This is a genomic window from Rhizobium sp. NFR03 (assembly GCF_900111275.1).
Lineage (GTDB): Bacteria > Pseudomonadota > Alphaproteobacteria > Rhizobiales > Rhizobiaceae > Ferranicluibacter.
This window is the reverse complement of record NZ_FOGR01000003.1, coordinates 1-112,874: the sequence shown is the minus strand read 5'-3', so window position 1 is coordinate 112,874 and position 112,874 is coordinate 1. Positions and strand designations below refer to the sequence as shown.

Sequence of the window (112,874 nt, the reverse complement as noted above, 5' to 3'; positions counted from 1 at the left end):
CGACTGCATGGCCGACTACTCGCAGCCTTTCGGTGCCTACACCAATCCCGGCCGTAACTGGATCGGCGCCAACGACAACACCAAGACAAAGATCGAAACCGACAATTACGCGGTTACCTGTTCCTACAAGTGGGCGATGGGTCCGGGCAAGATCCGCGTCATCGGTGGTGCCTTCTACCAGGAGGTTGAAGGGTACAAGGAGCGTCTGGTCGCGCCGAACGTCTACGGCACGGGCAACGGTATCGGCCGACTGGATTTGAAAGACAACGGATGGGGCGGTCGCGTCGGTCTGGCATATGAAATCCCGGAATATGCCTTCCTGACAAGCCTTGTCTACAACAGCGAAGTCAAATTCGAGGATATCGAAGGCACGATCGACCTGAGCGAAGTCCGCGTACCCGGTCCTTTGGGTCCGACCAGCCCGATCCAGTTCGGTAAATATTCTGTAACAGGTGACGCATCCGTACCCCAGTCGCTGGAGTACAAGATCCAGAGCGGTATCGCACCCGACTGGCTGGCCTTCGGTTCGATCAAGTGGACGGACTGGAGCGTCTTGCAGTCGGTCGGCTTCTGCCCGGCAACGACGAGCCCGCTGACACCCTGCACCAGCCTTGACCTTCTCTACCGCGATGGCCTGACGGTTACGGCGGGCATCGGGCACAAGTTCAACGATCAGTGGAGCGGCGCTGTCAGCCTCACTTGGGATCGTGGCACGAGCACCGTCATCAACGCGCAGAGCGACACCTGGACGCTTGGAACGGGGGTTGCCTACAAGCCGGTCGAAAACGTCGAGTTCCGTCTGGCTGGCGCCGTCGGCATCCTGACCAGCGGTTCCTCCCGCTCGACGACAGTCAATGGTGTTCCGTTCGGCAACAATGTCAGCTACGACTTTGGCAACGACGTCGTCACCGCTGTCTCGACGTCGCTGAAGGTTCGCTTCTGATCCGCAGCGACCAAAGGTAAATCACGAGAGCGCCCGGTTTAAAAGCCGGGCGTTTTTGTTTGAACACGCAGATGGCGTCGCGCTGCTCAGGGGAGACACATGGCGGCTGTCGGAAACGTCTCGGCCGCCCCGAGGGCGCTCAGACGTCCCTTTGCCCTCCTTCACGTTCATCGAGAGCCTCAGTGCTTGTTCAGTGCATGTCGGCGCTGGGAAGCCGCTGGGCGGCTTTGCGCGGCAGGCCCGATCGTTCGGCTTCCAGGGGAGCTGTCACTCCCCCCGAGAGATCACGAACAGCGTGTTTGTCTGCTTCCTGAGGGGTGGGCGCAGACTGAGATTGTTCGACAGGAGTGTAACGGGAAATTCGCCCCGGACACACGCAATTTGTGATGATTCCGCAACACGCGGTTTGAATGGCTTGGCGGCCCCGGCGGGCCCTTGTTTCAGTCTATTTCCCGCCACAAACAGAGAGCATCGATCTCTTGCCGCAGGAAGATGAACCCGCGATGACGCTATGAAGGGTCAACGGAAGATTTTTCTGCAGGTGAAACGAAGTAGTGATGTTTCATGATGTTACATGACGATCTTCGAGGACGTCTGTGGGTGGATCCAGTCCGGGGAAACCCGGATTTCCAGAGGGTCGGGAATGGGCCGCAGTGTCGCCGAAAATTGGCGTTAGCTTGGCTGGAGCACCCAAGACGACAGCAGGCGGCAGCGGTTGCGAATGCGGAATGCGGGCGAGGGGTCGTTGCGGTATTTCGGCAAGGCATGAATCGAGTGGGGAAGCGCCGGATCGAACATGAGGCGAGCCGGGTTGAACGGAAGATTTTGACGAATATGCTACGCGAATGCAGGTCGTTGACGTTGGTGGTATTGAGTTTGGCGGCAGCGCTTGGTGCGTCTTGCGGCGCGGTTCGCGCCTTCGATCCCAATGCCGGCGTCACGAAGGAATCCGGCCCGTTCGCGCTTTTCAAATTTGGCTTCTCCGCCTACAAGAACGGCCGCAAGGATGAGGCTGTCGAAGCCTACCGCTATGCCGCCGAAAAAGGCCACACAGCCTCTCGCTGGGCCCTTGCCAATATGTATGCCGATGGCGATGGCGTCACCGAAAACGATCTCGAAGCCTTCAAGATCTATAGCGAGATCGCCGAAAACGGCGTCGAGCCGGGCTCGCAGGATACAGGCTATTTCGTCAATGCGCTGATCTCCCTCGCCGGATATTACCGCCGCGGTATCCCGGATACACCGGTTTCAGCCGACCTCAGCCAGGCACGTCAACTCTACTTTCAGGCAGCCTCGACATTTGGTGTTGCTGAAGCGCAGTTTCAGCTCGCAAAGATGCTGCTTTCGGGCGATGGCGGCAGCGTCAATGTCCAGCAGGCCAAGAAGTGGCTCAACCGTGCCCGCAAGAAGGGCCATGCCGGCGCCATGGGCGTCTTTGGCAACGTCATTTTCCAGGAAGGCCAGACCGTTCGCGGCCTTGCCTACATGACCGCAGCGCTCGACCAGTGCTCGCCGAAGGATAGGCAGTGGCTGCAGCCGATGCAGGAGCAGGCCTTCTCGCTGGCCACCGAGTCTGACCGCCGCGTCGCCATCAACATGTCCCACGCGATCCGTCCCGGCGAAGCGGACTGAGAATACCTCACAGCAAATCATACACGAATGTGCTTCTGCCGCTCCGTGGTCGCGGCAACACGGCTGTCATCCGAAAATCACGCCAAGGTAGATGCAGCGTCACGCCGCAACAACCTCGATCGGCTTGAAGTCGAAATGCGCGATGACCGGTACGTGGTCTGATGGCTTTTCCCAACCGCGCACATGCTTCTCGATGTCTGTGGAGATGAGCTTGTCGGTCGCCTCCGGCGACAGCATCAGGTGGTCGATGCGAATGCCGTGGTTCCTGGGCCAGGCGCCGGCCTGATAATCCCAGAAGGAGTAGTGAGAAGCCGCGTCGGTGGTCGCGCGTACGGCGTCGGTAAGGCCGAGCTGTTCCAGTCGACGAAAGGCGGCTCTCGTCCGCGGCAGGAAGAGGGCGTCGTTCTCCCAGACACGCGGGTCCCAGCAGTCGTGCGGCTCCGGGATGACGTTGTAGTCGCCGGCTAGGATCAACGGTTCTTCCAAGCGGAGCCGCGACGCGGCGAAGTCGTGCAGGCGCTCCATCCAGCCGAGCTTGTAGGTGTATTTTTCCGTCTCCGGCGGGTTCCCGTTCGGCAGATAGAGCGAGCACACCCGTATCACGCCGCCTTCGACGGAGAAGACGCCTTCGATGAACCGGGACTGGATATCCTCGTCATCGCCGGCGAGACCGTTGGTGATCTCGTCCGGCTTGATCCGGGTCAGCAAGGCAACGCCGTTGAAGCCTTTCTGGCCATGGGTGAAAACATGGTAGCCGAGTGCCTCGATTTCAGTGCGGGGGAAACCCTCGTCAACCGTCTTGATCTCCTGCAGGCAGGCGATGTCCGGACGCGACTCCTGCAGCCAGGCAAGAAGAGTCTCGATGCGGGCCCTGACGCCATTGATGTTCCAGGTCGCGATCTTCATGGTCTCTGTCTCCTGTGGCTACCGCGTCGTCTTAAAGCGCACCAACCGCTTTGACAAACGCGTCCGAGGCAAAATCGCGTTCCTCCCGGCTTCAGGCATCCGGCAGCGACAGGGTGAGGTATGGACAAGCAGCATTATTCTGCCGTCCGAGATACACGTTTGTGTCCCTTTGCGCTAAGTCAGGACATCACGTATCGGGCACGTCACGCCACTGTCGATGAGAAGGGATAAACCCGGGAGCATGATCCAGACGCTTGCCACCTATTGGCCGCATATCCTCGCCGTTCTCTCGGTGCTGCTTGGCGTTCCCGCCGCCATCCATGCCACCATGACCAAGGAAGAGGTGCGGGCAGCACTCGGGTGGGTCGGGGTCATCGTCCTCTCTCCGGTCCTTGGCGCCATCATTTACGCCATCGCGGGGATCAACCGCATCCGGCGCAGTTCTGTCGGTATGCAGCGCTCGCTGCTGAAAGACCGTACGGCGGACGCGCTTCGGCGGTTCGATGTCAACGATGCTCTCGTCGCCGAACGCTTCGGGCAGCGTTTCTGCTCGATGAAGGTTCTCGGCGACAAGGTCAGCCGTCACCATATGTCAGCGGGCAACAGGGTCGTCATGCTTGAAGGCGGCGATATCGCCTATGCCCGTATGCTGGAGGCAATCGCAGGCGCCAGACGCTCCATCCTGCTGGAGACCTACATCTTCGATAGAGACCCGATCGGCCTGCGCTTTGCCGAGACCCTGATCGCCGCCGCCGCGCGCGGTGTTGAGGTGCGGGTGCTGATAGACGCCGTCGGCGCACGTTACTCCGTGCCCAGCATCGTCGGCCATCTGCGCAAGGGTGGTGTCACCACGCGAACCTTCAACGGCAACATCGTCATGGGGTTGCGTCTGCCCTATGCCAACCTGCGCACGCACAGGAAGATCCTTGTGGTCGATGGCGCCGTCGCTTTCACAGGCGGGATGAACATCCGCGCCGGTTTCACGTCGGAATTCGCGATGGCGGAGGAGGCCCACGACACGCATTTCGCAGTGCAAGGCCCTGTGGTCGCGGATCTGCTGCATATCGCTTGCGAGGACTGGCAGTTTGCCGCTGGCGAGGTTCTCGAAGGCGACCTCTGGGGTGTCGACCCGCCGCCGGACAGCGAGCGCAAGTCGCCGATGATCATGCGCGCCATACCCACCGGGCCCGACCGCGCCAACGAGGCCAATCACAAGATGCTGATGGGAGCGATTTCGGTTGCCCGCAAGAATATCCGGATCATGTCACCCTATTTTCTACCGGACCGGGAACTGGTGAGCGCTCTCGTGACGGCCGCGCTGCGTGGCGTCGATGTCGATATCATCGTGCCGGCCGTCAACAACCTGACGCTCGTGGACAGGGCTATGACCGCGCAGTTCGATCAGGTTCTGAAAGGCGGTTGCCGGGTGTGGCGGGCGCAAGGCACGTTCAACCATTCCAAGCTGCTGACGATCGACGGGCGCTGGTCCTATATCGGATCTTCCAACATCGATCCAAGATCGCTCCGGCTCAATTTCGAGATTGATCTGGAAGTGCTCGATACGACCTTCGCGGCCGATCTTGAGCGCCGCTTCGAAGCTATTCACGGCGCATCCAGTGAGGTGACCTTATCCGCGCTGCGCGCCCGGCCCTTCGTGACGCGACTTCTCGATCGTGTCTTCTGGCTCGGATCGCCATATCTTTGATGTAATTATTACAATAATTTAGGTCGATTTCCGGATCTGGATTATCAGATCCTGATCCGGAGTGTCTCCGGTCTCAGATCGAAAAACTCGTCCCGCAGCCACAGCTCGCGACCGCGTTCGGGTTGCGGATCTGGAACGACTGGCCGAGTAGATTGTCGACGAAGTCGATCTCTGACCCCTCCATGTAGACAAGCGACAGGCTATCGATCAGTACTTTCGCCTCGCCCTTTTCCAGAACGAGATCGTCGTCGGAGCCGTCATCGACCAGATCGAACTTATAGGAGAAGCCGGAGCAACCGCCGCCTTCGACGGAAACGCGCATCGCGTGCTTCTCAGCATCGCTTTTCAGAATCGTGGCGATACGCTTTGCTGCGGCATCGGAAAGGGTAACGGTGGTCTCGGTCATTATCGTGTCTCCTGCCGGGGTCAAGATCCGGAGAGTTTGTCGCCGCTTACGGCGGAATCTGTATGCATGGTCTGCGCCATGGCCGCCAACGTCATGATTCTGAACGGTTCATGCCCTAGAAGAGCAGTCAACGCTTTCGTGCGGCCGTTACTATAGGTATGAAGGCTTTAAAACCGCGTCAATGGGATGCTGCATGCAAATGGCTTTGGACAAGGATGCACTGGGTTTTGGCACCGGACAGCGGGCGATTTTCGCGTCCGATCCCTGGACGAACAGGGGACGGCTCTATCCCGAGGGCACCAGCACCACGCGCTCCGATTTCCAGCGCGACCGCGACCGCATCGTTCATACCACGGCGTTTCGCCGGCTGAAACACAAGACTCAGGTCTTCATCGCGGCCGATGGCGATCATTACCGCACGAGACTGACCCACACGATTGAAGTCGCGCAGATCGCGCGTGCTCTGGCCCGCGCGATGCGCCTCGATGAGGATCTGGCAGAAGGCGTGGCGCTTGTTCACGATTTCGGGCATACCCCCTTTGGTCACACGGGGGAGGATGCGCTTCAGGATGTCCTGTCCGCACATGGTGGCTTCGATCACAACGCGCAGTCGCTTCGCATCGTCACCAAGCTGGAGCGGCGCTATGCGGAATTCGACGGGCTGAACCTGACATGGGAGAGTCTTGAGGGGCTGGTGAAGCACAACGGGCCACTCACGGGGCCGGCCGCCGACCCGCGTCACCCCCTCGTACCTCAGCCAATTCTCGACTATTGCGCCTTGCACGATCTGGAACTCGGCACTTTCGCCAGTCTCGAAGCGCAAGTTGCGGCCATTGCGGACGATATCGCTTACAACACGCATGATATCGATGATGGACTGCGCTCGGGTTACCTCACCTTTGACATGCTGGAGGACATCCCGTTTCTCTCCGGTCTCATGCAGGAGGTCCGGGCGAAATATCCGGGTCTGGAGGCCGCGCGCTTCACGCATGAAATCATGCGTCGCCAGATCACCGCGATGGTCGAGGATGTCATCGGGGTTGCTCAAGGCAACCTGCGCGATATCCGTCCGGAAAGCGCCACCGATATCCGCATGGCCGGCCGTGTCGTGGCGACCTTTTCGCCCGAGATGGCGGAGACCGACCGGCAGATCAAGCGCATGCTGATGACCCGCATCTATCGGCACGCTGATGTCATGCGGGTGCGCGAGAATGCCGCCAGGATCGTTGTCGATCTCTATCATGCGTTCATGGCCGAGCCGCGCGAGATGCAGACACACTACTGGATCGATCAGATTGCAGGTCTTGGCGAGCCGGCAAAGGCTCGTCATGTGGCCGATTACATCGCTGGAATGACCGATACATACGCGATTTCCACACATCGGCGTTTGTTTGACCACACTCCGGATTTGCGCTAGAGCGCCAGCACCCGCCCGGTTGAAGATCTCGGTCTGTCGAGAGCCGGGCCACCTTGATGCGGACCGCAGCCTTATAAGGCGCGCCCTCCCGGATGATGGATATCATGAACATTTACGCCGACCTCGAAGCAAGAGTGAAGAACGTCCTTGAAGCCATTGAAGTGGTGAAGGAAAAGCGCTTGGAGGTTGATTTTTCGCGTGTGGCGGTCGAAACCCCGCGCGATCCGAGCCATGGCGATGTCGCGACGAACGCTGCGATGGTGCTGGCCAAGCCGCTTGGCACGAATCCGCGCGCGCTCGCCGAAACCATTGCCGCGGCGCTTCGGGAAGACGGAGATATTGCCGAGGTCTCGGTCGCCGGCCCCGGCTTTATCAATATCCGCCTGTCTGTCGGCTACTGGCAGAAATTGCTGGCAGCTATCGTCACGGCGGGCGGGGCTTACGGAAAGAGCACCATCGGTGCCGGGCGCAAGGTCAACGTCGAATATGTGTCGGCCAACCCGACAGGTCCGATGCATGTCGGCCACTGCCGGGGTGCCGTCGTGGGGGATACTCTGGCCAATCTGCTCGGCTTTGCCGGCTGGAATGTGACCAAGGAATATTACATCAACGACGCGGGCTCGCAGATCGACGTCCTCGCCAGGTCTGCCATGTTGCGGTACCGCGAAGCGTTGGGCGAAACGATCGGCGAGATTCCGGCGGGCCTCTATCCCGGGGATTATCTCGTTCCGGTTGGCCAGGCGCTGGCGGATGAATTTGGTGGAAGCTTGCTTCAGATGCCTGAGGAGAGCTGGATGCCGCTCGTCAAGGAGCGCACCATCGCGGCGATGATGGCGATGATCCGCGAGGACCTGGCCGCGCTCAACGTTCATCACGACGTCTTTTTCTCGGAACGCACGCTGCATGCCGACGGCGCGCAGCGCATCCGCTCCGCCATCAACGATTTGACGTTCAAGGGCCATGTCTACAAGGGAAGCCTGCCGCCACCGAAGGGGCAGGTGCCGGAAGACTGGGAGGACCGCGAGCAGACGTTGTTCCGCTCGACGGATGTCGGTGACGACATCGATCGCCCGCTGATCAAGTCCGACGGCTCCTACACCTACTTCGCAGCCGACGTGGCCTACTTCAAGGATAAGTTCGACCGCGCCTTCGAAGAGATGATCTACGTGCTGGGCGCGGACCACGGGGGCTACGTCAAGCGGCTGGAAGCGCTGGCGCGCGCTGTTTCCGGCGGCTCGGTCAAGCTGACCGTGCTCCTCTGCCAGCTCGTCAAGCTCTACCGCAACGGCGAGCCGGTCAAGATGTCGAAGCGGTCGGGCGATTTCGTCACGTTGCGCGATGTCGTTGATGAGGTCGGCCGCGATTCGGTGCGCTTCATGATGATCTACCGGAAGAACTCCGAACCGCTCGATTTCGACTTCGCCAAGGTCACCGAGCAATCGAAAGACAATCCGGTCTTCTACGTTCAATATGCTCACGCACGGTGCCGCTCGATCTTCCGGCAGGCCGCAGAGGCGTTTCCGGATCTCGACCTGGACGCCATCGACTATGCCGAGGCGTTGGGAACGCACATCGCGGATCCTAGCGAGTTGCAGCTGATCGCAAAGCTGGCAGAATATCCGCGGATCATTGAAGCGTCGGCACTGGCGCAAGAGCCGCATCGCATCGCATTTTACCTCTACGATCTCGCCAGCGCGTTCCACGGGCACTGGAACAAGGGCAAAGATTTTCCGGGCTTACGCTTTATTAACGATAAAAGTAGAGAATTGAGCCTTGCCAGACTAGGACTGGTGCATGCGGTTGCCTCTGTTTTGAGGTCCGGCCTTGGTATCACAGGGACGGACGCCCCGAACGAGATGCGATAGCATGTCACCATTTCCCCATATTGGACTGGCACGACCGGACCAGTATTTGTGAGTGGAGCGAATGGCAGACAAACAGTTGGCACGAAGCACGGATGTGGACCCGAACTCGTTCCCGGATGAAGATCCGTTGAGCGAGCTGGCCCGCATTGTCGGCTACGACAATCGTCCCGCCCTGCAACAGCTCCAGGAGCTGGAGCGTCATCGGGAAGCGGTTCGTTACGACCCTATTGTCGATCTTGAAGAGGAGCTGATGCGGGAGTTCGAGGCATTCGACGCGCCGACGGCTCCCGAGCCTCGGACTGTCATCGCGCCTGAACCTGTTTTCCGCACCGAGCCGGCTGTAGCTGCTCCCGCGCAGCAGCCCTACCAGCCGGTTCAGGCGCCTCAGCCTGTTCAGCAGGCACCGCGGCCTGTCGAGCCTGCCTTCGATCCGCGTCCGGAGCCCGTGTTCGAGACTCAGCCGGAGCCATCGCTCGACCTCGGCCATGAGCTCGAAATGTCACTCGGTTCCGCGCCGGAGCCGGTTCCTGTGCCACAGGTTCCGGTAGAGCCCGTGCGCCATGCGCCCGTTGCAAGTGTTGCGCCCGTTCAGCAGCCTGTCCGCCCTGTCGCCGATCCGCTGCTGGAAACCGTCGAGCGGTTCGCTGTGCCGGCCATGCCGGTTCGCCCGTCTGTTTCTGCGGAAACCGCGCGCCCGTCTGTTTCTGCGGAAACCGCGCGAAAGAACAACTATCCCTTTACGCCGAATTTCAGCCGCGCGACCCCGGTTGCGCTGAATGGTGGTGCGCCGCGCACCTTCGCAACGCCGCTGCCTCCGGCGCCCCCGGCGCCTGTTGCCCCGGTTATGCCGGCGCCGGTTGCGGAAGCGCCTATCGCTGCCGCCCCGGTCATGGCGTCTGCCGTTCCCCAGGCGTCCGCTATCGCGGCGCCGATGATCGCACCCGTTGCGCAGTCGGCACCTGTGACGGCAGCGGAAGCCGAGCCGGATTTCGACCTCGACGATTTCGAGATCGATCTGTCCGACATCGAGCTCGAGCTGGATATGGCGACCGAAGAGGTTGCCGCGATCGAAGAGCCGGTCGAGCCCTTTACCGAAGTGGAACTTCCTTTCGATCCCTCGCTGATCGCCGAAGCTGATTACGGCGTTGCTGCAACCGGCGAGATCGATGTGCCGCAGCTGCCTGTCGTCGAGGAGCAGAACCATCCGCTCGATGCCGGCGACTACGACCTCGATATCGACGCCGAGATGGCGCAGATTTTCAGCGCCGGTCGCCACGATTCGGAACGTGTAAACGGTGGCGTTCAAGCGGCTACGGCTGCCGGTATCGCCGGTGCCGCCGCCCCCGCACGTGCCTCGCACGAAGAGTTCGCCGATTTCGAGCGGGCGATGGAAGAAGACTTCCGCCGCTCTATCAGCCAGCGCCAGGAGGTCATCGGGCAGGGCGATCGCTATGCCGAGCCGACCTATGGCAACGACAACGAAGCTCGACCGCGCGGCAAGCTGCTGCTTCTTGCAAGTGCTGCAGCCATCGTGCTGATCGCAGGCGGCGTGGGCGCCTACACCCTGATGGGCAGCGTGGGATCGTCCTTTACGAGCGGCGAGCCACAGATCATTCTCGCCGACAAGACGCCGACCAAAATGGTGCCCGTCGAGAAGGGCGGGAAGACCGTTCCGAACCAGGACAAGGCCGTCTACGACCGTGTGGCCGGGGCACAGGAAGATGCACCGCAGCAGGGCACATTGGTGTCTTCGACCGAAGAGCCGATCGACGTCGTTCAGCGCACGCTGACGCCGGAGAGCCTGCCGCTCGAAGGCATGAACGGTCTCGACGGGATGTCGCCGGCCGATGACGAGGGCGCAGACCGCCTGATGCCTGACGATGGCGATGCGCAGGCAAGTGCCGCAAACGATGATGCCGCGCCGGCCGTTGCACCGCGCAAGGTCCGGACCATGATCGTGCGCCCGGATGGCACGCTCGTTGCCCGGGAGGATCTTGCTCCGGAAGAAGCGGCCGTCGTTGCCGCAGCCGAGCCGGACGTCAAGACGGTCAAGACCAGCACGCTCAAGCCGAACACGCCGGCGCTTGCGACGGCCGCGCAGGACGATGTCGGTGCGCTGGCGGCAGCCGCCAATGCAGCGGTGCCCGCAGCCGATGTCGCGATAGCCCAGCCGCTTCCGGAAGCAAAGCCGGTCGAAGCTGCCAAAGCGACACGCAAGCCGGTCGATACCTTTGCGACGCCTGCAACTGCCGCTCCGGCCGAAGCATCGCCCGTCCAGACCGCTTCGATCGCTCCCGGCAGCTATGTGGTGCAGGTCGCATCGCTGCCGTCGGAAGCCGAGGCGCAGAAGTCCTACAAGAGCCTTTCCGGCAAGTATGGCAGCGTCATCGCCGGTCGCGGCGTTGACATCAAGAAGGCCGACATTGCTGGCAAGGGTACCTACTACCGCGTCCGCATTCCTGCCGGCAGCCGTGATGAGGCAAATGCTCTCTGCTCGCGTCTGAAGAGCGCTGGCGGCAGCTGCCTGGTCACCCGCTAAGGGTCGGCCGAAGGTTGAAGAGAGAGGGCGCGGCTTCGGCTGCGCCCTTCCGCGTTTGAGGCGGTGACGGGAGGCAAAACATAAGTCTCTTGCTCTCCGGCATCATCCGTCCTTAAACCGAACGAGCACGACGAAAACAAAGCATGAGGGTAACGCCATGAGCGGATCGAAAGCATTCATCTCCGGCTGCAAGGGTCTCTCGCTGACCGCTGATGAGAGGGCCTTCTTTGCCGATGAGCGTCCATGGGGCTTCATCCTGTTCGCCCGCAATATCGGGGAGGCGTCGCAGATCTCGGATCTTGTTGCCAGCCTTCGCGAAAGCATCGGTCATCCGCAGGCGCTCGTGCTGATCGACCAGGAGGGCGGACGCGTGCAGCGTATTCGCCCGCCGCTCGCCGGCGCCTATCCGAATGCGGCCGCTATCGGCGCCCGGTTCCATGCCGACCCGGAAAAGGGCCTGCGGGCGGCCTGGCTCATGTCGCGCCTTCATGCCTTCGATCTCATGCGATACGGCATCAATGTCGATTGCCTGCCGGTGCTCGATGTTGCCGCGGAAGGCATGAGCGAGGCAATCGGCAACCGGGCTTATTCCTCCGATCCCCAAGCCGTGGCAGCCCTTGGGGCTGCGGCGGCAGAAGGTTTGAAGGCAGGTGGCATGCTGCCCATCATGAAGCACATGCCCGGCCATGGGCGAGCGCTCGTCGATTCACATCATAAACTGCCGGTGGTCGACCGCACCTTCGAAGAGCTTGCCATCAGCGACTTCGTGCCGTTCGTCGCCCTCAAATCCGAGGTGATGGCCATGTCCGCCCATATCGTCTTCACGGCGATCGATCCGGATAGGCCGGCGACGACATCGAGGAAAGTCGTGGACGAGGTCATTCGCGGGCATATCGGTTTCGATGGACTTCTGATGTCGGACGACGTGTCGATGAACGCGCTTGCTGGAGACATGGAGACCCGCGCGAGGGGTATCGTCGAGGCAGGACTGGATCTCGTCCTTCACTGCCACGGTATCATGGAGGAGATGCTGGCCGTATCGCGTGTCGTTCCGGTTCTCTCGGGCGATTCTCTTCGCCGCGCCGACATCGTTATGTCGAGCTTTCGCGAGCCGGACGATGCCGACGAAGCGACATTGCGGGCAGAATTTCTGGAGATGTTTCCGGGTGCATGACGTTTCGCTGGCAGTTGCAATTGTTGTGGACATCGCCGGATGAGCCCGGCCGATGGTCGCGAACGCGCGCCCGGTGATGTGCCAATGGATGCGCACTGGCAGGCCGACGAGCGGGCGCTGCACGAGGCGGAACTGGTGGTGGATATCGCCGGCTTCGAAGGTCCGCTGGATCTGTTGCTGCACCTGGCGCGCAACCAGAAGGTCGATCTGTCGCGGATCTCCGTACTGGCGCTTGCCGAGCAGTATATCGCTTTCATCGAGAGCGCCCGCTCGATCCGGCTGGAGCTGGCAGCCGATTATCTTGTCATGGCAGCTTGGCTCGCCTTCCTGAAGTCCCGTCTCCTCATCCCCCAGCCGCACAAGGACGACGGGCCGTCGGGTGAGGAAATGGCCTCGGCACTGGCCTTCCGGCTGAAGCGGCTGGAGGCCATGCGGGACGCCGCAACGCGGCTCGTCAACCGCAATCGGCTCGGTCGCGACGTCTTCGCGCGTGGTGCGCCGGAGCATATACCCGTTGAACGGACGTCCGCTTTCGAGGCCTCGCTCTACGATCTCCTTCAGGCCTATGCGAGTCTGCGCCAGCGCGAGGCGGTAATGCAGGTGACGATCGAGCGCCGGCAGGTCTGGTCGCTTGCCGATGCCCGCCTTATTCTCGCGCGGCTGATGGGCGGCTTGTCGGACTGGACGGCTCTCGACGATTTTCTGTTGCGGTACGTCGGCGATCCCCGCCAGCGGGTCAGCGCTGTTGCCAGTGCTTTTGCTGCCTCGCTGGAAATGGTGCGGGAGGGTCGGCTGGAAATCCGCCAGGCGGCAGCCTTCGCGCCCATCTATGTCCGGCTCGGCGATAACCCGATGACAGAGGACGAGATCGCAGAACTGGAAGCGCGCAATGGCTGAAGTCCGCGAAGACGGCATCCTCGTTCGCGAGAGAGACGATGCACACCGGGCCGATGAGCTGCAACGAATCGCCGAGGCGCTGGTCTTCGCTTCGGCTCAGCCCGTGTCGGAGACCTATCTCGCACAGCGCCTGCCGGGTGGCACGGATGTTCGCAGCATCATGCTTGGGTTGAAGGCCTTCTACGCGCCACGTGGCGTCAACCTCGTTCAGGTGGAGGACCACTGGGCATTCCGCACGGCAGCCGATCTCTCCTTCGCCCTGTCGTCCGACGCGCCGGAGGTGCGAAAACTGTCGCGCGCGGCGCTCGAAATCCTTTCCGTCATTGCCTATCACCAGCCCGTCACCCGCGCCGAGATCGAGGACATCCGCGGCGTGCAGACATCCAAGGGTACGCTGGACGTCCTGATGGAAGCCGGATGGGTCCGATTTCGCGGTCGCCGACGGACGCCCGGTCGCCCGGTGACATTCGCGACCACGCGTGACTTTCTCGACCATTTCGGCCTCGAGGAGCTGCGCGACCTGCCGGGACTGGAAGAACTGAAGGGGGCGGGCCTCCTTGCCGGCCGTATACCACCCAACTTCCATGTGCCGCTGCCATCCGGCGACGAGGACCTGTCGGCGGACGAAGACCCGATTACCGCCCTCGATCTGGAGGAGCTCGGTCTCCTTCCACCGATCGGCGATGAGCCTGCCTGATATTCACCATGATAAGCAGGTAGACGCTCTCGCTGGATTGAACGGCGTGAGCATTGCGTGACATCACCGTTTCCTTTAGATCTTTGCCGGAAAAGCAGGCTGACGTTTCTTCGCGGAGAATCGCGCCGGCCGACAGAGACCAGGGGTCGGGGCAGGGCGGTGACGCCGGCTTGACGGCTTGAGACAGTGGAACAGCGCAGGCAGGCCATCCGAGGTGTGTTTGTCGGATTTGCAGGGAGTTTTAAGAGAATGGGTTCATTCAGTATCTGGCACTGGCTCATCGTGCTCGTGGTCGTTCTGCTGCTCTTTGGTCGCGGCAAGATCCCCGAATTGATGGGTGATGTCGCCAAAGGCATCAAGAGCTTCAAGAAGGGCATGACCGACGATGAAGCCGACGTCGCGGATAAGCCCGGTTACGACAAGCCCGGTTATGAAAAGGGTCCTTACGACAAGGGTGCGCCCATCGACCCGCGGACTGTCGAACATAAATCCGACGAAGTGCGCTGATCAGGCAGTCTGGGCGCGCAGCGTGCGCCGCGCGCCCTATCATGATGTCCGGAGTTCCTGAGTATGCTTGACGTCGGCTGGACCGAGCTTGTTGTCATCGCCATCGTCCTGATTATCGTCGTTGGCCCTAAGGACCTTCCGCCGATGCTCCGGACCTTCGGCAAGATGATGTCGAAGATGCGTGGCATGGCTGCCGATTTCCGTCATCAATTCGATGAAGCCCTGCGCGAGGCGGATCTCGACGATGTGCGCAAGACACTGAGCGATGCTCAAAAGCTCAATCCTGCAAACAGTCTCCGTGAAGCCATGAACCCGCTTCGCCAGATGGGCAACGATATCAAGGCCGATCTTCAGAAGGCGACCCGCCCGGATGAGAAGCCGGCCTCCGTCGCCTCAGACATCCCGCCATCCCCGGAGATGGCGGCATCTGTTGCGATTCCAGCCGAACAGAGCTCTGTTGCCGCGAGCCGCCCGGCTTCGGCAGGAAGCGCCCCGAATACCGTTGCCGCTGCTCCTGTAACGCCCGTAACGTCCGCACCGCTTGCCGCTGTTAAGCCACTTGCCCCTGCCGCGCCTGTTTCATCCGGTGTTCCGCTTGCCGCCGACGCGACCGTAGGGCCCAAGTCCCGCAAGCGGTCCGTGAAGGCAGAGCCGGGCGCCGTCAATGAGGATGCGGCCGCCTCTACGCGCAAGAAACCCGTAAAGGCCGTGATTGACACCGGTACCGCCAAGTCACGCAAGCGCGCTTCGGCGGCTGTCGGCGAGGCCGATGTTGCGGAGATCGGCGCGAAGATCGCGAGCCGGAAGAAGACGGCGAAAGCCGACGCGCCGATGGATATACCGATGACGCCGAAGAGCGGAGACGACGCATGAGCGCCGATATCGAAGACAAGCCCCAGCCGCTTCTCGACCATCTCATTGAACTGCGGACCCGCCTGATCTGGGCCGTGGGCGCTTTCTTCGTTGCCTTTCTGGTGTGCTTCTTCTTTGCAAAGCAGATTTTCAATGTTCTCGTGCAGCCCTATAAATGGGCCGTGTCCTGGGCAGGTCTCGATCACCGTGCGGCGGGGCTGATCTACACGGCGCCGCAGGAGTTTTTCTTCACCCAGATCAAAGTGGCGATGTTCGGTGCACTGGTCATCGCATTCCCGATGATCGCGACGCAGCTCTACAAGTTCGTCGCGCCCGGCCTCTACAAAAACGAACGCGCCGCGTTCCTTCCCTTTCTCATCGCGTCGCCGCTGCTGTTCCTGCTCGGTGCAGCCCTTGTCTACTTCTTCTTCACGCCGATGGTCATGTGGTTCTTCCTGAACATGCAGCAGGAAGGCGGGCAGGGTGAGGTCTCGATCCAGCTTCTGCCGAAGGTCTCGGAATATCTCAGCCTGATCATGTCGCTGATCTTCGCCTTCGGGCTTGTCTTCCAGCTGCCGGTCATCACCACGCTTCTGGCGCGTGTCGGTTTCGTGACGGCGGATACGCTGGCGGCCAAGCGGAAATACGCAATCGTCATTTCGTTCGTCGCAGCCGCCATTCTGACGCCGCCGGATCCCGTCTCCCAGATCGGCCTTGCGATCCCCGCGATCATTCTCTACGAGATTTCCATCTATACGGCCCGACTCATCGAGCGCCAGCGCGCCAGAGATGCGGCGTCGCGTGAGCTAGCTGAAGCCGACGAGAAGACCGATTGATCCTCCAAACGAGGTCCCGCGGTCTCCTTGCGTGGCCCGGCAGGTCCTTGGCGTCTTCGTCCGCGTCATTTGCGGAATGTCGGGTCTCTCACGTCCGGAGACTGATCGATGCTCGATATCAAATGGGTGCGGGATAATCCCGAAGCTCTCGACGCGGCACTGGCAAAGCGCAGCGCCCCTGCCCAGGCGGCAAGCCTGATCGCCTTGGACGAGAAACGGCGTGGCCTCGTGCAGGCGCTTCAGGACATTCAGTCCCGTCGCAATTCCGCCTCGAAGGAAATCGGCGCCGCGATGGCGCAGAAGAATACCGAGCTTGCCGATCGCCTCAAGGCCGAGGTGGCTGATCTCAAGACCGCTATGCCGGCGCTCGAAGACCAGACGCGGTCGATCGATGCGGAACTTCTCGACGTCCTGTCCCGCCTCCCCAATATTCCGCTGGACGATGTCCCCGTCGGCGCGGACGAGAATGCGAACACCGTTGCCCGCACCATTGGCGCGCGTCCCGGCTGGAACCATAAAGCGCTGGAGCATTTCGAAATAGGCGAAGCGCTTGGCTATATGGATTTCGAGCGCGCCGCCAAGCTTTCCGGCTCCCGCTTTACGGTGTTGACCGGACCGCTGGCGCGTATGGAGCGGGCGCTCGGTCAGTTCATGATCGATCTTCACACAAGCGAGCACGGCTATACGGAAGTATCCTCGCCGTTGATGGTGCGCGATGACGCGATGTTCGGCACAGGCCAGCTTCCGAAGTTTGCCGAAGACCTGTTTCGCACGACGGACGGCCGCTGGCTGATTCCGACAGCCGAGGTAACCCTGACCAACCTCGTCCGCGAGGAGATCGTGGACGGCGACAAGCTGCCGCTGCGCTACACTGCGCTGACGCCGTCCTTCCGGTCGGAGGCAGGCTCTGCGGGGCGCGACACCCGCGGCATGCTGCGCCAGCACCAGTTCTGGAAATGCGAACTCGTTTCGATCACCGATGCCGAGACGTCTATCGACGAGCACGAGCGGATGACCGCCTGCGCCGAGGAGGTTCTGAAGCGTCTAGGCCTGCACTACCGGGTGCTGACGCTCTGCACGGGCGATATGGGCTTTGGTGCCCGCAAGACCTACGATCTCGAAGTCTGGCTACCGGGTCAGAACACGTTCCGCGAGGTCTCATCCTGCTCCGTCTGCGGTGATTTCCAGGGCCGGCGCATGAATGCGCGTTACCGCTCGAAAGACGACAAGGCACTGAAATTCGTCCATACGCTGAATGGTTCGGGAACCGCCGTTGGCCGCGCGCTGATCGCGGTCATGGAGAACTACCTGAACGAGGATGGCTCGGTGACCGTGCCCGACGTCCTCCAGCCCTACATGGGCGGACTGACGCGGATCGAAGCAGCGCGTTGATGCGCGCGTAACGCGGTTCCTGACCGGGAGCCGCGTTGCCGAAGGAGGGGGACGGGTGGATGGCGACGCGATTGCTGGAGCAGGAAGGTTTTGCCGCGCTGGTGCTACGTCTCCGCGCGGAAGGCATCACCAACAAGGGCCTGCTGAACGCCGTCGAGGAGACGCCCCGCACCCTGTTTGCGCCTGCACCCTACCAGAAGGAGGCGCTTTCCTCCCGTATGGTTCCGCTCGATTGCGGGTCTTTCATGGAAGGTTTCGACTTTGCGGTGCGCGCCCTCCATGCGCTTGGCGTCAAGCCTGGGCAGCGTATTCTGGAGATCGGTACCGGCAGCGGCTTCACGGCCGCTGTCATGGGGCGGATTGCCGAGCGTGTCCTGAGCTACGAGCGCTACAAGACGCTCGTGACGAACGCGCAGGCGAGCCTCGACAAAGCCGGCATCCGCAACGTCATCGTCCGGCAGGCAGACGGCAATGCAGGCCTCGCCGGAGAGGGAACCTTCGACCGTATCCTCGTGACGACAGCTTTCGACAGCCTGCCGCGCGTGTTCTCTGATCACCTTGTGTCAGGCGGTGTGCTGCTGGTGCCTATCATGGTGAGCGAAACTGAGTGCCGTATGGTGCGCCTCACGCGGACAGGAAGCCGCTTCGACCGCGAGGATCTGTTCGAGGCGCCATACCTGCCGATCGTCCCGAAAATGGCGGCTTTCCTCTAAGGCCTGTTGCGCCAAGGCATTTCGGGTTCTTGTGACAACGAGACGCGTCATTATCTCGGTGCTCTCCTGGAATCACTCAAATTCCTTCAGCGTGAGCGGTGTGGCAGCTCCGTCTATTCGGGAAACCTTTATCAGACTTCCGCTATTTCAAAGGGTTAACCGGGCGTTAACCTGCTCCAGCCTCGTGCAAGCCTCGGGATCTAACCCAAAGCAGACCTCACAGAGCTTTGCAGAGGTGCAGGCTCCCAAGGCGTTGAGGCGGAAGGAGCATGTCCATGCAGATTGCAGGCAAGACGATCACCGCGACCAATGATACGGGACAGCGTGGCGCGCGTCCCCAGGTTCGGCCGGATGTCGATAGCCGTGAAGCATCGGCGCCCACTGCCGTCATCAGCGGCAATTACGATCCGTCCTCCCGCGTCTCCCTTTCTGCGGAAACGTTGCTTTTCCTCTCGCGAACGAAGCGTGCACAGGAGAAATATCCGCCGCTGACACGCGACGAGTGGAACAACAAACTTTCCCCTCAGCTTGCCGCGCGCGAGTATCAGGCTTTCGGAAAATACGGCGAGACCGGCGACTACAAGGCCTATTACCGCGGCTTCATCGACTATTACGACAACCTGCGCCCGGACGATCAGGATAGCCTGCGCTATTTCGGTACCCGCGACGCCGCCGTCGCCGGGCTGCGTTCCATGGAGTACGAGGATGAGTCCGGGATTGATACGGTTGGCGGGTTCCAAACGCTTGTCGATGTGCTCCTGGATGGCGAGAAGCCGACACCGTCTGATCAGGCCGGCGATGCGCCGGGTGTGATGATCACCGGCGACATGTTCGGTTGGGATAGTGGCTCGGTTTCTTACGAGGACGTTACCCAGAGCCGCGCCGAGCATTCGGAAATCGAGCGTTTTTACCGCGAAAGCTTTTGATCCGCCTGTGGATTCCGCAGATGGCAATCGTCATGGGCGAGGTTAAAACCATAAAGGATGACCGGGTCTTAACCCGCCGGTAACTCTAATACGTTTTAATAAACCTACATCGGGGCTATGTTCCAAGTAGGTAAGCGTCATGCGTTTGAGTGTATCGTCATCTGTTCATAAATCGGTCATCCGTCTGGGAGTGGCCGTTCTCCTGGCGAGCGCGGCGAGTGGCTGCAGTTCGGACTCGTCCCGGTTCGGAGGCTTGTTTTCGCGCTCGTCCGACCTGACGACCAATTCCATTCCCAGCGCTTCGGTGCCGGTTCCGCGCGGAGATCTCGACGGTAGCGGCAACATGCCGCCGATGTCGAACACCCGTCAGGCGGCGGTCAGTCAGTCTTTCCCCGACCCGGTCAATGTGACGCCCGTGTCTCGCACACGTGTTGCCTCGACGCCGATGAACGTTCAGCGCACGACGCTTGCTGAACCGACGGCCGAACCGACCCGTCGCCCGAGCGCTCAGCCCTTTCCGTCGGAAACGTCTTCTGCACGCCCAAGGACGCCCGCACTGGCTGCGCCGGATCCGGTCAACACGGCGACTGTTCGTACATCCAGCGGCTGGTCTACCGTCAATGCGCCGGCCGTGCTGATGCGTCAGGGTGATACGACGGCATCGCTTGCAACCCGCTTCGGTGTGCCGGAAAAGGAAATTCTGAAGGCAAACGGCCTGAAGCGCGGCTCCGACGCCGAGCCGGGTCAGCGCATTCTGATCCCCACCTATGGAGCAGCCGGTAGCGCTGCCAAGGCGTCGGCTTCCCAGGCTGCGACGGCTCTCGATGTCGACAAGCAGAAGAACAAGCCTGTTCTGCCGGAAAACCGCGACGTTGCCATCCTGCCGACGCAGACGCAGAGCCGCGAAAAGGGCTCGACCGCGAACGGTACCACTGCCGGCAAGCAGCCGGTGGCTGGTGAGGGCGACAAGGCCGGTACATACACGGTCAAGGCTGGCGATTCGCTAAATCGTATCGCGAAGGCAAACGGCGTCTCCGTCGATCAGCTTCGCGCGGAAAACGGCCTGACGAGCGGCGCCATTCGTGTCGGTCAGGCTTTGAAGCTCCCGAAGACGGCATCGGTTGCCCGGAATGCCACCCAGCCCGGCACGGATGAGGTGACCACGGCATCCGTCGCTCCGAAGGGTGTTGCCCCGAAGGCCGAGCCGAAGACGGCGAAGGTGGAGCAGGCAAAGGCCGAAGTCACGAAGCCGACGGAATATACGCCGGCCGTGGCAAAGCAGTCGGTCAACGAAGTCGCCGCCAAGGACGATGGTTCGGACGCTCCCAAGGCCACCGGGATCAGCAAGTATCGCTGGCCGGTCCGCGGTGCCGTCGTCGCCGGTTACGGCGCCAATGTCGAAGGCAACCGCAATGACGGCATCAACATCTCGGTACCTGAGGGAACGCCGATCAAGGCAGCCGAAAACGGTGTGGTCATCTATTCCGGCAGCAGCCTCAAGGAACTCGGAAACGCGGTCCTCGTGCGCCACGACGACGGCACTGTCACGGTCTATGGCAACGCTTCGGAGCTGAAGGTCCAGCGCGGCCAGAAGATCCAGCGCGGGCAGACACTCGCAGCGTCCGGCATGAGCGGCACCGCAAGCCAGCCTCAGGTGCACTTCGAAGTCCGCAAGAATGCGACGGCCGTCAATCCGGCAACCTACCTGGAATAGTAGGTATCCGGCCAGCGAATGCGAATGAGCAAAAACCCCGGCATGCCGGGGTTTTTGCTGTTCGGGGCGGCGCGCCTACTGCGTCGAGGCACTGCTTTCGCAGTCCCCGATCCGCGTGCGGGTGCGTCCTGCAAGGTCCTGAATGAATTGCCAGGCAACGCGACCCGAACGCCCTCCACGCGTCGTGCTCCATTCGAGCGCCTGCGCATGGAGGTCTGTCCGGGAAATAGCGATCGCGAAATGCTGCGCATAGGCATCTATCATTGCGAGATAGTCTTCCTGGCTGCACTTGTAGAAGCCCAGCCACAGGCCGAAGCGATCTGACAACGAAACTTTTTCCTCCACCGCCTCCGAAGGGTTGATTGCCGTCGAGCGCTCGTTCTCCATCATGTCGCGAGGCAGCAGGTGGCGGCGGTTCGAGGTCGCGTAGAGAAGCACATTGCCCGGACGTCCTTCGATGCCGCCATCCAGCACGGCTTTGAGCGACTTATACGACGTGTCGTCATGGTCGAACGACAGGTCATCGCAAAAGACGATGAAGGAAGCGGATGAGGCTTTAAGGATATCCATCAGCTGGGGCAGGGTGGCGATATCCTCGCGATGCACTTCCACCAGCTTCAGCGCAACACCCGTCCGCTGGATGACGGCAGCATGAACGGATTTCACGAGCGAAGACTTGCCCATACCCCGCGCGCCCCAGAGAAGGACGTTGTTCGCTGGAAAACCTTCTGCAAACCGCAGCGTATTGTCGAGAAGGATGTCCCTGACATGATCGACGCTCTGGATGAGGGCGAGGTCGATGCGGTTCGGTCGCGCGACAGGCTGCAGGTGGCTTCGCGAAGGCGCCCAGACGAAGCACTCCGCCGCGTCGAGATCGTTCACCGCGGGTGCGGGGCCGGCAATGCGCTCGACCGCCGCAGACAGCCGTCGAACCTCTTCCATCAGCCGTTCGATTGTCGCTTCGCTCATGTCGGTCTCCTCTTCTCCGCTGTACTGTCAGGCGCGCCCGCACCTGTATCGGCTGCGCTAACACGCGTCTTAGTCTGGGGAAAGGTCACTCGACGGCCGAAAAGTCCTTCTGCGGCAGGATAAACTATGCGAGAGGCAGGGTTCGGCGCGTTGCAATCGCAGCGGCCATTCTTATAGTGCGGCCATTCCGCGATAGGGCGTTCCGCCCACCGGCTGCAATTGTTGTTATTTGAGGAGTGATCGATGTTCATTACGGAAGCTTTCGCGCAGACGCCAGGTGCAACCGGCGCCGGCAGCGCGGACATTCTCATGTCCATCCTGCCGTTCCTGCTGATCTTCGTCGTGATGTACTTCCTGATCATCCGTCCGCAGCGCACGGCCTTGAAGCGTCGTGAGGAACTGCTGAAGAACATCCGCCGTGGCGATCAGGTCGTCACCGGCGGCGGCATCGTCGGCAAGGTTACGAAGGTCATCGATGACGGTGAACTCGAAGTGGAAATTGCTGACGGCATCAAGATTCGTGTGGTACGGAGTGGTGTGACCGAAGTCCGCGTCAAGGGCGAGCCCGTCAAGGAATAACGGGCCGCTTGCGGCAAGAGACGACGATCCGATCGATCCACTGCGAAGCGCCGGGAGCGTCATGCCGCAAACCTCACGCTGGGGAACTATCCTCGTATGGCTCGTCGTTCTCGCGAGCCTCGTCGTGGCCCTGCCGAACGTGTTGCCACGTTCGCTTCTCGATAGCCTGCCGGACTGGGTTCCAGCCCGCCAGGTTGCGCTTGGGCTGGATCTTTCCGGTGGCTCGCGGATCGTGCTCAAAGTGGAGCGCGATGATGTAACGCATACGCGCCTGCAAGCCGCAACCGATGCCGTCGCGGCACAGCTGCGCAATGCCAATCTCGCCTACACCGATCTTTCAGGGACGGGTGAGGAAATCACTTTCTCTCTTCAGGATGCTGCAAAGGCGGAAAGCCTGCCGCAAGTCATGGCGCCGCTCACCGGCGCTGTCGATCGCGGCCGCGGCAGCAAGGCCGTCAGCGAGCTGCGCTTCGTCGGCACGTCCGATGGCCAGTCGCGGCTTGCTCTGACGGCAGAAGGCATCGATGCACGCCTTGCGGATGCGGTCACCGACAGCATCGCCGTGCTTGAACGGCGCCTCGTGGAACTTGGCGTGGTTGCACCGCGCCTGGGGCGTCAGGGCGCCGACCGAATCGTCGTGCAGGTTCCGGGGCTTTACGATTCCGAACAGCTGAAGACGGTTTTGGGGCAGGGCGGGGAATTCTCCTTCCGCATCGCCGATATGTCCTCGACCGTCGAGCAAGCCGTGACCGGCGCGCCGCCGGCAGGCTCCGAGGTTCTTTATTCTGCGGAAGATCCGCCGGTTGCCACGCTCGTACGCCGCCAGCCTGTGGTGACAACGGCGGATATCGCGGACGCGACAGCCACGACGGACGCGCAGAATGGCGCGCCGGTGGTCGATCTTGTTTTCACCGAGGATGGTGCGCGCCGCTTTGCAGAGGCCACCAAGGTGGTTGCCGGTACCACCATGGCCGTTGTTCTCGACGGAGCAGTCATTGCGACGCCTCTTATTCGCGACGCCGTTACCGACGGCCGCATGCGGCTTGCCGCCGATATGACGCCCGAGGGCGCTCAGGATCTCGCCCTGGTCCTGCGGGCCGGCGCCCTCCCGGCATCGATCTCTGTTGCCGAGGAGCGCACGATCGGCGCAGGCCGCGGTTCCGACAGTATCGATTCCATGCTGATCGCCGGCGCAGTCGGCACGGTCGTCATCATCGCCTTCATGGTCGGCTTCTATGGACGCTTCGGCGTCGTGGCCAGCATCGCGGTCGTGCTCAATGTGGTCATGATCGTCGCCGTTCTCACCGCGACCGGCTTGCCGCTGACGCTCCCCGGGCTCGCTGGCATCGTGCTGACGATCGGCATGGCGGTGGACTCCAACGTTCTCATTTTCGAGCGCTTCCGCGAGGAGGCAGCCGCCGGCCGCGACTTCCGCCAGGCGATCCAGCTCGGCTTCGCCCGCGCCTTCGGCGCTATTGTGGACGCCAATATCACCACGTTGATCGCCGCGATCATTCTCCTTTATCTTGGCAGCGGCTCTATTCGCGGCTTTGCCGTCACGCTCGCCATCGGTATCGTCACTACGCTCTTCACAGCCTTCACACTGACCCGCGTGATGCTGGAGGCATGGCAGCGCCGCCGTCCGCGCAAGCGCTTGCCCCGCGGCATCAAGACGGCGATATTCGATCACCTCTCGTTCCGCTTCATGGCGGCGCGCCGCTACGTTTTCTCGGTCACGGCAGCCCTTTCGATCCTCACCGTCGTGCTCTTCGGTCTGTTCGGCATCAATCTCGGTATCGACTTCTCGGGCGGTTCGGTCATCGAGGTCCAGGCACGCGAGGGCAATGCCAATATTGGCGATATTCGCGCGCGTCTCGATGAGCTCAATCTCGGGGACATCGCGGTCGAACCCTATGGTTCGCCACGTGATGCCGTCATCCGCGTTCAGTCCCGCGATGGCGGGGAGAACGCCGAGCAGACGGCCGTTATTCTCATTCGCGACGAGCTCGACAGTGCTTACGAACTCCGTCGTGTCGAGGTCGTCGGTCCCACGGTCTCGGAAACCCTCACGCGTTCCGCCTCGATCGGTGTCGCCATCTCGCTGCTTGGCATTCTTCTCTACATCTGGGCTCGCTACGAATGGCAGTTCGCTGCGGGCGCCATTGTCGCAACACTGCACGACGTCATTCTGACGATCGGGCTTTTCGTCGTGACCGGCATGGAGTTCAATCTGACGAGCGTGGCAGCGCTGTTGACCATCGTCGGCTATTCGCTGAACGACACCGTCATCGTCTATGACCGTATCCGTGAGAACCTGAACCGGTTCCCGCGCATGCCTCTGCCAATCCTGATCGACACCGCCATCAACCAGACGCTGTCGCGCACCGTGTTGACGGGTGCGACGACGCTTCTGGCTTTGGCGGCGCTGAGCCTCTTCGGCAGCGATACGATCCGTCCCTTTGCCGTCGTCTTGATGTTCGGGGTAGCCGTAGCGACCTTCTCCTCCATTTATGTCGCTGGGCCGGTGCTCATCCTGTTCCGGCTGAAGCGTGCCCGCGCCCGCGCACGCGACATGCAGGGAGCAGCCTGATGCGTCGACCGATCGAAGTTCGCAATGCCCATTTCCCCGGCCGGGCGCCTATCGATGCCTACGGCAATGGCGGTTTCCGCTTTGCCGGCATGTCGCATCGCGGCTCGCTCCTGCTGCTTCCCTCGGGAATCTACGGCTGGGAAAAGGAAGAAGGCGAGCCTTTGACGGCAGCCGATTTCGATCGCGTTATCGCAGAAGCTGTTGACATCGAGGTCATCCTTGTCGGCACCGGCGTAAACATCCGGCCACTTTCGGGTGACGTGAAAACGGCCTTCCGCAGTCACTCCATTTCATCAGACCCGATGAGCACAGGTGCAGCGGTTCGGACCTATAACATCATGCTGGCCGAGGAGCGTAACGTCGCCGCCGCTCTCATCGCCGTGTGACGCGAACGATTCCCATGTCCGATAGCGCCAATCCTGACACCGTACCCGGCATACCAGATTTTTCCGCGAGCCTTGCCGCGCTGCGCGAGAGCGATCGTGATCGCTATCTCGCCTGCCTGTTGGCGCCGCCCGAAAAGCAGGGGCAGCTGGCTGCACTTTACGCTTTTCACGCCGAGATCGCCCGTGTTCGCGATGTCGTGCGAGAACCACTTCCCGGTGAGATCCGGTTACAATGGTGGCGCGACGCGCTGGAGGATACGACAGGCGCCAAGGCGGATGGAAATCCGCTCGCCGAAGCCTTGCTGCACACGATACGCGCTGCACATCTGCCGATCGGCGTCCTGCTCGACATGATCGATGCGCGTGTCTTCGATCTCTATGACGACCCGATGGAGAGTCGGAGCGCGCTGGAAGGTTATGCAGGGGAAACCGCTTCGGCCCTGATCCAGCTCGCCTGCCTCATCCTCGATCCGGAAACCGCGCGCAGTTCGGCCGATGCTGCGGGCCATGCCGGGGTTGCACAGACGATTGCCGGGCTCCTTATGCTTGCCCCGATTCATCGGCAGCGCGGCCAGGTCTATTTCCCGGCCGACCTTATCGCAGCCACGGGCCTTGACCGGGCATCTTTCCTGAGTGCAGAGGATCGTGCGGCGGTCACCCGCGCGGTGCAGGCTCTGGCCGGCCTCGGGCGGGAGCATCTCGGCAAAGCACGCGCGGTATCGCAAAGCATCTCGCGGCAGAACCGTCCAGCCTTCGCAGGCGTGGCACTTGCCGAAAAGGTATTCAAGCGCGCGGAGACGTCGGGTGCCGATATTTTCGAGCACTCCATCGTTCCACCGCAATGGCGGCGGCAGTGGTGGATGTGGCGGGCAGCCCAGAGCGGTCGCTGGTAGATTTCGGCACATCCACGCAAGCCGCAGCCGCTACGGGATTACCCATCGGCTTGCTCGAGAGACCAGCGGCTTGCACGAGACAAAGTGCATCGATGCTCTTTGGTTCTGACAGGCTTTTGAGATGAAGCCGCTACGTGACATGACCGGCACATCAATGCCGGAGATCGGGAAGATGCGATGATATCGTGGTTTGCCGTCGCCGCATCGCTCTTAGCAGCGGCTTATATCTACCAGCGCATGAAGCGTCAGGAGGCTGAATATCTGTCGGAACCGGACGAAGGGCAGGCCATTCTTGATTTCGGGCGCGCCTTCCCCAACGAGGCGATCCGGGCCATCCACCCGACGGCCGACGGCCAAGCCTTCTTCGTGCGGCTTCACGACGGAAAAGCGGGCATCGTGTTATCGCAGGGACGACACTATCTCTGCCACCTGATCGTCCCCGGCAAGGTACGGATCACTCATGCCCAGAGTGGCCGCGGCTTGACGCTGTCGTTCAACGACACGGCGACCTTTGATGGAACCTACGAGTTTGCAAACGCGGAAACGGCTGCCGAGGTCTCCCTCTGGATTCTCGGCAGCTTCAGCCCCTGAGCCGAATGCACGGTCGTACTTGGAAGGGCAAACTCAGGCTGACCGAAGCAGTCCGGTCTCCTGCCCAAGCCACACGGCGCAATCCGCGAGAGCTCTGTTCGCGACGAGGTTCTTCTTGACGATGGCCTTGTCCTTGCCACGAAACCGCTTCACGCCCTCCGGCTTGACGATCGCGCCGGGATCGAGCGGCGGGAATAGGCCGAAATTCACGTTCATCGGCTGAAAGGAGCGCTTGCCCGGCTCTTCGTCCGAGACGATATGCCCGCCGGTGATGTGTCCGAGAAGTGCGCCGAACGCGGTGGTTGGCGGCGGAAGATGCACGGCATCTCCTTTTCGCTCCGCTGCCGCGAACCGACCAGCCAGGAGCCCGATGCTCGCGCTCTCCACATAGCCCTCGCATCCGGTGATCTGCCCCGCGAAGCGCAGTCCCGGCCGGGACTTCAGGGTCAGAGAACGATCGAGTAGGGTCGGCGAGTTCAGGTAGGTGTTGCGGTGCAGACCGCCAAGGCGCGCGAATTCTGCACGCTCGAGTCCCGGTATCATGCGGATGATGTCGGCCTGCGCGCCGTATTTCAACTTCGTCTGGAATCCGACCATGTTGTAGAGCGTGCCAAGCGCGTTATCCTGCCGAAGCTGCACGACGGCATAGGGCTTGACTGTCGGGTTGTGCGCATTGGTCAGCCCCATTGGCTTCATCGGACCATGTCGAAGCGTTTCGCGTCCCCGCTCGGCCATGACTTCGATCGGCAGGCAGCCGTCGAAATAGGGCGTCCCTTCCCATTCCTTGAAGCCGATCCGGTCTCCGGCGATCAGCGCATCGACGAAGGCGTTGTACTGCTCCTCGTCCATGGGGCAGTTGATATAGTCCTTGCCGGTGCCGCCGGGGCCGACCTTGTCATATCGCGACTGGAACCAGCACACATCCATGTCGATCGTCTCGGTATGGATGATAGGCGCGATGGCGTCGAAAAAGGCAAGTGCGTCCGCGCCGGTTTGCGCCTGGATCGCTTCCGCGAGCGCGGGTGCGGTAAGGGGGCCCGTTGCGATAATGGCGAGATCCCAGGATTCGGGCGGCAGCGCGGAGACTTCCTCACGCGTCAGCTCGATCAGAGGATGGTCGCCGATGGCCTGCGTCACCGCTGCCGAAAAACCTTCGCGATCGACCGCGAGCGCGCCGCCCGCGGGCACCTGATGACGGTCGGCACAGGCCATGATCAACGAGCCCGCAAGACGCATTTCCGCATGTAGCACGCCCACGGCGTTGCTGGTCGCGTCGTCCGAGCGGAAGGAGTTCGAGCAGACCAGTTCCGCGAGGTGATCCGTCTTGTGCGCTTCGGTTTCGCGTACGCCACGCATCTCGTGCAGGATAACCGGGATACCGGATTGAGCGATCTGCCAGGCGGCTTCACTGCCTGCAAGGCCACCACCGATGACATGAATGGGAGAATAGGAATTGTGCTTCGTCATGGCGCGTTCATAGAGCAAAACGGCTCCGCCCGGAAGGGCAGGCACATCACGTGTGCCGCCGTGAATGCTCACACCTGCTGCAAACAAAAACGGCGCCCCGAAGAGCGCCGTTGGCATACCGTCTCGAAAACCGCCGATTAGCGGTAGGAGCGCGAAGCAATGTTGCGAATATCGAAACGCGTGATGCCGATGTCCGACAGTGCGTGGTTCGACAGGTTGCCGAGTTCGGCGACGGTGCGGCGGTAGTTGATCCAGCTCTTGGCGATGCGAATAGGGTTCATGGTCTTATCCTTCGGTATCATGGTGAGAGGCATTCGTTTCAGCCATCTCGTTGACGCTTCTTATACGCCCATGTTTTGAGAAGGGGCAGTGCAAAGACTGTGCAGCTGCCATGCATTTGTGCAGATGCCTGCTCATTTTGCACGCATACGATCTGTCTGACCAATTTTGCAGCTCAAGAAATTCGCGTTGCGAAGCATCCGGTCGTAGCGCGTTATCTGCACGATCCACGAACGAAAAACGCCTCCCGGCTAAGCCGGGAGGCGCTTCACGTCGATTGTCTCGCGGGGTGCAGGCTTAGAGGACAGCCTTGCGCGCAACGCTGCGGATGTCGCCGCGGCCGATGCCGAGATCGTTCAGTTCACGATCGCTCATGCGGCCGAGTTCCGAAACGGTCTGACGATACTTGCGCCATGTGGAGAAAGAGCGGGTGATGTTCATGTCCGGTTTCCTTTTCTGGAAGTGCCGGCATTTCTCACCGGCGCGTTGTCATGACACTGATATAGCCAATCAAATCGATTAGAGGCAGGGTGTCTGCTGCATCGCACCCATGCGGCGGGCGCAAACCTTGCCGATAGGCGGTAACGCAAGCTGACGGGAGCATCCGACGAATGTCTCGCCGTCGCTACGTGCGATCGCCGGAAAAACCGCATTTTCCCTTTGATCCCCAGGGAACGGGTGTTATAGAGACGCCGCGCTCGGGAAGGCTTGGACCCGGTTGCGGCAGGAATTTCGTTATTTCCGCTCATCCGTAGAGACCAGGCAGCCGCTTCTGAACGCGGGTATGGTGAAATTGGTAGACACGCCAGATTTAGGTTCTGGTGCCGTAAGGCGTGGGAGTTCAAGTCTCTCTACCCGCACCAGATGGACGAATGGGTCGTTATAGACCCGGCGGCAGCGCTGTTTTGCTTGCAAAGCGGCGTTCTATTTGCGTAAAGCCACTCCCGGCAATCGGATCGGCTCGCCTGAAGCATTCAATGGCAGAGCCCTGTCAACGTGAAATGAAGGTTGGAACATGCAGGTTATCGAAACGCTCGCGGATGGGCTGAAGCGCGAACTCAAGGTCGTCATCCCGGCAAAGGACATGCAGGCGCGCATGAATGAGCGCCTCGCCGATGCCAAGGACAAGGTCAAGATCAACGGCTTCCGTCCGGGCAAGGTACCGGTTGCACATCTCAAGAAGATGTATGGCAAGTCGATCATGGCCGAGCTCGTCAACGAGCTGGTTCGCGACAAGCCCACCGAGATCCTGTCGGAGCGCGGCGAAAAGTCTGCGACCCAGCCGGAAGTGGCGATGACCGAGGACGAGGCAGAAGCCGAAAAGATCCTGAGCGCCGAAGCCGATTTCGAATTCACGCTCGCCTACGAAGTCATTCCCGCTATCGAGCTGAAGGACGTCAGTGGCATCAAGATCACCCGCGAAGTGGTCGATATTGCCGAGGATGAGGTCACCGAGCAGATCATGCGCATCGCCGAAAGCGCGCGCACCTTCGAAGACAAGACCGGTGCAGCCGAAAACGGCGACCGCGTCACGATCGACTATCTCGGCAAGGTCGATGGCGAAGCCTTCGACGGCGGCAAGGACGAAGACGCGGAGCTGGTTCTCGGTTCCAACCGCTTCATCCCGGGCTTCGAAGAGCAGCTGGTCGGCGCCTCGACAGGCGACGAAAAGACGATCACCGTCACGTTCCCGGCCGAATATCCGGCAGCAAACCTTGCTGGCAAGGAAGCCACCTTCGACATCAAGGTCAAGTCGGTCGCAGCACCCGGCACCGTCGAGATCAATGATGAACTGGCAACAAAGCTCGGCGTCGAATCGGCTGACAAGCTGAAGGAAATCGTGCGCGGTCAGATCGAGAGCCAGTACGGCTCGATGACCCGCCAGAAGGTCAAGCGTCAGATGCTCGACCAGCTGGACGAAATGTACCAGTTCGACACCCCGCAGCGTCTCGTCGATGCCGAGTTCGACAACATCTGGCGCCAGATCAACACCGATCTGGAACAGGCCGGCAAGACCTTTGCCGATGAAGAAACTACGGAAGAAGAAGCTCGCGTCGAATACCGCAAGCTCGCCGAACGCCGCGTTCGCCTTGGTCTCGTCCTGTCGGAAATCGGCGAAAAGGCCGGTGTTACCGTAACCGACGAAGAAATGCAGCGCTCGCTGTTCGATCAGCTGCGCCAGTTCCCCGGTCAGGAAAAGCAGATCATCGACTACTTCCAGAAGACCCCGGGTGCTGCCGCGTCGCTGCGCGCTCCGCTCTTCGAAGAAAAGGTCGTCGATCACCTTCTCTCGGAAGTCAGCGTGACCGATAAGACGGTCAGCAAGGAAGAGCTGATGGCGGAAGACGAGGACGGCGACGACAAGCCGGCCAAGAAGTCCGCCAAGAAGAAGTCGGCTGCCAAGGCTGAAGCCACCGAAGGCGAGGAAACCGCCGAAGCTGCTGCTCCGAAGAAGAAGGCTTCTTCCAAGAAGAAGGCTGCGGACGACAGCGCCGCCGAGTAATCGACGCCTGGATTGGATACTGAAAAACCCCGCCGGTTTCGCCGGCGGGGTTTTTTGTTCTGACAAAAAGGCAGTTGGATAGCTCGAACGCTAGCGGGACGTTCCTTCGCCCCGCTGGCGGGGAGAAGGTCGGAGCAGGCAGATCAGAGCCTCGTGGTCTGCAGCCGGCGCTTCCCGGTTTAGTGCTCGCTGCCCTTCAGGTCGCCCATGCGGTTCCATGCATCGAGGCCGGCGATCTTGTAAGCTTCCGCGAGTGTCGGATAGTTGAAGGTATTCTCGACGAAATATTCAACCGTGCCCTTCAGGTTGAGAACGGCCTGGCCGATATGGACGAGTTCGGTCGCACCTTCGCCGACAATGTGGATGCCAAGAAGGCGGCGGGTCTTGAGCGAGAAGATCAGCTTCAGGAGGCCCGAATCGAGACCCATGATGTGCCCGCGCGACGTCTCGCGGAAACGTGCGATGCCGCACTCGTAAGGGATGCCACGGGTCTTTACCTCTTCCTCGGTCAGTCCGCAGGTCGAGATTTCGGGAACGGCGTAGATGCCGTAGGGGAAGAACTTCGGTGGCTCCTTGGCAATGGCGCCGACGGCCACGCGTGCAGCGATCCGGCCCTGTTCCATGGAGGTTGAGGCGAGACTCGGAAAGCCGATGACGTCGCCTGCGGCGTAGATGTTGGGCACGGAGGTCTGGAATGTTTCCGGATTGACGCTGAGCCGTCCGCGCGTGTCGGCCTGCAGGCCGGCCGCTGCAAGGTTCAGAGACTCGGTTGCCCCCATGCGCCCGGCGGCAAATAGCACCATCTCGCAGATGATGACCCGTCCGCTGTCCAGCGTGATCTGGCACTTGCCGTCGGGCAGTCGCTCGACTTTGTCGGCCTTCTGGCCGAGATGAAGCTTCATGTTGCGGTCACGGAGCTGGTAGGTGAAGTCTTCCACGATCTCCTTGTCGATGAAGTCGAGCATGGTCGATTTCGGATCGATAATCGTCACGGCCGTATCGAGCGCGCTGAAGATGGTTGCATATTCAATGCCGATAACGCCGGCGCCGATAACAGCCATGGAGCGCGGCAGCTCTTCGATGTCGAGAAGCTCGTCGCTATCGAGGACGGTTTTGCCGTCGAAGGGAATGTAGTCGGGCCGGAAGGGCTTGGTTCCTACAGCTAGAAGAATGCTTGTGCCGGTGACCTGCACGACTTCGCCGTCTTCCTTGACGATCTGCATGGTGGTGGCGTCGACAAAGCTGGCGCGTCCACGGATATGCTGCACGCGGTTACGCGCAAACTGGTGTTCGAGAACCTCGACCTCGTGGTCGAGCGTGATGAGCAGGCGCCGGCGCAGGTCTTCCGCGCTGATCTGCTCCTTGACGCGATAGGCGCGGCCATAAAAGCCGCGTTCACGCCAGCCGGAGAGGTTCAGCGCGGTCTCGCGCATCGTCTTCGAAGGGATCGTTCCGGTGTGTACGGAAACACCTCCGACACGTTTTCCCTGCTCAATCACGACCACTTTCTTGCCGAGCTTTGCGGCCTGAATGGCGGCGCGACGGCCGGCGGGGCCGCTGCCGACGACGATGAGGTCATACTGCATCATGGAGTGTTTCCGATATGATGATGAATCGTTGTGCGTTGCGGCAAATGTCGCGCGTCAATGCCCTATAGGTCAATCATGGAGACTGTGTGAACGACGCAAAATGGCCGGAAACCGACAGGGCGGCAAGCCTTGCGCGAGTTTGGGCGGCCGCAGCCGGGAAACCAGCTAGATCAGCCGCAGTCCCCGAAGGCTCGCATGGCCGTCGCGGCCGATGATGATGTGGTCATGGACGGTGACGCCGAGCGGTTTGGCCGTATCGATGATCGTCTTCGTCATATCGATGTCGGCCCGCGATGGCGTCGGATCGCCCGAGGGATGGTTGTGCACGAGAATGACGGCGGTCGCCGAAAGCTCCAGCGCGCGCTTGACGACCTCCCGGGGGTAGACGGGCGTGTGGTCGATGGTGCCGGTCTGCTGCACTTCATCTGCGATGAGGGCGTTGCGCTTGTCGAGGAACAGAATCCGGAACTGCTCGCGAGTCTCGTTGGCCATGGCGGCGTGGCAATACTCGATCACCTGAGACCACGACGACAACACTTTCTTGCCCCGCAACTCACTCTTCAGCATGCGGTGGGCGATGGTTGAGACAAGCTTCAGATCCAGTGCGACAGCCTCGCCAATTCCCTTCACCTCCTGCAGCAGGGAGGGCGGAGCGCCGAGAACGCCGGAGAGCGTGCCGAACCGGTCGAGAAGTGCCTTCGCGATCGGTTTGGTATCGCGACGCGGGATGAGGCGAAACAGCAGGAGTTCGAGGAGTTCGTAATCGGCGAGCGCCGTATCGCCATTGTCCCGGTAACGGCTTCTCAGCCTGTCGCGGTGTCCGTGATAGTGCGCCTCGTCAGCATCTTTGACAGGCGGTTTCGCTGTCGACGATCTCTGCTTGGCCGCAGGCGTGGTGCGCGCTGGCTGGTCGGCAAAGAAGCCGCGTTCGTCCGCAGGCTCCTGCGCTTCGGCATCGGGATCAAAGGGAGGTTTGGCCCCCATCACGCCGCCGGGAGGCCGGGACGGTCGAGACCGGCGGGAGAGAGCGTGAAGATCTCGCAGCCATCCGCAGTCACACCGACGGCGTGCTCGTACTGAGCCGACAGCGAGCGGTCGCGCGTGACCGCCGTCCAGCCATCGGCCAGCACCTTCACATGCGGCCTGCCGAGATTGATCATGGGCTCGATGGTGAAGATCATGCCTTCGCGCATCTCGGGTCCGTCACTGGCGCGCCCATAATGCAGTATGTTCGGTGCGTCATGGAAGAGCCGCCCGACACCATGGCCGCAGAAATCCCGCACCACGGAGCAACGCTCTGCCTCGGCGAAGGTCTGGATAGCCTCTCCGATTGCGCCGATTCGCGCGCCGGGCTTTACCGCCGCGATGCCGCGCATCAGGCACTCATGCGTCACCTCGAGAAGCCGCTGTGCTGCGCGCTTGATCTCGCCGACGGGATACATCCGGCTCGAATCGCCATGCCACCCGCCCACCACATAGGTCACGTCGATATTGACGATATCGCCTTCGCGCAGCGGCTTGTCGTTTGGAATGCCGTGGCAGACGACGTGGTTGATCGACGTGCAGGAAGATCTGGTATAGCCGCGATAGTTTAGCGTCGCGGGGAGAACTCCGTTCTCCATGCCGAAATCGAAAACGAAACGGTCGATGGCATCCGTGGTGACACCCGGCTTGACGACATCGACAAGCGCATCGAGACAGCGGGCCGTGATGAGGCAGGCCCGCCGCATGCCTTCGAAATCCTCTGCCGTGTGAAGCCGGATGACCCCGGTATTCCGTGTGGGCGCGGCCGCCGCTTCGATATAGTTGACCATAGCCCGATTCTTCCTGCTTGCCTGTCTAGCGTCTTTTGCGTTCTGGATCCCACATGGGGATGCCTCCCGGGGATGTCATGCCGAACCGTGAGGCCGACCTGCCGCTTATGCTAGAGGCAAGGGCGGATGTCGGCAATGAACGGGATGGTAAAACCACAGCTCAGAGGGTTGAAGTTCAGCAAATATGTGCACGGCCGCCGCGCAACCGACGGTCGCTCAGGCGCGAACCCTGACATAGGAGCCCGGAGCTTCCTCGAGCGAGTTCATCGCGCCGCCCGTTCGCCGGGCGGGAACCCGCTCGCCATCGAGCGACGCCACCCAGTCGTGCCAGTTGGGCCACCACGAGCCTTGCGTTTCCTCGGCATTCGCAATCCAGTCTTCCAGTTCGCCAACCGGAGCACCACCTGTCCAGAACTGATACTTGCGCTTGTCGGGCGGATTGACCACCCCGGCGATATGCCCCGAGCCGGAGAGCACGAAGGTGACCTCGCCGCCGAAGGCGCTGCTGCCGAGAAAGACCGATTTCGCCGGTGCGATGTGATCTTCGCGCGCTGCGAGATTGTAGATCGGGATCGTCACGTCCTTCAGGGAGAGCGTCTTGCCCGCGAGCATCATCTCTCCGCGGCTGAGTTTGTTCTCGAGATAGCAATTGCGCAGGTAGAACGAGTGGTTCGCAGCCGGCATCCGTGTCGAATCGGCGTTCCAGTAGAGAAGGTCGAAAGCCGAGGGTTCGACGCCCTTCAGGTAATTGTTGACGAAATAGGGCCAGATCAGGTCGGATGCGCGCAGCATGTTGAACGCGAGCGCCATGCTCGATCCTTCGAGGTAGCCCTTCTCGCTCATGCGCTTTTCGATCTGCGAGATCTGGTCTTCGTCGACGAAGACCTTGAGATCGCCCGCGTGGGTAAAATCGACCTGTGTCGTAAAAAGCGTTGCGGATCGGATGCGCTGGTCACCCTCCTGCGCGTGAAGCGCCAGTGTGGCCGAGAGGAGCGTGCCACCCACGCAGTAACCCACGGCGTTGACCTCATCTTCGCCCGTCGCCTGCTTCACCGTATCGAGGGCGAAATCGATGCCTTCGCGCGCGTAGGACTCCCAGTCCTTGGCCGCATGACGCTCGTCCGGGTTCACCCAGGAAATGACGAAGACGGTGTGCCCCTGATCCACCGCCCATTTGATGAAGGATTTCTGAGGGTTCAGGTCCAGAACGTAGAATTTGTTGATCCAGGGCGGGCAGATGAGGAGAGGGCGCTTCAGGACCGTTTCGGTCGTGGCATCGTACTGGATGACCTGACAGACATCACTCTGCGCCAGCACCTTGCCCGGCGTCAGCGCAATGTTCTCGCCAATTGCAAACTTGCTCGTATCGCTCTGACGCAGGCGCAGATCGCCTTTGCCGGAGAGGATGTCTTCGGCGAGCATCCGCATGCCGTTGACGAGATTGGCGCCGTTGGCGGCCACCGTCTCGCGATAGAGTTGCGGATTGGTTGCGATGAAGTTCGAGGGAGAGAGAGCCTCGGTGACCTGCCGAACATAGAATGCGGCCTTGTGGCGCGTATGCTCATCCAGCCCCTCCGTCTGCGTCACCATCTTTTCCGCCCAGTCCGACAGAACGAGATAGGCCTGTCGCAGCATGTCGAAGAAGGGATTGGTGACCCAGTCCGGGTCGGCGAAGCGTTTGTCGCTCGGCCGCTCGACAGGCGTTTCCACGCCGCTGACCTTCTGCAGGCTCCGAGTCCACATGCCCATCATGCTGGTCATCAGATGCGTCTGCGCCTCGAACGACCGGCGCGGATCCGACATCCAGTATTCGGAAACCTTGGAGAGGGTCTTCACGAGATCCGTCATGGGATCGGCGATCGTGTCGATCTTCTCGCCGCTTTCCCGCGGTGCGAGCCATGCGGACGCCGCCTTGCCAACATGCTCCAGCGAACGGGCAAGGTTGACGGTCAGGGTCTCGGGATCCTTGATGAGATAGGCTTCGACCGCTTTGGGATCGAAACCCGGAAAAGCGCGTCCGCCGTTGCCGGTCGTCTTGTCGTCTCCCACCAGATCCTCCCGCCATATCTCTTTGTTTTGGCTTTTTACATTCTGCCGGAATATCACTACAAGTGCCAGCGGATGTTGCCATGCGGGGCCGGGAAGCGCCACGCAAATCGGCAACCGCCGCACGATCCGGGTTATAGAGGGATGCCATGAAATTGCTGTCGGGACATTCGATGCTGCGCATTGCGGCGATCAGCGCGCTTGGCGCCACCGCCGTCGGCTGCACGACTCCCCAGGCCGATCGCACGCCGGTCTACACCTCCACGATGGCCCGCCCGGTGCCGACCGACGTCTATCCGCGCATCGAAGGCAGGCTTTCCGCTGCGGCACCGCAAATGACAAACGAAGAGGCCGCCAGCGTATCGACGCGGCTGAGCGCGCTCTCGGCCCGTCGCGCGTCCGGTGCGATCTCCGAAGCCGAGTACCGCCGTCGCCTTGCCGAATTGAACGCGCTCGCCGAACATCACGGCGCTGACACGCTCAACGAGATTCGCAATTAAGGCTTGCCTTTCGAGCCGTTTGGACGCAAAGCCAGAACGTCGACCGAGGGGTGGATCCGGCCTTTTTTCATAAGGCGTTTCCGGTCGCGCTGCAGCTTTGCAGGCCGTAGAACACGTCCGGCGATGTTCGCAGATCTCTCCCTGTCGTCGTGTTTCCGGTACGCTGGCAAAAACGCCAGCTTCGGAAAGGTTGCGACAGGCATACTGCAAGAGAACGCGTCATCATTTTGCCGATACGCTGTTCACATTACATCAAGAGAACGCCCTCACGCGCGTCCGACCGGATGCAGGCGTTCTGGACAAGGTCAGAGAGATGGAAGAGTTTCATAAAGTCCGGCGTCTGCCGCCCTACGTCTTCGAACAGGTCAATCGCCTGAAGGCTAGCGCGCGAGCGGGCGGCGCCGACATTATCGACCTCGGCATGGGTAACCCCGATCTTCCGACGCCTCAGGCTATCGTTGATAAGCTTTGCGAGGTCGTGCGCGATCCGCGCACCCACCGCTATTCCTCGTCCAAGGGCATTCCCGGTCTTCGCCGGGCGCAGGCCGCTTATTACGCACGTCGGTTCGGCGTGAAGCTCAATCCCGACACGCAGGTCGTGGCCACGCTCGGTTCCAAGGAGGGCTTTGCCAACATGGCGCAGGCCATCACGGCGCCTGGCGATGTCGTGCTCTGCCCGAACCCGACCTATCCCATCCACGCTTTCGGCTTCCTGATGACGGGGGGCGTCATCCGCTCCATTTCGGTCGAGCCGGACGATACGTTCTTCCCTCCGCTGGAACGGGCCATCAAGCACTCGATCCCGAAGCCGATTGCGCTGATCATCAATTATCCGTCCAACCCGACGGCGCATGTGGCAACGCTCGATTTCTACAAGGAAGTCGTCGCCTTCGCCAAACGCAACGACATCGTCATCCTGTCGGACTTGGCCTATTCCGAGATCTACTTCGGTGATACGCCGCCGCCATCGGTTCTGGAAGTTCCCGGCGCGATGGATTGCACTGTCGAATTCACCTCCATGTCGAAGACCTTCTCCATGCCCGGCTGGCGCATCGGTTTTGCCGTCGGCAACGAACGTCTTATCTCGGCGCTGACACGCGTGAAATCCTACCTCGACTACGGCGCCTTCACGCCGATCCAGGTGGCTGCCACGCACGCCCTGAATGGTGATGGGTCCGACATCGCGGAAGTTCGCGCCGTGTACAAGCGCCGCCGCGACGTGCTGGTGGAGAGCTTCGGCAAAGCCGGTTTCGAAGTGCCGCCGCCGGAAGCGACCATGTTCGCCTGGGCCAAGATCCCGGAAAAATTCCGTCATCTCGGCTCGCTCGAATTCTCGAAGCTGCTTGTTGAGAAGGCCGACATCGCGGTCGCGCCCGGCATCGGCTTCGGCGAGCAGGGAGACGATTACGTCCGTATCGCGCTGGTCGAGAACGAGCATCGCATCCGCCAGGCGGCGCGGAACCTGAAGAAGTTCCTCTCGACCGCGGACGACACGTTGCACAACGTGATTTCGCTCAACGCACGCCGCTAGGCGTTTGCTGTGCGACGAACAATCGCAAACACATATTCCCGCCGCAGTGGCGGCGGGACAATTTCAAGACAGTAGGGATGATGAGTATGGCAGACGCGCTGAGAATCGGCATTGCGGGCTTGGGTACCGTGGGCGCCTCTCTTGTCCGCATCCTCACCGAACGCCGTGAATCGCTCGCCACGACCTGCGGTCGGCCCATTGAGGTCGTTGCCGTCACCGCCCGTGATCGGGCCAAGGATCGCGGCATCGCGCTTGCCGACGATATCTGGTTTGCCGATGCGGGAACGCTGGCGGCCGATGCTCAGATGGATGTGTTCGTCGAGCTCATGGGTGGCGCGGGCGATCCTGCCTATTCCGCGGTGAAGACCGCGCTTGCCCGCGGTATCCACGTCGTCACCGCCAACAAGGCGCTTCTGGCTTCACATGGCATCGAGCTTGCCGGTATCGCCGAAAAACACGGCGCTCTTCTGAACTACGAGGCTGCTGTCGCCGGCGGCATCCCTGTCATCAAGGCATTGCGCGAGTCGATGACCGGCAACACGATTGCCCGCGTCTACGGCATCATGAACGGAACCTGCAATTACATCCTGACGAAGATGGAGAAGGAAGGACTGAGCTTCGAGGCATGCCTCAAGGAAGCCCAGCGTCTCGGTTATGCCGAGGCCGATCCGGCCTTCGACATTGAGGGCAACGACACGGCCCATAAGCTCTCGATCCTGACCAGCCTTGCCTTCGGCACCGCCATTGCAGCCGACGACATCTACCTCGAGGGCATTACGAACATTTCCATCGAAGACATTCAGGCGGCCTCCGATCTCGGCTACCGGATCAAGCTTCTTGGCGTCGCCCAGCGCACGGATAGCGGTGGCATCGAGCAGCGCGTCCATCCGACGATGGTCCCGTTCGATTCCGTTATCGCCCAGGTGGATGGTGTGACGAACGCGGTCGCGATCGAATCTGATATCCTCGGCGAACTTCTGATGGTAGGCCCCGGTGCCGGCGGCAACGCGACGGCCTCCGCCGTCCTTGGCGATATCGCCGACATCGCCAAGAGCCGCCCGGGAGCACAGCATGTTCCGGCATTCGGCCGCCCGGTCGATGCGCTTATTCCGTATACGCGCGCCCAGATCCAGAGCCATGAAGGCGGCTATTTCATTCGGTTGAAAGTCATCGACCGAGCCGGCGTCTTCGCCAGCGTCGCCTCCCGCATGGCCGAGAACGGCATCTCGCTCGAATCGATCATGCAGCATTCCAAACACACGCAGGAAACCGGCAAACCGCAGACGATCATTCTCGTCACCCACGCGACGGCCGAACATTCGGTTCGCGATGCCGTGGCGGCGATCAAGGGCGAAGGCTATCTTGTCGGCGAACCGCAGGTCATTCGTATCGAGCGTCCGAAGGATTACTGAGATCGGCGCCGCCTCGTCCGCAATATCGGCCAGCCGGCCCATGTCAGACGGGAACGGACGCCGATGAGCGAACTTCCGGACCCGGTTCCGCGCGCGTTTCTCGGCGTCGAGACGTCTGTCACGGGACAACGTTGGGTGTCGCGGCTCGATCAGGCGGGTCAGAACCGGGCCCTGGCGATCAGCCAGGTGCACGGGCTTCCAGACCTTATTTCCCGCGTGCTGGCTGGACGGGGCGTCCAGCAGGAAGATGCGATCGCGTTCCTCGATCCCACCATCCGCAGCCTGATGCCGGATCCGGACAAGCTCACCGACTGCCGGAAGGCGGCCGTCCGCATTGCCGACGCAATCGCGCGACAAGAGCGCGTGGCTATTTTCGGGGATTACGATGTAGATGGCGCAGCGTCCTCGGCCATTCTCTATCGCCTGCTCACCCATTTCGGCGTTACGGCGGAAATCTACATTCCCGACCGAATCTTCGAAGGCTACGGCCCGAACCCGGCTGCCATCGACAAGCTGATCGATAACGGTGCGGGTTTGATCGTCACAGTCGATTGCGGATCGACAAGCCACGAATCGCTGCAACGTGCGCAGGCGCGCGGCACCGACGTCGTCGTCATCGACCACCATCAGGTCTCAGGAGAACTGCCGCCAGCGGTGGCGCTGGTGAACCCCAACCGGGAAGACGACCTTTCGGGGCAGGGGCACCTCTGCGCGGCCGGTGTCGTCATGCTGGTGCTCGTCAACCTGCTGCGTGTCCTGCGCGAGCGTGGCGACCTCAGAGCCGGGAGTTTCGATCTCCTGTCCCATCTCGACATCGTTGCCCTTGCGACCGTTTGCGACGTGGTGCCCCTGAAGGGTCTGAACCGCGCCTATGTCGTCAAGGGCCTGATCGCCGCCCGCCATATGAAGAACCCAGGCCTTGCCGCCCTCTTCCGAAAGGCCGGCCTCAGCGGTCCCGTCACGCCTTACCATTTCGGGTTTCTCGTCGGGCCGCGCATCAATGCCGGCGGACGCATCGGCGATGCAGCACTCGGCAGCCGCCTTCTGACGCTGGACGATACCAACGAGGCCGATGCCATCGCCGCACGTCTCGATGAACTCAATCGTGAGCGTCAGGCGATCGAGCAGGTGATGTTGATGGAGGCGCAGGCCGAGGCGCTCGCGGAATATGGCACTGGCGAAGGCGCCTCGGTGATCGTCACGGCCCGCGAGAATTGGCACCCTGGCATCGTTGGCCTGCTCGCAGCCCGCCTCAAGGAGAGCTTCCGCCGCCCGGCCTTCGCCATCTCCTTCGACCTCAATGGCCGGGGAACCGGCTCCGGGCGCTCGATTGCCGGTTTCGATATCGGCAAGGTCGTGCGTGCGGCGGTGGACGAGGGACTTCTCGTCAAGGGCGGCGGCCACGCCATGGCCGCGGGCCTGACCGTGGAGCGCGCCAATCTCGGACGCCTGCGCCACTTCCTCGAGGAACGCGCCGCGCGCACGGTTCACGATCTGGTCGCAGCGGAGACCGTAAAGATCGACGGCGCTTTGGCGGCGTCCGGTGCGACCATCGATCTGATAGATCGGCTGGAGCAGGCGGGGCCGTACGGCTCCGGTCATCCCCAGCCAGTATTCGCGATCCCCGCGCACAGGGTGCGTGATGTGCGGCAGATCGGAACGGACCACGTCAAGGTCACTCTTGAGGGGCAGGATGGTGCACGACTGGATGCGATCGCCTTTCGCGCCTTCCAGACGCCTCTGGGCGACTTTCTTCTCGCCGCGCGGGGGATGAGCATCCATACCGCAGGAAGCCTCTCGGCCGACATCTGGCAAGGCACCCGACGCGTTCAGTTGCGCATCCTCGACGCTGCGCGCGCGATGTGAAGGTCAAGCTTTTCGTTGTGGCGCCGCCGTGTGCGAGCGCTGGCGAGGTCGCTCATTCGGAAAACGAGCGGACCTGCGTGCTCTCGTTGAGAACACATCGATAAAATCGCAATTTGAAGGGAAGTAGAGAAGCCAGGTGGTACGCCCTAGGGGAGTCGAACCCCTCTTCCCAGAATGAAAATCTGGTGTCCTAACCGATAGACGAAGGGCGCATTCGCTGGTGGCCGGCTTATAGGCTTAGGATCTTCCGGAGGCAAGAGGAAAAACGCAGGAAGCCGAGAAATTCTCCAAATGCCCTCAGAGTGATTTCAACACAAAACCAACGCGATGTGCGAGAACGCTAAAGCTGTTCAGTAAAAATCGGAGGAGGAGTTTGACCGCAAAGTGGTACGCCCTAGGGGAGTCGAACCCCTCTTCCCAGAATGAAAATCTGGTGTCCTAACCGATAGACGAAGGGCGCAGTCGCTTTGCGGTGGCCGTCTTATAGTCAGCGGTTTTCAGGACCGCAAGCCGCAAATCTCATTTTGTCGTAAAAATATCATGGCTGTGGACGACGGCGGGTTTGAGGCAGAAAAACGACGTTAAATCAGCCGTTTATGCATTTCTGGGACCACAGGCCCAGTTCCAGTCGCGCCGCGGCCCGATGTCGATATGGACGGACTGTGTGTGACAGTAGGTGCCGACGCCGCCGCGCCCCTCGGACGCACGCAGGAACGTCGCGACATCCCACTTGCTGACGCCTGCTACCTGGATATCCGCTGCCTCGCAGGTCAGGTGCCGCGACTGCGGCCGACCGCCGACCTTGATATTATGGCTGAGGCTACGCCGCCCGGAGGTAACGAGCACCTTCTTGCCGAAATGCCGTTCCACCGATTTGAGGATGTTCAACAGTTGTGGTTTGAAGCAGCCGGTCTCAACTGTCTCCGTCTGCAAGAGAAGACCGCTGGGCGCGAGCCGGGCGAGGCCTGAGAGTGAAGCCATCTGAACCTTTGGGCTGTTATCGTCGTGATTCTCGGCAGTGTCGTCGACCGTGGCGAACATCGAACGGGCATGGATGCCGGGGAGGGCTGTATAGCTGAGCGCTGCGACCTGCTGTGGCGCCATGCCGGCCATGCTGGGCAGAGGCTGGTTGTTAGCCGGCTTACCGGACGGACCGGCGCTGCTCTTCGCATCCGGCAGCTGGGGCTTGCCGAACAACCCGATCAGCGACGCGGAAGCCTTCGGCGTGTCAACAGTTTGAGGAACAGATGCAGGCCTCAGGCTCTCCAGTGCCGTCTCGGCCGGTATTTCGTTCGTTGGCGTTGCTGCGCCGCGGCCCCGATAGCCTGCATCCGTGGACTGAGCTGGCAGTGGCCGCTGCAACATGGGCGGTGGCATGACCTGCTCCTGAGGAGTTGCGCGGAAAAGGCTCGCCGGCGATGACCCGCCGCCTGAAATGGGTGAAGTGCCGGACGCGCCACCAACGGAGAAGATGCTGCTCGATGTCGCTTGGAGGCCCGTTCCCTGCATGACGATGGCACCCGGCTGTGCTGGTGCCTGAGGCTGTGCCGCCTGCGCCTCAGCAACCCCTGCGCCGGAAGCTTGGCCGGCGGGCGCTCTCGCGGATGTCGGTCCCGATGCAACAACCGGTACATCCGTCTCGCCGATTTCAGGTGCGACAACACCTTCCACAATCTGATCGGTAACCGGCTTGCCCGTTACGCAGCCCGTGAGCAGCACGGCGGCAAGGACCGCCGATCCGACACTGGCAAGAAAGGGGTTGGACAAAGGACCGTATCGCACGTTGCATCTCCCGAACGACGGCCCCGATCCAAGGTGAGAAGCGGACCGTGCCATCATGGCCGATGCCCAAAAACAAATGTCCGGGCAGATCTCAAGGGAGAGCTATGCGCCAGCCCCGTTGCGTGGAGCTTGCGTTATGCCTTGCGGCGATCACTGGTCCGCCGCAAGGTGTCATGAAATGCGAGTGGTTATATGGAAACTGTCACCAGGCGCCTGTGTTTTCCATCGATGACCACGGCTCCTGCGGTGCAAGCGGCTCGCCCTTCTGGAGGATCTCGATGGAGATGCCATCCGGCGAGCGTACGAAGGCCATGTTGCCGTCACGGGGTGGACGGTTGATGGTGACGCCGGCATCCATCAGTTTCTGGCAGATGGCGTAGATATCATCGACTTCGTAGGCAAGGTGACCGAAGTTGCGGCCGCCGGTGTAGTCCTCGGTGTCCCAGTTGTAGGTCAGCTCGAGGCAGGGCGACAGGCGCGACTGCGCATGATCGGCATCGCCCGGCGCGGCCAGAAAGACGAGCGTGAAGCGCCCCTTTTCATTTTCCGTCCGTCGCACCTCTTGCAGTCCGAACAGTGTGCCGTAAAAATGCAGTGCCTGATCAAGGTCCTTAACCCGAACCATTGTGTGCAGATAACGCATGAAAGCCCTCTTTCCTGTTGTTACCTGTCCTATCTAGCGCTGCGCCAGCCAGACACAAGGCTGGAATCATAGCTTGCCGATAGCGGCAAATTTCGTTCCGGGGGCTTGCCCACAAGCGGCGGGACGATGTTATTCTGATGCTCAAGAATCAGTTAACCGCAGCAATCGTGATGCGTATTCGAGGGGCTGGCAGACAATGGTGGACAGGATTTCGGCGAAAGATGTCGCACCAGATGAAGATTTTGCCGGTGATGCACTCGACCTGATCGAGATCACCGGTGTCATCAAGTGGTTCGACGTTGCCAAGGGTTTCGGCTTCATCATTCCGGACAACGGCATGCAGGACGTTCTTCTGCACGTCACATGCCTGCGCCGTGATGGCTACCAGACGGTTCTGGAGGGTGCGCGCATCGTCGCGCTCATCCAGAAGCGTGACCGCGGATACCAGGCTTTCCGTATTCTCTCCATGGATCAGTCGACCGCTGTGCACCCGTCGCAGCTGCCGCCCGTGAAAACGCATGTTCAGGTGACGCCCACCAGTGGCCTGGAGCGCGTGCTTGTAAAGTGGTTCAACCGCACCAAGGGCTTCGGCTTCCTGACCCGCGGCGATGGCACCGAGGATATTTTCATTCACATGGAAACGCTGCGCCGTTTCGGTCTCACCGAACTGCGGCCCGGCCAGACAGTGCTCGTGCGGTTCGGCGATGGCGACAAAGGGCTGATGGCGGCAGAAATTCACCCTGACGTACCCGCACCCGCGGGCCGTGCGCATTGACGAGTTCGGCATGTTGAGCCTGCGCGACGTAGCTCGCCGCGCCATCATTATGACGGGCATCCTGCTGGCGGCTGCGTCGTCGAACGCTGCGGACGTGACGTTCGAAAGCGCGCCGCTGACGATCGAGACAACGGATGGCAGGACGCACGCATTCACGGTGGAGTTGGCGCTCGATAGCGATCAACGCGCCCAAGGGCTGATGTTCCGCCGCGAAATGCCTTCCGATCACGGCATGCTTTTCGATTTCGGTCAGACGCGTCAGGTGATGATGTGGATGAAGAACACATTCCTTCCGCTGGATATGCTGTTCGTGTCGAAAGACGGAAAGGTGGAAACCGTCCACGAGAACGCCGTGCCGCACTCCGAAGCCATCATCGATTCCCGCGTGCCCGTTGCCTATGTGGTCGAGCTAAACGCCGGCACGGCAAAAACCCTGTCGATCACTCCCGGCGCCCGCATAGACCTGCCGCGACAGCTTCCAATGGCCAAGCCTGACTGACGTCCGGCCGAGATAGACGAGTATCCTGACATCCGCCAAAATATCAGCGGATGTCCTGTGATGTCAGATTTTGTGCACGTCTGACAACACCGTCCGATCCTTCATTCACGAATGCACGGCGCATTGGACCCGACTATTGAACGATGGAAATATGGCGACCCCTGCAGGGCTCGAACCTGCGACAACCTGCTTAGAAGGCAGGTGCTCTATCCAGCTGAGCTAAGGGGCCTTAGGCGCCGCTGAAGGCGGCGCGGGTTTGTCAGTGCGTCCAGGGTTGCATCCGGCTATAGCGGAAGTTGTCGCTATAGGAGACGTTCTTCCGTGTCGGGTCCTTCGGCGCGATGACGCGGTATTCGATGCCGTTGCGCTCGGCATAGGCAACGGCGGCTTCCGCGCTTTCGAAGGTAAGCTTGACCTGCTGGCGCGTATCGGCCGAACTCGTATAACCCATCATCGGATCAATCGTGCGGGGCGTTTCCTGATCGAATTCGAGCACCCAAAGATTGGTCTTTGCCTTGCCGGACTGCATCGCGGTCTTGGCGGGACGATAAATCTTGGCGGACATTCCTCAAACTCCAAGCATGGCATGTGCCGGCTCAGCCGGCTTTCCTGTGGCATAACGCACAAATGCTGAAAACGGAATGACCTTGATGCAAGCTCTATCGAATTTTCCGTTCGAAGCATCACCAAAATCGTCTCGCAGGTTTGCGACAGACGAAGCGGCCATCATCTCTGAAACATTTTGATCATCAGGGAAAATCGGTGGTCGGAGTGGAGAGATTCGAACTCCCGACCCTCTGGTCCCAAACCAGATGCGCTACCAGGCTGCGCTACACTCCGTGCCGATGGGTGGGCAATACACGCTCGATGGCAGGGCCGCAAGGGCGAAAGGAGTGCGACCATCGAATTATCATTGCGAGGCATCGTTCGGCTGCTGAACAGACCGCGCGATGCGAAAGTCACGGCGCCATCGGCAAGCTCACGGCACTTCCGATGTTACCTGGCATCCCCTGCGATGAGCTTCAGCGCTGCCAGCGTCCGCTTCAGCAAGCGCTCTGATATCGGCTTCGACAGGAAAACCGCGCCTTGGGGTAGGGTGCCGTCGGCCGGGTTGTAGCGGCCGGAGATGATGACGAGGGGGCAGGCGGGGTTGCGGCTTGCGACGAGATGCGCCAGCTGGAGACCGTTCATCGAGCCGGGCATGTCGATGTCGGTGAACAGCGCGGAGATTGCGGGCAACGTGTCCATCACCTTCAATGCCTGATCCGCGTTTCCGGCCTCTATCACGGCGAGGCCTAGATCGGAGAGGGCGTCGGCGAGATCCATCCGGATAAGGCCATCGTCTTCCACGACGAGCACGGGCGAGTGGCGCGGGTGATCGTCCATCAATGTTCCCTCTGGAAGCTCTCGAGGTCGGCGGTCACGATGCAGCGCAGACCTTCGGGCGCATACGTTATCTCCGCGCGCCCGTCGGATGTGCCGTTCAAACCGGCCGAAATCAGCCTCGATCCCGAGCCCTTCACGACCGGTTCGACGACGGTCGGGCCGCCACTTTCCGTCCATATCATCTCGAACCGGTTGGCTTCCGGCAGGACCACGCGCCAGCGCAGATCGACGCTGCCGGTCGGCACGGAGAGTGCACCGTGCTTCACGGCGTTCGTCGCGAGTTCATGCAGGATGAGCGACAAGGACAGTGAAGGGCGGGAACCAATCTTCAGATTAGGGCCGGATGTCAGAAAGCGCGGCGCGGAGGGATCGTCATGTAGATCCGTCATCTGCTCGACCAGCTGGCGCACGGTCGAAGAACCACGGCCACCCTCGAGAATCGTGTCGTGCGCGGCGCTCAGAACGGCGAGGCGTTCGGAAAGCCGCTGGCGTGCCGAAGCGATATCGGGAGCATTGCGCAGGGTCTGCGAGGCGATCGCCTGCACCATTGCGAGTTGATTCTTAAGCCTGTGCCCGAGTTCATGCGAAAGGAGTTCGCGGCTGGCTTCCTCTGCTCGAGGCTCCGTCACATCGCGCGCCTGCACGAGAATGCCGCTGATCGTGCCGTCTTCCTGCCGCATTGCCTGATAGGAAAGGTCGATAAGGCGGCGCTGCATTTCGCCGTCCGGCCCGCGATTGAGTTCGATCGGCATGTTGCGCGCGATGAAGCTTTCGCCGGTTCGGTAGACACCATCGAGAATATCGACGAATCCCTGGCGCACGACCTCGGCCACGGCTTCCGCCACGGTCTTGCCGATGATGTCCCGGCCGACGCCGATCATCGAGTAATATTCCTCGTTCGCGTAGTCGAAGACATGGTTCGGGCCGACGAGCATCGCGATTCCGCCGGGGCTGAGTTCGAACACCTGCCGGAACCTCTCCCGCTGCGTCCGTTCTGCGCGGCGGACCATCACCTGCGTGGTAATCTCCGTGCAGGCGCAGAACATGCCGAGCACGGTGCCCCACGGATCGCGCACTGGCGTGTAGGAAAAAGCGAAGTGCGTTTCTTCCGGATAGCCATTCCGGTGCATGGTAAACTCGATATCGTCCATCGACGTTCCCAGCCCTTCATAGGCATCGGTGATGATGGGTTCCACGGCATCCCAGATGTCATGCCATAGCGCACGAAACGAATGGCCGAAGGCTGCGGGATGTCGCTGGCCGCACATCGCCGCGTAGCCGTCATTGTAGAGTGTGGTCTGGTGGGGCCCCCAGACGATGAGCATCGGCTGGAGAGAGCCAAGCATGACGCTCGTCAATGTTTTCAGTTCGACGCTCCAGTCCTCACGGGGGCCGAGCGGTGTGCCTGACCAGTCCATTTCATTGAAGAGTTTCCCGCAGTCGGGATTGGCAGGAAACATCAACGGGTCCTCTGGTCGGCGGCACTTGTCGGAGCCAGTACACGATCGTTCCGGCGATGTAGCGCCATGTGGCTCATTCTTCCAGTCAGGCGCACCGCCAATTCAGGCAAATCAGGGGAATAGCCGGGCTATGCTGCGTAAGTGTAATCCTACGGCTTTCCCGCCCGGTTCCACTGTGCCATGGACGGTGGAACAGCCCATACGGAAAAGGTCTTCGATTTGCCCGAACTCGTGCTCCCCCGTCGTCCGCTAAGGCTGGCACCCGATAGTATCTCCACGCCGAGGGCCTATTACTGGTCGACGCCGGTCATTCTGGCGCTTTGCATTTTCCTGCTCGTATGGGAAGGGCCGGGCGTGCTGAGGGATTTCACCATCAGCCAGAATCCTGTCCTTATCGAGGACGGCGACGTCCAGAACGGGCGCTGCACCACGCGCAAGGCCATCTTCACCGATTGCGAAGCCCGCCTCGTCTACAGCTACGCCGGCAAGGACTACGAAACCGACGTCGAGATCATGTTCGTCGACTTTCATGTCGGGGACTACGAGACGGGCCTCGTCATCTCGGGTGATCATCCGGAACTGGCGACGATGAGCCTCGGCCTCGACAAGCTCTGGAACCGTATTATCACGTTGACGCTGTTCGTTCTTTTCCTCGGGGGGCTTGGTGTCGGGATGATTTTTCTCGGCCTGCGGATCTGGCGCGTCCTTAGAAAACTGCGGCATCCCGCCATGCTTGCTGTGGTGCCGGTGGAGATTGCCGCATTCGATCGCAAGCGCAACATGCTCTCGATCACGTATAACGATTCGATCGCGGACGATAAGACGAAGCGCTCGGCCTATACGAAGATGCAAAAGGGCGAGGAGCCTATGATTGTGGGTGCGAACGGGGGTAAGCCGGTCGCTCTCGCCGTCCGGCATGGCAATACGGCGCTCCCGGTGCTGCTTGATGATCGTCTGACGAGGGTGGAGCTGACGGATGCGGAGCGTGCAGATGCGCTTCTGCCCTTCCAGCAGGTGCCAGACGGCCATGACGGTCGCCCGCTGCTCGTGGAAGCACCGCGCCAGACGATGTCGATCTGGAAGCGACTGCAGATCCTGATCGGTGTGCTGCTTCTTATGGTGGTCGGCGTTGTTGGTTTCTGGCTCTGGTACGTTCTCGCCTCGGATACGCAGTTCCAGTCGCCGGGCATGGATATCAACAACATGATGCCGGCACCGGTCAACGAATGGGGGTGCGACCAGCTGAAGAAGCGCTTCGGAGAGCAGCGCGCGCCTTTCGGCTGCACGGCGGGCGACTATACGAGTTGGAAGTGATCTTGAACGGGAGCCGCCAGGCGTAATCTAGGAGCTTGTGCCCTGGCCGCGTTGTTCCTTCAGAACATCGCGCAAGATGTCGAAAACGTGCGGCTCCTGCATCTGGGACACGTTGAAGCGCATGAAGGTGGTCGCGCTTTGCGAGAGACTGAAGACGTTGCCGGGTGCAAGGACGAGTCCCCGCTGCAAAGCGCTGCGCGCCGCAGCGGTGGCGTCAACGTCCTCGGGAAGTCCGCACCAGAGAAACATGCCGGCCTGTGGATCGAGCCATGGACGGATGCCGAGGTTTCCAAGTCGTACCGAAACGGTCTGCATAGCCACAGACAGCCGCTGGCGGAGCGTCTCCAGATGTTTGCGGTAGCTGCCGTCGCTCAGGACGCTGTAGACCAGTTCCGCGGTCATGCGGCCGCCGCCAAAGGTCGTGGCGATCTTCAGGTCCGTGAGGCTGTCGATCCAGTCCGGCTTTGCGGCGATGAAGCCGCAGCGTCCGGAAGCGGACAGCGTCTTTGAGAAGCTGCCGATATGAATGACGCGGTCGAGCCCGTCGAAAGCCGCCAGCCGCGGGGCAGGGCTATGTTCAAAATCGGCAAAAATGTCATCCTCAATGATGACGACGTCACTTTGCTCGGCGATCTTCAGGACGCGATGGGCCGTGACCGGTGAAAGGATTGCGCCCGTCGGATTGTGGATGGCGGAATTGGTGATGTAGAGTCGCGGTCGGTGATCCGCGACCGCTTTGGTGAAGGCCTCTATATCCGGTCCGGTCGGGGTGTAGGGAATGCCGACGATCCGTGCACGATGAGCACGCAACAAGGCGTGGAAATTGAAGTAGCATGGATCGTCCACCAGCACCGTATCCCCTGGCTCCAGCAGAAGGCGGCAGAGGAGGTCGATGGCCTGCGTGCCGGATTCTGTCAGCAGGATCTGGTCCGGCGAAGCCTCGATGCCACGTTCGCCCAGACGCCGGCCGATGAGATGACGAAGCGGCGCAAGGCCGAGGGGGGACCCGTACTCCGAAAGAACCGGGCTTTTGGCACGCGACAAGTTCCGTAGGGCACGCCGCACCGCATCTTCCGGCAACCAGCTCGGTGGGAGCCATCCGCATCCGGGCTTTGCATCCTCCGCGTCGGCCTCCAGCGACTGCCGGGACACCCATAAGGGATCGATGGCACGGTCGCGTTTCGGCCCGGCATCGGCCAGCGAAAAGGGTATCGTCGTCGCGCCCGCATGATGCGTCACATAGAACCCTGATCCCGGTCGTGACTGGATGACGCCATCCCCGACCAGTCGCTCATAGGCCTCGACCACGGTGGATGTGGACACGCTAAGTGTCGCGGCAAGCTTGCGGATCGATGGCAACTTTGCTCCGGGCAGCAGCGCGCGGCCGGAGATCCGCTGCCGAATCGTTTCCATCACCATCGTCGTGCGATTTGGAGAGTGCGCAATCTGATCCATCTGTACTGTTCCTGAAGCATAACAGTTTTGCTCAACTGTATGGAAGCGTTTCTGGCACTCACGCGTGTGACGGTCAATATGGACGTCCCTGTCGAACAAGGCGGGCATGAAGAAGGAGTGTGTAATGGATCGGGAAACGGCCGGCTGGCTGAACGGGATGATCGGCGTGGTGATCTTCAGCGGATCGCTTCCCGCGACGCGCCTCGCGGTGATGCAGTTCGATCCCGTCTTTCTCACGGTCGCCCGTGCGACGATTGCCGGCCTGCTCGCGCTTGGCCTTCTGTTGCTGTTGCGGCAGAAATGGCCATCTCCGCGAGACGTCGTCTCCCTGCTCATCGTCGCATTGGGTGTGGTCGTCGGCTTTCCGTTGCTGACCGCGCTGGCATTGCAGCACGTCACCTCGGCGCACTCGATCGTCTTTATCGGGCTGCTGCCAGTCGCCACGGCCATCTTCGGCGTCATCCGGGGCGGCGAACGGCCGAAGGCTGCTTTCTGGATCTTCTCTCTGCTCGGAAGCACACTCGTTGCTGCTTACGCGCTGGCGCAGGGGCTTAGCGCATCGCCGGTGGGAGATCTCCTGATGCTTCTGGCGATCGTTATATGTGGTCTTGGCTACGCCGAGGGCGGAAAGCTTTCAAGAACGCTCGGTGGCTGGCAGGTGATCTCCTGGGCTCTCGTTCTCTCGCTCCCGCCCATGCTCTGCCTGGCATTGCTCACCATGCCCGTAAGTTTCGCTGGCATCGAGCCGCCGGCCATTTTCGGCCTTGCCTACGTCTCGTTGTTCAGCATGCTGATCGGGTTCATCTTCTGGTATCGCGGACTTTCGCAAGGTGGGATTGCTGCCGTCGGCCAGCTCCAGTTGCTGCAGCCCTTTTTTGCACTGGCACTCGCCGCCACCGTGCTGCACGAGCCGGTGACGGCAGGCATGCTCGGCATCACCGTCTGCGTCATCCTTTGTGTCTTCGGCGCACGCCGCTTCGCGCGCTGAAGACGGCGGCGCTCATATCCCTCGCGAAAGGCTGCCGCATTTGATCGTGCAGGGGTCGATGATCGGCCGAAGCACGTCACAAGGCGTCACTTCCAGAATCTGTGAGCCATCCTCCGCCATGACCTGTATGGCCTCGATATCGAAAGGTGGTTGTCCGGACAGTAAATGTTCGGCGACGAGATCTCTGAGCGATACGAGAGCCTGTTCCCGCGCAGCCTCCGCGTGTTCGCAACGGTAGCCTTCTGCATCTTCGATGAGGTCGTCCGTCGTGCGAAGGTTGAGATAGAACGTCGGCATCCGGCCCTCCACTTTCTACCGTCGATAATTTGCCTGTCGCACTTTGGTTTCTGTACGGTATTGACGGAGAAAGCGCAGTCGGTCTGGCCCGGGCTACGCGGCTCTATGCCGCGCGACCATCACGGAGGCAGAGCCTTGCTTGCCGGGATTGAGTTGGAACCGGTTGACGATCCCGGAGAGAGCCTTAGCGTCCGAGGCGAGACTGCTGCTGATGGCCGTCGTCTCCTCGACCATGGCCGCATTCTTCTGTGTCATCTGGTCGATGGCGTTGACAGCGGTGCTGATCTCCAGCAATCCCACCGATTGCTCCTTCGAGCCCGTTGTGATGGCTTCGACCTTGGTGTCGATGTCCATGACGTAGTTTGCGATCTCGGCGAGCGCGCGCCCAGCCTGATCGACCAGCCGCACGCCATCGGACACATCGCCCGAGGATGTTCGAATGAGGGCGTTGATGTCCTTGGCGGCAGCAGCGGAACGTTGTGCGAGTTCGCGAACCTCCTGTGCGACGACGGCAAATCCCCGGCCGGCGTCACCCGCGCGTGCTGCTTCCACCCCGGCGTTGAGCGCGAGCAGGTTTGTCTGGAAAGCGATTTCATCGATCACATGAATGATCTGTCCGATCTGGTTCGATGACGCATCGATACGCCGCATCGCTTCTACCGCATCACGCACCACCTGTTCAGAGGATGTCGCGCTGCGATTCGCTGCGCTGACGAGACTGCGCGTTTCCGCAGCGCGGTCTGCCGAGGATTTGACGGTGGCGGTCACTTCGTCGAGTGCCGCGGATGTCTGCTCCAGCGCTGCTGCCTGCTGTTCGGTACGCTTGGAAAGTTCGTCGGCAGCCTGGTACATTTCGCTCGCGTTACCGGTAAGTTCGGACGTCTTGCCGAGAACCTGTTCCAGCGTCAGCTGGAAGGTTGCAAGCGACTGGTTGAAGTCGAGGCGGAGCGGCTCGAAGCGGTCTGCGAAGGGCTGGTCGAGCGGGCTGCGGATATTGCATTCCGCAAGCCGTCCGAGGCCAGCCCCCAGCGTTTCCACGACGGTTCGAAGCTCTTCTGCTTCCCGCTCGCGAAGGTGCTGCTGCTCGAGACGCTGGGCTTCTGATAGTGTCCGATCCTGTTCGGCAGCCGCACGCATCTGCTGGCGCTCGATTGCGCCTTCTCGGAAGACGGTGAGCGCGCGCGCCATGGCGCCGATCTCGTCGGTGCGGCGCGCGAATGGCACTTCCGCCGCGTAGTTGCCGCCGGAGAGCACCGCCATGGCGTTGCCGATCTTGACGAGAGGCTGTATCGCGCGACGCCGGACGAACCAGAGCCCTGCGAGAAACAACAAAACGGAGGCCCCGCTCGTGACGGCGCCGATCACCGTGTATTGGGTACCGACAGTGTCGGCATTTTCCACCGCGGTCGCGAGCGTCGAGGTCGCCGATGCGGCAAACGTCCGTACCTTTGCGTCATGGACATAGAAGGCGTCCATCACCGGCTGCAGGTCCGCAGAGTTGCCTTTGGCCTTCTCTTCTTCGAACACTGTCGCGACCGACCAGAAAGCCTCGCCACTGGTGACGACCTGCTCGGCGAGACCGGAGTGCAGCCGCGGATCGAGATCCGCTTCGGCCCAGAATGTCTTGCGCACATCGAATGCCAGCCGAAGCGCCCGCATCGTCTCGAGATTTGTTACCGCGCGCTCGGGATGCACCATCGTTTCGTTTGCCAGCATATAGCCCTCGAGAGCGTAGAGAGGCGGGGGCAGAATGTCTGCAATCAGATCCTTTCCATTGGCGATGTCTTGATAGACCGGGCCGCCGATCTTCAGTTCCTGCAAGGTTAATGTCTGCAGACCGATGGATGCGACAAGGCCACCTGTCACGACGACGCCAAATACCGCTAGCAGGCGAGAAATAGTCAGGCTCGGCATGTGACCTCCAGGGTCGCGCATGCGCGAGCGCTATCCGCCGCCATTCATGCTCGCCATCATTCATGAAGCGCGTGCGCTAAGGCTTTGTGAATTTTAGCTGAGGGAGACACCATTTTTAGGGCGCGACCTTCGTTTTGTACTGCAGACAACGAGGAATTAGGAAGAGAAGAGCACGGCTGGGGAATACGTTCACCGTCATCCCGGTAAATTGGCATACCAGTCGGCGTAAGGCGTGTTTTTGACAAGATGGCGATTGTAATCCGGTGCTCCATCCGTCCACCAGACAGGTCCGCGTTCACCCAACGCAATCTTTGCGGTATCAACCCGCATCCGGGCCTCCTCTTTTGCGTATGGATCGTCGCCTGCGTCACGGACAGCACGCCGGGCCGACATCAACTCGGAGACTAGCGACGTCCGCAGATCATCTGCAAGCCTCGGATCGCTCATCCTCCACAAACGGCCGCGAACGACAAAGTAGCGGCCATCCGGCGTTCGGGGATATGTGTCTGCCATGATCCGCCCTGTTGTCATTTTTTGACTAACGCTAGTGATGCCCTGCACGTTCCCAAGCGGAAATAAAGGGCAATACGGGGCGAAAACGAAAAACCCGCCGATGTTGCCATCGGCGGGTTTGCCCTTTCGGGGTTCTGATAAGGTCGATCCGTCAGTCAGACCGATCTGCGCATCATCAGCTGCAGCCGCTGGTCGCGCCGCAGGTGTCGCACTTCTCGCAGGTTCCGTTCCGGACCATCGTGAAGTTCTGGCACTCGGAGCACATATTGCCGGTGTAGCCCTGTGCGATAGAGCGCATGCGGCGTTCGGCTTCCAGCTTCTTCGCGTCGGACTTTGCAGCCGCAGCTTCAGCGGCAGCCTTGTCGGAGAAGAGAGCGGTCACGTCGCGTGGCGGCTCGGCCACTTCGGTTGTGATCGCTTCGACGACTTCGGCAATCCGCTCTTCGTAATCGCGCTTGAAGGCGACGACTTCCGATGTCGCGATCGACGTTGTCGGTTCCAGCTTGCGGGCGGCGGAGCCCGCAAACGGGGTCACCGTCCCACTCGTCGACGAGCCCCGGGCAGGCGCTGACGTTGCAGAACCCTTGGGTTCGCCAGAGGCGCGGTCGATGCTGCCGCCGGTCGTTGCGCCGGAAACCAGCGTCGGCTTGTGGCCGCGTGTCCAGCCCGTCGAGAGCAGGTTGGTCTTGCCTTCCTGGATGCCCTTGCCGAGCGCCGTGTTGCCGAAGTCGGACGTATCGACATGGGCAAGGTCGTGGCGGCCGAGATAGGAGACGGCGAGTTCGCGGAATACGTAGTCGAGGATCGACGTCGCATTCTTGATCGCGTCGTTGCCCTGCACCATGCCGGCGGGCTCGAACTTGGTGAAGGTGAAGGCCTCCACATATTCCTCGAGCGGCACGCCATACTGAAGGCCAAGGGAGATCGCGATGGCGAAGTTGTTCATCATCGCACGGAAGGCAGCGCCTTCCTTGTGCATGTCGATGAAGATCTCGCCGATGCGGCCATCGCCGAATTCGCCGGTGCGCAGGTAGACCTTGTGGCCGCCGACGATTGCTTTCTGGGTATAGCCCTGGCGGCGGTTCGGCAGTTTTTCGCGCTCGCGGGTGATCCGCTCGATCACGCGTTCCACGATCTTTTCGGTGACCGTTACGGCCTGGGCTGCAACCGGCTGCTGGATCAGCGTTTCCAGTGCGTCCTCGTCATCCTCGTCCTCGATCAGCGAGGCGTTGAGCGGCTGCGAGAGCTTGGAGCCGTCACGGTAGAGCGCGTTGGCCTTGAGCGCGAGCTTCCAGGAGAGCATGTAGGCGTTCTTGCAGTCCTCGACGGTCGCCTCGTTCGGCATGTTGATCGTCTTGGAGATCGCCCCGGAGATGAACGGCTGGGCAGCCGCCATCATGCGGATATGGCTGTCAACCGAGAGGTAGCGCTTGCCGATCTTGCCGCAGGGGTTGGCGCAATCGAACACCGGCAAATGCTCGTCCTTAAGGAACGGTGCGCCTTCGAGCGTCATCGCGCCGCAGACATGCACGTTGGCCGCTTCAATGTCCTTGCGGGAAAAGCCGATGTGCTCCAGCAGGTTGAAGCTCATGTCGGAAAGCTGCGCGTCCGTGACCTTCAGCGTGTCCTTCAGGAAATCGACGCCGAGCGTCCACTGGTTGAAGACGAACTTGATGTCGAACGCGGCCTTTGTCGCGCCGTTAATCGCCTCGATCTTGTCGTCGGTGAACCCCTTTGCACGCAGTGAGCCGGGATTGACGGCCGGCGCCTGGTTGATGTTGCCATGGCCGACGGCATAGGCCTCGATCTCGGCAATCTGGCTTTCCGAATAGCCGAGCGTGCGCAGCGCCTCGGGTACGGCACGGTTGATGATCTTGAAGTAGCCGCCGCCGGCGAGCTTCTTGAACTTCACCAGCGCGAAATCGGGCTCGATGCCGGTGGTGTCGCAATCCATGACGAGACCGATCGTGCCGGTCGGCGCGATGACCGAGACCTGCGCATTGCGATAGCCGTGCTGCTCACCGAGCGACAAAGCTTTCTCCCACGCAGCCACGGCATGCGTGATCAGCGTCTGGTCCGGGCATTCGCCATGGACGAGCGGAACGGGCGCGACCGACAGGCCTTCATAGCCATTCGCTTCACCACGGGCGGCGCGCGCATGGTTGCGGATGACCCGCAGCATGTTGTCGCGGTTCGGCTTGAAGCCCGGGAACGGACCGAGCTTGGCGGCGATTTCCGCAGACGTCGCATAGGAGACGCCCGTCATGACGGCGGTCAGGGCTCCGGCAATGGCGCGGCCTTCCTTGCTGTCATAGGGGATGCCGGACGACATCAGAAGGCCGCCGATATTGGCGTAGCCGAGCCCGAGCGTACGGTATTCGTAGGAGCGCTCGGCGATTTCCTTGGACGGGAACTGCGCCATCATCACCGAGATTTCGAGCACGAGCGTCCACAGGCGAACGGCGTGTTCGTAATCGGCGATATCGATGTTCTTGGTGGTCTGATCCTTGAACTGCAGCAGGTTCAGCGAGGCAAGGTTGCAGGCCGTATCGTCCAGGAACATGTATTCCGAGCACGGGTTGGACGCGCGGATGGAGCCGGCGGCCGGGCAGGTGTGCCAGTCGTTCATGGTGGTGTTGAAATGCAAGCCCGGGTCGGCCGACGCCCAGGCGGCATAGGAAATGCTCTCCCACAGGTCACGCGCTTTCAGCGTCTTCATGACGCGGCCGTCCTTGCGGGCGGTCAGGTTCCAGTCGCCATCGGCCTCGACGGCCCGCAGGAAGTCGTCGCGCAGCGAAACGGAGTTGTTGGAATTCTGGCCGGAAACGGTGAGGTAGGCTTCGGAATCCCAGTCCGTGTCATAGGTCTTGAAGTCGATATCCTTATAACCCTGACGGGCGAACTGGATGACGCGCTGGATGTAGTTTTCCGGAACCTGATCCTTCTTGGCGGCCTTGATCTCGCGCTTCAGCGCAGGGTTCTCGTTCGGATCGTAGCAGGCGCCGTCAGGACCCTCGCAGTTCACGCAGGCCTTCATGATGGCCTTGAGGTGCATGGCAACGATCTTGGAGCCGGTCACGAGCGCCGCAACCTTCTGCTCTTCCTTGACCTTCCAGTTGATGTAGTCCTCGATATCGGGATGGTCGATGTCGACCACGACCATCTTGGCGGCGCGGCGCGTCGTGCCGCCCGACTTGATGGCGCCGGCCGCGCGGTCGCCGATCTTCAGGAAGCTCATCAGGCCGGAGGACTTGCCGCCGCCCGAGAGCTTCTCGCCTTCGCCACGCAGGTAGGAGAAGTTGGAGCCGGTGCCGGAACCGTACTTGAAGAGGCGCGCTTCACGCACCCACAGGTCCATGATGCCGCCTTCGTTGACGAGATCGTCACCGACCGACTGGATGAAGCAGGCATGTGGTTGCGGATGTTCGTAAGACGACTTCGACTTGACGAGCTTGCCCGTGAAGGGGTCGACATAGAAGTGGCCCTGGCCGGGGCCGTCGATACCATAGGCCCAGTGCAGGCCGGTGTTGAACCACTGCGGCGAGTTCGGCGCCACGCGCTGCGTTGCCAGCATGTAGGCAAGCTCGTCGCGGAAGGCGAGGGCATCTTCCTCGGAGGCGAAGTAGTTGCCCTTCCAGCCCCAATAGGTCCAGGTGCCGGCGAGGCGATCGAAAACCTGCCGTGCATCGGTTTCGGAACCGTATTGTTCGTCCTTGGGCAGATCCTTGAGCGCAACCTCGTCGGCGACGGAGCGCCACAGCCACGAAGGAACCGAATTTTCCTCGACCTTCTTCAGGCGCGCGGGAACGCCTGCCTTGCGGAAATACTTCTGGGCGAGAATGTCCGCGGCGACCTGACTGAACTGGGCAGGCACGTCGATGTCGGCAAGCCGGAAGACGATGGAGCCGTCCGGGTTCTTGATCTCGCTCACTGCCTTGCGGAACGCAATGTCTGCATAGGCCGATTGGCCCGCCTTGGTAAAGCGACGTTCGATCTGCATCTGTCCCAATCCTTATTGTGTCCGTGGCGTGCGCTTCTCAGGCACGCGAAATATCCGTCCGAGCCGCGGCATCGCCGGTCGGTGGTGCGTTTCAGCGGATGCCGATCATGGCTTCCAATATATGGTATTCTCTGAGGTCTTTATCTACCAGATATAGATGGAATTATCGACCCGTTCGTTGGTTCCGTAAGCGTGATATTTTTTCTATAGATCATTTTTGCACACGCGTTCCCGCCGCGAGGGCAGGATCTCCAACAACTTCAGGGTGATGGCGCAGTCCGGGGCAAGCCTCCGTCTGGGCCGTCGTCTGGCGTCATGCCAGTCTTGATTATGATTAACCGCGAGTCCCATGCCATCGTCAAGGGCTTGCGTCTTGTCGTCCACCGCCGACTATATCTTGTGGAAATATGAAGAATGCGAGGGACGCAAGGAAATCAGTCACTTGTGGTCTCTGCTTACCGAAAAGCCCCTTCGTTCCACGAAAACTTGTGGACAAATACTTGTTAAGATCAGCTGTCCCGGCCTGCCGGGTGTCATAAAAGACACGTCGTTCCCGGCGCGACTTCAATGCAAAGAAAGAACGGCGCGGTGAATGCACCGCGCGTTTTTGTTCCGATATGAGAAAGGCTGGACGTTTTGGATAGCAGTGGACCTACCCTCGCGATCCCTTGGCAATCGGCTCCTGATAGGAGAACCCCATGTCCCATGGGAAGTAGATCCACGTGTCCTGGCTGACCTCGGTCACGAAGGTATCGACCTGAGGGCGACCCTTCGGCTTGGCATAGACGGCCGCGAAATGCGCCTTTGGCAACATGGCCCGCACGATGGCTGCGGTCTTCCCGGTATCGGTGAGGTCATCGACGATCAGCACACGCTCGCCGCCATCGGCACGGATTTCCTCGGAGATCGCCTTGATGACCTCCATCTGCCCCTGCGAGGCGTAGTCGTGATAGGAAGCGACGCAGACCGTCTCGATCATCCGAATGCTCAGTTCCCGAGAGATGATGGCAGCCGGCACCAGACCACCGCGCGTGATGCAGACGATCGCCTTCCATTCCACCCCCTGGTCTGCCAGCCGCCACGCGAGCGCACGCGCATCACGGTGGAACTGGTCCCAGGAAACGGGAAAGGCTTTTTCAGGAAGGGACATGGCGGGCTCCAAGCATATATGTGCGTGTCTGATGCAAAGAGCGGTTTTGCGGCAAAGCCCGAGCATTTTCAAGAAGGGCCAACCGTTTTCAAGAGGGGATGACGCTTGCCCACGTCAAAGACTGGTGCGGACGACGGGGGTCGAACCCGTACGAGTCTCCTCGAGAGATTTTAAGTCTCTTGCGTCTACCAATTTCGCCACGTCCGCTGTCGCTACAGTCTTTCCGACACCGGGACGAATTCGTCAAGCCGCAACGGGCGACGATTAACCCTTCCCGTAAAGCTTAACAACAGCTTATCGTTGCGTGCCCGCAACCCGCAGGCGATAGACAGGATGTCGATCCGCACATCGACTATTTCATAACCTAAGCCTTCAGCCTCTCTCCCTGAAAGGAGAGAGGCATCATTCCTTTTAACCTTTGTCCTCAACGACAGCTTCCGGGCGGTCTCCGCCGCTAGCATGCTCGTCATGCCATTGCCCGGAGGCATCCTGGAAGCTGATCTCTTCATCCGAGCCGCCGACCTGTTGCTCGGCAGCGGCGGCCTTGGCGGCGTGCAATGCGTGATCGTGGGTCGGAAAGCTTTCGGAGAAGACGTCACCGACCTTGTAGGCCCAACCGCCATCGTGCTCGACGATCTCGTAAACGACCTTGACCATGCTTGTCTCCCTATCTTGCTGTTGTGGCGGATCTTGCCTGCCGAGTTAACGGACGACGGGCTGGGATCGTTCCAGAGAGGCGGAGCTACCGGCTTTTGCATCTGCCGGGGATCGTGCTAGCACTGGCTCCGGAGTTTGTGCCCACGGGTGGGGGATAACGATGCGATATGCGGGCGGAGGCAGCCTCTATAGACGAACAGGTTTGCCGGGTGTCACCGGCGCAATGCTTTTGCTCGCAACATTTCCGGCGCAGTCGCAGCAGGCGTCCACGGATGTGACGTTCGTCTTCTCCACCGATGTCCATGCATGCCGTATGGCGGAAGGCTTTTCGCCCGATTGCGAGCAGGAAGGCAAGACGGATGCGGCACTGTTGCGGCATATCCGGGCTCTGAACGCTCTTCCCACACGCGTTTGGCCCGCGTCAATTGCAGGAAAGCCGAGCGGGCTTTCCGGTGCTGGCCAATTGGTCGGCGAGCCTGCCGGCCTCGTCATGGGTGGTGACATTACAGACGATGGCGGCGGACAGGTGGCGGTCCCGGGCGAGGGGTGGCAGCTGCGCCAGTTCAGCCAGCGCTATGCACAGGGAATGGACGCGCAGCACGTTCACATGCCGGTCTATGTCGGCCTGGGAAACCACGATCTCGATCAGGATGGTCCGCCAAGCCATCCGGACTGGTATAGGCGGGAGCTTCGTGACTACGTCGAAGTCAACCATCGTCCCAGCGTATTTTTCACACCGTCGATTCCCGCTGACAACTACGACGTCGATTCGGACAACTACTCCTGGAACTGGGGCCGCTTGCATCTCGTGCAACTCCAGCGTTTCGGCGGCGACAACCGGAAGGGTGCCGTTAGCGGACTCGAATGGCTGAAGAAGGATCTCGCAACCGCAGCAGCCGACGGCCGCCCGGTGGTGCTGTTTCAGCATTACGGTTGGGATACGTTCTCGGTAGAGCGCTGGAACGCGGGTCACGAGACATTCGACGATCAGGGAACGGGCGATCCGCACTGGTGGAGCGAGGCTGAGCGTGCGGCTCTTCTAGACACGTTGAAGGGTTACAACGTCATCGGGATCTTCCACGGGCACGAGCACGATACGCCGATGATCTATAAGGCTGGCGGTATCGATGTCTTCAAACCGAAGGCGGCCTTCAAAGGAGGCTTTGCGATCGTTCGCGTAACGGATACGGCCATGGATGTGGTTCTCGGAGAGGCCGGAGACGATAAGGGCGGCGTCACGTTTACAACCGCGTTTTCAAAGGAGCTTACGAGAAACTAGCAGGCAGCGTTACGCCTTCCGTTTGCTCTGCGACAGCGCAATGCCTGAAAGCACGAGGACCACCCCAAGCGCCGTCGGTCCGAGATCCGTCGGCACTGACAAAGCGAGATCCAGTACAACGCCCGAAACCATCTGTCCGCCGATCATCATCAGTGCGGTATTGACTGCACCGATGCGCGCGATGACCCAGCTTCCCGCAGCCACGAAGACGACACCGATCGGTCCGCCGAGATAATCGTACCACGGAACCAGTCCGGCACCTGCAGGCAGCAGGTCGCCGATAACGAGGCCGAGACACGTCAGGAAGACGAAGCCGACGATGTGGTTCCAGAAGGAGGCAATGAGCGGGGAGGTCGACAGGCTCAGCCGACCGTTGATCTGGCGGCTGATGCCGATGAGGACGCCGGCCGAGCAGGCAAGGAGGATCGCGATGATCATGCGGGGCTCCGGCCCTCGAGAATAATGAGCGCGCTTCCGGCAAGGATGAGCGCGAGCGCGCCGAGGTTGCGCATGGTCAGCCGGCGCTTGGCCAAGCCGAACAGGCCCCAGTGATCGGCGGCGAGACTGAAGATCGCCTGCCCGGACAGGCCGAGTGCCAGCGTGCCTGCAAGCGCCAGCGGAGAGTTCACGGCAGTGGAGGTCAGCATCACCGTTGCGGCGCCGGAAATTCCCCCGAGATAGGCCCAGATCGGCGCCGGAGCCCGCACCGCTGGTTTCATACGGCCGCGCCGATAGAGAAGTCCGAGAAAGACGAGCGCCGCGATCGTCCCCGTGCCGTGCGCCGTCCAGGAGGAAAAGAGCGGATTGCCGTAGCGGGCGAGTTCACCGTTGAAATGCACCATGAGGGTCAGCAGCCCACCTGTCGCAAAAGCGGCGAGGAAGACGAACGGACGCGGATTTTCGAGAGGCGAGGTGGAGGTCATGACGATCCCGGGCGGTCAGTTGGACGGCCATCAGTCTTCGATCCCGGGGAGTCGCGCAAGCCCGATCGCGCGTATTCCGCCTTCGACCGATACGGGTTCATCTACGTGGCTCCAGCGCGACCTCCCTTCAATCGCCGAAAATGGCAAAGGCCGCCCGCTCGAAATGGCGGACAGCCTTTGCATTGCCCTGGGAGGCTGTTCGGGTCAGGCGGTCAGCTTGGCGGCGATCTTGGCGACATGGCCACCCTGGAAGCGCGCCCCTTCGAGTTCGACCTCGGAGGGCATGCGCGAGCCGTCCCCGCCGGTGATCGTGGAAGCGCCGTACGGCGTGCCTCCCTTGATCTCCTCAAGACCCATCTGGCCCTGGAAGGAATAGGGCAGGCCGACGACGACCATGCCGTGATGCAGCAGGGCCGGGATGAAGGAGAGCAGCGTCGATTCCTGCCCGCCATGCTGCGTCGCCGAGGATGTGAAGGCCGAGCCGACCTTGCCGACCAGCGCGCCGGAGAACCACAGAGCGCCGGTCTGATCGATGAAGTTGCGCATCTGCGAGGCGAAGCCGCCATAACGCGTGCCGCAACCGAAGATGATGGCGTCATAATCCGCCAGTTCCGCAGCCGTTGCAATCGGTGCTGCCTGATCCATCTTGTAGTGCGATGCCTTGGCGACTTCTTCGGGAACCAGCTCCGGCACGCGCTTTACAACGACGTCGGCGCCTTCTGCCTTCGCGCCCTCCGCGACGGCGTAAGCCATAGCTTCGATGTGACCATAGGCCGAGTAGTAGAGAACCAGTACTTTTGCCATCGTCATCTCCTAAAGGATGGGCCTGAATGTCGTAGCGTCGATCTAGCACGTTCGGCCGTCGCTGTCAGAAGCACTCGGGATGACAGACTGTTCGCTAATATTTGATAATGTATCGTTCGGAATGCACGATGCGCGTTTGACAAGGGAATGCACGATGACCACGGACACGATCGTAACGGCCGCCATGCTCGCCATTGGCGACGAGCTTCTTTCCGGGCGGACCAAAGATAAAAACATCGGCCACCTCGCCGACCTCCTGACAATCTCGGGCATCGACCTGAAGGAAGTGCGAATCGTTGCCGACGACGAGGAGGCGATCGTCGCCGGGCTAAACGGCCTTCGCGGGCAGTATGATTACGTCTTCACATCCGGCGGCATCGGTCCGACGCATGACGACATCACGGCCGACGCGGTATCCCGTGCTTTCGGCGTCGAGTGCATCCATGATCCCGAAGCGATGACGCTGCTCGGCGACATGTATGCCCGCCGCAACATGGAATTCACGGAGGCCCGCCGTCGCATGGCGCGCATGCCGAACGGTTCGACGCACATCCCGAATGCCGTCTCGACGGCCCCCGGCTTCATCATCGGCAATGTCTACGTCATGGCCGGCGTGCCGCAGGTGTTTCAGGCGATGCTCGCCGCCATCCTCCCCAGCCTGAAAACAGGCGCAACGGTCCTTTCACGCTCCGTCCAGTCGCCATTCGGCGAAGGCGATATCGGAGGTCCCCTGGGCGAGGTTCAGAAGGCGCATCCGGAAACGAGCATCGGCTCCTACCCGAAGTTCGACGGCACGTCCTTCTCGACGGAACTCGTCATCCGCGCGCGGGACGAAGCCATCCTTGACGCGGCGGAAGCCGATCTGAAAGCCATGCTGGATGGCATTACGGCGAGCCGGCGGACCTAAAGTCTAGGCGATCGCCTGAAGGATTCCGGGGACGGCGGAGAGATCCGCCACCTCGAAGAAGCGCGGATCGCCTTCAGGCTTTTCAGCATGCTCGTGGATCCACGTCAGGTCGTGCGGAATGAAGATGGCGGATGCACCGGCGCCGAGAACCGGCAGAATATCGGACTTCAGGGAATTTCCGATCATGACGCACCGGTCCGGCTCAATGCCGTGCCGGGCGAAGATGTTCTGGTAGGTAAGCTCTGTCTTGTCGCTGACGATCTCGATGCCGTCGAAGAACGGGCCAAGGCCTGACGCAGCCAGCTTGCGTTCCTGGTCGAACAGATCGCCTTTGGTGATGAGAACCAGCCGGTGCCGGCCGGCAAGCGCCTCCAGCGTTTCGCGTGCCGATGGTAGCAGATCCACCGGATGACGCAGCATTTCCCGCCCGATCTCAAGGATGCGTCCGACAATATGCCCGGGCAGTTCGCTGTTTGTCAGCTCGAGCGCCGTCTCTATCATCGACAGGGTAAAGCCCTTGATGCCGAACCCATAGAGCGCAAGATTGCGGCGCTCTGCTGCCAGCAGGCGCTCGGAAAGATCGGTCGCCTCGCAGTAATCTGCAAGCGAGGCGGCGAAGGCGTCCTCTGTCAGGCGGTAAAATTGCTCGTTCTGCCAGAGGGTGTCGTCTGCATCGAACCCGACGAGCAACCGTCCGGCTTCGCGCGCTGGCGGGTTCACAGCGGTCGTCACGGCGTAACTGCGATGGAGAAGGGCAGATCCACGGAAGCCGTCTTCCCGGAATTCGTATCGTTCAGATTATAGCGAAGCACATAGCTGCCGACAGGTGCCTCGCTGACATCCAGCGTCAACGTCGCAAAGATTTCCGAATTCTTGGTAACGCCGGTGAAGTTGAAGTTGCCGAAGGCCTTCTGGCTGCCGAGAACGGTTCCGCCGGCATCCAGCAGGTCGAAATCCACCGTGAAGCGTGTCTCCATCTTGTCGGGCACCTGAGCCGGCTTCCACAAGAGGCCCATGGGTTCGATATAGGCCACGATCTTCTCGCCCGGCTTGAAGACGTTATCGCGACGAGGCTCGAACATGCCGAAGCCGGTGGGATCGCTTGCCACGAAGGTTGCCGTGCCCACGGCGAAGGGCAGGCCAGCCGAAAAATCGCTGACGGCATCCCGAATGGCCGCGCGCGCACCCGCGGCATCGCCAGAGGCGGCCAACTGCTCGGCCCGTGTCGCGGCATCCGCCAAGGCACCGGCCAAGGCTGCGCCGACCGGCACTGCTCCCGCAACGATAGTGGCCAGACCTAACGTCAGCGCCTTCTTAAAAGTTGACCGCATCTCCCCACTCTCCCAAAACTTCAGCGGCATCATCCAACTGACCCACCCGGCATAACTGCCTGTCCCCACACGAAGTTTCGCAATTTGTACCGCCGAGTCAAGCCTCGCGGAGAGACCTTTCCGCCGCATGGCATCCGTTGCCGGTCTGTGGCATAGCATCCTGCACGGAGACGGGTGTCGTCAGGCGAGTTCCCAGCGCGAACCAGCCGGAAAAACAAGGACAGAACGATGAGCTTCAAGCAGGATGTGGATACGGCAGCGCTCGCGCTGCGCGATCTTTTCCCCGAGACGCCCCTGCAACTCAACGATCACCTGAGCGCCCGATATGGCGCGAAGATTTACCTCAAGCGCGAGGATCTCTCGCCGGTCCGCTCCTACAAGATTCGCGGCGCGTTCAACTTTTTCCGCAAGGCCATCGCGTCCGGCGCCCGGGGCCGGGCCTTCGTCTGCGCATCGGCCGGCAATCACGCCCAGGGTTTCGCCTTCGTTTGCCGCCATTTCGGCGTTGAGGGTACCGTGTTCATGCCCGTGACAACGCCGCAGCAGAAAATCGACAAGACCCGCATGTTCGGCGGGCCGTTCATCACCATCAAGCTCGTCGGCGATATTTTCGACCGATGCTACAAGGCAGCGCGCGATCATGTGGAGGCAACCGGCGGCATGATGGTCCCGCCCTTCGACCATGCCGACATCGTCGAGGGACAGGCGACCGTCGCCGCAGAGGTCGCAGCCCAGTTGCCCGAAGGCGTCGTGCCCGACATGGTGATCATGCCGGTCGGCGGCGGCGGGCTTTCCGCCGGTATGACGGGCTATCTTGATGGCAAGGTCGATCCCGACGGTTTCGTTTTCTGCGAGCCGGAAGGCGCGCCGAGCCTCAAGCGCAGCCTGGAAACGGGCGCGGTGGTTACGCTGGAACAGGTCGACAACTTCGTCGACGGCGCGGCCGTCGGCCGCATCGGTGACCTGAATTTCGAGCGACTGAAGCATTTTTCCGCAAGCCAGACGCTTCTTCTGCCGGAAAACGCGATTTGCGTGACTATTACAGAAATGCTCAATCTCGAAGGTGTCGTGCTGGAACCGGCGGGTGCTCTCGCGATCACTGCACTTGCCGAACTGGATGCAGCTCAGCTTTCCGGCAAGACCATTGTCGCGGTCGTCTCCGGTGGGAATTTCGACTTCGAGCGACTGCCCGACGTCAAGGAGCGAGCGATGCGGCATCTCGGGCTGAAGAAATACTTCATCCTCCGCATGGCGCAGAGGCCGGGCGCATTGAAGGACTTTCTTGGCCTGCTCGGAGAAGAGGACGATATCGCCCGCTTCGAATATCTGAAGAAGTCCGCGCGCAATTTCGGTTCGATCCTGATCGGCATCGAAACCAAGCGTCCGGAAAATTTCCCCCGGCTGATGGTCGCCTTCGACGCGGCCGGCCTGAAATATCAGGATATCACCGACAACGATATCCTGTCGAACCTTGTGATCTGATCGCGCAGGGACTTTGACATCGACGGGAGAGACGGCTAAATCTTTCCCATGGCATCGTTTTTCTCCCGTCTCTTCGGCCGCTCCTCGTCCGACACCGCTCCTGAAGCTGTCTCCGGTTCGACCGAAGCCTATGGCGATTGCCTGATCCGGGCGACGCCCATGAAGGAGGGCAGCCAGTACAGGCTGTCCGGCGTCATCGAGAAGGATGTAAGCGGCCAGAAGCTATCGCGCGGCTTCATCCGTGCAGATATGTTTTCCTCGGCGGACGAAGCCTCTTCGGCGGCCCTGCGCAAGGCACACCAGATCATCGACGAGAACGGCCCCTCGCTCTTCTCTGACGGGGCGGCGTCCCGCCAGGTCTGAGACGTTACGCACGGCGGTCGATGCGGCAGTGATAGCAATTGTTGCGCGCCGAGCGGACATGCAGATAGGCGATCCGGGGCTGCTCCAGAAGATCATTTGCTCGGGCGATGATGTCTCCTGTCGGTGTTACCTTGCCTGATCCGTAGACGATACGATCCGCGTAATCGTAGCCCCTGACGATGTAATCCGGACTGTCGAGATTCGGCGGCAGGTGTTCCTCTGCGGCATAACGGGCACAGGGTTCGGCATGCAGGAAGATCGGGCCAGTCTCGGCAAACGCTTGCGGCGAAGGAAACGGTCGATAGGCGAGGAGCAAGGCGGGCTCGCCCCTTGCAATGTACCCGAGGCAGTGACGGCACGGATTGCCATCGCCATCTGACACGAAGCGTTCCGGTGGGAGGCCGTACGCGTCGGCGCTCCCATTCCAGATGTGCAACGCATCGCTTGTCGGCATGGCGGTAAAATGGATCTTCGTCATCATGGTCTCCTTGTTGGTCGCAAGGATCATGACAAGGCCGCCGGCAAGACGACACCCGTTTCCGGACGGTTCGACGTTACAGTTTCCGAACGAGATCCAGCATCTCGTCTTCTGTAAGCGGCACGAGCTCGTCTTCCCGTGTCGCCACAGGGGAGAAACCGAATCGCTGATAGAGCTGGATCGCGCGGGGATGGTCGAGATTGTTCGTCTGAACCTTCACCACTTTCGGGCCATAGCTCCAACAGCCGTACAGCGCCTGCAGCAGGAACCACTTGCCAAGCCCGAGGCCGAGGGCACGCTCGAAAAGACCGAAATGCGTCAGCTCGACGGTGTCTTCATCCACATGCAGGACTTCGAAAAATCCGGCCGGAGCGCCGTTGACGTATAGCACCGTCACGCAATTGCGTTTGTCATGCAGAACCGCAGTCAGCGCTTCATCATCGAGACGCAGACGATCGACCCAATGCCAGCGACGGCCGACCTGCAGATAGAGGAAGCGATAATAGGCGGGCGGGATATCCACGACGCGCATCAGCGCGGTCTGGATATTGACCGGAAAAGGCAGACTTTGCTTCGGCGCTGCCGTCATCTCCAGTTCGGTGATGTGGATCGTGACCGGCTGTCCCGGCACGAGAGCGACTCCGGCACCGGCATCCGCCTGCGCGTTGGTTTCCGTGCCATTTCCTGCAACTGCGTCTACCAATTCCATGCGTGTTCCACTCTTCCCGTTCAAGGGGTTACTGGCCGTTCAAGGGATTACTGGCGTTCAAGCGTTACCGGTTGTGATCGCAGTATCAGCGCGACTCCCCCATTCCGACCAGGAACCATCGTAGAGCGTATTATCGGTATGTCCAAGAGATTGCAGAGCCAGCGTGATGATCGCCGCCGTGATGCCGGAGCCGCAGCTGGTGACAACAGGCTTGTCGAGATCGATTCCTGCGTCTGCGACGAGTTTTTGCAACTCGGGCAAGGACTTGAAGTGGCCATTCGCCGCAAAGCCGCCAGCCGGCAGGCTTCGGGCGCCCGGCATATGGCCAGAGCGCATGCCGGCGCGTGGTTCCGCTTCCTCACCCGTGAAGCGGCCGAGGCTGCGCGCGTCCGCAATCTGCCGGCTGCCATCGTCGACGATCTGCGTCATCTCCGTGAAGGACGTCACCGCCGCCTCATCGAAGGTCGGGGTGAAAACGGCAGGCGACACGGAGGTCTCATCAGCCGTCACCGATCGACCCTCGCTTTTCCAGCCATCGAGCCCGCCGTCGAGGACATAGACATTCCGCGAGCCCATGACGCGGAACATCCACCAGGCGCGCGGTGCGGAAAAGAAGCCGGGACCGTCATAGACGACGATCGTATCCGTGTCGGCTATCCCCAATGCCCCCACAGACGCGGCAAAGGCGGCAGGCGAGGGCAGGGTGTGAGGCAGTCCGCTTGTTGCATCGGACAGAGCGTCGTGGTCGAAGAATATGGCTCCGGGAATGTGCCCGGCGGCGTATTCTGCCTTTGGATCGCGCTTGTGCGCCGGAAGGTACCAGGAAGCATCGACAATCCGAAGGGTCGTGTTGCCAAGACGTTCTTGCAACCACTCGCTGCTGACGACGAAGGGGCTTTTGTCTTCACGCATGCTGACAGATCCATTTCTTCATTTGACGGGCGGAAGGCTCAGGCGGCATTCTCCGGAGGGCCGAAGCGGATCCGGAAGCGCCGGTTTTCCTTGCCCTTCTTCTCGATCTTCGCGATGTGGATATCGCCCACCTCCTGCGTTTCGGAGACGTGCGTGCCGCCGCAGGGCTGGCTGTCGACGGAGGCATCCTCACCGATACAGACGAGGCTTACGCGTCCAAGGCCCACGGGCGGACGGACGTTCTTGGACTTGACGATGTCGGGATTGGCCAGCAGCTCGGCGTCGGTGATCCATCGCAACGTGATCGGATGATTCTCGCGTACAAGCGCCATCATCTTCGCGGTCACTTCGTCCTTGTCGATCGTGTCGCTCATGTCGAAATCGACCCGGCTTTCGTCTTCGCCCACCGCCGCGCCTGTTATCGGGTAGGGGCAGACGACCGAGAGAAGATGGCAGGCCGTGTGCATCCGCATCAGTTTGTAGCGACGTGGCCAATCGATATGCGCCACCACGTCCTCACCGATGTCTGGCCGGGACTGACCTTCAGCGGGAATATGCACGATGACGTCTTTGGTCGCGCCCGTCCGCGTGGTGGCTATCTCGATCCGGCTGCCGTCAGGACGCTCCAGAAAGCCGAGATCGCCGGGCTGCCCACCGGAAGTCGCGTAGAAGCACGTGCGATCGAGCACGATGCCGCCGTCTTCGAGCACGTCGATCACGCGTCCTTCGGAGGTCGAGAGGTAGAAGTCGTCGCGGAACAGGGCTTCGGTTTTCGCGGAAGAGCTCGTCATGGGTTCAGACGGTTCCCGCTTCATAGGGGACATCGATCTTGCTATGCCGCGTGAGGAACTCCGGAACCGGCAGGCCCTTCGATTTCAGGAAATCCGGATTGAACAGCTTCGACTGGTAGCGATTGCCATAGTCGCAGAGGATCGTCACGATCATGTGTCCCGGCCCGAGATCGCGCGCCATGCGGATCGCACCGGCAATGTTGATTCCCGACGAGCCGCCGAGGCACAGGCCTTCCTTCTCGATAAGGTCGAACACAAGCGGAACGGCTTCGGCGTCGGGAATGCGATAGGAATAGTCCGGCGTGAACCCTTCGAGGTTCGCCGTAATGCGGCCTTGTCCGATGCCCTCGGTGATCGAGTTGCCCGGCGACGAGAACTCGCCTTCAGTGTAGTAGCTGAAAAGGGCGGCGCCCTCGGGATCTGCAAGCCCGATCTTGATGTCTGGATTGAAGCCGCGCAAGCCCTCTGCGACGCCGGCAAGCGTTCCGCCGGAGCCGACCGCGCAGATGAAGCCATCGACCTTTCCATCCGTATCGCGCCAGATTTCCGGCGCTGTCGTCTCGATATGCGCTGCCCTGTTGGCTGTGTTGTCGAACTGGTTCGCCCAGATGGCGCCGTTCGGCTCCGTCCGCGCGAGTTGCTCCGCCAGACGACCGGAGAGCTTCACGTAATTGTTCGGATTGCGGTAGGGGACGGCGGGAACTTCCACAAGCTCAGCGCCCAGCAACTTCAGTGCGTCCTTCTTCTCCTGGCTCTGCGTTTCCGGGATGACGATGACGGTTCGGTAGCCGAGCGCCTGCGCAACGAGCGCGAGGCCGATCCCTGTATTGCCGGCCGTTCCCTCCACGATGACGCCGCCGGGTCGCAATGTCCCCTGACGTTCAGCCGCGCGAATGATAGAGAGCGCCGCTCGGTCTTTCACGGATTGCCCCGGATTAAGAAACTCAGCCTTTCCGAGGATCGTGCATCCGGTCAGCTCCGACGCCGCCTTGAGGCGAATCAGGGGCGTGTTGCCGATGGCGTCGAGAACGGAGTTCAATGCGGGCATAGGTGGGACCTCTTTAAGGAGAATCGCAAAGGGAGCGTCGGCGTGCTTCATCGCAACATAGCCGGACGCAAGGCGGCGGCAAGGCCGGTAAAGAGAGCGGCCGAATTCCGCAGGATGAGGCAGCTCCTTTTGCCGCTGCAGAGCACCGGCCGCAAGGAAAACGGTTTTGCCAGACGGCGCTCCGGCGCAATATTTGTCTTGAAGCGGACAAAGCACAATTTGGTGATCCATGGCGAAGACAGGATCGTAAGAATTCATTATCGTCTGAGGGAGGTCCCCGGAAGGGGACGATGGACAGAGTGTGATGACGACGAGTGAACTCGATACGGTAGATGCGCTGATGGCGCATTATGCGGCAGGTGTTCTGCCAGAGCCGGCCCGTGTTCTCGTTGCGGCGCATCTCGAGCTTGCGTCTGCTCATCGCAAGACAGTTGCGGCGTTCGAGGCAGCGGCGGGAGATCTCGTCGAAGATCTCGAACCGGCTCCGTTGTCGGACCCCGAAAGCGCAATCGCTGCTATCCTTTCAAGTCCTCCATTATCCCGCACAACAGTCCCAGCGCCGCATCATCCTGATAATGAGGGATGGCCACGTGTTTTGAGCGAGTTTGCCGGGTTTGACAGACATGATGTCCCGTGGCGCTGGAAACTCCCCGGTTTGAAGGAATATGTTCTCGGCAAGATCGACGGCTGCGACGTGTCGTTCTATCGCATCCGCCCCGGTCGAGCCATTCCCGAGCATACACACGAAGGTTTCGAGCTTTCCCTGGTGCTGCACGGCGCATTCAGCGATGTGAGGGGCCGATTCGGCCGCGGTGACATATCGGTCGCAGACGATAGCCTGGACCATCGGCCGATTGCCGAGAGTGGCGAGCACTGCATCGTTTTCGCGGTGACCGATGCCCCGGTCAAACTGCGCGGTTCTCTCAGTCGCCGCCTTGGCGATCTGATCGGCTGACAAGCCGAGGAGCAAACGTCTTTCCAGATCCCGACGCCGCTCTACTTCATCATCCGATCAAGGAAACAGGCCCATTGCGCGCCCGGGAGAAACGGAAATGTCGTCTTTCATCGCTCGCCCCGAACATGGTCTTGCCTGGGTCACCGGAGCCAGTTCCGGGATCGGTCGGGCACTGGCGCTGAAGCTGGTGGCGGAAGGTTTCGGCGTGGTCGTTACAGCGCGCAGCCACGACAAGCTGGTGACCTTGCAGCGCGAGGCGACGGGCCCGGGCCGGATCATCGTCCTCGACGGCGACGTGACCGATCCTGAAGACATGGAGCGGGTGATCGCCTCGATCGAATACGATCATGGAACGCTGGCACTTGTCGCGCTGAACGCCGGCGTGTTCAAGCCGGTTCATGGCGAGGATCTGCATCTCGAGGATTTTCAGGAAAGCTTCTCGGTCAATCTGAATGGCGTGGTCAATTGCCTTCTGCCTGCCATCCGCCACATGAAGACGCGCGGGCAGGGGCAGATTGCCATTGTCTCCTCCGTCACCGGCTATGGCGGTTTGCCGACGAGCGGCGCTTATGGTGCGACCAAAGCGGCGCTGATCAACATGGCGGAGAGTCTCAAGTTCGATCTCGATAAGCAGGGCATCCGGATTCAGGTGGTCAACCCCGGCTTCGTGGATACACCGGCGACGAAAGAGAATGCGTTCCCGATGCCGGCGCTGGTCTCGCCACAGGAGGCGGCAGACGCGATCGTTGCGGGACTTCAGGCCTCAGGTTTCGAAATTACCTTTCCGAAGCGCTTCACCTATGTGCTGAAGTTCATCAACATCCTGCCCTACTGGCTGTATTTCCCGCTGATCAATGCCGCAACGGGATGGAAGAAACGCCCTTCCGTGAAGGCGCGACTGCCAGCCGGCAAGCCGGAAGAACCTCAGGCCGTGTGAAGCACGACGACAGCGCAGAACACGAGTGCCAGTCCGACCCAGCCGATCGGCTTCAATTTCTGCTTGAACAAGACGCGTGCGCTGATGGCGGTGCCAAAGATGCCGGTTGCGCCGAGGATGCCATAGGCAATGGCGAGATCCATGCCTCGCACCGACTCTGCCAGGAACGCGAAGGCCACAAGCACCAGCACGATCGACAGCACGCCCCAGCCCTTGCGGGCGAAGCCTTCGGATTTGCTGGAGGCAAGATTAGCCGCAACGTCGAACAGACCTGCGACAACGGCAAGCATAAAGGGCAACTCAGGCAGGCTCATCGGTGCCCCCGGCAGGCGTTGTCCCATGGTCCTCGCCTGCATTGACGAGAACGATCCCGAGGACCGCCATGGCAAGGCCGATGAACTCTCGGAGGCTCAGATCGTGATGGAAGAAAAATACGGAGACCAGCGTGATCAACGCGATGCCCGAGCCTTCCCAGATGGCGTAGGCGACGCCGACCGGCAGGGTTCGCACGGCCTTTGCCAGACAGACATAGGACAGCGCGATCGCCACATACATCACGATGTAGCCAATCATGCCGCCCGAGATGCTCGCAGCCTTCATGACGGTGAGGCCGACCACCTCGATCACAATGGCAAGCGCAAGATAGAGCCAGGCAAGCCGGCGGTCTCGGCGCTTGCCTGCGGGCAGGGACGGGTCGTACGACATGATCTCTCAGGGGTTGGGCGCGATCGCCTCGCGTAGCTGACGCTGCATGCGCTCGTCCAGCGGAAATGTCCACATCAACCCAATGGCGCAGAGCTTCAGGGCGACAGGCACCCATGCATAGAGCGCTGCAAGCGCAAACAGGGCGTCCGGACTATTTCCCGCCCCATGTGCGGGATCGAAGCCCGCTGCGGACAGGATCGGAAAGACGAGGCCAGCGCCGATTGCCAGCGACAGCTTCGTCGCCAGCCCCCAGGCAGCAAAGTAGAAGCCGCCCCGCTGGTCGCCGGACACCGCGGTATCCGCATCGATGACATCGGCTTGGATGGATGGCGGGAGCGCGAGATCGAACCCGAGGAGAATACCGGTGATAACGCAAATGGCGCCAAAGCCATAGAGGCTGCCGGGCGGAAGGAGCGGCGCCAGCAGGAAGACGGCGCAGGCTGCGAGCATCGCCACGGACCATGCGCGGTGCTTGCCGAAGCGGGCGGCACAGACGCTGGCAAGCGGCACGCCGCCGATGGCGCAGAGGAAGTAGAGAAACAGCAGCGGCCCACGCATCTCCGGCAGGCCAAGCCGCGCCGAAACGAAATAGAGAAACAGCGTCGCAGGAATGCCATTGGCAAGCCCGTTCAGGAAATAGGCAAGAACGAGCCGGAGGAACGGCTTGTTCGTCAGGAGGAAACGCAGCGCAGCGGGCAGGGAGAGCCGTACCTGCGTACGGTTCTCAGGCTCTGGCACCATGCGAACGGTCAATGCACCGAGCACAAGCAAGCCACACCCGACGACGATGCCGAGCACGGCGAGACCAGAGAGGCCCTTCTGCTCGAACCCGATGGCGAAGGGCAGGACGATGGCTATGAGCGTGCCGATCAGCGTGAAGGTCTCGCGAAAGGCGGAAAGTCGTGTGCGCCCGTGATAGTCACCGACGAGCTCTGCGCCCCACGCGGAGTAGGGCACCATGGCCATGGTGAAGCCCAGCGATACGACGCATCCCCAGAAGCCGAGCCATCCGGCTCCTGCCGTTTCTGTTGGCCAGTAAAGCATGAAGGCGGCAAGGGCTGCGACCGGAAGCGACATCAGGAACAGCAGCCTGCGGCGTCCGAACGCTGGCTCCATCCGATCGGCAGCATAGCCGACCAGCGGGTCCGAGATCGCGTCGAACAGACGGATCAACAGGATCACCCAGCCAGCCGTCGCAATCGGCAAGCCAAGCGTCTCCGTGTAGTAGGTCGGTACGAGGGAATAGAGGGGCAGGCCGAGGGCTGCGAGCGGGGCAGCAGGCAGCGCGTAGGCGAGAAGGACACGCATCGAAAGCATCGCGTCCTCATGACGGGCGGATGACCCCCGCCCGTCCGGGAGGTCACTCATAAACGACCTGTCGGACGTCGATATTTTTCGCGCGGAACCCGGCCTCGCAGTAGAACAGATAAAACTCCCAGAGCCGCTTGAAGCGAATGTCAAAGCCAAGTGGCTCGATCTTCGGCCAGACCGACCAGAAGCGCTCCCGCCATTCGGCGAGCGTTCGGGCGTAATCAAGGCCGAAGCCGAGATCGCCGACCATGTTCAGCCCTACCTTCGAACCGAGCGAAACGAGATGTTCCCGCGTCGGCAGCATTCCCCCGGGAAAGACGTACTTCTGGATGAAGTCGGGATTGGCGCGATATTCCCGATAGGATTCCGGCTTGATGGTGATGATCTGCAGACCGGCGCGACCACCGGGCTTCAGGCAGCGGCGGACCTGTGAGAAATAGGTCGGCCAATACTTCTCGCCGACCGCCTCGAACATTTCGATCGAGACGACCTTGTCGTATGTTCCCGCCTCATCGCGATAGTCCTGAAACTTGATGTCAACCTTGTCCGCTAAACCTGCCTTTTCCATCCGGGCGCGGGCGAAATCCAGCTGCTCGCGGCTGATGGTCAGGCCTGTTACGCGGCAGCCGATTTCTCCGGCTGCATATTCCGCGAATCCGCCCCATCCGCAGCCGATTTCGAGAACATGATCCTCCGGGCCGATGCCCGCGGCATCCGCCAGCGCCTTGTACTTTGCCCTTTGTGCCGACTGCAGATCATTGGCACCGGTGGCGTAAAGGGCAGAGGAATAGGTCATCGACGGATCGAGCCACTGCGCATAAAACGCATTGCCGAGGTCGTAATGAGCGGAAATGTTGCGTTTGGAGCCCGCTTTCGTGTTGGCGTTCATCCAGTGGCGCATCTTCTCGACAAAGCGCAGAATGCCACGAGCGCCGTTCGGGAAGTGGCGACCCATCTCGGCGTTGACAAGGAAGAGCTCGAGGAACGCCCCGACGTCGGGACTATCCCAGTCGGCATCCATGTAGCTTTCCGCAACGCCGATGGTTCCGTTTGTCAAAGCGCGTTGGGGCAAGCTCCAGTTATGAAGCGTAACGGACGCTTCCGGACCAGGTACGCGGCCCTTGATGATAAAGGTGCGACCATCGGGAAGTGTCAGCTGGAGGCAACCGGCCTCCATGTTGACGAGCCCACGAAGCACCATCTGAGCTTTCGCTGGCAGGCCTTTGATAAAGCGAGAAATATTGTCTTTGGATAACCGCTCTGCGGGCAACTTTTCATCGCGCCATGTATCAGCTGAACGCATCGCACAACCTTTCGGCAAACATCGGACTTACACAAAATAGCCTTATTCGGCCGGGCTGCAAGTCTTCGGGTGGGGGGTCGGTTGTGGCGAAAAACGGCGGTGAGCCGGCTCATCACAGCGGTGATCGTCGGTCCAGACGCTGGTCGGGGCCGGTGGTTCGGGCCTCGAAATGTAACGCGCGCCTTTCCACCAGAGCTTCGCCGCTTCCCAGTGAATGCCGGCCACGATCTTCAGCGTGAGATGTGGAATACGGCCGACGAGACGCAAGATATTGGCAGTCGTCAGCGGTTGCGCGCGGCCTGAGAAGGTCGCCGATAGGACCGGACCCTCGGCGTCCGTCTCCAGGATGCGCCAGCGGATGCTTTCGCCGGGAGGCACCATGCGAAACCGGTATCGCATGGCCATGGGCATGAAGGGAGAGACATGGAAAATCTTGTCGCATTCCTGCCGGACACCGGCATCGCTCACCTGCCCGGGTGAGATGGGGCAGACATAAGTATGGCGATCACCGAATGTGTTGCGCACCTCGTAGATCAGAGCCACCAGCGTATCAGATGCGTCATAGGCATAGTAGACGGCGAGCGGGTTGAAGACCCAGCCGAGGATGCGCGGATAGCAGACAAGGAGTATGCGCGCTGCCGGCACGACAACGCCAGCCTCTGCAAGCAGGCCATTGACATAGACCCGTAGCGAAACATCTTTGCGCCCCGAATGGTCGCTCGGGTGGAAGGAGAGGAGATTGAAGCGATCGACGGAGAAAAGGCGGCTCCGGATCGCCGCCGAATCGAGCCGGTCGAGATCCACCAACAGCGAAAAGACGCTATAGGAAAACCTGTGCCCGAGCGGCTTCATCCGCTGATGCATGACATCACCGGCATAAAGCAGCACCGGGTCCAGGGGCGGCGCATGCAGGGATCCATTACTGGAAGGCTTTTCGCTCATTCCGCAGCTTCGGCGAAGATCGGAGGCGGAGCAAGCCGCCACGGTACGATGCCGCCCAGCGCTTCCGCTGCCGCCAACCCCGATGACAGGCCGTCTTCATGGAAGCCGTAACCCGTCCATGCGCCAGCAAAGAACGTGTTGTTATCGCCCTGAATGGTCTTCAGGTGACGCTGCGCCTCGATGGAGCGGGCGTCGAACTGAGGATGATCATAGGTGAATTCTGCAAAGACCAGACGGGGATCGGGTTCGCGCTCGGGATTCAGGGTGACGAAGAGCGGGCAGGCGGGATCGATCGCCTGAAGGCTGTTCATCCAGTAGGTCACCGCAACCTGGCTGTCGGCACCCGGGCGCGTCGAGCGAAGGTAGTTCCATGAGGCCCAGACCTTCTGCCGCTTCGGCATCAAGGCTGCATCCCGATGGAGCACGACGCGATTCGGCTTGTACGGCACAGCTTCCAGAAGCGTGCGCTCCTCTGACGTCGCATCGGAGAGCAGATCAAGTGCCTGATCCGAGTGAGAGGCGATGATGACCTTGTCATACACCCGCACAGTGCCATCGTCTTCCGTCACCTGGACTTTTCGCCCGTCGCGACGAACGGAGCGAATGCCGCAGTTCAGCTTCAGCCGGTCACCGAGGGGGGCGAGCAGCTTGTCGAGATAGACCCGACTTCCGCCCGACACAGTACGCCACGGATGGGGCGTCGCGTAGACAAGGCGGTGGTTGTCGAAGAACTGGATGAAGTGGTCGGCAGGAAATTCCAGCATCTTTGCGGCCGGCGCAGACCAGATGGCGGCCGCCATCGGCAGCAGATAGTTGTTGGTGAAGCCGGGCGAGAAACCGCGCCAGTCGAGGTAGTCGCCGATCGACATTTCGGAAAGCCGTCCCGCATCGCGATCGACCAGGCAGATCTTGTTGAAGCGCAGGATCTCCCGCAGCATCATGAGGAACGACGGCCGCAGAATGTTCCGCTTCTGCGCGAAGAGCCCCGTGAACGGACCGCCGCGCCATTCCAGCGCACCATGGTCGAGCGACAGCGAAAAGCTCATGCTGCTCGGCAGCGTCTCCACGTCGAGCTCGGCAAACAGCGCTTTCAGGTTCGGGTAGTTCGGCTCGTTGTAGACGATGAAGCCGGTATCGACCGCGATGCGCCGCCCGTCATAATCGACTTCGACCGTGGCCGTATGCCCACCCGGCCGCTCGGCCTTTTCGTAGAGTGTCACGTCATGAACATCACGTAACGCCCAGGCCGCCGAGCTGCCGGAAATGCCAGAGCCGATAATAGCGACGGAGAGACGGCCATTCGCAGAAGGGGTGCCGGAAGAGATGTGGGCGGTCATGCGGCATCCTTGATGTTGCGGTAAGCGGCAAGGGCCCGATCCCGTGCTTTTGCGTGATCGACGATCGGTCGGGGATAGCTTTCACCCAAGGTCACTCCGGCCTTGGCAAGCACGTCTGCAGGCGCGTCGAAGGGATGGTGGATCCATTCGCTCGGCATCTCGGCAAGTTCCGGCACATGCTCACGGACATAAAGACCGTCGCTATCGAATTTTTCGCCTTGCGTGATCGGGTTGAAAACGCGGAAGAAGGGTGAGGCATCGGCTCCGCACCCGGCGACCCATTGCCAGTTCATGGCATTGCTCGCGGGATCGGCATCGACCAGCGTATCACGGAACCAGCGCTCCCCGCGCCGCCAGTCGATCAGGAGATCCTTGACCAGGAAAGACCCGACGATCATACGGACGCGATTATGCATCGTCCCGTAGCGCCAGAGTTCGCGCATGCCGGCATCCACGATCGGAAAGCCCGTCAGGCCTTTCGTCCACAGATCAAAATCCTTGTCACCTGCCGTCCAGCCAAGTCTGTCGTACTTGCGGTTCAGGCTTTCGGTCGGCATGTCGGGGTTGTGGAACAGGAGGTGATAGGCGAATTCCCGCCAAACCAGTTCCTTTCGAAAGGTGATGACATCGGCAAAATCGGCCTTGGAAAGACCGCGCGTCGCGTGCCAGATGCGGGCCGGCGAAATTTCGCCCATAGCCAGATGCGGTGAAAGCCGGGATGTTCCTGCCTCCCATGTCCGCTCCCGCGACTGGCGATATCCGTCGATCGTGCCGTCTGTGAAATCCTCGAGCTTTTCTCTGGCGGCGGCTTCACCCGGCTCCCAGCGCTGCGAGAAATCCGCAGCCCATTCGAGCTTGGGAAGAAGGCCCCAGTCATCGAGACTTTCTGACCGCGGAAACTTTTCAGGACCGTGTAGCTTATCCGGAGCATCTACGGGCTCCAGTGGCTCGCCGCCGGCTTCAACAGCACGCCAGAATGGTGTGTAGACTCGGTAAGGGCCGCCGCTCTTGGTCTTGACGCGCGATGGCTCATGCATCAGCGCACCGGAGAAGCTGGCTATTTCCAGTCCATCGTCCGAAAGCGCCGTTTTCAGTTGAGTGTCGATTCTGATGCCCGCGGGATCGTATCGACGGTTCCAGAAAACAGCGGTTGCTCCGGAATCATTTACGACACCACGGAGGACCTGTTCTGCGTCGCCGCTCATCAATACAATACGAGAACCGCACGCTTCCATCTGAGCGGAAAGCGCCATCAACGAGTGATGCAGCCACCATGCCTGAGCTTCACCGAGAGGACCCGTCTCCGCATCGTCTTCAAGAATATACAGCGGAATGATCGGGCGACCCGTCTCAGCAGCCGAGACGAGCGCACGGTTATCATCCGTCCGGAGGTCCTTGCGAAACCATACGATGATCGGGCTGAGTTCCCGTTGATGCACGTCGTCCATTTTGATCCGTCTGTTTCCTTTGCCGGTCTTACGGCCAAGGACGGGATGTGGATCAAGAAGGTTTCAAAAACATGCATGTGCCGCGATCGAAGGGTCGCGGAGACGGTGCGAGATCAAGACGCTAAACGAAAGCGGTTTCGTTGATCAGGCAAGACAAACGTAGCAACTATTCCGAGTAGCGATTCCATCCACGGCCGCGCCGTCAAAATGCCCCGCCTGTCACCGGATTGACCACTGGACGATCATCGGTGTCTCTCTCATTTGCAGGCTTTACGAATGTCGAGGCTATGGTGCCGCCTTCGTCAACAACCGCGTCCTCAGCCTTTGGATTGACGTCAGCCGGTTGTTTTTGCTCCGACATTTTATTTTGATCGATGATACCCATGATGTACTCTCCGTTGTGCACGGAAACACAGGCCACCGATGAATGTTCCACATCAGTAAAGGACAGCGATACAGTGAGATGGGTGCGGTAGACGTGTGACCAATGCCACGTGCCATTCTCAAAGAAGAAAATGGCTCCCCGGGCCGGATAATTTTTAGCGTCTATAACGCTCCATAACGACAACCAACAATACGAAAAGATGTTTTCTTACAATGGTATGCTTGAACATTCTGAACAAGATGCTCATATCTAGCCCACACCCCAAGAGCGGGGAAAAAGTGGGGAAGGATACCATGGGGAGCCATACTCTGAACGCGCTGACTGTGAAGTCGATCGCAGCAAGCAAGGCGGTGAAACTGCGTGATGGCGGTGGGCTTTGGCTCGTCACCAAGGGGACCGGACGCTATTGGATTTACTCGTTCACTTTTGCCGGCCTGCGGCGAGAAATGGGCCTGGGTCCGCTCCACACGGTCACGCTTGCCGAGGCTCGAGACAAGGCTGAAGCTGCGCGCAAGCTTGTTCGACAAGGAAAGGATCCGTTGGCGTTACGGCAAGAGGAGGCGGAGGTCAGACCCGCCGCGATGACCTTTGGCGCATACGCAGACGCGTTCGTGGACAGTGCTGTTAAAGCCGGCCGGTGGCGCGGGGCGAAGACGGAAGCGCGATGGAGGAACCTCGTCGAGAAGCACGCGAAGCCTATTAGGGCAAAGGCGATTGGCGAGATCTCGACGAGGGATGTCCTTTCGGTGCTGAGGCCGATCTGGGGAGAGAAACAGGAGACAGCCGAGAAATTACGCGAAGCAATTGAGCGCGTTCTAGATTCGGCGAAGGTCGAGGGCCATCGGACTGGCGACAATCCGGCGGCATGGAAAAGCAATCTTACGCATGTCCTTCACAAGCCTGACGAGCTGACGACGAGGAAGCATCATGCGGCCATGCCGTATAAGGACGTGCCCTCTTTCATGAAGCGGTTGGCGGAAGTGAACGGCGTCAGTGCGAGAGCGTTAGAGTTTACAGTGCTGACGGCTGCACGTAGCGGAGAGGTGAGGGGCGCACTATGGGCCGAGATCGATATGGGTGAAAAGGTCTGGACCGTTCCGGCGGTCCGCATGAAATCCGGGAAGGCGCACCGCGTTCCTCTCTCGGTTTCTGCTGTCAGCTTACTGGAGAAGATGAAGGCGCAGTCGGTAAACGATCTCGTGTTTCCAGGCGTCCGCGATCGAAAGCCTCTGTCCGATGCCAGCCTCGCCAAGGCGCTGAGGGCCGCGGATACCGGAGACGCAACCGTACATGGGTTTAGATCCGCGTTCCGGGACTACGCAACCGAAGTCGCTCACGCTCCAAGGGAGATAGCCGAGGCTGCATTATCTCATATCACAGGTGATGCAGTTGAGAGAGCGTACGCTCGATCTGACGCCCTAGAGCGTCGAAGAGAGCTAATGCAAGCTTGGGCGGACCACTGCAAATAAACATCGCAGCCATCTTGACTAATTTGTAAAATGAACTTAGAACCAAGTCCCCGTACAAATAGCCCATTATGGATATCGTGTCAATCTACCAGATTTTACAAACGCGTCAACCCCGGAGGAGCAAATAATGAAATCCGCCAACGATAATGCGCCCGCTCTCATTTCCCTAAATGCCGCGGCGGCGATGACGAGCATGTCCCGAACGATGCTGAATAGATACCGGGCAGAGGGGCGCTTTCCCGTGCACGTCGATCTGGGAGACCGGCGTATTGCCTTCGTGCGGGCCGAAGTCGAGGCGTGGATCCGAAGAAAGATCGACGCTCGATCATCTGCCCAGGCCGCCTGACACACTCGGTAGGCCGGCTCGCCGTCGCAGCCTACCGGCAGGCGCGCGCCCTTGATGATCGCCGCGCATCGTCGGTTAATCATACGAGCCGTGCGGAAAATCCGCCGGAAGAAACTACATAATCCAACACACCCCCATCACGACCAACAGCGTCCGGCCTTCCGCCGGCGGAGGAGAACCTATGCCGATCATCACACTTAAAGACGGAACGCGGATCAACAGTGCCCATGTGCTCAAGTATCAGTCGCTCGCAAATCGCAGCACGCGGTTCCTGCTTTCTGACGGAACAGTCGTCACAGGTGAACCGTACGGCGACCCCGATGAGAAATTTATATCTACTTTTCCCGCGAATGCTGGGTTCAAGGCAGTGTACGCACTGCCCCAAAAAGACGGCACGTTTATCTACATAGAACGGGCGGTAATTGCTTGGATGAAGGCGCCAGCCGGGAACTACCCAGTATTTCAGGGCTACGAAGGCGACGCACTTCCCGACTACGAGGTGATCGTGGAGCCGTCTGGAAAAGTCTTCGACGGAGACGGCGACCAGTTCGATAGTCTCGATGCGTGGCGGTCGTTCTACGAAGAACAGAACCCCGTTTGCGAGTCGGTGGTTGCTGCCTGATGAAGGTCACAGACATCCATCGCACCACCCCTCAGCCCGGCAAAGCCGTGCGCGCCCTCGCAACGTTTGACCTCGAGTTTTCCGAGGACGTCAGAATGTTCGGCCTGAAGCTTATGGAAACGCCCTCCGGGCGTTTCCTGATCTACGCGCCTTCCGCCAACGGTGGCCGACGACTGGCGACGTTCTCCCCATCGTTATCCGACAAGATCGCCGACCTCGCCGCATCCGAACTCGAAAGGGCGAACAACAGCCATGGCTCGAATTCCCGCAATTGATACCCAGTTAGCCACGGCAACCTTTGATCAAGATGCCGTTCGCAATCATGTCGAGATGTTGCATCGCTTGGCTGCCGGCCTGACCGGGTTGCTGGTCGTGTCCAGCTTCTACGCGAATCCAAACGGGGACAAGGATGTGCCTGGCGTGGTCAGCCACCATCGCGTCGGTGACCTAGATGGCATGGTGGAGGCCATAACCTGTCATGCTGAGACCCCGAACATCAATGTGTTTGTCGGTCTGCAGGTCATGCGGCCAGACCTCGAGCGTGGCAAGCGGGGAGCGGAGGGTGATATTGTCGCCCTGCTCGGTCTCGTTGTCGATCTCGACGCAGACACAGGGCGCGAGGGTGCCTTGCCGGTGGAACCGCACCTCATCCTCGAAACGTCGCCCGGCAATCGGCAGCCCTTTATCCTTTTCGATCGACCCGTCTCTCCCGCCGAGGCAAGGCCACTTGCGTCGGCTTTGAAGCGTGCGACAGGTTCCGACCACGGCACAGCCGACGTCGCGCATGTATGGCGAATTCCCGGGACGCTCAATTACCCAAACAGGAAAAAATTGGAACGTGGGCGCTCGGCGGATCCGGCGCGGGTGTCCGTGGTGGAGGAGTGGCAGGGCGACTTGGTATCGGTCGAAGAACTTCGCACTGCGCTGGAGCCGTGGGCCGCCGAAGTCAGGGAGGCGTCTTCATTTGCTATGGGCGAACTTCCGATGTGCGGAACCGTGCACGCGAGCGACCGCGCGGCGGAGCTACTCGCTGCTTGTGACGTAGGCGACAGATCGAACCACGCGGCGCGCGTCGTCGAGCAGTTAGCCTTCGACGGCCACTCGCCAGAGGCGGCGCTGCTCTTGTTCCTCGATGCGCCCGGCAACTGGCTTACCCGATATCCGACGGAAGATCGTGCGACGTCGGACTTTCGACGGCTTTGGGGAAAGTTTGCGGTACCTCTCATTGAGGAGCGCGAGCAACAATCCGTCTCCGTATCCGGTTTCCTCGATCGCGTTGCAAGTAAGCCGCCGCTGGTCGCGGCCAACGACAACAAGCCGCAAGCGGACGACGGTCTCCCTTTCGTGTTCCCCAGCGTCTGGGAGGGGGTGCCAGTACCGCGGCGCGAATGGTTCATAGAGAAATACGTCCCACTTCGCACCGTGACACTTCTCACTGGCGACGGGGGGCTCGGCAAGTCACTTCTAACGCTTCAAATAAGTATCGCCTCAGCATTGGGGTGCGAGTCTGTTGGCCTTAATCCAAGGCAGGGTCGGACGCTATACGTCGGCGCTGAGGACGAAGTCGACGAGTTCCATCGGCGTATCAACGATGTTCTCGCTGCTGCGGGAGCATCGTTTCGCGAGTTGCGGGAAAATTTCCTGCTTCTGCCTCTGGCTGACAGGGACGCAACTCTGGCGCTACCAGACAAGAACGGGAAGATGGTGCCAACACCTCTGTTTGAGCGGCTGTTCGATCGCATTGTGGAGTTTCGCCCCGGGCTCGTCGTGCTTGATACGTCGGCGGACCTGTACGGAGGGGACGAAATCAAGAGATCCCAGGTGCGGCAGTTCGTTGCGATGCTAAGGCAGATCGCGATCATCTGTGACTGCGCCGTAATCCTGCTTAGCCATCCATCTGTTTCAGGAATGCAAAGCGGCGCAGGGACGTCGGGCAGTACTGCGTGGAACAATTCCGTGAGGTCTCGTCTCTATCTGACGGGGGAAACAGGCGAGGGGGCGGACCCCGACGGCCGCGTTTTGACAAACATGAAAAGCAATTACGGCGCCAAAGGTGGAGCGCTGAAGATGAGATGGGAGAAGGGCGTTTTCGTGCTCAATGACGGATCGACCCCGAATCCAACCCGGAGGTTGATGGAGGCAAAAGCCGAAGCTGTCTTTCTTGCTCTGCTGTCGAAATTCAGCAGGCAGGGGGTTGTGGTCGGGACCATTCCCGGGACGAACTACGCGCCCGCAAAGATGGCTGAACGAGCTGACGCCGACGGCATCGAGAAGAGGGCTTTGGCCTCGGCTATGTTGCGTCTTCTTGATGACGGCAGGGTCAAGGTTATCGAGGAGGGCCCTCCGTCAAAGCCGAGGCGTCGGCTCATAGTGTCAGCGGAAGACTACGGCGCAAAAGACGGAAATTAGCTTCCGTTAATTTTCGACCATGCCTTCGACCAGCCTTCGACCACCTTCCACCATGCCTTCCCTACCACCCCCCTATAACCCCCGTGGTGGTGGAACACCCCACCACCGTGGTGGAACACGGTGGAAGAATGCCACCGCCACGAATCATGGATTTTATATTAGGATTTACTCAGGATAGCAGGAGAGAAGCATGACCATCTCGACGTCAGCAAACGGGCCCACCGAATGAGCGGCCGCATCCGAACCGCAGCGCAATCTGCCCAGCGGAACACCGCCAGGCTGAAGGAGGAGTTTCTCACTCTCACCGCCGACAGCTGCGCGCCCCAAGACCCAAGGGCGCGAGGTGATCACTACCGCAGGCACCTAGCTGATGCAAACCGCGTGATCGATACCCTGCAGCTGAGGATCGCAGAGCTTGAGGTGGAGCGAGACAAGGCCAAGCAGGCAGCCGATTACGAACGCTCGCTGTGCGTGACCCGAGGCGAAGCCGAACGCGAACGTCTTGCTGCTTTTCGGCTCGCAAAAGGAAAAGCGGTCCTTCTCGCGGAAGACAAGGGCGGCGTCCCGAATTCACTATCAGACGCAATCGACCAAATTGCCGACCCAAAACCGAAGTGGAGTCAAGCATGACATCATCCCGCGATCTCAGCCAACTTTCAGCGCTCCTCGCTGCGGCTTCTAACCCGACCGAAAAGAAGCGCCCCGCCGCCAAAGCCATCGCCCCAGCCAACGATAACAAGCGCGCGCCTGACGTCTTGGCGTGGCCGACCCTCGAGCGGCTTGCGTACCGCGGCGACGAACGCCGTGTGCGCGCCCTGCGGCACTGGCGGAACATCTGCTTCCCCAAAACGGTTCTGCCATCTCAGCCAGACACCGATGGCGACGATACTGAAGCCCGAGCCGAGATCCGCCCTAGCGAGGGCGAGCTGCTGGCAGCGATCGGATGGACTGTGACCGACCGCGAGAAGTGGCCAGACACCGGGAGGAAAATGAACGTCTACGAAAAGGCCGAGATCATTCCGCATACGTCCCGTAATCGCAATGGCGGGTCTGATACGCAGTTGGGAAATCTGCTGTTCCGTGACGGCAAGCTGATTGTCTGGGGTGAAACAGCCAAGGGGCGCCCGCTAAAGCCGGTAGAGCGCCCAGGCGGGCCGAAAGGCGGCGTGTCAGCTGAGCGCACCGCTGCGGCGATCTGGGCGTATTTGGCGCTAGAGGGCGCCGTGTCTCCGCTAAAGGCCGAGGGCTATCGCAAGCCATTCTCCGGCGAGCCTGCAATCGCTTGCGCCATCGACCCGCTACCTCGTGAGGAGCCAAACGGCAAAGACACGGCCGGCCGGTTCGGTGTCGCCGAGGGGCGGGCGCTGCTGCAGGCGCTGGGTGTTGACGGGTCCGTGGCATTCGATGACCTTCCGACCCCAGCAGCACGTTGCCCGGATGCTCTCGTGCTTGGGCCGCAGTGGGTCGGCGGCGTCAAGAAGCCCAAGCCGCTCGGTGAGATCTCCGCAGCTGCGGGCGGTGAGCCTGCGGCCCTTCGCGAGGTTGAAGGAGAGATGTTCGTCGAGTTCCTGCGTCACCACCTCCAAAAACATGCGCTCGTCCTTGATCTTGCCATAGGTGATGCGACTGCCAAGGAGATCGGCGTAGCCATGGGGCAGGGACCGGCATACGCCGAGAAGCGGGGACCGGCTCTAATTGATGCCGCGATCGACGCCCTTATCGCGCTCGACGAGACGGCGAGAATCGACATCGAGCCCATCCCGCAAAAACTTGCAGCATGATGTCCGGCAAACCGGGGCGCCGCTTCGTATTAATTGAAAGCTTTATTCTCGGGGTCGCTACGGCGGCCCCTTTTCGTTTGGGGCGCCTAAGCCGCGCGGACGCTTTGAACTCGCTTGCGGTTCCGGTCTGCCCCTTACCCCATCGCTGCCCGCTCCGTCTCCTCGGCGCCGCAGCGGTCCTGCGGCCTGCTCCCCTGGATCTGTAACCGGATCGGGTTGAGCGGGCCGCTTCCTGCGACTGGCTAGCGCGCAGATGACTTTGGAAACTGCAGAAGGTTTGAAAGTCGCTTGAGCAGACCTGGTGACGCAGTGCGCGGTTTTTCGACCATTCCTTTGCCATGCACCGACAGGATTATCTCCCGCAGCCGGCCACGTGGTGCATATTTTAAAAGTTGGAAATGCTTAATATAGAGATGAAGATTCTTCGCCACTGGATGACAGCTATTAATGCCAGCGAGTATCAGCTCGTGGCTCGTTAGCTGACCTCGAAGCAGATTTGCGTATTGCTCCTTTTCATCGTCGCTCAAGATTTTGTCGTCTTTTAAGCGCCTCAAAATATTGTAGAGGACCCGGAAGTAAGCTCCGATTTCGGCTTCGTACCTCGTGTGAACATACTTCTCGTATACCGTTTGAAGGTATTTAGAGTCAATTTTCTTCGGTGCTGCATCAATGGTTAGCCAATACCTAAGCTCAAGATTTGCTGCTTTTATCGCAGCGATGCCCTGCTTAGTTGTTTTGTTAATCAGCTTCGAAGTAGGCATCGCAAGCTGATATTGCTGACTATGGTAAAATAGATCTCTGATCGCAGTTCGCGCAGCAAGGCAATGAGCTGGAAAAATGTCGAGTCGAAACGCTGCTTGTGTTGGTCGACCTGCTGAGTACTAAGCGCCCGTGCCTGTGCTATAAGGGTCGCGACGATACCAATTGACCCAATCGAACCGATCAGTGCATTCAGAACGCCGAACGAATCACCCCACTGACCAGCTTTTGTAAGGTCGGAGATGCCAACAAGGGCGTCAGCCCAGGCCGGACCTGACACAGCCCAGAATCCCCAAGCGGTTACAACAAATGTTGCAAGCGCAATCAGGCCTAAAACATCATACCAACGCATACCGTACCTCCCTGTGACGCGGGTAGCATCTACCCACTGGGGGTTGCGCTTACCTTGCGTGACAGTCGGCCGGAGCCAGGCAAGGATCGTGAACCCTGCGGCGTCCGCAACAATGCCGTGGTCATCCACCTATTGAGGTCGCCAGATGACCGACACGCGACCGTGGAGAAAGTTCTACGATACCGCGCGATGGAAGCGCATGCGCACGCATCAGCTGACCCTTGAACCTCTCTGCCGGTTCTGTCTCGAGGCTGAAGACGTGACGGCAGCGAACGTCGTAGACCACATCACGGCACATAAGGGCAGCGAGGATCTGTTCTTCGACCCCGACAATCTTCAGAGCCTATGCGCTCCTTGCCACGACCGTATCAAGCGCGAGATCGAGCGCGGCAAAGACGTGATCCGCTTTGACGCGGCCGGCTGGCCGATCTAACCCGGCCCCACCACCCAAAATACCAGGTACGCCTAATGTAGGGGTGCCTCCGAAGTCGAGGATCGATCGGAGGGCGCTACCTGTGGCCCTGCATTGCGCGTGCGCCTGCGATTGAAAATATGACCCCGAGGTGCCGATATGGCGAAGCCACGAAGCCCTTTGGCCAAAGCCAAGCTTGAAGGGCGCGATCAAGTGAATGCTGGCCGGTTCAAGGGCCGGAAAGAGCCGGCGCAGAGCGACCCGCTGGGCCCGCCACCAAAGTGGCTGATCGATACCGAAGCCACCAAAGCGAAATCCGCGTGGCTCCTTTTCCAAACTGAAATTCCTTGGCTCACGGCTTCGCACCGGATGCTCGTTGGCATGGCCGCGAATATCCAAGGGCGGATCATGGCCGGACAAGATGTGGGTGTGCAAGCGATGAACCTTCTTCGGCAATGCCTTGGCCAGATGGGTGCGACGCCGGCAGATGCCTCTAAGATTGCGGTGCCTGATGCTGACGACGAAAAGGATGATCTCCTCGACTGATCAGCCAGCTCTGGCGCGCGTCAGTGCCTATGCGGCCGCGGTTCTAGATGGGACCATCATCGCTGGCCCTCATGTTCGCAATGCATGCCGCCGCCACTTCAGCGACGTTGAGCACGGCCACGAGCGCGGGCTGCACTGGGATGATGCCGCGGCTACGCGGGTGTTCCGTTTCTTCGAGGAAAGGCTGCGCCTGAGTGAAGGGCAGTTTGATGGGAGGCCATTCCTTCTCCACGCGTCGCAGGCCTTCAAGATCGGATCGATCTTCGGTTGGAAGAAGGCGGATGGGACGCGTCGGTTTCGAACCGTCTACATTGAAGAAGGCAAGGGCAACGGCAAGTCACCATTCGCGGGCGGGATTGGCCTCTACGGCTTGACCGCTGATGGCGAGGCCGGCGCGCAATGCTACGCCGCCGCGGCGAAAAAGGACCAGGCGCAGATCCTGTTTCAGGATGCCTGCAAGATGGTGCGGCAGGCGCCAGCTCTGGCCAAGCGGCTCAAGTTCAGCGGCGGTCTGGGCAAAGAATTCAACATTGCCCATCATAAGTCCGGATCCTTTTTCCGCCCGATCTCCAAGGAGGCCGGCAAGACGGGCTCTGGTCCTCGTCCCCATTTCGCGCTTTGCGATGAAGTGCACGAGCATCCGGATCGCAGCATCATGGAGATGCTGCAGCGGGGGTTCAAGTTCCGTCAGAATCCGCTCTTGCTGATGATCACGAACTCCGGCTCGGATCGTAATTCGGTCTGCTGGGAAGAGCGCGATCGCGCGGTGAAGGTCTTGGCCGGCACACAGACGCCGGACGACGACTTCACCTACGTGGGCGGGACGTGGGAAGGCAGCGATAGCGTATTCGCTTACGTCTGTAGCCTCGACAAGAACGACGACCCGATGACGGACCCTTCTTGCTGGATTAAAGCCAACCCGCTTCTTGGTACGATTTTAACGCCTGAGTATCTTGCAGGCGTTGTTGCTGAAGCCCGCGACGTTCCTGGCAAGCTGAACAACGTTCTACGCCTGCACTTCTGTGTCTGGACCGATGCGGACAAGGCTTGGATGCCGCGAGCGACCATCGACAAGGTCATGGAGCCTCTCGACATCTCGCAGCACGAGGGAAAACCTCTTTTCCTAGGCATTGATCTGTCCGGCACGAAAGACATGACCGTCATCGCGTGCATGGTGCCGACAGGAACGCGCGAAATACAGCGGGCGGACGGCACTGTCGCAACCCTTCCAACGTACGATGGGTGGATCGAGGCGTGGACGCCCGGCGACACGCTTGCGGCTCGTACAACTGCAGACAAGCAGCCATACGACATCTGGGTTCGCGACGGTTACCTGCAGGCACCTGAAGGTCCGCGCATTCGTTTCGATGTCGTCGCGGCTCGTGTCGCCGAGTTGGACCGTCTCTACGACATCCAGTCGATTGCTTACGATAACTATGCGTATGCCGCGTTCAAGGACGAGCTCGACGTGTTTGGCGTGACTGCCGAGCAACTGCCTCATCCGCAGGGAGGGAAGGTGAGGGCCCGTCCTTCGCCTGAAAAGATAGAGGCTGCGAAGGCGACTGGGGAGAGAGCCCCTCTTGGGCTTTGGATGCCTGGCTCTGTGACCGAGCTCGAAAACCTCATCATTGACGGACGTATCAGGCTTCAGACGAACCCAGTCCTCATGACGGCGATGATGGGTGCGACATTCAATCATCCGCCAGACCCTCACGGCAACAGGTGGTTCGTCAAAACTCGTGCATCCGTGCGCATCGATTCTGCAGTCGCTCTCGCTATGAGTGCCGGCGCGGCCGCAGACAAGACCGCTGCTGGGCCTGACATCGGCGACTTCATCAACAACATGGTAATGGTGATCTAATGGGCCTCTTCGAGAGATGGCGCGGAGTGCCCATAAAACTGACCGACGGCGAGTTCTGGCGCGGGTTTTTTGGGCTGGGCACGACGTCAGGTGAGACGGTGACGATCGAAACCGCCCTGCAGCTTGACGCTGTATGGGCGTGCGTCAACCTCATCCGGAACGCATTTATCATGCTTCCGTGCCTGGTCTACAAAGCCGACGGTGTGACGGTCGACAAAGACTCCGAGCTATACAGCCTGCTCCATGATATGCCCAATATGGACGACACCGCGTCGGACTTCTGGGCGATGGTCGCGTTTTGCCTGTGCCTGGACGGGAACTTCTTCGCCGAAAAGAAGATGATCGGGACGCGGCTGGTGGCGCTTAATCCGCTGCCTCCGCTGAAGGTTGATGTCTGCCGCGACAAGCGCAACACGCGCTATTACGAGGTGACGGAAGACGGCAAGAAGCGCCGTATTCCAGAAGACAAGATGTTCCACGTCCGTGGCGCGGTCCTTCCGGGTTGTGATCGCGGCATGTCTCCGATCGGTGTGGTGCGGAATGCGGTAGGCAATGCGCTGGCGGGCGAACGTGTCGCTGGCAAGATGTTCGCGAATGGATTTCAGGTTGCGGGCGTTCTTTCGTCTGACCAGATCCTCAAGCCGGAGCAGCGTAAGCAGCTTGGTGACGTGCTTGGCCAGTTCGCGGGGTCTGACCGCTCAGGCAAGATCGCCGTGCTTGAGGCCGGCCTGAAATATCAGCAGCTGACGATTGATCCAAAAGACGCACAGATGCTGGAGACGCGCCAGTACAGCGTGGAGCAGATTTGCCGTATCTTTGGCGTCCCTCCGGTCATGATCGGTCATGCAGCCAATGGCACGACAACCTGGGGCAGCGGGATCGAACAGTTGATCCTGCAGTTCACCAAGACATGCCTTGGTCCGATGGTGCGCAGCATCGAATCCGCTGTCTATCGCGACCTGTTGACCAGCGAAACGCGCAAGAAAGTTGCGGTCAAGTTTTCGATGGAAGGCATATTGCGCGGCGATAGCCAAGCGCGAGCCGAATTCCTGTCGAAGATGGTTGGGTCTGGTATTTATACCATCGACGAGGCTCGAGCCTACGAAAACAAGGCGCCTGTTAAGGGCGGCGGCATCGCAATCGTCAACGGCACAATGACACCGCTCGATATGCTCGGCAAAGACCCTAACAACCAATCTGGAGGCGGCGGCAATGTCTGATTTTGCAATCTACAAGGTCACCGGCTTCAAGCCGGGCGGCTGGGCTAAGGCGACGCAAGTCGAAATCGCCGCAACAAGCGCATCGGATGCCGAATCCATTATCCGCGGCATGCTTTTGCAGCACGGCGACGATGATCGGGTGCCGCTAACCATCCGCGCGTCGGCCTAACCAGCCTGAACCGCCCGCAGCACGCGCTGCATAAGGACAAATCATGAAATTTGAACACCTGATTTCGGCCTTTATGGCCGAACCCTGGGCGATTCAGCGCGAAAAACTGGGCGTTTTGGCTGATGTTTTAATCGCGCGAGCCGAGGGTGAGAAGCTATTTTCGAGCGAGTTCGCAGCAGCTGTCGACGACGCGCGGGCGAAGGAAATCGCCGAATCCGACGGAAAAATCGCGATTATCCCTGTTTACGGGGTATTGGCGCAGAAAATGGACATGTTTTCCGCCATGAGCGGCGGGTCGTCCTACGCCGGCATCAAAAAGGCGCTGCATTCGGCCCTGTCCAACGAGGATGTGAAGGCTGTGGTGCTCGACGTCGACAGTCCCGGCGGCACAGTACCCGGCACAGATGAGCTCGCGACCGAAATCCGCAAGCTCCGCGGAGGCGAGAAGCCGATTATCGCGCAGGTCAACAGCCTCGCCGCAAGCGCTGCCTACTGGGTGGCGTCCGCAGCCGACGAAATCGTGGTGACGCCGTCTGGGCGCGCTGGTTCGATCGGCGTTTACACCGCGCACGACGATGTTTCGGCTGCTCTTGAGCAGCGCGGCATCAAGCGTACCTACATTTCCGCCGGCAAGCACAAGGTCGAGGGCAACGAGACCGAGCCGCTGAGCAAGGAAACGCTCGCGCACGTGCAGGACGGCGTGAACCGTTCCTACAACAAGTTCGTTGCGGCTGTCGCCGAAGGGCGCGGCACGACGGTGGGCAAGGTTGAGGACGGCTACGGTCAGGGCAGGGTGTTTTACGCCGAAAGCCTCATTGACCGCGGCATGGTCGATCGCGTTGCCACGTTGGAAGAAACACTTGAGCGCTTTGGCGCCGAAACGCAGCCGGCATATGTGCGGCGCGTGAAAGCGAGCAACCAGGCGCGCGCAGAATCGGCTGCCTTGCTTGCCACAAAGATGGCGGCAGGCGAGCCAATCACGAAACGTGAGTTTGAAAACGGCCTCAAGGGTCTTGCAGGCTTTTCGAACTCAGAGGCAGAGCGGGCCGCTCGGCTCTACCTCAAGACTGATCAGGGGGCTCCTGATGACGAGACGGATGCTGCTGCTTTGGCAGCCCTAGACCGGCTTTTGGCCGAAGCAAAAACACCACTCATCACACGATAAGGAGCCTCTTATGGCTGATAACGTACTTGCCGATAAGATCGGCGAGCTTGGTACTTCCCTTGCCTCCATCAAGGAGCAGGTGGGTAACCTCGCAACCGACTTCACGTCGAAGCTTTCCGCAAATGGTGAGGTTTCGGCGGAGTTGAAGACCGCAACCGACAAGGCCCTTTCCGAGCTCGGCGCCGTCACCACGCGCATCAGCGACCTCGAAAAGCGCGCTGCACGGGAACGCGACGGCGGCGACCCGGACGTGAAGTCACTGGGCGACATGGTTGTCGAAGCTGCGACGGCAAAAGGTTTTAATTCGTCTCAGCGTGGACAAGTGTCGATCAAGGCCGATCGCGCTGCAATCACGACCGCCAACACGACACAGGGCGCTGGACGTTCCACCGGCACGTCTCTGGTTCCCGGCGCCCGAGTTCCCGGCATCTTCGGTATTCCGGAACGCCAGATGACCATTCGCGATCTTCTGCTGCCCGGTCAGACAGCATCGAACAACGTCGAATACGTCAAGGAAACCGGCTACACGAACAGCGCGGCTCCGGTTGCCGAAACGACGGCCAAGCCGTACTCGGACCTGACGTTCGACATGGCGTCTGCGCCGGTTCGCACGCTCGCCCACCTGTTCAAGGCCAGCCGTCAGATTCTCGACGACGCCCCGGCTCTCCGCAGCTACATCGACGGTCGGGCTCGCTATGGTCTGCGCTTCGTTGAAGAAAATCAGCTTCTCAACGGTTCCGGCACGGGTCAGAACATCGCAGGTCTTGTGCCGCAGGCCACTGCGTTTGCGCCGGCCTTCACCCCGTCGGCAGTGACGGGCATCGATCGCCTTCGTCTCGCCGTGCTGCAGGTCGTTCTCGCCGAATATCCGGCGACGGCGTTCGTTCTCAACCCGATCGACTGGGCGAAGATCGAACTCACCAAGGATGCCGGCGGCAACTACATCATCGGCAATCCGCAGGGCTCGCTCACCCCGACCCTCTGGAACCTCCCGGTTGTTTCGACGCAGGCAATGGCTTCCGGCCAGTTCCTGACGGGCGCCTTCTCCTACGCCGCACAGATCTTTGATCGCATGGACATCGAAGTCCTGCTGTCGAGCGAGAACGTCGATGACTTCGAGAAGAACATGTTCACGATCCGCGCTGAAGAGCGCCTGGCACTGGCGGTTTACCGTCCCGAAGCCTTCGTGACCGGCGCCGTCGCAGCCGCCTAACGCAAATGGGCGCCTTCGGGCGCCCTCTTTCGCTAAGGAGGCGATATGACCGATTTTATCGAAGTGAAGCCGCTCAAGACGTTTGACAACGGCTCTGGCTTGAAGACGGCTGACAGCGAGCCGTTCAAGGTCGAGCGCGGCGAGGCGAATGCGCTGAAGGCCTTCGGCCTCGTGTCATTCGAGAACGACGCGGCCAGCGTTGAGGCTCCAGAAGAAAAACCAGTACCTGCTCCTATCCAGTCTGACGCTGGCGCGTCTCAGGCTGCCAAGACGACAAAGAAGAAGGACTGACTCGATGGCAACGCCGCAGACAAACAAGCATCGTTTCGCGAGCTATATCGGCGGTGTTGCCAGCCCGGTTGCTCCAGCGAACACCGTCGCACCCGCAATCACTGGCACGGCGCAGGTCGGCCAGACGCTGACCGCAAGCGCAGGCACCTTTACCGGTACGCCGACGCCAGCAGTTGACCGGCAGTGGCTGGTTGGCGGGGCGGAAGTGCCCGGCGCATTCGGCCTGACGTTTGTGCCGCGTGTTCAAGATATCGGCAAGACCGTAACGGTCCGCACGCGCGCTCAGTCGCTTTCGGGTCGAGTTTGGGTCACCAGCGCTGCAACGGCAGCCGTCATCGCGGCCTGACATGGCGCTGGTTGATATCGAGCTCGCGCGCAAGCACTTGCGCATCTTTCACGAAGATGAGGACGCCGAGATCGGCGTCTATCTAGCAGCCGCAGAATCCATCGTTCTGGAATATCTAGATAGGCCCGTTCTGCCCTTGGGCGGGGTGCTGCCTGACCCCGACACGACCGGCTACACGATGATCGTGACACCGCCGATCGTGGCCGCCATCCTGCTCGTGCTGTCCTACCTTTACGAGCGCCGTGAAGCCCCAGAGAAGGACGCTGGCGACGCTATGCTTCAGCCGACAGTGCGGCGGCTTCTGGCCCCTTGGCGCGTCTGGCGCCCATCCTTGGAGGATGCAGCATGCACGTACGTTTTGTAACAACTGGAGGAGAAAAGCATGGCTGATATCGAAGAACTTTCGGTTGGAATTTCCGGCGTTGCATCATGGGCTACGGGACTTCGTCTGATGGATGGCGACATTCTGCTGGTACAAGGCAGCAAGATTTACGGAGAAGACGGCAAAGACGCGCTTCGTAAATCCTTGGAAGACGATCTACGGCGCATCGGCGTGACCGATCCCAAGGTTTTGGTTGCGCATTCCGACCTTGCGTTCTCCATCATCGGTCGCAGCTAATGCATGTACGTTTTGTAGAAGATTTCTCGTGGGCGCAGCCCGGCTTCACCATCGATTATAAGGCCGGCACGTCGAAGAACGTGCGCCGGATCTGCGGCGAAGAGGCTGTAGCCAAGGGCACGGCTGTTGCTGAAGACACCGAGCGGAAAGAGGAGCCGGAAGATGGCTCGGAAACCTAGCTCGGGCGCCATGCGTGAGAAGCTGCACTTTCAGCAGCGCGGTACGGTCGACGACGGGTATGGAAACGAGGTCTCCGGACCCTATGCCACGGTCTTCACGGAGCCCGCGCAGCTTGTAGCCCGCGCAGGCGGTGAGGCTGTGCAGGCGAGCCGGTTGTCGGGCATTCAGCCTTACACGGTCTGGGTTCGCTCGAATGAGCGCACGCGGTCGGTAACGCCGGCATGGCGCATCGTCGATGCTCGGTCGCCGAGAGAGTTAAACATTCGGACAGCCTCAAATCCAGACGGGCGCAATGGCTGGATCGAGTTCTTGGTCGATGACGGGGTGGCGACGTGATCAAGGCAAAAGTGCAAGGGCGCGAGGCGCTGATGAAGCGGCTGAATGCTCTGGCACCCAATGTCGAGAAGTACGCCGCCGACGCCAAGATCTCCATTATGGAGGATTTTGCTGCCGAGATGGAGCAGAAGGCGCCGACAGGCGCGACGCTCGAATATATGCACTCGTTTGATGCTGACTTCATCCGCAATCGGCCGGCGCAAGAGCAGGTTGGCATCCAAGCAAGCAAGGATAAAGACGCGGTCGGCTTGTTCGCATCGTTCATTTGGCGCTTCTTGGAATTCGGCACTGCGCCGCACAGCACCGCTAAGGGCGGAGGAACGGTTGCCGGCAAGAAGGCTGCCGCGGATAATCCGACGGGTATGCATCCCGGCATGGTGGCGCAGCCACACATTTTCCCAAACTGGCGAGCCGCTAAGCCGCAGGCAAAGAAGCGATTGAACGCCGCCATCAACAAAGCAGTGCGGGAGGCGATGAAAAAGTAATGGCCTCACCCGAACTTGAAGTGCAAGGCGAAGTCGTTCGCCTGTTAAAGGCTGATGCGACGGTAACGGGCTTGGTCAGCACGCGCATCTACGACCAGCCGCCCGCATCCCCGCCGTTCCCTTACATCAACATCGGCGAGGCCCAGACGCTCCGCCGCGATGCGACTTGTCTTGAGGGCGGCGACATATACCTGACCATGCACGCATGGTCGCGCGCTGTCGGCTTCCCGGAAGTCCGGCGCATTGCCGACGCAATGGTCGAAGCGCTGCATCTGAAGCCCATGATACTGTCAACGAACCGCTTCACCTCAATCATGCATCGCCAGACGCGGGTCTTTCGAGATCCCGACGGGCTGACGAGCCATGCGGTCGTCGAGTTCTTGGCTCGCTACGACAAGGCCGCCTAGCAGACGGCACCACCACCAAAACCACCACGTTAACGTCCGGCCGTGCCGGCGAAGGAGATCCTATGGCAGACGGCCAGCAGCTTGGACGGCTACTTCTCATTCAACTGGGCGACGGCGCCTCGACGGAGGTCTTTACCAACCTTTGCGGCCTGACAACCCGCAGTTTCAGCATGTCGGCGAATGAAATCGACACCACGATTCCATCGTGCACCAACCCCGGCGGCCCTGTTGAAGGGACCAGCCGGCCAGGCATTTCGAAGAAGACGTTTTCGGGCTCCGGTCGCTACGTCTCGAGCGCCGCGCAGAAGGCATTCAACAGCAAGATCGTCGGTGCTGAAGTGTTCAACGCCAAGATCATCGTCCCGGAGTTCGGCACGTTCACAGGCCCGTACTTCATCACCGATTATGAACTGAGTGGCGACGTCGAGAATTCGATGGAGTTCACCGCTTCATTCGTGCCGGCGGCTTCGCCAACCTTTACTCCGGCGGTGTAACCCATGGCAGACGCTGTAAATCTAGCCCGCGGCGAGGTCGCGCTCAAGATCGACGACGTCGATCTGGTCCTCGCCGGCACCATGAACGGTCTGGCCGCTGTCTCCGCAGCACTTCAGTGCAAGTCCTTGTCGGATCTGTGGCAACGGCTTGCGGGCGTGGAAGTCGGGGCGACCATGGCGGCGATCCAGTTCCTCACCATCAAGGGCGACAAGGCCGCGGCGCTGAACAAGATTCAGCTGCGGCATTTCGCCGACTGCTCGGTCGCTTTCAACGATCTGATTTCCGCCCACCTCGATGAGGCTGGCGAAAAGGGAAACGAAAGCGCCGCGACGGAAGCAAAGACCGAAGCGGCGAAGACCTAAACACCGAGCAGCAGCTGCGCCAGTGGCTGAGAACGGCTCATAAGATCGGCTGGCGGCCGCCTGATTTCTGGGCGGCTACGCTGGTGGAGTTCTTTGAGGCGATCGAAGCGCACAACGACGATGGCAGCGACAACAGCAGTTGCCCGCCGTCAGAACGCGAAATGCGGGCGCTTATGGAGGCGCATGGGGGATGAGATGACACTCGTACCGGTTACCGTACGCGTGGTCGGGCTTGATGAATTTCGCCGAGCAGCTGAGAAATTCGGCAATGTTGAGGCTGAGGAAATCGCTATCGAGCCGCTTTTGCTTTTCGATGGGAGCGAGCAATACCGAGCGCGCGCCGGTCGAAGCTTCGTGCGGGACCACAATGGAGAAATAGCCGTAGTTCTCAATCCTCTCTTGGCATAGGCGAGTTGACGGTGAAGCGACAAGGTTCTCCACCGAAGACCGCCACTTCAACGGCGTGACCGTCCTCCAAGGTCATGCGGAGTTTGGTGCTCTGCGGAAGAGGGATGAGGGCCTGCATCCGGATGCCCGACACTACGCCTTTCGTGGCGTTGCGGTTCCCGTTGCCTTCTCTCCTAATCTGGTATCGGACGTCATAGGTAGCATCCTCAATCTCTAGCTTGCCGTTCCCCGACCACGTCTCAACGATCATCTTCGCCATTCCCACCTCCCAAGGCCCGCAACTCCTGCGGGCTTTTTCGTATGCTAGGACACTTGCCGATGGCTGACAATTCCGATGACCTGATCATCTCGATTAGCACGGACCTAGCCACGGTTCGCCGCAGCCTAAAACGGCTGGAAAGCGACATTGCCGCCTCTTCCAGCAAGGTCGAAAAGCAATTCGACAGCATGGGCAAGGGCATCGACAAGTCGATGACATCTGCCTTGCAGGCCCGGATTGACAAGATGGTCGGGATTGGTACGCAGGGCGCGAAGGAGTGGAGTGGAGCGCTTGCTGATCAGGGCAAGGAGCTTGAGCGCCTGCGGGCGAAATACAATCCTCTTTTTTCGACGATCAACAATTACAAGCAGTCGGTAGCCGATATCCGGCGGGCGCATTCCCTCGGCGCGATCTCCGCGACGGAGATGACCGCAGCCATCACCAAGGAGCGGCAAGCCGCACTGGCGTCTACAGCCGCGATAAAGGGCCGCAATGCGGCTCTGGCGGATACGCCGGTTCAGCGGGCGCAGGCTGGCGCCAATAACGCCAACCCCTACACATCAAACATCGCCGCGCAGTTTCAGGACATTGGCGTTACCGCAATGGGTGGCATGTCGCCGCTGCAGATTGCGCTTCAGCAGGGCACGCAGCTTTCGGCGGTATTTACCGATCTCAAGTCGAGCGGTGCGGGGCTTGGTTCTGCACTCGGCGCAGCCTTCGCCTCCATCGTATCTCCTGTTTCACTGGTAACTATTGGCTTGGTTGCCGCCTCGGCTGCCGCTATCCAGTATTTTTCGAGTTCCGAGACGGAAGCGGATAAGAGCGCAGAGGCGCTGAAGAACCACACCGACCTCATCCGCAGGATCCGCGAGGCGTGGCCGGCGGCTGCAGAAGGCGTTCGCGAGTATTCGGCCGAAAGCAAGAACCTCGTTAAGCAAGATACGAAGGATGCGATTGACCTTTATAAGACGCTGGTTGCCGAAACGGCAAAGACGTCGAAAGGGTCTATTCTCAGCTTGCCGGCCTCTGACTTCCAAGGCGCGACATACACGATCTCACAAATCCAGTCGGCCATTGCCGCGCTGGATAAATCAGTTGCAGACGGCAGCCCTAACATCCGGGCCTTCGTCGACTCCCTGATCGCGATTGAGAACCAGACCGGAACGCCTGAAAACATTAAGGAACTCCTGAAGGAGATCCGCCAGGCTGCCAAAGACGGCCTGGATGCTCAGTCAAAGCTCGAGCCGTTGGTTGGAGTCATCTCGGGAGTAGGGCAGGCCGCCGCTCGCGAGGCATCTCGTGTAGATGCTTTCGCAAAATCTCTGTCGGATTTGCGAGGGATCGCTATCCCCGCTTTGACTGATTTAGAGCAGGTCGATCGGGCCTATGCGCAGGCCATGCAGAAGGCCGGGACACGCGAAGAGCGCGATGACGCGTTTGCTGCCCGCGAAGCAGCTAGAAACCGGATCGACGGCCAGAATCCTACGGTTACGGACGCCAACGGCCGCACACTTAATGTGCCATCGCCAGGTCAAAAGCCATCATCCCTCGACGATGCTCCAGCCAAAGCCGACGCTGCCACCAAGAAGGCGGAAACGGCCGCAGAGCGCGCCCGCAACGCTTACCGCGACCTGATCAAGTCGGCTGACGATCGCATCTCGCAGCTCAGACTTGAGATCGAACTTACCGGCCAGTATGGAACGGCCACTGAGGCCGCGCGCTTCCGCCTTGACCTGCTTCAGCAAGCTGAGGACAAAGGCCGCTCGCTCGACACGAAACAGAGGGCAGCGATCGAAGAGAAGGTCGCAGCGTACAAGAAATACTCCGAGGCTCTGGCTGAGGCGAAGCTTCGACAGGACATGTTTGACGCCAACCGTTTGGCCGGCATGTCGAAGATCGATCAGAACATCGTCCAAACGCAGAAAGAATACGGCCTTCCGCAGGATCCGAACAGCGCGACAGGTCAGGCCCTTCGTGCCCAGATCAATCGCGAGGAGATTGCCAACACCACGTCGGCTTTCCTTTCGGATTTCTCGTCGCAGGTCATTTCAGGCGGCAAGGATATCGGCGAGGCATTCACCGACGCGCTCAAGACTGCCGCTGCCAACCAGATGCAGAAGACGCTGGATAGCCTGTTCTCGCAGATCGGCAACGGGCTCGCCTCGCTGCTTATGCCCGGCTCTGGTGCGACCGGCGGCATAGGCGCGGTGGGTAGTGTTGCGTCCGCAGCGGTTGGCTCGGTTTCCAGCAGCGGAAGTGCCGTCGATCTCGCCAGCAACCTGCTCGGTCAGAGTGAGAAGGCGCCGGGAAACATCAATGCCTTTCTTAAGAAAGGTGGCGTGGACATCAATGCTGCTCAGACCGCGTGGTGCGCCGGCTTCGTCAACTCCTCGCTCGAGCAGATCGGCGTAAAGGGCACTGGCTCTCTGGCGGCTAACTCGTTCCAGAACTGGGGCACGCAAATCGCGCCCGGCCTTGCGCAGAAGGGCGACGTCCTGCTGCAGACGAACGGTCTTGGCGCCGGGCAGGCAGGCGGACACGTCGGTTTTGCGACTGGCGCATCGCGTGTGATGGACGGCAAGCAGCAGCTTCAGATGCTGTCTGGCAACTCGTCCGACTCCGTGACGAACACTTGGGTTGACGCCATGCAGGTGCAGGTCCGTCGTTCGACGGAGGCTGCAGGCGCTCTTGCCAAAGTCGCACAGTCGTCCAGCGCTGCAACGCAGGGTCTTGGCAGCCTCGCCAACGCCTTCCCATCCGCTCCGCAGGCCGGAGGCGGGATGAGTTGGCTGTCGAAGCTGTTTATGCCGAACTTCGTGCCGAACGGCGCGCAGGCTACGTTTGCGGCAGGTGGCGGACTCGGGCTCTACGACTCAGGTGGCTTCACCGGACCGGGCGGAAAGATGACGCCTGCGGGCATCGTCCACAAAGGCGAGTACGTCTTCGATGCAGAATCCGTCAAGCGCCTTGGCGTTCCCAACCTCGAACGCCTTCGCGGCTACGCGGCTGGCGGCCTTGTTGATGCTCCACGCGCACCACGCCTGAACAAGCGACAGCCGATGGGCGCCAACCAGAACACGCCGCGAGATCTGAACGTGAATATCAACGGCGCGTCCGGCGATCCGCATGTTCGCGAGCTTGTCCGCCAAGGCGTGCAAGAAGCCATGGCGGCCGACCGGGAGGCCCAGCGCCGCGGCAGTTTTGGCGCGATGCAGAGTAAGTACGCCAGCCAGAAGGGGTAACAATGGCCCGATATTTGAACGTGCCTACGCTTGAGGCGAACTTTCTGGCTCCGCTCAAGACCACGTTCGATGTTCAGGGCTCATCCCTTGACGGCGGGCGCAACGGCCTCGGCGAAGGCATTACAATGGAGATGACCGGTGGCGGTGTTGTGACCGCCACCTATGAAGATTGCAAGATCGCTACGCGTGAACAGCATGAGTACATCAACTGGCTCGGCGCCAGGCTGAACGGCTCGTTCCGCTTCGTGAATGTTCCGATTATCACGGACTGGTTCGGCCCATTCCCGATCATTGAAGGGATACCGTATCCCTTCGTGAACGCCATACCGAACGCCAACGGCTCGCTGATTAACCCCGGCGAAGCCGTTCCGGAGGCGACCGTCTTTGGGAAGATCATCGGCAACTCGGCGCTGAACGCTGGTGTGGTTCGAATGCGGATTTATCGCCTCTCGCGGCCTCTGCGCCACTCCGACTGGTTCTCGATTTATCACGTCACCAAAGGGTGGCGAGCTTACCGCTACTGGGAAGTCCTCAACCGCTATTCCGACGGAGTGGAAAGCGTTGAGGGCATTCCCTTGCCGTATCAGGAATATTCTCTGGCGCTCGCGCCGCCCCTTCGTGAGGCCGTTGCCGATGGCACGCGCGTCGAGTTCGCGCGGCCGCGCTTTGTCGCCAAGTTCCCGGCCGGATTCACGCTCCCATCTGTCGTCGAGGCGTTTTTCGTCACGCAGCAATCCATTCAGTTTACCGAGGCGTTTTGATGGGCTGGGTTCCAGACAACATCATCGAGGAGCTTCGCGGCAGCCACCAGCTCGGCATCTTCATGCGGGTAGCGACAACGCCTGCTCTGCACCTATGGTTCGGCGTCAACGACATGCCGATCGGCTTCGACAGTATCGATCCGACGGGCACGGTCTATTTGGGGGGCGGCAGGCTTCAGGGCATCCCGACACTTGAGATCCTTGTGAACGGCACGTCTGACAGCGTCGAATTCTCGGTCTCTGGCATCGATCCGGAAACCGGGTCCAAGATGATCGACAGCTTGCCGGCTGTTCGGGGCGCTGAAGTCCACATGGGCATCACGACGCTCGATCAGTACTTCCAGCCGATGAGCAGCATTATCCCGCTTTGGCCTGGCACGGCTTCGCACATCGGCGAGGCCAGTTCACCTGTTCAATCAGGGCAGGGCGCAACGCTCACGCTGTCACTCGCGGTTGCTTCCGGCAACGAAACGCGCTCGCGCCCATCGCGCTCGCTGTGGTCGTCTGCGCACCAAAAGGCGATCTCGCCCACAGACAGGTTTTGCGACCAGACAACGCGTCTGGCGCGTGGCGTTCAGCCGATCTGGCCCGTTTATAACTAACCCTACGGGGAAAACACATGACATCGCTGTCCGAGTACGCGGCTCTCCCGCACCGATGGGTGTGGGGTGGAATGGGCGGAGACGACTGCACGACATTCTGCGCGCGGTGGGTCGAAGAGGTGACGGGCACAAACCCAATCGGCAACTTCATTGGCACCTACTCTACGCGAGAAGAGGCCAACGCCATTATCGCCTTGTTGGGCGGCATTGAACGCATGATCGACGACGGCCTTGCCCGCATGGGTATCAGCCGCACCGACGATCCGCAGCCCGGCGACATTGGCCTCATCTCGGCGCCGGTCGGCTTCGAGGCCTCAGGCATCACCCAAAAACAGATTCCCGCCATCCGTTTTGGCCCGCTGTGGCTCGCGATGTCGGCGCGCGGTCCTGTTGCAAAGCAGGCGACGCACAGCGCTGCCTGGAGAATTTCATGAGTTTGCGAGCCCTCTACGAAGATATGCCGGCCTATGAGGTGGGGCGTCGGGTGAGCGAACTTGACTGGTATTCGTGCACCAGCCTGAAGACGCCCCCGCCTTCATACGACCCGATCTTCACGCCTCTGTTTGTGGCAATGGGCTTCACCGGCACGGTGCTCGGCACATCGATCACGACAGCTGGGCTGCTTTCGAGCATTGCGACTACTGCTTTGACCTTCGGCATCCAGGCATTAATGGCTCCGAAGCCTCCAAAGCCGGAGGATGGCAAGGCACCAAAGACGCAGGCCATTCCCTACAGGATTTGGTGCGTTGGCCGAAACAGGATGGCCGGAGCCTTTATGTTCTGGGAGGCTCGAGACCGGTCGCTGTATGCCGTGCAGGCTATCGCTGGACACCGGGTTCATTCGTTCAACCGCTATTGGCTGCACGACGATGAGGTGACGCTAACCCCCGACGGCTACACGGATCTGCCCGATGACGGACGGTATGGCAACAACGTCAGAATACAGACACGGCTCGGACTGCCCACCGAAACTCCTTACCAAAACCTCGTCGATGAGTTTTCTTCCGAGGGAATCTGGACATCCAGCCATCGAGGCGACGGCACAGCATCGCTGTGCATGCAGGCCAACTCGACGTCGGCTAAAAAGCAGCAAGAGAAGTTCCCCTACGGTGTTCCAAACGTAACCGTTGAGGTGGATGGAGCTCGCTGCTGGGATTTCCGCAATCCGGCGCAGAGCCCGACGAACCCGGCCACATGGACCTTCACACGTAACGCCGCGATCATTCTCGCTTGGCATCTCTGCTTCAGCGAGTTCGGCGAGCGGCTGGATTACACAAAGGCGATCATTCCCGTACTGGCTATGTGGAAGGAAGAGGCCGACATCTGCGACGAGGCAGTGGCCCTTAAGGGTGGCGGCACCGAAAAGCGCTACGAATGCAACGGCTGGGACACGGCGGAAAACAGCCCCAAGGCTGCGCTGAACGCTATCCTCGCCGCCTGTGATGGTCACCTCGTTGTTCGTGGTGATGGCGCTCGCATTCTTACCGTCGGCAAGTTCCGAGAGAGCCGCTGCACAACGCTGACGGACGCCGACATTATCGGCCATTCGATTCAGTACGACGTTCTTTTTGAGGATGAGGTCAACCGCCTCGTTCCGAAATTCACGTATCCCGAAATCGACTACGCCACGACTGACGCTGACTATTTTGAAGACACAGCTGCGCAGCTAAGGGCTGGTCGCGTTCTTTCGGAAGAGGCTGAATACACGTGGGTCCAGCAGTGGCGGCAGGCCCGCCGTCTCGGGAAGCGCGAGTGGCTTCGCATCCAGCAGAAGGTCAACGGGTCAATCGATGTTCGGCTGTCCGGCGTCAACGCCGTCTACAGCCGGTGGGTTCGCTTGTCGACGCCGATGCGGCTTTCTCGCCTGAATGGCAAAATTGTCGAAAACAGGCGGTCTGTTGTCGCGCTCACCAAAGGCGGCTTCACGATGGATATCAAACTCCATCCAGACAATATCGATGCATGGAATCCTACGGTCGACGAAGGCAAGCAGCCGCCTGTTCCGCCAAAGCCGAACCTGAACGACATCATCACGCCTGTCATCAACCTGGTGCAGGCGCGATCGAACGGCACATCTGTTTACATCCGCGTCGACCTTGTAGACCCGGAAGACGACAGCCTGACGCCTTTGGTGCGCTATCGCATCGCTGACGACGGAAGCGGCAATCCGGGCGGATGGGTCGAGCAGGAATTTCCAGAGGTCAATCCGGCCTCCGGCTTCATCAAGCTCAGCACGAACGTCGTCCCGAGCAACAAGCTTCTCGACATTCAGGCTTCGTACAAAGACTCGAACAAAAGCGGCAACTGGACGATCACGGCCAACGTCAACTCGACGCTCGATCCTACGGCGCCCGATAGCCCGGTCGACCTTCAGGTTCCTGTTTCGGCGGGCACGGTCACCTTCAGTGCTCGCGCTGCGGAGAACGACGATCAGTTCGGCGCAACGTATGTCTTGATCTTCAAGCGCGGCACGACATCCCAGAGCTTCGCGGATGCGCTTCTATCCAAGCGGCTACGCTGCGGCCCGAACGAAGTTCGATCCATTACCAGCACACCCGGCCCCGGCACATGGCGTTACTGGTGCGCAGGCGAGAACGTCTCAAAGATCGTAGGCGTGCCAGACTACAGGGACGTGGTGGTAACATGACCGACAGACAAGTCGATTATCGCAAAGACCTTACGGGTGCCGACAAGGTCGCGGCAGATGCCAAGGCTATGGCCGCTGCGGCAAAAACGACAGCGACCGAGGCGGCTGAATTGGCCGCTTCGGTTGACAAGTCGATGAAAGCGGCGGCGCTCGTCTGGGAATATACGTTCACGGTAACTCAGGCGCTGACGATTTCGCTGGCGCCTGCAACCCAGCGGTTTCTTGCTTCTGCCGCCAAAGCTGAGTTGGGAGACTTGGTGTTCATACACCCTGCCGGACGGCCCACGGTAGGCGGCGTTACGCTGGGCAGTCTTGTTCTTCAGGCGACAGGATTTGTCTCTGCGAAGGGCATCGTGGATGTGAACTACATGCTCCCGCCTCTCACTGTAGCCGGGGCGCTCTCTATGCCGATCCGTCTGCGCGGATTCCGTCCGCCCGTCAGCTAATCAGCTTCAACTCCGAACATCATCGCCCCTGCTTTGCGGGAGGCTTTCGCGCGTCCACTGGGCAGCGCGGCTACCGCAACTCGTCCGCAAGGCGTCTTTCTAGAGGGCTGTAATGGCTATTTCCAATATCTCCGTTGGTGACGTCGAAACCATCAGCAAGCTCAATCAAGCGATCGAGCGCATCAACGAGCTCGAAGGCCTGAAAGGTGGCGCGAGTTCACTGACGGCGGCTATTCAGGCCTTGATTAACGCAGCGCTCAGCGGATACGCGACGGATACCGAACTGGCGTCTGCCATACAGAACATGGCGACCGACTCTGAAGTTGCTGTGGCTATCAACGCTGCTTTGGCCTCGTACGCAACGGATGCTGAGGTATCCGCAGCAGTCACGGCGTTGCAGGCCGCTCTGACAGTCGTCATCACAAGTTCTGACACGGCTCTGTCTTCTTCAAACAGCCTTCTTGGCCAAGCCTTCGCTCGTCCTGGTGACGCCCGTGTGCTGTTCTCGTCTGCGCTGACCGGGTCCGCTCTATCTCGCGCACCGATCACCGCCGGCATCGTCGTGCCGTCTGCCGATCTCGGATCGGTCCTGCGCATCCGCGGCGTCGATACCGACGACGTGGCGGGCTATGTTGATGTTGCGCGCCGTATCGATTTCGCGATCGACCCCGGCCGGGCTTACCTCGTCTCGGCGACGATCGACCGCAATGCTGATCCGAGCGACCCGGCAAACAACGCCGTCGAGATCCGCTGGCAGAACCTGAATGCCAACAAGGCGAGCGTCAGCAATGTTCGCCTTGGCGACATCCTTCTGCCCACCGTCGCTGGCGGGCCGCTGCGCGTGTCGTTCCTGATTGGCAAGGCCGGCGCTCCTGGCACACTCGCCTACACCATCCCGCCTTCCGCCATTTACGGTCTGCCACTCGTTCGTGTTTACGGAAACGGTGCCGAGACCGACGTCGCTTCTATCGACGTGCGAGATGTCACCGACGACATCTCTGGCGGCACGGAGCTGGCGGAGATCATCAACCGCATCGCAGAAGAGGAGGAAGCCCGGCAGCAGCTTGCGCAAGTTGTGCAGTCGCTCGCTACGAGCGTCGAAAATCGCCTCCGCGTCGATGCTGACCAGAACTTGAGTTCCGAGCAGAAGCGACAGGCTAAGGAAAACCTTGGCCTCGACCGAGTCGACAACACGCCCGATAACGAAAAGCCTGTTTCGGAACTGACGCAAGCGGCGATCAACGCCTTGGTTGCAGATCTGTCGGAAGAAGGCGAGGGCAGGGCTGCTGCCGACAAGATCCACGACGACAAGATCTACGCCTACGGTTCGCGTGATGTCGTCGATCTGGCCAAGAAGTATGCGCGTTCCGGCTACGATATCGTCACGTTCAACACGTCGGGTCGGATCCTCTCGGCTCTGCGCAAGCGCGATGATACCGCCTTTCTCGGCACTCGCGGACTGGAAGTCAGCGGCGGCTTGCATTTTTTCGATAATCCCAAGTTTCGCCGATCTGGGATAATCGCGGCGACTATCGACAAATTTGGGCGCCTCATTTCTGGGTTTCGCCAGCGCGACCAGACCTATCTCTTGCCAGCGCGAGCACTTGAAGTTGGTGCGGCCACCCGGATCGATAGCGGCGCCAAGTTTGCGCGCTCCGGTGTCGTGGCTGCTGTTGTCGATCAATCTGGCCGGCTGATCCGTGGGCAGAATGCAGTCGCGCGTCGTGAGAGACTTGGCGCTGACGGCATCGAGACCCGATATCAGGGATGGGACGGACTAAACCCCGCCTCTCTGTCCAGATCGGGCTACGTCAAAGCAACGGTGAATGAGGATCGCCGTGTAATTGATGCGGTGAAGACCTCTGGGTCCGCCATCGTTAATGGCCTCGAGGTGGCGGTACCTTCCGAGGCGTGGACGAATTACGTCGTCTACACCAAGATGGTCGGAGGCTTTCAGCACGTCTTCTCCGAGAGGCGTGAGACGGGCGTGCGCCTGCAACTGTCTCGGCCGGACACCGAAAATGCCAACCCTCGCTTCGAGCCCGATGGCTCGGTAGTGTGGGAGCAGCTCACTGACAGCTACGGCCGCGTCCTTTGGACATCGGCAGCTGACAGTGTGACGACACGGCGTGTGTTCCCCATGGTCGAGATGCTTGGCGCGGGAGACAGCCTCGTCGAGGCTAACTATGGCGCACAGCTAGCCGCCCTTGCGGGGATACCTTACCGCAATATCGGGAGATCGGGCGCGACCAGTACCAACGTGGCGACGCGCTTGGGGGGGCGTCGCATGAGGCTCGCCTCTGTCACAGGGTTCATCCCCGCCTCCGGCTCAGTCGAGGTCGACAGCCTGGATGGACTTGGCGTCCTGTCTTTCTATGGTGACGCCAGCGTGAGTAACGTTCCTGGCTCGTGGGCGGGCGTACCGGGCACTCTCTCGTGGGATAAACCGACGCGCAAGATCACTTTCGCACGGACGATGGACGGCGCGGCCGTAGTCGTGCGCGGTGGTATCCCTTTCGAGCCCCTTATAATCGAGAACGGCACGGGTGCCGCGCTGCCTGACCTGATGCAGCGCATCATTGTGTTCGGCTTCGGCCGCAACGACATGGAGAACCATCTCCGGATCTTTGCTAACCTTCAGGCCGTTGTCGCTGCCATTCCCACCATCGCCAAGCACTGGGTCTTCGTGCTCCCGATGCCATCCAAGAGCGAGGTCTTGGGGAACTGGGTTGGGTACCAGTCGTATCTGGCGCTCAAGGCGCTCTGCCTTGCGGCCTATCCAAACAACACCTTCGACATGCTTGGCCACTTCCTGACAAAGGCAAATGGGTCGGCTGAGGACCAAGCGGCAGTTGCGGCGGGATACGCTCCGCCGTCGCTGATGTCGAACGATGAAATTCATCCAAATGCCATGGGCATAGCGGCCGAGGCAGGCGGGCTCTACAACTTCATCAATCCTAAAGGATATTTCTAATGGCTGGACCCTACACCAAGCTCCTCAATGTCAGCGCCTCGGGGCCAATCCTCTACCCTGATGCCATCATGGACCACGGCACCCTCTCCGTGATCGATTTCCTCGACAACTACACATGGCCAAATGAGGTGGCCGTCACGCCTGTCAGCACAACTGCGGACTACAAGCAGTTCGATGCCACTGGCCTTGAGTTTGAGGGGCCACCTGTTCGTTTCGATTATCCACTCACGGTCTACGGTGGCGCGATCAGTTACACCGGGGCGAAGGGCCGCAACCTGATCCTGCCGGATTGCTGGAAGCTCGATACCGGCATGAAGCATTTCGCCATGGGGTTCTGGCTTCAAATGAACGGAGCGATTCCAAACGGTTTCAACAACGCAATCGCCGGGTTTATTAGCGACAGCAACGTGGTTCAGTGGATAATCTCGCCGATTGGGAACTCTTCAAATGCGGTGGTCAATCTCAACCCATATTTCCGGCGAGGGGCCGCTGCTTGGGATATGAGTCTCATCAGCGCGCTCAACATTGCAGGCGACATTTTTAACAGTGGCGTGCACCAGCTGGTTTTCGAATATGAAGAAAGCGAGGATGGAAGCACCTTCGTCATGCGCTTTTACCTCGATGGCCAACTGGTGGCGACATCAGGCGCTTTTCAGACGTCGGGCGGAAACCCATTCCTGCCGAAAGCCACGGCCGGCAAGGCCAAGATCGGGTGCCCGGCAGGCTATGGCGGTGGTACCTTCACCGGTAGTTTCCGGCGCGCTTGGTTTCAGGATCTCGTCGTTTCAAATCGCGATCTTATGAAGATGGTCAAGATCGACTGGGATGAGAACGAAGACCGCATGAGGGCCTTCTGATGGGGCGCTTCTCGCTGACCACCGGTCAAGTACCATCGGCTGCGGATGCTCACGTTGGAGACCTACTGGCCAACCTGACCGACTTCAAGATCTTCGGGCGGCCCCCCGGCGGGGCTGTCGTCCTTCTGGCCAGCCGGTCGGCCTCCGATCTATTGTCAGGGGTCTTGGCAGACGCGCGCATGGCCGCTCGTGTCCGCTCTGACAGCCTGCCGGTAGCCGACGCCGACGCGGCTGTCGAGAACGGATGGTACCGGTGCGACCCAGCGTCACTGAACACACCCTATGCCAACTTCTGGATCCTGAAAGCTCAACGGTACGACACCACGATACATCAGGAGATCACGCACCACCAGCTGGCCATAAAGTATCGTCGAGCCAAGTTGGGCACTTGGACTGCTTGGGAGCAGGTGCTCGGGGGGCTGACGGAGCTTGACGCGCGGTACGCCCGCATCAACGGCAATCAGAACCTATTTGTTACAGCTGCCTATGCAGCGCTAGTCCTAAGCAAGACGGCCTCGGGTCAAGCCTCGCGCGTTGTCGGCTCAACTGCCGGGCTCACCCGCTGGGAGTTAGCATTGGGGGACGGGAGCGCGGAGTCCGGCTCGGATGCGGGCTCCAACTGCTCTCTCAATGCCTATACCGATGCCGGCGCTTACAAGATGACCCCGTGGACGGTCAGCCGCGCCACAGGCGTCATGGCGTTCAACCTGCCCGTCAAACTGCCGTCCTACACTGTCTCCACACTTCCATCGGCATCAATATTTAACGGCTGCACCATTCGCGTCAGCAATGGTGCCGGGGGTGCGAACCTCGCTACATCGAACGGCTCCGTCTGGCAGTTTGCTGCCGGCGCGACCGTCTCCTAATCCCTCGATCAGAAAGGCCACGATCATGGCATTTGAAGATAAGAAGATCCCTTACGAACTGCTCGTGCGGTACGGTCTCGATGGCAAGCCGGCCGGCGCTCACGTCCAGTATCGTCAGGTGCTAGTCGTCGATGATGTCATCCGCTCGGATGCGCTTGGGCCGGCCGAGCCGATCGACCTCGCCGGCTTCCCGACCAGCGCCATCATGTCCGACACCACGCGCGATGCCCTGGCCCAGATCGCGACGCTGAACGCTCGTGTCGATGAGCTGGCCGAGCAGGTGAATGCTGCAGCCGACACGCTGGAAGAGGCAAGCCTGCGTATCGGGCGTAAGCGCGAATTTCTCCGCACCTTCTGTAGTTGAGTGAGCTTTGGCATGAGGTGTCCACTTAAAAAAGGTGGACACCAAGTATGGGTGAAGGTCAAAAACTCGCTGTGCGGCTGGTTGGTCGGAATGGAAGACGGCGCTTCGATCAAGGTTCGAAAGATCGCCTCGTTGCGGCCTGCCTTGAACCCGGCGCATCAGTATCGAAACTGGCGCGAGAACACGGGGTCAACGCGAACCTCGTTTGGAAATGGATCAGGAAACATACCCCGGCACATCCATTATCGCCGTCTTCGACATCTGCGTTTATTCCGGTTCAGATT

The 112,874-nt window shown here is 60.5% G+C and carries 113 protein-coding genes and 6 tRNA genes (1 of these 119 running past the window's edge); 72 read left to right on the top strand and 47 right to left on the bottom strand.

All coding sequences use genetic code 11. The features are described from left to right. Both BSG19_RS10260 and exoR read left to right on the top strand, forming a co-directional pair. Window positions 1–943, top strand: the 3' portion of a protein-coding gene (locus BSG19_RS10260; RefSeq protein WP_092987627.1) for an OmpP1/FadL family transporter. The gene continues 314 nt to the left of window position 1, outside the view; the window shows 943 of its 1,257 coding nt (coding positions 315–1,257); the start codon falls outside the window, past its left edge; it ends in the stop codon at window positions 941–943. Between the two features lie 834 nt (window positions 944–1,777). Beyond that, complete coding sequence (gene exoR / locus BSG19_RS10255; protein ID WP_092987626.1) at window positions 1,778–2,575, top strand: exopolysaccharide production regulator ExoR; 798 nt, start codon at window positions 1,778–1,780, stop codon at window positions 2,573–2,575. A 99-nt stretch (window positions 2,576–2,674) separates the two neighbouring features. Here exoR and xth read toward each other — a convergent pair whose 3' ends face one another. Beyond that, window positions 2,675–3,481 carry an exodeoxyribonuclease III gene (xth, locus tag BSG19_RS10250; RefSeq protein WP_092987625.1) on the bottom strand — a complete coding sequence of 269 codons (807 nt, stop codon included), beginning with the start codon at window positions 3,479–3,481 and terminating at the stop codon, window positions 2,675–2,677. A gap of 241 nt (window positions 3,482–3,722) precedes the next feature. On the opposite strand from xth, the gene BSG19_RS10245 reads away from it, so the two are divergent. After that, on the top strand, window positions 3,723–5,186 hold the full coding sequence (locus tag BSG19_RS10245) for a phospholipase D-like domain-containing protein (RefSeq protein WP_092987623.1): 1,464 nt from the start codon (window positions 3,723–3,725) through the stop codon (window positions 5,184–5,186). Between the two features lie 73 nt (window positions 5,187–5,259). Here the strand turns inward: BSG19_RS10245 and erpA are convergent, their stop codons facing one another. After that, the gene (gene erpA, locus BSG19_RS10240; RefSeq protein ID WP_092987621.1) at window positions 5,260–5,592 is read right to left on the bottom strand and encodes an iron-sulfur cluster insertion protein ErpA; all 333 of its coding nucleotides are present in this window, start codon (window positions 5,590–5,592) and stop codon (window positions 5,260–5,262) included. Between the two features lie 199 nt (window positions 5,593–5,791). On the opposite strand from erpA, the gene BSG19_RS10235 reads away from it, so the two are divergent. The 13 genes from BSG19_RS10235 to BSG19_RS10175 all read left to right on the top strand — a co-directional run bounded on the left by BSG19_RS10235 (window position 5,792) and on the right by BSG19_RS10175 (window position 21,121). Beyond that, window positions 5,792–7,009, top strand: a complete 1,218-nt coding sequence (locus BSG19_RS10235; protein ID WP_092987619.1) for a deoxyguanosinetriphosphate triphosphohydrolase — start codon at window positions 5,792–5,794, stop codon at window positions 7,007–7,009. Window positions 7,010–7,113: 104 nt separating this feature from the next. Next, window positions 7,114–8,874, top strand: coding sequence for an arginine--tRNA ligase (gene argS / locus BSG19_RS10230; RefSeq protein ID WP_092988430.1), 1,761 nt, complete (start codon window positions 7,114–7,116; stop codon window positions 8,872–8,874). A gap of 61 nt (window positions 8,875–8,935) precedes the next feature. Further along, on the top strand, window positions 8,936–11,413 hold the full coding sequence (locus BSG19_RS10225; protein WP_092987617.1) for an SPOR domain-containing protein: 2,478 nt from the start codon (window positions 8,936–8,938) through the stop codon (window positions 11,411–11,413). Window positions 11,414–11,570: 157 nt separating this feature from the next. Next, on the top strand, window positions 11,571–12,587 hold the full coding sequence (gene nagZ, locus BSG19_RS10220) for a beta-N-acetylhexosaminidase (protein ID WP_092987615.1): 1,017 nt from the start codon (window positions 11,571–11,573) through the stop codon (window positions 12,585–12,587). A gap of 39 nt (window positions 12,588–12,626) precedes the next feature. After that, window positions 12,627–13,484, top strand: coding sequence for a segregation and condensation protein A (locus BSG19_RS10215; protein WP_170865923.1), 858 nt, complete (start codon window positions 12,627–12,629; stop codon window positions 13,482–13,484). Next, window positions 13,477–14,181 (top strand): SMC-Scp complex subunit ScpB, encoded by a 705-nt coding sequence (gene scpB / locus BSG19_RS10210; protein ID WP_092987613.1) that lies wholly within the window; start codon window positions 13,477–13,479, stop codon window positions 14,179–14,181. Before BSG19_RS10215 ends, scpB begins: the two co-directional genes overlap by 8 nt. A 249-nt stretch (window positions 14,182–14,430) precedes the next feature. Continuing rightward, window positions 14,431–14,688, top strand: coding sequence for a twin-arginine translocase TatA/TatE family subunit (locus BSG19_RS10205; RefSeq protein ID WP_092987612.1), 258 nt, complete (start codon window positions 14,431–14,433; stop codon window positions 14,686–14,688). Between the two features lie 63 nt (window positions 14,689–14,751). Beyond that, window positions 14,752–15,561, top strand: a complete 810-nt coding sequence (gene tatB, locus BSG19_RS10200; protein WP_244529195.1) for a Sec-independent protein translocase protein TatB — start codon at window positions 14,752–14,754, stop codon at window positions 15,559–15,561. Continuing rightward, window positions 15,558–16,376, top strand: coding sequence for a twin-arginine translocase subunit TatC (gene tatC, locus BSG19_RS10195; RefSeq protein ID WP_092987610.1), 819 nt, complete (start codon window positions 15,558–15,560; stop codon window positions 16,374–16,376). The genes tatB and tatC overlap by 4 nt, the downstream gene beginning before the upstream one ends. A gap of 108 nt (window positions 16,377–16,484) precedes the next feature. Beyond that, window positions 16,485–17,768 carry a serine--tRNA ligase gene (serS, locus tag BSG19_RS10190; protein ID WP_092987608.1) on the top strand — a complete coding sequence of 428 codons (1,284 nt, stop codon included), beginning with the start codon at window positions 16,485–16,487 and terminating at the stop codon, window positions 17,766–17,768. 59 nt (window positions 17,769–17,827) lie between these two features. Then, on the top strand, window positions 17,828–18,481 hold the full coding sequence (locus BSG19_RS10185) for a protein-L-isoaspartate(D-aspartate) O-methyltransferase (RefSeq protein ID WP_092987606.1): 654 nt from the start codon (window positions 17,828–17,830) through the stop codon (window positions 18,479–18,481). 269 nt (window positions 18,482–18,750) lie between these two features. Further along, complete coding sequence (locus tag BSG19_RS10180) at window positions 18,751–19,407, top strand: biotin biosynthesis protein BioC (protein WP_244529194.1); 657 nt, start codon at window positions 18,751–18,753, stop codon at window positions 19,405–19,407. Between the two features lie 139 nt (window positions 19,408–19,546). Beyond that, a complete protein-coding gene (locus BSG19_RS10175; protein ID WP_092987604.1) occupies window positions 19,547–21,121 on the top strand; it encodes a peptidoglycan DD-metalloendopeptidase family protein in 1,575 nt (524 codons plus the stop codon). Between the two features lie 75 nt (window positions 21,122–21,196). Here the strand turns inward: BSG19_RS10175 and BSG19_RS10170 are convergent, their stop codons facing one another. Then, window positions 21,197–22,090 (bottom strand): ATP-binding protein, encoded by an 894-nt coding sequence (locus tag BSG19_RS10170; RefSeq protein ID WP_092987601.1) that lies wholly within the window; start codon window positions 22,088–22,090, stop codon window positions 21,197–21,199. 243 nt (window positions 22,091–22,333) lie between these two features. Between BSG19_RS10170 and yajC the strand changes: the two genes are divergently transcribed. From yajC to BSG19_RS10145, 5 genes are all read left to right on the top strand, one after another. Further along, window positions 22,334–22,669, top strand: coding sequence for a preprotein translocase subunit YajC (yajC, locus tag BSG19_RS10165; protein ID WP_092987599.1), 336 nt, complete (start codon window positions 22,334–22,336; stop codon window positions 22,667–22,669). Window positions 22,670–22,730: 61 nt separating this feature from the next. Continuing rightward, on the top strand, window positions 22,731–25,259 hold the full coding sequence (gene secD / locus BSG19_RS10160; RefSeq protein WP_092987597.1) for a protein translocase subunit SecD: 2,529 nt from the start codon (window positions 22,731–22,733) through the stop codon (window positions 25,257–25,259). Further along, window positions 25,259–25,645, top strand: coding sequence for an Mth938-like domain-containing protein (locus BSG19_RS10155; protein ID WP_092987595.1), 387 nt, complete (start codon window positions 25,259–25,261; stop codon window positions 25,643–25,645). The genes secD and BSG19_RS10155 overlap by 1 nt, the downstream gene beginning before the upstream one ends. A 14-nt stretch (window positions 25,646–25,659) precedes the next feature. Then, window positions 25,660–26,538, top strand: coding sequence for a phytoene/squalene synthase family protein (locus BSG19_RS10150; RefSeq protein ID WP_092987593.1), 879 nt, complete (start codon window positions 25,660–25,662; stop codon window positions 26,536–26,538). Window positions 26,539–26,715: 177 nt separating this feature from the next. Beyond that, window positions 26,716–27,129 (top strand): hypothetical protein, encoded by a 414-nt coding sequence (locus BSG19_RS10145; RefSeq protein ID WP_092987591.1) that lies wholly within the window; start codon window positions 26,716–26,718, stop codon window positions 27,127–27,129. A gap of 33 nt (window positions 27,130–27,162) precedes the next feature. Here BSG19_RS10145 and trmFO read toward each other — a convergent pair whose 3' ends face one another. The 3 genes from trmFO to BSG19_RS10130 all read right to left on the bottom strand — a co-directional run bounded on the left by trmFO (window position 27,163) and on the right by BSG19_RS10130 (window position 29,316). After that, window positions 27,163–28,596 (bottom strand): methylenetetrahydrofolate--tRNA-(uracil(54)-C(5))-methyltransferase (FADH(2)-oxidizing) TrmFO, encoded by a 1,434-nt coding sequence (gene trmFO, locus BSG19_RS10140; RefSeq protein WP_092988428.1) that lies wholly within the window; start codon window positions 28,594–28,596, stop codon window positions 27,163–27,165. Window positions 28,597–28,733: 137 nt separating this feature from the next. Next, window positions 28,734–28,877: a DUF1127 domain-containing protein gene (locus BSG19_RS10135; protein ID WP_082477357.1), complete on the bottom strand. Its 144-nt coding sequence runs from the start codon at window positions 28,875–28,877 to the stop codon at window positions 28,734–28,736. Between the two features lie 295 nt (window positions 28,878–29,172). Beyond that, window positions 29,173–29,316, bottom strand: a complete 144-nt coding sequence (locus tag BSG19_RS10130; RefSeq protein WP_092987589.1) for a DUF1127 domain-containing protein — start codon at window positions 29,314–29,316, stop codon at window positions 29,173–29,175. A 337-nt stretch (window positions 29,317–29,653) separates the two neighbouring features. Here BSG19_RS10130 and BSG19_RS10125 point away from each other — a divergent pair. Further along, window positions 29,654–29,738 (top strand) — tRNA-Leu (locus tag BSG19_RS10125). A 152-nt stretch (window positions 29,739–29,890) separates the two neighbouring features. Beyond that, a complete protein-coding gene (tig, locus tag BSG19_RS10120) occupies window positions 29,891–31,378 on the top strand; it encodes a trigger factor (RefSeq protein WP_092987588.1) in 1,488 nt (495 codons plus the stop codon). 179 nt (window positions 31,379–31,557) lie between these two features. On the opposite strand, the gene sthA is transcribed toward tig, so the two are convergent. From sthA to phaC, 4 genes are all read right to left on the bottom strand, one after another. Beyond that, complete coding sequence (gene sthA, locus BSG19_RS10115; protein WP_092987586.1) at window positions 31,558–32,967, bottom strand: Si-specific NAD(P)(+) transhydrogenase; 1,410 nt, start codon at window positions 32,965–32,967, stop codon at window positions 31,558–31,560. A gap of 165 nt (window positions 32,968–33,132) precedes the next feature. Then, window positions 33,133–33,951: a RadC family protein gene (gene radC, locus BSG19_RS10110; protein ID WP_092987584.1), complete on the bottom strand. Its 819-nt coding sequence runs from the start codon at window positions 33,949–33,951 to the stop codon at window positions 33,133–33,135. Then, a complete protein-coding gene (gene map, locus BSG19_RS10105; protein WP_092987582.1) occupies window positions 33,951–34,781 on the bottom strand; it encodes a type I methionyl aminopeptidase in 831 nt (276 codons plus the stop codon). The genes radC and map overlap by 1 nt, the downstream gene beginning before the upstream one ends. 216 nt (window positions 34,782–34,997) lie before the next feature. Then, entirely contained in the window at window positions 34,998–36,830 is a 1,833-nt protein-coding gene (gene phaC / locus BSG19_RS10100) for a PHA/PHB synthase family protein (RefSeq protein WP_092987580.1), read from the bottom strand. A 146-nt stretch (window positions 36,831–36,976) separates the two neighbouring features. Here phaC and BSG19_RS10095 point away from each other — a divergent pair, with 146 nt between their 5' ends. From BSG19_RS10095 to recJ, 4 genes are all read left to right on the top strand, one after another. After that, entirely contained in the window at window positions 36,977–37,327 is a 351-nt protein-coding gene (locus BSG19_RS10095; protein ID WP_244529193.1) for an SHOCT domain-containing protein, read from the top strand. Between the two features lie 313 nt (window positions 37,328–37,640). Beyond that, window positions 37,641–38,858 carry an LL-diaminopimelate aminotransferase gene (locus BSG19_RS10090; RefSeq protein ID WP_062596454.1) on the top strand — a complete coding sequence of 406 codons (1,218 nt, stop codon included), beginning with the start codon at window positions 37,641–37,643 and terminating at the stop codon, window positions 38,856–38,858. 86 nt (window positions 38,859–38,944) lie between these two features. Then, window positions 38,945–40,270 carry a homoserine dehydrogenase gene (locus tag BSG19_RS10085; RefSeq protein WP_092987576.1) on the top strand — a complete coding sequence of 442 codons (1,326 nt, stop codon included), beginning with the start codon at window positions 38,945–38,947 and terminating at the stop codon, window positions 40,268–40,270. A gap of 63 nt (window positions 40,271–40,333) precedes the next feature. Beyond that, complete coding sequence (recJ, locus tag BSG19_RS10080) at window positions 40,334–42,136, top strand: single-stranded-DNA-specific exonuclease RecJ (protein WP_092987574.1); 1,803 nt, start codon at window positions 40,334–40,336, stop codon at window positions 42,134–42,136. 137 nt (window positions 42,137–42,273) lie between these two features. Here recJ and BSG19_RS10075 read toward each other — a convergent pair. From BSG19_RS10075 to BSG19_RS10060, 4 genes are all read right to left on the bottom strand, one after another. Next, window positions 42,274–42,348, bottom strand: a tRNA-Glu gene (locus BSG19_RS10075). 173 nt (window positions 42,349–42,521) lie between these two features. After that, window positions 42,522–42,596, bottom strand: a tRNA-Glu gene (locus BSG19_RS10070). Window positions 42,597–42,730: 134 nt separating this feature from the next. Then, entirely contained in the window at window positions 42,731–43,918 is a 1,188-nt protein-coding gene (locus tag BSG19_RS10065) for a D-Ala-D-Ala carboxypeptidase family metallohydrolase (protein ID WP_170865922.1), read from the bottom strand. A 202-nt stretch (window positions 43,919–44,120) separates the two neighbouring features. Further along, the gene (locus BSG19_RS10060) at window positions 44,121–44,561 is read right to left on the bottom strand and encodes a VOC family protein (protein ID WP_092987570.1); all 441 of its coding nucleotides are present in this window, start codon (window positions 44,559–44,561) and stop codon (window positions 44,121–44,123) included. Window positions 44,562–44,757: 196 nt separating this feature from the next. Between BSG19_RS10060 and BSG19_RS10055 the strand changes: the two genes are divergently transcribed. Next, window positions 44,758–45,336, top strand: a complete 579-nt coding sequence (locus tag BSG19_RS10055) for a cold-shock protein (protein ID WP_092987568.1) — start codon at window positions 44,758–44,760, stop codon at window positions 45,334–45,336. A gap of 10 nt (window positions 45,337–45,346) precedes the next feature. Further along, on the top strand, window positions 45,347–45,835 hold the full coding sequence (locus tag BSG19_RS10050; RefSeq protein WP_092988427.1) for a DUF192 domain-containing protein: 489 nt from the start codon (window positions 45,347–45,349) through the stop codon (window positions 45,833–45,835). A gap of 152 nt (window positions 45,836–45,987) precedes the next feature. Here the strand turns inward: BSG19_RS10050 and BSG19_RS10045 are convergent. From BSG19_RS10045 to BSG19_RS10025, 5 genes are all read right to left on the bottom strand, one after another. Then, window positions 45,988–46,064, bottom strand: a tRNA-Arg gene (locus BSG19_RS10045). Window positions 46,065–46,094: 30 nt separating this feature from the next. After that, on the bottom strand, window positions 46,095–46,400 hold the full coding sequence (locus BSG19_RS10040) for an ETC complex I subunit (protein WP_062468020.1): 306 nt from the start codon (window positions 46,398–46,400) through the stop codon (window positions 46,095–46,097). Between the two features lie 198 nt (window positions 46,401–46,598). Then, a tRNA-Pro gene (locus BSG19_RS10035) sits at window positions 46,599–46,675 on the bottom strand. A gap of 156 nt (window positions 46,676–46,831) precedes the next feature. Then, entirely contained in the window at window positions 46,832–47,221 is a 390-nt protein-coding gene (locus BSG19_RS10030) for a response regulator (protein WP_092987566.1), read from the bottom strand. Beyond that, a complete protein-coding gene (locus BSG19_RS10025; RefSeq protein WP_092987564.1) occupies window positions 47,221–48,681 on the bottom strand; it encodes a PAS domain-containing sensor histidine kinase in 1,461 nt (486 codons plus the stop codon). Before BSG19_RS10025 ends, BSG19_RS10030 begins: the two co-directional genes overlap by 1 nt. Window positions 48,682–48,900: 219 nt before the next feature. Between BSG19_RS10025 and BSG19_RS10020 the strand changes: the two genes are divergently transcribed. Beyond that, window positions 48,901–49,995: a hypothetical protein gene (locus BSG19_RS10020; RefSeq protein WP_092987562.1), complete on the top strand. Its 1,095-nt coding sequence runs from the start codon at window positions 48,901–48,903 to the stop codon at window positions 49,993–49,995. A 27-nt stretch (window positions 49,996–50,022) separates the two neighbouring features. Here BSG19_RS10020 and BSG19_RS10015 read toward each other — a convergent pair whose 3' ends face one another. Further along, window positions 50,023–51,450 carry an aminotransferase-like domain-containing protein gene (locus BSG19_RS10015; RefSeq protein WP_092987560.1) on the bottom strand — a complete coding sequence of 476 codons (1,428 nt, stop codon included), beginning with the start codon at window positions 51,448–51,450 and terminating at the stop codon, window positions 50,023–50,025. Window positions 51,451–51,574: 124 nt separating this feature from the next. Here BSG19_RS10015 and BSG19_RS10010 point away from each other — a divergent pair, with 124 nt between their 5' ends. Continuing rightward, the gene (locus BSG19_RS10010) at window positions 51,575–52,438 is read left to right on the top strand and encodes a DMT family transporter (RefSeq protein ID WP_092987558.1); all 864 of its coding nucleotides are present in this window, start codon (window positions 51,575–51,577) and stop codon (window positions 52,436–52,438) included. Window positions 52,439–52,450: 12 nt separating this feature from the next. On the opposite strand, the gene BSG19_RS10005 is transcribed toward BSG19_RS10010, so the two are convergent. The 6 genes from BSG19_RS10005 to BSG19_RS09975 form a co-directional block, all read right to left on the bottom strand. Continuing rightward, window positions 52,451–52,735, bottom strand: a complete 285-nt coding sequence (locus tag BSG19_RS10005) for a DUF6894 family protein (protein ID WP_092987556.1) — start codon at window positions 52,733–52,735, stop codon at window positions 52,451–52,453. Window positions 52,736–52,828: 93 nt separating this feature from the next. Then, window positions 52,829–54,649, bottom strand: coding sequence for a methyl-accepting chemotaxis protein (locus BSG19_RS10000; RefSeq protein WP_092987554.1), 1,821 nt, complete (start codon window positions 54,647–54,649; stop codon window positions 52,829–52,831). Window positions 54,650–55,337: 688 nt separating this feature from the next. Beyond that, complete coding sequence (locus BSG19_RS09990; RefSeq protein ID WP_092987551.1) at window positions 55,338–59,162, bottom strand: vitamin B12-dependent ribonucleotide reductase; 3,825 nt, start codon at window positions 59,160–59,162, stop codon at window positions 55,338–55,340. A 652-nt stretch (window positions 59,163–59,814) separates the two neighbouring features. After that, on the bottom strand, window positions 59,815–60,312 hold the full coding sequence (gene gpt, locus BSG19_RS09985; RefSeq protein WP_092987549.1) for a xanthine phosphoribosyltransferase: 498 nt from the start codon (window positions 60,310–60,312) through the stop codon (window positions 59,815–59,817). A 122-nt stretch (window positions 60,313–60,434) separates the two neighbouring features. After that, window positions 60,435–60,519 (bottom strand) — tRNA-Leu (locus tag BSG19_RS09980). Between the two features lie 204 nt (window positions 60,520–60,723). Next, window positions 60,724–60,969: a DUF2188 domain-containing protein gene (locus BSG19_RS09975; protein ID WP_092987547.1), complete on the bottom strand. Its 246-nt coding sequence runs from the start codon at window positions 60,967–60,969 to the stop codon at window positions 60,724–60,726. Window positions 60,970–61,192: 223 nt separating this feature from the next. Here BSG19_RS09975 and BSG19_RS09970 point away from each other — a divergent pair, with 223 nt between their 5' ends. Beyond that, window positions 61,193–62,248, top strand: coding sequence for a metallophosphoesterase (locus BSG19_RS09970; RefSeq protein ID WP_244529192.1), 1,056 nt, complete (start codon window positions 61,193–61,195; stop codon window positions 62,246–62,248). Between the two features lie 9 nt (window positions 62,249–62,257). Here the strand turns inward: BSG19_RS09970 and BSG19_RS09965 are convergent, their stop codons facing one another. The 3 genes from BSG19_RS09965 to wrbA all read right to left on the bottom strand — a co-directional run bounded on the left by BSG19_RS09965 (window position 62,258) and on the right by wrbA (window position 63,975). Further along, window positions 62,258–62,686 (bottom strand): DMT family transporter, encoded by a 429-nt coding sequence (locus BSG19_RS09965; protein WP_092987543.1) that lies wholly within the window; start codon window positions 62,684–62,686, stop codon window positions 62,258–62,260. Then, window positions 62,683–63,171, bottom strand: a complete 489-nt coding sequence (locus tag BSG19_RS09960) for a DMT family transporter (RefSeq protein ID WP_092987541.1) — start codon at window positions 63,169–63,171, stop codon at window positions 62,683–62,685. The genes BSG19_RS09965 and BSG19_RS09960 overlap by 4 nt, the downstream gene beginning before the upstream one ends. 204 nt (window positions 63,172–63,375) lie before the next feature. Next, on the bottom strand, window positions 63,376–63,975 hold the full coding sequence (wrbA, locus tag BSG19_RS09955; RefSeq protein ID WP_092987539.1) for an NAD(P)H:quinone oxidoreductase: 600 nt from the start codon (window positions 63,973–63,975) through the stop codon (window positions 63,376–63,378). Between the two features lie 154 nt (window positions 63,976–64,129). On the opposite strand from wrbA, the gene BSG19_RS09950 reads away from it, so the two are divergent. Further along, window positions 64,130–64,882, top strand: coding sequence for a competence/damage-inducible protein A (locus BSG19_RS09950; RefSeq protein ID WP_092987537.1), 753 nt, complete (start codon window positions 64,130–64,132; stop codon window positions 64,880–64,882). A gap of 3 nt (window positions 64,883–64,885) precedes the next feature. Here BSG19_RS09950 and BSG19_RS09945 read toward each other — a convergent pair whose 3' ends face one another. Continuing rightward, a complete protein-coding gene (locus BSG19_RS09945; RefSeq protein ID WP_244529191.1) occupies window positions 64,886–65,614 on the bottom strand; it encodes an HAD family hydrolase in 729 nt (242 codons plus the stop codon). Continuing rightward, on the bottom strand, window positions 65,611–66,213 hold the full coding sequence (locus BSG19_RS09940) for a hypothetical protein (RefSeq protein WP_092987535.1): 603 nt from the start codon (window positions 66,211–66,213) through the stop codon (window positions 65,611–65,613). The genes BSG19_RS09945 and BSG19_RS09940 overlap by 4 nt, the downstream gene beginning before the upstream one ends. A 228-nt stretch (window positions 66,214–66,441) precedes the next feature. Here BSG19_RS09940 and ilvA point away from each other — a divergent pair, with 228 nt between their 5' ends. Next, window positions 66,442–67,695 (top strand): threonine ammonia-lyase, encoded by a 1,254-nt coding sequence (gene ilvA / locus BSG19_RS09935; protein ID WP_092987533.1) that lies wholly within the window; start codon window positions 66,442–66,444, stop codon window positions 67,693–67,695. A 48-nt stretch (window positions 67,696–67,743) separates the two neighbouring features. Beyond that, window positions 67,744–68,058 carry an HlyU family transcriptional regulator gene (locus BSG19_RS09930; RefSeq protein ID WP_092987531.1) on the top strand — a complete coding sequence of 105 codons (315 nt, stop codon included), beginning with the start codon at window positions 67,744–67,746 and terminating at the stop codon, window positions 68,056–68,058. Window positions 68,059–68,062: 4 nt separating this feature from the next. Here the strand turns inward: BSG19_RS09930 and BSG19_RS09925 are convergent, their stop codons facing one another. The 5 genes from BSG19_RS09925 to BSG19_RS09905 form a co-directional block, all read right to left on the bottom strand. Beyond that, complete coding sequence (locus BSG19_RS09925) at window positions 68,063–68,536, bottom strand: DUF1203 domain-containing protein (RefSeq protein WP_092988424.1); 474 nt, start codon at window positions 68,534–68,536, stop codon at window positions 68,063–68,065. Window positions 68,537–68,612: 76 nt separating this feature from the next. After that, window positions 68,613–69,125, bottom strand: a complete 513-nt coding sequence (locus BSG19_RS09920) for a GNAT family N-acetyltransferase (RefSeq protein WP_092988423.1) — start codon at window positions 69,123–69,125, stop codon at window positions 68,613–68,615. A 177-nt stretch (window positions 69,126–69,302) separates the two neighbouring features. Further along, window positions 69,303–70,157 (bottom strand): 3-mercaptopyruvate sulfurtransferase, encoded by an 855-nt coding sequence (gene sseA / locus BSG19_RS09915; RefSeq protein ID WP_092987529.1) that lies wholly within the window; start codon window positions 70,155–70,157, stop codon window positions 69,303–69,305. A gap of 38 nt (window positions 70,158–70,195) precedes the next feature. Beyond that, complete coding sequence (locus BSG19_RS09910; protein WP_092987527.1) at window positions 70,196–70,948, bottom strand: alanyl-tRNA editing protein; 753 nt, start codon at window positions 70,946–70,948, stop codon at window positions 70,196–70,198. A 4-nt stretch (window positions 70,949–70,952) separates the two neighbouring features. Then, the gene (locus BSG19_RS09905) at window positions 70,953–71,996 is read right to left on the bottom strand and encodes a cysteine synthase A (RefSeq protein WP_092988422.1); all 1,044 of its coding nucleotides are present in this window, start codon (window positions 71,994–71,996) and stop codon (window positions 70,953–70,955) included. Between the two features lie 304 nt (window positions 71,997–72,300). Between BSG19_RS09905 and BSG19_RS09900 the strand changes: the two genes are divergently transcribed. Continuing rightward, window positions 72,301–72,951 carry a ChrR family anti-sigma-E factor gene (locus BSG19_RS09900; RefSeq protein ID WP_092987525.1) on the top strand — a complete coding sequence of 217 codons (651 nt, stop codon included), beginning with the start codon at window positions 72,301–72,303 and terminating at the stop codon, window positions 72,949–72,951. A gap of 97 nt (window positions 72,952–73,048) precedes the next feature. After that, the gene (locus BSG19_RS09895; RefSeq protein ID WP_092987523.1) at window positions 73,049–73,888 is read left to right on the top strand and encodes an SDR family NAD(P)-dependent oxidoreductase; all 840 of its coding nucleotides are present in this window, start codon (window positions 73,049–73,051) and stop codon (window positions 73,886–73,888) included. Here the strand turns inward: BSG19_RS09895 and BSG19_RS09890 are convergent. The 8 genes from BSG19_RS09890 to BSG19_RS09855 all read right to left on the bottom strand — a co-directional run bounded on the left by BSG19_RS09890 (window position 73,876) and on the right by BSG19_RS09855 (window position 81,319). Continuing rightward, on the bottom strand, window positions 73,876–74,202 hold the full coding sequence (locus BSG19_RS09890; RefSeq protein ID WP_092987521.1) for an SMR family transporter: 327 nt from the start codon (window positions 74,200–74,202) through the stop codon (window positions 73,876–73,878). The two genes, BSG19_RS09895 and BSG19_RS09890, sit on opposite strands and share 13 nt — an antisense overlap. Further along, entirely contained in the window at window positions 74,189–74,593 is a 405-nt protein-coding gene (locus tag BSG19_RS09885) for an SMR family transporter (protein ID WP_092987519.1), read from the bottom strand. The genes BSG19_RS09890 and BSG19_RS09885 overlap by 14 nt, the downstream gene beginning before the upstream one ends. A 6-nt stretch (window positions 74,594–74,599) precedes the next feature. Continuing rightward, window positions 74,600–75,910 carry an MFS transporter gene (locus BSG19_RS09880; protein ID WP_092987517.1) on the bottom strand — a complete coding sequence of 437 codons (1,311 nt, stop codon included), beginning with the start codon at window positions 75,908–75,910 and terminating at the stop codon, window positions 74,600–74,602. 43 nt (window positions 75,911–75,953) lie between these two features. After that, window positions 75,954–77,207 carry an SAM-dependent methyltransferase gene (locus BSG19_RS09875; protein WP_092987515.1) on the bottom strand — a complete coding sequence of 418 codons (1,254 nt, stop codon included), beginning with the start codon at window positions 77,205–77,207 and terminating at the stop codon, window positions 75,954–75,956. Between the two features lie 42 nt (window positions 77,208–77,249). Further along, window positions 77,250–78,149 (bottom strand): DUF1365 domain-containing protein, encoded by a 900-nt coding sequence (locus BSG19_RS09870; protein WP_092987513.1) that lies wholly within the window; start codon window positions 78,147–78,149, stop codon window positions 77,250–77,252. After that, on the bottom strand, window positions 78,146–79,486 hold the full coding sequence (locus BSG19_RS09865; protein WP_092987511.1) for an NAD(P)/FAD-dependent oxidoreductase: 1,341 nt from the start codon (window positions 79,484–79,486) through the stop codon (window positions 78,146–78,148). The genes BSG19_RS09870 and BSG19_RS09865 overlap by 4 nt, the downstream gene beginning before the upstream one ends. Then, window positions 79,483–80,934 (bottom strand): cryptochrome/photolyase family protein, encoded by a 1,452-nt coding sequence (locus BSG19_RS09860; RefSeq protein ID WP_092987509.1) that lies wholly within the window; start codon window positions 80,932–80,934, stop codon window positions 79,483–79,485. The genes BSG19_RS09865 and BSG19_RS09860 overlap by 4 nt, the downstream gene beginning before the upstream one ends. 202 nt (window positions 80,935–81,136) lie before the next feature. After that, window positions 81,137–81,319, bottom strand: a complete 183-nt coding sequence (locus BSG19_RS09855) for a hypothetical protein (protein WP_092987507.1) — start codon at window positions 81,317–81,319, stop codon at window positions 81,137–81,139. Between the two features lie 221 nt (window positions 81,320–81,540). Here BSG19_RS09855 and BSG19_RS09850 point away from each other — a divergent pair, with 221 nt between their 5' ends. The 7 genes from BSG19_RS09850 (at window position 81,541) to BSG19_RS09820 (ending at window position 87,946) form a co-directional block, all read left to right on the top strand. Continuing rightward, window positions 81,541–82,788 (top strand): tyrosine-type recombinase/integrase, encoded by a 1,248-nt coding sequence (locus BSG19_RS09850; protein ID WP_348272131.1) that lies wholly within the window; start codon window positions 81,541–81,543, stop codon window positions 82,786–82,788. Window positions 82,789–82,915: 127 nt separating this feature from the next. Beyond that, window positions 82,916–83,134 (top strand): helix-turn-helix transcriptional regulator, encoded by a 219-nt coding sequence (locus BSG19_RS09845; protein WP_092987505.1) that lies wholly within the window; start codon window positions 82,916–82,918, stop codon window positions 83,132–83,134. 181 nt (window positions 83,135–83,315) lie between these two features. Then, on the top strand, window positions 83,316–83,756 hold the full coding sequence (locus tag BSG19_RS09840; RefSeq protein WP_092987503.1) for a hypothetical protein: 441 nt from the start codon (window positions 83,316–83,318) through the stop codon (window positions 83,754–83,756). Then, on the top strand, window positions 83,756–84,031 hold the full coding sequence (locus BSG19_RS09835) for a hypothetical protein (protein ID WP_092987501.1): 276 nt from the start codon (window positions 83,756–83,758) through the stop codon (window positions 84,029–84,031). The genes BSG19_RS09840 and BSG19_RS09835 overlap by 1 nt, the downstream gene beginning before the upstream one ends. Beyond that, window positions 84,009–86,165 (top strand): AAA family ATPase, encoded by a 2,157-nt coding sequence (locus BSG19_RS09830; RefSeq protein ID WP_092987499.1) that lies wholly within the window; start codon window positions 84,009–84,011, stop codon window positions 86,163–86,165. Before BSG19_RS09835 ends, BSG19_RS09830 begins: the two co-directional genes overlap by 23 nt. A 381-nt stretch (window positions 86,166–86,546) precedes the next feature. After that, window positions 86,547–86,795 (top strand): hypothetical protein, encoded by a 249-nt coding sequence (locus BSG19_RS26345; protein ID WP_244529190.1) that lies wholly within the window; start codon window positions 86,547–86,549, stop codon window positions 86,793–86,795. Beyond that, window positions 86,792–87,946: a hypothetical protein gene (locus BSG19_RS09820; protein ID WP_092987495.1), complete on the top strand. Its 1,155-nt coding sequence runs from the start codon at window positions 86,792–86,794 to the stop codon at window positions 87,944–87,946. The genes BSG19_RS26345 and BSG19_RS09820 overlap by 4 nt, the downstream gene beginning before the upstream one ends. Before the next feature lie 242 nt (window positions 87,947–88,188). On the opposite strand, the gene BSG19_RS09815 is transcribed toward BSG19_RS09820, so the two are convergent. Both BSG19_RS09815 and BSG19_RS09810 read right to left on the bottom strand, forming a co-directional pair. Then, the gene (locus tag BSG19_RS09815) at window positions 88,189–88,707 is read right to left on the bottom strand and encodes a putative phage abortive infection protein (protein WP_092987493.1); all 519 of its coding nucleotides are present in this window, start codon (window positions 88,705–88,707) and stop codon (window positions 88,189–88,191) included. After that, complete coding sequence (locus BSG19_RS09810; protein ID WP_092987491.1) at window positions 88,689–89,057, bottom strand: hypothetical protein; 369 nt, start codon at window positions 89,055–89,057, stop codon at window positions 88,689–88,691. The genes BSG19_RS09815 and BSG19_RS09810 overlap by 19 nt, the downstream gene beginning before the upstream one ends. A gap of 145 nt (window positions 89,058–89,202) precedes the next feature. On the opposite strand from BSG19_RS09810, the gene BSG19_RS09805 reads away from it, so the two are divergent. The 17 genes from BSG19_RS09805 to BSG19_RS09730 all read left to right on the top strand — a co-directional run bounded on the left by BSG19_RS09805 (window position 89,203) and on the right by BSG19_RS09730 (window position 99,164). Continuing rightward, a complete protein-coding gene (locus BSG19_RS09805) occupies window positions 89,203–89,490 on the top strand; it encodes an HNH endonuclease (protein ID WP_092987489.1) in 288 nt (95 codons plus the stop codon). 159 nt (window positions 89,491–89,649) lie between these two features. Beyond that, window positions 89,650–90,015 (top strand): hypothetical protein, encoded by a 366-nt coding sequence (locus BSG19_RS09800; protein WP_244529189.1) that lies wholly within the window; start codon window positions 89,650–89,652, stop codon window positions 90,013–90,015. After that, the gene (locus tag BSG19_RS09795) at window positions 89,981–91,876 is read left to right on the top strand and encodes a terminase large subunit (protein WP_244529188.1); all 1,896 of its coding nucleotides are present in this window, start codon (window positions 89,981–89,983) and stop codon (window positions 91,874–91,876) included. The genes BSG19_RS09800 and BSG19_RS09795 overlap by 35 nt, the downstream gene beginning before the upstream one ends. After that, on the top strand, window positions 91,876–93,096 hold the full coding sequence (locus BSG19_RS09790; RefSeq protein WP_092987483.1) for a phage portal protein: 1,221 nt from the start codon (window positions 91,876–91,878) through the stop codon (window positions 93,094–93,096). The genes BSG19_RS09795 and BSG19_RS09790 overlap by 1 nt, the downstream gene beginning before the upstream one ends. Beyond that, window positions 93,089–93,265: a hypothetical protein gene (locus BSG19_RS26020; RefSeq protein ID WP_170865919.1), complete on the top strand. Its 177-nt coding sequence runs from the start codon at window positions 93,089–93,091 to the stop codon at window positions 93,263–93,265. The genes BSG19_RS09790 and BSG19_RS26020 overlap by 8 nt, the downstream gene beginning before the upstream one ends. Window positions 93,266–93,308: 43 nt before the next feature. Then, on the top strand, window positions 93,309–94,430 hold the full coding sequence (locus BSG19_RS09785) for a S49 family peptidase (protein WP_092987481.1): 1,122 nt from the start codon (window positions 93,309–93,311) through the stop codon (window positions 94,428–94,430). Window positions 94,431–94,440: 10 nt separating this feature from the next. Then, on the top strand, window positions 94,441–95,643 hold the full coding sequence (locus tag BSG19_RS09780; RefSeq protein ID WP_092987479.1) for a phage major capsid protein: 1,203 nt from the start codon (window positions 94,441–94,443) through the stop codon (window positions 95,641–95,643). Between the two features lie 45 nt (window positions 95,644–95,688). Continuing rightward, window positions 95,689–95,934, top strand: a complete 246-nt coding sequence (locus tag BSG19_RS09775; protein ID WP_092987477.1) for a hypothetical protein — start codon at window positions 95,689–95,691, stop codon at window positions 95,932–95,934. 4 nt (window positions 95,935–95,938) lie between these two features. Next, window positions 95,939–96,280 (top strand): hypothetical protein, encoded by a 342-nt coding sequence (locus BSG19_RS09770; RefSeq protein WP_092987475.1) that lies wholly within the window; start codon window positions 95,939–95,941, stop codon window positions 96,278–96,280. Between the two features lies 1 nt (window position 96,281). Then, window positions 96,282–96,644: a head-tail connector protein gene (locus BSG19_RS09765; protein WP_092987473.1), complete on the top strand. Its 363-nt coding sequence runs from the start codon at window positions 96,282–96,284 to the stop codon at window positions 96,642–96,644. A gap of 18 nt (window positions 96,645–96,662) precedes the next feature. Beyond that, entirely contained in the window at window positions 96,663–96,899 is a 237-nt protein-coding gene (locus BSG19_RS09760) for a hypothetical protein (RefSeq protein ID WP_092987471.1), read from the top strand. Continuing rightward, complete coding sequence (locus tag BSG19_RS09755; RefSeq protein WP_092987469.1) at window positions 96,899–97,078, top strand: hypothetical protein; 180 nt, start codon at window positions 96,899–96,901, stop codon at window positions 97,076–97,078. Before BSG19_RS09760 ends, BSG19_RS09755 begins: the two co-directional genes overlap by 1 nt. Next, window positions 97,062–97,415 carry a head-tail adaptor protein gene (locus BSG19_RS09750; RefSeq protein WP_092987467.1) on the top strand — a complete coding sequence of 118 codons (354 nt, stop codon included), beginning with the start codon at window positions 97,062–97,064 and terminating at the stop codon, window positions 97,413–97,415. The genes BSG19_RS09755 and BSG19_RS09750 overlap by 17 nt, the downstream gene beginning before the upstream one ends. Then, complete coding sequence (locus BSG19_RS09745; protein WP_092987465.1) at window positions 97,412–97,900, top strand: hypothetical protein; 489 nt, start codon at window positions 97,412–97,414, stop codon at window positions 97,898–97,900. The genes BSG19_RS09750 and BSG19_RS09745 overlap by 4 nt, the downstream gene beginning before the upstream one ends. After that, window positions 97,900–98,307, top strand: coding sequence for a DUF3168 domain-containing protein (locus tag BSG19_RS09740; RefSeq protein WP_092987463.1), 408 nt, complete (start codon window positions 97,900–97,902; stop codon window positions 98,305–98,307). Before BSG19_RS09745 ends, BSG19_RS09740 begins: the two co-directional genes overlap by 1 nt. Window positions 98,308–98,369: 62 nt before the next feature. Next, on the top strand, window positions 98,370–98,801 hold the full coding sequence (locus tag BSG19_RS09735; protein ID WP_092987461.1) for a phage major tail protein, TP901-1 family: 432 nt from the start codon (window positions 98,370–98,372) through the stop codon (window positions 98,799–98,801). Between the two features lie 3 nt (window positions 98,802–98,804). Beyond that, complete coding sequence (locus tag BSG19_RS09730) at window positions 98,805–99,164, top strand: hypothetical protein (RefSeq protein ID WP_092987459.1); 360 nt, start codon at window positions 98,805–98,807, stop codon at window positions 99,162–99,164. 388 nt (window positions 99,165–99,552) lie between these two features. On the opposite strand, the gene BSG19_RS09720 is transcribed toward BSG19_RS09730, so the two are convergent. After that, window positions 99,553–99,831: a hypothetical protein gene (locus BSG19_RS09720; RefSeq protein ID WP_092987455.1), complete on the bottom strand. Its 279-nt coding sequence runs from the start codon at window positions 99,829–99,831 to the stop codon at window positions 99,553–99,555. A 59-nt stretch (window positions 99,832–99,890) separates the two neighbouring features. On the opposite strand from BSG19_RS09720, the gene BSG19_RS09715 reads away from it, so the two are divergent. From BSG19_RS09715 to BSG19_RS09665, 11 genes are all read left to right on the top strand, one after another. After that, entirely contained in the window at window positions 99,891–103,073 is a 3,183-nt protein-coding gene (locus tag BSG19_RS09715) for a phage tail length tape measure family protein (protein WP_170865918.1), read from the top strand. Window positions 103,074–103,075: 2 nt separating this feature from the next. Next, window positions 103,076–103,834 (top strand): hypothetical protein, encoded by a 759-nt coding sequence (locus BSG19_RS09710; protein ID WP_092987451.1) that lies wholly within the window; start codon window positions 103,076–103,078, stop codon window positions 103,832–103,834. After that, on the top strand, window positions 103,834–104,436 hold the full coding sequence (locus BSG19_RS09705) for a hypothetical protein (protein WP_092987449.1): 603 nt from the start codon (window positions 103,834–103,836) through the stop codon (window positions 104,434–104,436). The genes BSG19_RS09710 and BSG19_RS09705 overlap by 1 nt, the downstream gene beginning before the upstream one ends. Window positions 104,437–104,453: 17 nt before the next feature. Continuing rightward, window positions 104,454–104,870: a DUF6950 family protein gene (locus BSG19_RS09700; protein ID WP_092987447.1), complete on the top strand. Its 417-nt coding sequence runs from the start codon at window positions 104,454–104,456 to the stop codon at window positions 104,868–104,870. Next, a complete protein-coding gene (locus tag BSG19_RS09695) occupies window positions 104,867–107,083 on the top strand; it encodes a phage tail protein (protein ID WP_092987446.1) in 2,217 nt (738 codons plus the stop codon). Before BSG19_RS09700 ends, BSG19_RS09695 begins: the two co-directional genes overlap by 4 nt. Further along, window positions 107,080–107,529, top strand: a complete 450-nt coding sequence (locus tag BSG19_RS09690) for a hypothetical protein (RefSeq protein WP_092987444.1) — start codon at window positions 107,080–107,082, stop codon at window positions 107,527–107,529. The genes BSG19_RS09695 and BSG19_RS09690 overlap by 4 nt, the downstream gene beginning before the upstream one ends. Before the next feature lie 112 nt (window positions 107,530–107,641). Beyond that, on the top strand, window positions 107,642–110,503 hold the full coding sequence (locus tag BSG19_RS09685; protein WP_092987442.1) for a hypothetical protein: 2,862 nt from the start codon (window positions 107,642–107,644) through the stop codon (window positions 110,501–110,503). Beyond that, window positions 110,503–111,360 carry a hypothetical protein gene (locus tag BSG19_RS09680; RefSeq protein ID WP_092987440.1) on the top strand — a complete coding sequence of 286 codons (858 nt, stop codon included), beginning with the start codon at window positions 110,503–110,505 and terminating at the stop codon, window positions 111,358–111,360. The genes BSG19_RS09685 and BSG19_RS09680 overlap by 1 nt, the downstream gene beginning before the upstream one ends. 164 nt (window positions 111,361–111,524) lie before the next feature. Further along, window positions 111,525–112,226: a pyocin knob domain-containing protein gene (locus BSG19_RS09675; protein WP_139274751.1), complete on the top strand. Its 702-nt coding sequence runs from the start codon at window positions 111,525–111,527 to the stop codon at window positions 112,224–112,226. Window positions 112,227–112,251: 25 nt separating this feature from the next. Beyond that, complete coding sequence (locus BSG19_RS09670; RefSeq protein WP_092987436.1) at window positions 112,252–112,590, top strand: hypothetical protein; 339 nt, start codon at window positions 112,252–112,254, stop codon at window positions 112,588–112,590. Between the two features lie 47 nt (window positions 112,591–112,637). Further along, on the top strand, window positions 112,638–112,874 hold a 237-nt coding region (locus tag BSG19_RS09665; protein WP_139274750.1), incomplete at its 3' end, for an IS66-like element accessory protein TnpA.

Coding starts and splice junctions, on each gene's coding strand:
- exoR (WP_092987626.1), top strand. CDS start 1,778: ATGCTACGCGAATGCAGGTCGTTGACGTTGGTGGTATTGAGTTTGGCG.
- xth (WP_092987625.1), bottom strand. CDS start 3,481: ATGAAGATCGCGACCTGGAACATCAATGGCGTCAGGGCCCGCATCGAG.
- BSG19_RS10245 (WP_092987623.1), top strand. CDS start 3,723: ATGATCCAGACGCTTGCCACCTATTGGCCGCATATCCTCGCCGTTCTC.
- erpA (WP_092987621.1), bottom strand. CDS start 5,592: ATGACCGAGACCACCGTTACCCTTTCCGATGCCGCAGCAAAGCGTATC.
- BSG19_RS10235 (WP_092987619.1), top strand. CDS start 5,792: ATGGCTTTGGACAAGGATGCACTGGGTTTTGGCACCGGACAGCGGGCG.
- argS (WP_092988430.1), top strand. CDS start 7,114: ATGAACATTTACGCCGACCTCGAAGCAAGAGTGAAGAACGTCCTTGAA.
- BSG19_RS10225 (WP_092987617.1), top strand. CDS start 8,936: ATGGCAGACAAACAGTTGGCACGAAGCACGGATGTGGACCCGAACTCG.
- nagZ (WP_092987615.1), top strand. CDS start 11,571: ATGAGCGGATCGAAAGCATTCATCTCCGGCTGCAAGGGTCTCTCGCTG.
- BSG19_RS10215 (WP_170865923.1), top strand. CDS start 12,627: ATGAGCCCGGCCGATGGTCGCGAACGCGCGCCCGGTGATGTGCCAATG.
- scpB (WP_092987613.1), top strand. CDS start 13,477: ATGGCTGAAGTCCGCGAAGACGGCATCCTCGTTCGCGAGAGAGACGAT.
- BSG19_RS10205 (WP_092987612.1), top strand. CDS start 14,431: ATGGGTTCATTCAGTATCTGGCACTGGCTCATCGTGCTCGTGGTCGTT.
- tatB (WP_244529195.1), top strand. CDS start 14,752: ATGCTTGACGTCGGCTGGACCGAGCTTGTTGTCATCGCCATCGTCCTG.
- tatC (WP_092987610.1), top strand. CDS start 15,558: ATGAGCGCCGATATCGAAGACAAGCCCCAGCCGCTTCTCGACCATCTC.
- serS (WP_092987608.1), top strand. CDS start 16,485: ATGCTCGATATCAAATGGGTGCGGGATAATCCCGAAGCTCTCGACGCG.
- BSG19_RS10185 (WP_092987606.1), top strand. CDS start 17,828: ATGGCGACGCGATTGCTGGAGCAGGAAGGTTTTGCCGCGCTGGTGCTA.
- BSG19_RS10180 (WP_244529194.1), top strand. CDS start 18,751: ATGTCCATGCAGATTGCAGGCAAGACGATCACCGCGACCAATGATACG.
- BSG19_RS10175 (WP_092987604.1), top strand. CDS start 19,547: ATGCGTTTGAGTGTATCGTCATCTGTTCATAAATCGGTCATCCGTCTG.
- BSG19_RS10170 (WP_092987601.1), bottom strand. CDS start 22,090: ATGAGCGAAGCGACAATCGAACGGCTGATGGAAGAGGTTCGACGGCTG.
- yajC (WP_092987599.1), top strand. CDS start 22,334: ATGTTCATTACGGAAGCTTTCGCGCAGACGCCAGGTGCAACCGGCGCC.
- secD (WP_092987597.1), top strand. CDS start 22,731: ATGCCGCAAACCTCACGCTGGGGAACTATCCTCGTATGGCTCGTCGTT.
- BSG19_RS10155 (WP_092987595.1), top strand. CDS start 25,259: ATGCGTCGACCGATCGAAGTTCGCAATGCCCATTTCCCCGGCCGGGCG.
- BSG19_RS10150 (WP_092987593.1), top strand. CDS start 25,660: ATGTCCGATAGCGCCAATCCTGACACCGTACCCGGCATACCAGATTTT.
- BSG19_RS10145 (WP_092987591.1), top strand. CDS start 26,716: ATGATATCGTGGTTTGCCGTCGCCGCATCGCTCTTAGCAGCGGCTTAT.
- trmFO (WP_092988428.1), bottom strand. CDS start 28,596: ATGACGAAGCACAATTCCTATTCTCCCATTCATGTCATCGGTGGTGGC.
- BSG19_RS10135 (WP_082477357.1), bottom strand. CDS start 28,877: ATGAACCCTATTCGCATCGCCAAGAGCTGGATCAACTACCGCCGCACC.
- BSG19_RS10130 (WP_092987589.1), bottom strand. CDS start 29,316: ATGAACATCACCCGCTCTTTCTCCACATGGCGCAAGTATCGTCAGACC.
- tig (WP_092987588.1), top strand. CDS start 29,891: ATGCAGGTTATCGAAACGCTCGCGGATGGGCTGAAGCGCGAACTCAAG.
- sthA (WP_092987586.1), bottom strand. CDS start 32,967: ATGATGCAGTATGACCTCATCGTCGTCGGCAGCGGCCCCGCCGGCCGT.
- radC (WP_092987584.1), bottom strand. CDS start 33,951: ATGGGGGCCAAACCTCCCTTTGATCCCGATGCCGAAGCGCAGGAGCCT.
- map (WP_092987582.1), bottom strand. CDS start 34,781: ATGGTCAACTATATCGAAGCGGCGGCCGCGCCCACACGGAATACCGGG.
- BSG19_RS10095 (WP_244529193.1), top strand. CDS start 36,977: ATGAAATTGCTGTCGGGACATTCGATGCTGCGCATTGCGGCGATCAGC.
- BSG19_RS10090 (WP_062596454.1), top strand. CDS start 37,641: ATGGAAGAGTTTCATAAAGTCCGGCGTCTGCCGCCCTACGTCTTCGAA.
- BSG19_RS10085 (WP_092987576.1), top strand. CDS start 38,945: ATGGCAGACGCGCTGAGAATCGGCATTGCGGGCTTGGGTACCGTGGGC.
- recJ (WP_092987574.1), top strand. CDS start 40,334: ATGAGCGAACTTCCGGACCCGGTTCCGCGCGCGTTTCTCGGCGTCGAG.
- BSG19_RS10060 (WP_092987570.1), bottom strand. CDS start 44,561: ATGCGTTATCTGCACACAATGGTTCGGGTTAAGGACCTTGATCAGGCA.
- BSG19_RS10055 (WP_092987568.1), top strand. CDS start 44,758: ATGGTGGACAGGATTTCGGCGAAAGATGTCGCACCAGATGAAGATTTT.
- BSG19_RS10050 (WP_092988427.1), top strand. CDS start 45,347: ATGTTGAGCCTGCGCGACGTAGCTCGCCGCGCCATCATTATGACGGGC.
- BSG19_RS10040 (WP_062468020.1), bottom strand. CDS start 46,400: ATGTCCGCCAAGATTTATCGTCCCGCCAAGACCGCGATGCAGTCCGGC.
- BSG19_RS10030 (WP_092987566.1), bottom strand. CDS start 47,221: ATGGACGATCACCCGCGCCACTCGCCCGTGCTCGTCGTGGAAGACGAT.
- BSG19_RS10025 (WP_092987564.1), bottom strand. CDS start 48,681: ATGTTTCCTGCCAATCCCGACTGCGGGAAACTCTTCAATGAAATGGAC.
- BSG19_RS10015 (WP_092987560.1), bottom strand. CDS start 51,450: ATGGATCAGATTGCGCACTCTCCAAATCGCACGACGATGGTGATGGAA.
- BSG19_RS10010 (WP_092987558.1), top strand. CDS start 51,575: ATGGATCGGGAAACGGCCGGCTGGCTGAACGGGATGATCGGCGTGGTG.
- BSG19_RS10005 (WP_092987556.1), bottom strand. CDS start 52,735: ATGCCGACGTTCTATCTCAACCTTCGCACGACGGACGACCTCATCGAA.
- BSG19_RS10000 (WP_092987554.1), bottom strand. CDS start 54,649: ATGCCGAGCCTGACTATTTCTCGCCTGCTAGCGGTATTTGGCGTCGTC.
- BSG19_RS09990 (WP_092987551.1), bottom strand. CDS start 59,162: ATGCAGATCGAACGTCGCTTTACCAAGGCGGGCCAATCGGCCTATGCA.
- gpt (WP_092987549.1), bottom strand. CDS start 60,312: ATGTCCCTTCCTGAAAAAGCCTTTCCCGTTTCCTGGGACCAGTTCCAC.
- BSG19_RS09975 (WP_092987547.1), bottom strand. CDS start 60,969: ATGGTCAAGGTCGTTTACGAGATCGTCGAGCACGATGGCGGTTGGGCC.
- BSG19_RS09970 (WP_244529192.1), top strand. CDS start 61,193: ATGCTTTTGCTCGCAACATTTCCGGCGCAGTCGCAGCAGGCGTCCACG.
- BSG19_RS09965 (WP_092987543.1), bottom strand. CDS start 62,686: ATGATCATCGCGATCCTCCTTGCCTGCTCGGCCGGCGTCCTCATCGGC.
- BSG19_RS09960 (WP_092987541.1), bottom strand. CDS start 63,171: ATGACCTCCACCTCGCCTCTCGAAAATCCGCGTCCGTTCGTCTTCCTC.
- wrbA (WP_092987539.1), bottom strand. CDS start 63,975: ATGGCAAAAGTACTGGTTCTCTACTACTCGGCCTATGGTCACATCGAA.
- BSG19_RS09950 (WP_092987537.1), top strand. CDS start 64,130: ATGACCACGGACACGATCGTAACGGCCGCCATGCTCGCCATTGGCGAC.
- BSG19_RS09940 (WP_092987535.1), bottom strand. CDS start 66,213: ATGCGGTCAACTTTTAAGAAGGCGCTGACGTTAGGTCTGGCCACTATC.
- ilvA (WP_092987533.1), top strand. CDS start 66,442: ATGAGCTTCAAGCAGGATGTGGATACGGCAGCGCTCGCGCTGCGCGAT.
- BSG19_RS09930 (WP_092987531.1), top strand. CDS start 67,744: ATGGCATCGTTTTTCTCCCGTCTCTTCGGCCGCTCCTCGTCCGACACC.
- BSG19_RS09925 (WP_092988424.1), bottom strand. CDS start 68,536: ATGACGAAGATCCATTTTACCGCCATGCCGACAAGCGATGCGTTGCAC.
- BSG19_RS09920 (WP_092988423.1), bottom strand. CDS start 69,125: ATGACGGCAGCGCCGAAGCAAAGTCTGCCTTTTCCGGTCAATATCCAG.
- sseA (WP_092987529.1), bottom strand. CDS start 70,157: ATGCGTGAAGACAAAAGCCCCTTCGTCGTCAGCAGCGAGTGGTTGCAA.
- BSG19_RS09910 (WP_092987527.1), bottom strand. CDS start 70,948: ATGACGAGCTCTTCCGCGAAAACCGAAGCCCTGTTCCGCGACGACTTC.
- BSG19_RS09905 (WP_092988422.1), bottom strand. CDS start 71,996: ATGCCCGCATTGAACTCCGTTCTCGACGCCATCGGCAACACGCCCCTG.
- BSG19_RS09900 (WP_092987525.1), top strand. CDS start 72,301: ATGACGACGAGTGAACTCGATACGGTAGATGCGCTGATGGCGCATTAT.
- BSG19_RS09895 (WP_092987523.1), top strand. CDS start 73,049: ATGTCGTCTTTCATCGCTCGCCCCGAACATGGTCTTGCCTGGGTCACC.
- BSG19_RS09890 (WP_092987521.1), bottom strand. CDS start 74,202: ATGAGCCTGCCTGAGTTGCCCTTTATGCTTGCCGTTGTCGCAGGTCTG.
- BSG19_RS09885 (WP_092987519.1), bottom strand. CDS start 74,593: ATGTCGTACGACCCGTCCCTGCCCGCAGGCAAGCGCCGAGACCGCCGG.
- BSG19_RS09880 (WP_092987517.1), bottom strand. CDS start 75,910: ATGCTTTCGATGCGTGTCCTTCTCGCCTACGCGCTGCCTGCTGCCCCG.
- BSG19_RS09875 (WP_092987515.1), bottom strand. CDS start 77,207: ATGCGTTCAGCTGATACATGGCGCGATGAAAAGTTGCCCGCAGAGCGG.
- BSG19_RS09870 (WP_092987513.1), bottom strand. CDS start 78,149: ATGAGCGAAAAGCCTTCCAGTAATGGATCCCTGCATGCGCCGCCCCTG.
- BSG19_RS09865 (WP_092987511.1), bottom strand. CDS start 79,486: ATGACCGCCCACATCTCTTCCGGCACCCCTTCTGCGAATGGCCGTCTC.
- BSG19_RS09860 (WP_092987509.1), bottom strand. CDS start 80,934: ATGGACGACGTGCATCAACGGGAACTCAGCCCGATCATCGTATGGTTT.
- BSG19_RS09855 (WP_092987507.1), bottom strand. CDS start 81,319: ATGGGTATCATCGATCAAAATAAAATGTCGGAGCAAAAACAACCGGCT.
- BSG19_RS09845 (WP_092987505.1), top strand. CDS start 82,916: ATGAAATCCGCCAACGATAATGCGCCCGCTCTCATTTCCCTAAATGCC.
- BSG19_RS09840 (WP_092987503.1), top strand. CDS start 83,316: ATGCCGATCATCACACTTAAAGACGGAACGCGGATCAACAGTGCCCAT.
- BSG19_RS09835 (WP_092987501.1), top strand. CDS start 83,756: ATGAAGGTCACAGACATCCATCGCACCACCCCTCAGCCCGGCAAAGCC.
- BSG19_RS09830 (WP_092987499.1), top strand. CDS start 84,009: ATGGCTCGAATTCCCGCAATTGATACCCAGTTAGCCACGGCAACCTTT.
- BSG19_RS09820 (WP_092987495.1), top strand. CDS start 86,792: ATGACATCATCCCGCGATCTCAGCCAACTTTCAGCGCTCCTCGCTGCG.
- BSG19_RS09815 (WP_092987493.1), bottom strand. CDS start 88,707: ATGCCTACTTCGAAGCTGATTAACAAAACAACTAAGCAGGGCATCGCT.
- BSG19_RS09810 (WP_092987491.1), bottom strand. CDS start 89,057: ATGCGTTGGTATGATGTTTTAGGCCTGATTGCGCTTGCAACATTTGTT.
- BSG19_RS09805 (WP_092987489.1), top strand. CDS start 89,203: ATGACCGACACGCGACCGTGGAGAAAGTTCTACGATACCGCGCGATGG.
- BSG19_RS09795 (WP_244529188.1), top strand. CDS start 89,981: ATGCTGACGACGAAAAGGATGATCTCCTCGACTGATCAGCCAGCTCTG.
- BSG19_RS09790 (WP_092987483.1), top strand. CDS start 91,876: ATGGGCCTCTTCGAGAGATGGCGCGGAGTGCCCATAAAACTGACCGAC.
- BSG19_RS26020 (WP_170865919.1), top strand. CDS start 93,089: ATGTCTGATTTTGCAATCTACAAGGTCACCGGCTTCAAGCCGGGCGGC.
- BSG19_RS09785 (WP_092987481.1), top strand. CDS start 93,309: ATGAAATTTGAACACCTGATTTCGGCCTTTATGGCCGAACCCTGGGCG.
- BSG19_RS09780 (WP_092987479.1), top strand. CDS start 94,441: ATGGCTGATAACGTACTTGCCGATAAGATCGGCGAGCTTGGTACTTCC.
- BSG19_RS09775 (WP_092987477.1), top strand. CDS start 95,689: ATGACCGATTTTATCGAAGTGAAGCCGCTCAAGACGTTTGACAACGGC.
- BSG19_RS09770 (WP_092987475.1), top strand. CDS start 95,939: ATGGCAACGCCGCAGACAAACAAGCATCGTTTCGCGAGCTATATCGGC.
- BSG19_RS09765 (WP_092987473.1), top strand. CDS start 96,282: ATGGCGCTGGTTGATATCGAGCTCGCGCGCAAGCACTTGCGCATCTTT.
- BSG19_RS09760 (WP_092987471.1), top strand. CDS start 96,663: ATGGCTGATATCGAAGAACTTTCGGTTGGAATTTCCGGCGTTGCATCA.
- BSG19_RS09755 (WP_092987469.1), top strand. CDS start 96,899: ATGCATGTACGTTTTGTAGAAGATTTCTCGTGGGCGCAGCCCGGCTTC.
- BSG19_RS09750 (WP_092987467.1), top strand. CDS start 97,062: ATGGCTCGGAAACCTAGCTCGGGCGCCATGCGTGAGAAGCTGCACTTT.
- BSG19_RS09740 (WP_092987463.1), top strand. CDS start 97,900: ATGGCCTCACCCGAACTTGAAGTGCAAGGCGAAGTCGTTCGCCTGTTA.
- BSG19_RS09735 (WP_092987461.1), top strand. CDS start 98,370: ATGGCAGACGGCCAGCAGCTTGGACGGCTACTTCTCATTCAACTGGGC.
- BSG19_RS09730 (WP_092987459.1), top strand. CDS start 98,805: ATGGCAGACGCTGTAAATCTAGCCCGCGGCGAGGTCGCGCTCAAGATC.
- BSG19_RS09720 (WP_092987455.1), bottom strand. CDS start 99,831: ATGGCGAAGATGATCGTTGAGACGTGGTCGGGGAACGGCAAGCTAGAG.
- BSG19_RS09715 (WP_170865918.1), top strand. CDS start 99,891: ATGGCTGACAATTCCGATGACCTGATCATCTCGATTAGCACGGACCTA.
- BSG19_RS09710 (WP_092987451.1), top strand. CDS start 103,076: ATGGCCCGATATTTGAACGTGCCTACGCTTGAGGCGAACTTTCTGGCT.
- BSG19_RS09705 (WP_092987449.1), top strand. CDS start 103,834: ATGGGCTGGGTTCCAGACAACATCATCGAGGAGCTTCGCGGCAGCCAC.
- BSG19_RS09700 (WP_092987447.1), top strand. CDS start 104,454: ATGACATCGCTGTCCGAGTACGCGGCTCTCCCGCACCGATGGGTGTGG.
- BSG19_RS09695 (WP_092987446.1), top strand. CDS start 104,867: ATGAGTTTGCGAGCCCTCTACGAAGATATGCCGGCCTATGAGGTGGGG.
- BSG19_RS09690 (WP_092987444.1), top strand. CDS start 107,080: ATGACCGACAGACAAGTCGATTATCGCAAAGACCTTACGGGTGCCGAC.
- BSG19_RS09685 (WP_092987442.1), top strand. CDS start 107,642: ATGGCTATTTCCAATATCTCCGTTGGTGACGTCGAAACCATCAGCAAG.
- BSG19_RS09680 (WP_092987440.1), top strand. CDS start 110,503: ATGGCTGGACCCTACACCAAGCTCCTCAATGTCAGCGCCTCGGGGCCA.
- BSG19_RS09670 (WP_092987436.1), top strand. CDS start 112,252: ATGGCATTTGAAGATAAGAAGATCCCTTACGAACTGCTCGTGCGGTAC.